At 72.1% G+C, this 112,286-nt stretch carries 106 protein-coding genes, 1 tRNA gene, 1 pseudogene and 1 riboswitch (1 of these 109 cut by a window edge); of the genes and pseudogenes, 52 read left to right on the top strand and 56 right to left on the bottom strand.

The annotated features are described in order from the left end of the window. Positions 1-1,275: the 3' portion of a HelD family protein gene (locus tag AC067N_RS13625; RefSeq protein WP_478679049.1), read on the top strand. It extends 891 nt beyond the left edge of the window; only the last 1,275 of its 2,166 coding nucleotides appear in the window; its start codon lies off the left edge, out of view; the stop codon is at positions 1,273-1,275. Between the two features lie 222 nt (positions 1,276-1,497). Here AC067N_RS13625 and AC067N_RS13620 read toward each other — a convergent pair whose 3' ends face one another. The 6 genes and pseudogenes from AC067N_RS13620 to AC067N_RS13595 all read right to left on the bottom strand — a co-directional run bounded on the left by AC067N_RS13620 (position 1,498) and on the right by AC067N_RS13595 (position 7,007). Then, positions 1,498-2,355 carry a nitroreductase/quinone reductase family protein gene (locus tag AC067N_RS13620; RefSeq protein ID WP_478679048.1) on the bottom strand — a complete coding sequence of 286 codons (858 nt, stop codon included), beginning with the start codon at positions 2,353-2,355 and terminating at the stop codon, positions 1,498-1,500. Positions 2,356-2,945: 590 nt separating this feature from the next. Beyond that, the gene (locus tag AC067N_RS13615; protein ID WP_478679047.1) at positions 2,946-4,280 is read right to left on the bottom strand and encodes an MFS transporter; all 1,335 of its coding nucleotides are present in this window, start codon (positions 4,278-4,280) and stop codon (positions 2,946-2,948) included. An 80-nt stretch (positions 4,281-4,360) separates the two neighbouring features. After that, on the bottom strand, positions 4,361-5,137 hold the full coding sequence (locus AC067N_RS13610) for a Clp protease N-terminal domain-containing protein (RefSeq protein WP_478679046.1): 777 nt from the start codon (positions 5,135-5,137) through the stop codon (positions 4,361-4,363). A gap of 149 nt (positions 5,138-5,286) precedes the next feature. Then, positions 5,287-5,364, bottom strand: a pseudogene (locus AC067N_RS13605) (ATP-binding protein); the annotation flags it as partial. A 43-nt stretch (positions 5,365-5,407) separates the two neighbouring features. Further along, positions 5,408-6,262: an alpha/beta hydrolase gene (locus AC067N_RS13600; protein ID WP_478679045.1), complete on the bottom strand. Its 855-nt coding sequence runs from the start codon at positions 6,260-6,262 to the stop codon at positions 5,408-5,410. Positions 6,263-6,362: 100 nt separating this feature from the next. Next, positions 6,363-7,007: a class I SAM-dependent DNA methyltransferase gene (locus AC067N_RS13595; RefSeq protein ID WP_478679044.1), complete on the bottom strand. Its 645-nt coding sequence runs from the start codon at positions 7,005-7,007 to the stop codon at positions 6,363-6,365. Between the two features lie 590 nt (positions 7,008-7,597). Here AC067N_RS13595 and AC067N_RS13590 point away from each other — a divergent pair. The 3 genes from AC067N_RS13590 to AC067N_RS13580 all read left to right on the top strand — a co-directional run bounded on the left by AC067N_RS13590 (position 7,598) and on the right by AC067N_RS13580 (position 9,501). After that, positions 7,598-8,089, top strand: a complete 492-nt coding sequence (locus AC067N_RS13590; protein WP_478679043.1) for a helix-turn-helix domain-containing protein — start codon at positions 7,598-7,600, stop codon at positions 8,087-8,089. A gap of 289 nt (positions 8,090-8,378) precedes the next feature. Next, positions 8,379-8,993 carry a hypothetical protein gene (locus AC067N_RS13585; protein WP_478679042.1) on the top strand — a complete coding sequence of 205 codons (615 nt, stop codon included), beginning with the start codon at positions 8,379-8,381 and terminating at the stop codon, positions 8,991-8,993. A 163-nt stretch (positions 8,994-9,156) separates the two neighbouring features. Beyond that, positions 9,157-9,501 carry a DUF2516 family protein gene (locus AC067N_RS13580; RefSeq protein ID WP_478679041.1) on the top strand — a complete coding sequence of 115 codons (345 nt, stop codon included), beginning with the start codon at positions 9,157-9,159 and terminating at the stop codon, positions 9,499-9,501. Between the two features lie 171 nt (positions 9,502-9,672). On the opposite strand, the gene AC067N_RS13575 is transcribed toward AC067N_RS13580, so the two are convergent. The 3 genes from AC067N_RS13575 to AC067N_RS13565 form a co-directional block, all read right to left on the bottom strand. Then, positions 9,673-11,091 (bottom strand): PP2C family protein-serine/threonine phosphatase, encoded by a 1,419-nt coding sequence (locus AC067N_RS13575; RefSeq protein WP_478679040.1) that lies wholly within the window; start codon positions 11,089-11,091, stop codon positions 9,673-9,675. A gap of 424 nt (positions 11,092-11,515) precedes the next feature. Beyond that, a complete protein-coding gene (locus AC067N_RS13570; protein ID WP_478679039.1) occupies positions 11,516-12,619 on the bottom strand; it encodes a C40 family peptidase in 1,104 nt (367 codons plus the stop codon). A 274-nt stretch (positions 12,620-12,893) separates the two neighbouring features. Further along, on the bottom strand, positions 12,894-13,712 hold the full coding sequence (locus AC067N_RS13565) for a class I SAM-dependent methyltransferase (RefSeq protein ID WP_478679038.1): 819 nt from the start codon (positions 13,710-13,712) through the stop codon (positions 12,894-12,896). 246 nt (positions 13,713-13,958) lie between these two features. Here AC067N_RS13565 and mshA point away from each other — a divergent pair, with 246 nt between their 5' ends. After that, positions 13,959-15,296, top strand: coding sequence for a D-inositol-3-phosphate glycosyltransferase (gene mshA / locus AC067N_RS13560; protein WP_478679037.1), 1,338 nt, complete (start codon positions 13,959-13,961; stop codon positions 15,294-15,296). A gap of 265 nt (positions 15,297-15,561) precedes the next feature. Continuing rightward, a complete protein-coding gene (locus AC067N_RS13555; RefSeq protein WP_478679036.1) occupies positions 15,562-16,074 on the top strand; it encodes a type III secretion system chaperone family protein in 513 nt (170 codons plus the stop codon). 28 nt (positions 16,075-16,102) lie between these two features. Here the strand turns inward: AC067N_RS13555 and AC067N_RS13550 are convergent, their stop codons facing one another. Beyond that, positions 16,103-17,395 (bottom strand): MDR family MFS transporter, encoded by a 1,293-nt coding sequence (locus tag AC067N_RS13550; RefSeq protein ID WP_478679035.1) that lies wholly within the window; start codon positions 17,393-17,395, stop codon positions 16,103-16,105. Positions 17,396-17,655: 260 nt separating this feature from the next. On the opposite strand from AC067N_RS13550, the gene AC067N_RS13545 reads away from it, so the two are divergent. Beyond that, positions 17,656-18,417, top strand: a complete 762-nt coding sequence (locus tag AC067N_RS13545) for a phosphoglyceromutase (protein ID WP_478679034.1) — start codon at positions 17,656-17,658, stop codon at positions 18,415-18,417. 100 nt (positions 18,418-18,517) lie between these two features. Here the strand turns inward: AC067N_RS13545 and AC067N_RS13540 are convergent, their stop codons facing one another. Further along, positions 18,518-19,012: a DUF5959 family protein gene (locus AC067N_RS13540; RefSeq protein ID WP_478679033.1), complete on the bottom strand. Its 495-nt coding sequence runs from the start codon at positions 19,010-19,012 to the stop codon at positions 18,518-18,520. Positions 19,013-19,067: 55 nt separating this feature from the next. After that, positions 19,068-19,283, bottom strand: a complete 216-nt coding sequence (locus AC067N_RS13535; RefSeq protein WP_478679032.1) for a hypothetical protein — start codon at positions 19,281-19,283, stop codon at positions 19,068-19,070. A gap of 297 nt (positions 19,284-19,580) precedes the next feature. Between AC067N_RS13535 and AC067N_RS13530 the strand changes: the two genes are divergently transcribed. After that, positions 19,581-20,345: a hypothetical protein gene (locus tag AC067N_RS13530; protein ID WP_478679031.1), complete on the top strand. Its 765-nt coding sequence runs from the start codon at positions 19,581-19,583 to the stop codon at positions 20,343-20,345. Positions 20,346-20,667: 322 nt separating this feature from the next. On the opposite strand, the gene AC067N_RS13525 is transcribed toward AC067N_RS13530, so the two are convergent. The 4 genes from AC067N_RS13525 to phoU all read right to left on the bottom strand — a co-directional run bounded on the left by AC067N_RS13525 (position 20,668) and on the right by phoU (position 23,626). Next, complete coding sequence (locus AC067N_RS13525; protein WP_478679030.1) at positions 20,668-21,579, bottom strand: GNAT family N-acetyltransferase; 912 nt, start codon at positions 21,577-21,579, stop codon at positions 20,668-20,670. Positions 21,580-21,998: 419 nt separating this feature from the next. Beyond that, positions 21,999-22,247, bottom strand: coding sequence for an SCO4226 family nickel-binding protein (locus tag AC067N_RS13520; RefSeq protein ID WP_468103080.1), 249 nt, complete (start codon positions 22,245-22,247; stop codon positions 21,999-22,001). 280 nt (positions 22,248-22,527) lie between these two features. After that, a complete protein-coding gene (locus AC067N_RS13515; RefSeq protein ID WP_468078562.1) occupies positions 22,528-22,689 on the bottom strand; it encodes a hypothetical protein in 162 nt (53 codons plus the stop codon). A 247-nt stretch (positions 22,690-22,936) separates the two neighbouring features. Then, a complete protein-coding gene (gene phoU, locus AC067N_RS13510) occupies positions 22,937-23,626 on the bottom strand; it encodes a phosphate signaling complex protein PhoU (protein ID WP_478679029.1) in 690 nt (229 codons plus the stop codon). Between the two features lie 433 nt (positions 23,627-24,059). On the opposite strand from phoU, the gene phoR reads away from it, so the two are divergent. Both phoR and phoP read left to right on the top strand, forming a co-directional pair. Then, positions 24,060-25,316: a two-component system sensor histidine kinase PhoR gene (phoR, locus tag AC067N_RS13505; protein WP_478679028.1), complete on the top strand. Its 1,257-nt coding sequence runs from the start codon at positions 24,060-24,062 to the stop codon at positions 25,314-25,316. Continuing rightward, positions 25,313-25,993 carry a two-component system response regulator PhoP gene (gene phoP / locus AC067N_RS13500; protein WP_033322296.1) on the top strand — a complete coding sequence of 227 codons (681 nt, stop codon included), beginning with the start codon at positions 25,313-25,315 and terminating at the stop codon, positions 25,991-25,993. The genes phoR and phoP overlap by 4 nt, the downstream gene beginning before the upstream one ends. 187 nt (positions 25,994-26,180) lie before the next feature. Here phoP and AC067N_RS13495 read toward each other — a convergent pair whose 3' ends face one another. After that, a complete protein-coding gene (locus AC067N_RS13495) occupies positions 26,181-26,867 on the bottom strand; it encodes a copper chaperone PCu(A)C domain-containing protein (protein WP_478679027.1) in 687 nt (228 codons plus the stop codon). A 640-nt stretch (positions 26,868-27,507) separates the two neighbouring features. On the opposite strand from AC067N_RS13495, the gene AC067N_RS13490 reads away from it, so the two are divergent. From AC067N_RS13490 to AC067N_RS13465, 6 genes are all read left to right on the top strand, one after another. Beyond that, complete coding sequence (locus AC067N_RS13490; protein WP_003953493.1) at positions 27,508-27,990, top strand: CarD family transcriptional regulator; 483 nt, start codon at positions 27,508-27,510, stop codon at positions 27,988-27,990. 280 nt (positions 27,991-28,270) lie between these two features. Then, the gene (ispD, locus tag AC067N_RS13485; protein WP_478679026.1) at positions 28,271-29,035 is read left to right on the top strand and encodes a 2-C-methyl-D-erythritol 4-phosphate cytidylyltransferase; all 765 of its coding nucleotides are present in this window, start codon (positions 28,271-28,273) and stop codon (positions 29,033-29,035) included. After that, complete coding sequence (ispF, locus tag AC067N_RS13480) at positions 29,025-29,522, top strand: 2-C-methyl-D-erythritol 2,4-cyclodiphosphate synthase (RefSeq protein WP_478679025.1); 498 nt, start codon at positions 29,025-29,027, stop codon at positions 29,520-29,522. Before ispD ends, ispF begins: the two co-directional genes overlap by 11 nt. Positions 29,523-29,733: 211 nt before the next feature. Beyond that, positions 29,734-31,152 (top strand): cysteine--tRNA ligase, encoded by a 1,419-nt coding sequence (cysS, locus tag AC067N_RS13475; RefSeq protein WP_478679024.1) that lies wholly within the window; start codon positions 29,734-29,736, stop codon positions 31,150-31,152. Positions 31,153-31,269: 117 nt separating this feature from the next. Then, entirely contained in the window at positions 31,270-32,211 is a 942-nt protein-coding gene (gene rlmB / locus AC067N_RS13470) for a 23S rRNA (guanosine(2251)-2'-O)-methyltransferase RlmB (protein WP_478679023.1), read from the top strand. 105 nt (positions 32,212-32,316) lie between these two features. Then, positions 32,317-34,023, top strand: coding sequence for a DoxX family protein (locus AC067N_RS13465; protein ID WP_478679022.1), 1,707 nt, complete (start codon positions 32,317-32,319; stop codon positions 34,021-34,023). Positions 34,024-34,133: 110 nt separating this feature from the next. Here the strand turns inward: AC067N_RS13465 and AC067N_RS13460 are convergent, their stop codons facing one another. The 3 genes from AC067N_RS13460 to AC067N_RS13450 form a co-directional block, all read right to left on the bottom strand. Continuing rightward, the gene (locus tag AC067N_RS13460) at positions 34,134-34,865 is read right to left on the bottom strand and encodes a nucleotidyltransferase family protein (RefSeq protein ID WP_478679021.1); all 732 of its coding nucleotides are present in this window, start codon (positions 34,863-34,865) and stop codon (positions 34,134-34,136) included. 109 nt (positions 34,866-34,974) lie between these two features. Beyond that, on the bottom strand, positions 34,975-35,439 hold the full coding sequence (locus AC067N_RS13455) for a hypothetical protein (protein ID WP_478679020.1): 465 nt from the start codon (positions 35,437-35,439) through the stop codon (positions 34,975-34,977). A gap of 229 nt (positions 35,440-35,668) precedes the next feature. Then, a complete protein-coding gene (locus AC067N_RS13450; protein WP_478679019.1) occupies positions 35,669-36,805 on the bottom strand; it encodes an ABC transporter ATP-binding protein in 1,137 nt (378 codons plus the stop codon). A gap of 233 nt (positions 36,806-37,038) precedes the next feature. On the opposite strand from AC067N_RS13450, the gene AC067N_RS13445 reads away from it, so the two are divergent. Continuing rightward, positions 37,039-37,112: transfer RNA gene (locus AC067N_RS13445), tRNA-Thr, on the top strand. A gap of 299 nt (positions 37,113-37,411) precedes the next feature. Here AC067N_RS13445 and AC067N_RS13440 read toward each other — a convergent pair. Next, a complete protein-coding gene (locus tag AC067N_RS13440) occupies positions 37,412-38,482 on the bottom strand; it encodes a glycoside hydrolase family 5 protein (protein ID WP_478679018.1) in 1,071 nt (356 codons plus the stop codon). A 192-nt stretch (positions 38,483-38,674) separates the two neighbouring features. Continuing rightward, positions 38,675-39,586 (bottom strand): aminoglycoside phosphotransferase family protein, encoded by a 912-nt coding sequence (locus AC067N_RS13435; protein WP_478679136.1) that lies wholly within the window; start codon positions 39,584-39,586, stop codon positions 38,675-38,677. Between the two features lie 85 nt (positions 39,587-39,671). On the opposite strand from AC067N_RS13435, the gene AC067N_RS13430 reads away from it, so the two are divergent. Together AC067N_RS13430 and AC067N_RS13425 are read left to right on the top strand one after the other, a co-directional pair. After that, positions 39,672-41,084 (top strand): NAD(P)/FAD-dependent oxidoreductase, encoded by a 1,413-nt coding sequence (locus AC067N_RS13430; protein WP_478679017.1) that lies wholly within the window; start codon positions 39,672-39,674, stop codon positions 41,082-41,084. A 119-nt stretch (positions 41,085-41,203) separates the two neighbouring features. Beyond that, complete coding sequence (locus AC067N_RS13425; protein WP_478679016.1) at positions 41,204-44,413, top strand: Tat pathway signal protein; 3,210 nt, start codon at positions 41,204-41,206, stop codon at positions 44,411-44,413. Between the two features lie 68 nt (positions 44,414-44,481). Here AC067N_RS13425 and AC067N_RS13420 read toward each other — a convergent pair whose 3' ends face one another. Genes AC067N_RS13420 through AC067N_RS13410 form a run of 3 tightly spaced genes read right to left on the bottom strand, consistent with a single transcriptional unit; the run spans position 44,482 to position 48,359 of the window. Further along, positions 44,482-46,062, bottom strand: a complete 1,581-nt coding sequence (locus tag AC067N_RS13420) for an MFS transporter (protein WP_478679015.1) — start codon at positions 46,060-46,062, stop codon at positions 44,482-44,484. Beyond that, positions 46,059-47,030 carry a zinc-binding dehydrogenase gene (locus AC067N_RS13415; protein ID WP_478679014.1) on the bottom strand — a complete coding sequence of 324 codons (972 nt, stop codon included), beginning with the start codon at positions 47,028-47,030 and terminating at the stop codon, positions 46,059-46,061. Before AC067N_RS13415 ends, AC067N_RS13420 begins: the two co-directional genes overlap by 4 nt. A 51-nt stretch (positions 47,031-47,081) precedes the next feature. Then, positions 47,082-48,359: an FAD-dependent oxidoreductase gene (locus AC067N_RS13410; protein WP_478679013.1), complete on the bottom strand. Its 1,278-nt coding sequence runs from the start codon at positions 48,357-48,359 to the stop codon at positions 47,082-47,084. Positions 48,360-48,532: 173 nt separating this feature from the next. On the opposite strand from AC067N_RS13410, the gene AC067N_RS13405 reads away from it, so the two are divergent. Beyond that, entirely contained in the window at positions 48,533-49,201 is a 669-nt protein-coding gene (locus AC067N_RS13405; RefSeq protein ID WP_478679012.1) for a pentapeptide repeat-containing protein, read from the top strand. A gap of 96 nt (positions 49,202-49,297) precedes the next feature. Here AC067N_RS13405 and AC067N_RS13400 read toward each other — a convergent pair whose 3' ends face one another. Further along, positions 49,298-49,798 carry a hypothetical protein gene (locus tag AC067N_RS13400; protein WP_478679135.1) on the bottom strand — a complete coding sequence of 167 codons (501 nt, stop codon included), beginning with the start codon at positions 49,796-49,798 and terminating at the stop codon, positions 49,298-49,300. 37 nt (positions 49,799-49,835) lie between these two features. Between AC067N_RS13400 and AC067N_RS13395 the strand changes: the two genes are divergently transcribed. Continuing rightward, positions 49,836-51,302: a M1 family metallopeptidase gene (locus AC067N_RS13395; protein ID WP_478679011.1), complete on the top strand. Its 1,467-nt coding sequence runs from the start codon at positions 49,836-49,838 to the stop codon at positions 51,300-51,302. A 125-nt stretch (positions 51,303-51,427) separates the two neighbouring features. On the opposite strand, the gene AC067N_RS13390 is transcribed toward AC067N_RS13395, so the two are convergent. Next, the gene (locus tag AC067N_RS13390; RefSeq protein ID WP_468102054.1) at positions 51,428-52,003 is read right to left on the bottom strand and encodes a TerD family protein; all 576 of its coding nucleotides are present in this window, start codon (positions 52,001-52,003) and stop codon (positions 51,428-51,430) included. Between the two features lie 196 nt (positions 52,004-52,199). Between AC067N_RS13390 and arfB the strand changes: the two genes are divergently transcribed. After that, on the top strand, positions 52,200-52,661 hold the full coding sequence (arfB, locus tag AC067N_RS13385) for an alternative ribosome rescue aminoacyl-tRNA hydrolase ArfB (RefSeq protein ID WP_478679010.1): 462 nt from the start codon (positions 52,200-52,202) through the stop codon (positions 52,659-52,661). A 439-nt stretch (positions 52,662-53,100) separates the two neighbouring features. Here arfB and AC067N_RS13380 read toward each other — a convergent pair whose 3' ends face one another. Next, on the bottom strand, positions 53,101-53,610 hold the full coding sequence (locus AC067N_RS13380) for a flavin reductase family protein (RefSeq protein WP_478679009.1): 510 nt from the start codon (positions 53,608-53,610) through the stop codon (positions 53,101-53,103). A 46-nt stretch (positions 53,611-53,656) separates the two neighbouring features. Here AC067N_RS13380 and AC067N_RS13375 point away from each other — a divergent pair, with 46 nt between their 5' ends. From AC067N_RS13375 to AC067N_RS13365, 3 genes are all read left to right on the top strand, one after another. Continuing rightward, the gene (locus tag AC067N_RS13375; RefSeq protein ID WP_478679008.1) at positions 53,657-53,806 is read left to right on the top strand and encodes a hypothetical protein; all 150 of its coding nucleotides are present in this window, start codon (positions 53,657-53,659) and stop codon (positions 53,804-53,806) included. Between the two features lie 525 nt (positions 53,807-54,331). Continuing rightward, on the top strand, positions 54,332-56,071 hold the full coding sequence (gene cdgB / locus AC067N_RS13370; protein WP_478679007.1) for a diguanylate cyclase CdgB: 1,740 nt from the start codon (positions 54,332-54,334) through the stop codon (positions 56,069-56,071). 206 nt (positions 56,072-56,277) lie between these two features. Then, on the top strand, positions 56,278-57,240 hold the full coding sequence (locus tag AC067N_RS13365; RefSeq protein ID WP_478679006.1) for a CBM35 domain-containing protein: 963 nt from the start codon (positions 56,278-56,280) through the stop codon (positions 57,238-57,240). Positions 57,241-57,252: 12 nt separating this feature from the next. On the opposite strand, the gene AC067N_RS13360 is transcribed toward AC067N_RS13365, so the two are convergent. The 3 genes from AC067N_RS13360 to AC067N_RS13350 all read right to left on the bottom strand — a co-directional run bounded on the left by AC067N_RS13360 (position 57,253) and on the right by AC067N_RS13350 (position 60,631). Continuing rightward, entirely contained in the window at positions 57,253-58,179 is a 927-nt protein-coding gene (locus AC067N_RS13360) for a 1-phosphofructokinase (protein WP_478679005.1), read from the bottom strand. Positions 58,180-58,424: 245 nt separating this feature from the next. Further along, positions 58,425-59,669, bottom strand: coding sequence for an N-acetylglucosamine-6-phosphate deacetylase (gene nagA / locus AC067N_RS13355; RefSeq protein ID WP_478679004.1), 1,245 nt, complete (start codon positions 59,667-59,669; stop codon positions 58,425-58,427). Continuing rightward, entirely contained in the window at positions 59,669-60,631 is a 963-nt protein-coding gene (locus tag AC067N_RS13350; protein WP_478679003.1) for an ROK family protein, read from the bottom strand. The genes nagA and AC067N_RS13350 overlap by 1 nt, the downstream gene beginning before the upstream one ends. A gap of 241 nt (positions 60,632-60,872) precedes the next feature. On the opposite strand from AC067N_RS13350, the gene AC067N_RS13345 reads away from it, so the two are divergent. The 3 genes from AC067N_RS13345 to otsB all read left to right on the top strand — a co-directional run bounded on the left by AC067N_RS13345 (position 60,873) and on the right by otsB (position 63,418). Further along, positions 60,873-62,090, top strand: a complete 1,218-nt coding sequence (locus AC067N_RS13345; protein WP_478679002.1) for an extracellular solute-binding protein — start codon at positions 60,873-60,875, stop codon at positions 62,088-62,090. A gap of 205 nt (positions 62,091-62,295) precedes the next feature. Continuing rightward, complete coding sequence (locus AC067N_RS13340; protein ID WP_478679001.1) at positions 62,296-62,523, top strand: DUF3263 domain-containing protein; 228 nt, start codon at positions 62,296-62,298, stop codon at positions 62,521-62,523. A gap of 16 nt (positions 62,524-62,539) precedes the next feature. Then, a complete protein-coding gene (otsB, locus tag AC067N_RS13335) occupies positions 62,540-63,418 on the top strand; it encodes a trehalose-phosphatase (RefSeq protein WP_478679000.1) in 879 nt (292 codons plus the stop codon). 238 nt (positions 63,419-63,656) lie between these two features. On the opposite strand, the gene AC067N_RS13330 is transcribed toward otsB, so the two are convergent. Continuing rightward, entirely contained in the window at positions 63,657-65,069 is a 1,413-nt protein-coding gene (locus tag AC067N_RS13330; RefSeq protein ID WP_478678999.1) for an alpha,alpha-trehalose-phosphate synthase (UDP-forming), read from the bottom strand. Positions 65,070-65,345: 276 nt separating this feature from the next. Next, entirely contained in the window at positions 65,346-66,290 is a 945-nt protein-coding gene (locus tag AC067N_RS13325) for a glucosyl-3-phosphoglycerate synthase (protein WP_478678998.1), read from the bottom strand. Positions 66,291-66,421: 131 nt separating this feature from the next. Further along, a riboswitch (SAM riboswitch) is annotated at positions 66,422-66,565 on the top strand. A gap of 18 nt (positions 66,566-66,583) precedes the next feature. Here AC067N_RS13325 and thrC point away from each other — a divergent pair. The 6 genes from thrC to AC067N_RS13295 all read left to right on the top strand — a co-directional run bounded on the left by thrC (position 66,584) and on the right by AC067N_RS13295 (position 73,181). Further along, the gene (thrC, locus tag AC067N_RS13320) at positions 66,584-67,885 is read left to right on the top strand and encodes a threonine synthase (RefSeq protein ID WP_478678997.1); all 1,302 of its coding nucleotides are present in this window, start codon (positions 66,584-66,586) and stop codon (positions 67,883-67,885) included. A 122-nt stretch (positions 67,886-68,007) separates the two neighbouring features. Continuing rightward, positions 68,008-68,283, top strand: a complete 276-nt coding sequence (locus AC067N_RS13315) for a MoaD/ThiS family protein (RefSeq protein ID WP_055518759.1) — start codon at positions 68,008-68,010, stop codon at positions 68,281-68,283. Positions 68,284-68,746: 463 nt separating this feature from the next. After that, a complete protein-coding gene (locus AC067N_RS13310; protein ID WP_009339379.1) occupies positions 68,747-68,950 on the top strand; it encodes a cold-shock protein in 204 nt (67 codons plus the stop codon). 382 nt (positions 68,951-69,332) lie between these two features. Continuing rightward, positions 69,333-70,955, top strand: a complete 1,623-nt coding sequence (gene groL, locus AC067N_RS13305) for a chaperonin GroEL (protein WP_468102026.1) — start codon at positions 69,333-69,335, stop codon at positions 70,953-70,955. Between the two features lie 215 nt (positions 70,956-71,170). Further along, the gene (locus AC067N_RS13300) at positions 71,171-72,292 is read left to right on the top strand and encodes an NADH:flavin oxidoreductase (RefSeq protein ID WP_478678996.1); all 1,122 of its coding nucleotides are present in this window, start codon (positions 71,171-71,173) and stop codon (positions 72,290-72,292) included. 217 nt (positions 72,293-72,509) lie between these two features. Continuing rightward, a complete protein-coding gene (locus AC067N_RS13295) occupies positions 72,510-73,181 on the top strand; it encodes a superoxide dismutase family protein (RefSeq protein ID WP_478678995.1) in 672 nt (223 codons plus the stop codon). A 21-nt stretch (positions 73,182-73,202) separates the two neighbouring features. On the opposite strand, the gene AC067N_RS13290 is transcribed toward AC067N_RS13295, so the two are convergent. Further along, on the bottom strand, positions 73,203-73,883 hold the full coding sequence (locus tag AC067N_RS13290; protein ID WP_478678994.1) for a Uma2 family endonuclease: 681 nt from the start codon (positions 73,881-73,883) through the stop codon (positions 73,203-73,205). Between the two features lie 59 nt (positions 73,884-73,942). Beyond that, a complete protein-coding gene (locus AC067N_RS13285) occupies positions 73,943-74,770 on the bottom strand; it encodes a hypothetical protein (protein ID WP_478679134.1) in 828 nt (275 codons plus the stop codon). Positions 74,771-75,293: 523 nt separating this feature from the next. Here AC067N_RS13285 and AC067N_RS13280 point away from each other — a divergent pair. Beyond that, positions 75,294-76,148 carry an LLM class flavin-dependent oxidoreductase gene (locus AC067N_RS13280; RefSeq protein ID WP_478679133.1) on the top strand — a complete coding sequence of 285 codons (855 nt, stop codon included), beginning with the start codon at positions 75,294-75,296 and terminating at the stop codon, positions 76,146-76,148. On the opposite strand, the gene AC067N_RS13275 is transcribed toward AC067N_RS13280, so the two are convergent. Next, positions 76,145-76,351: a DUF397 domain-containing protein gene (locus tag AC067N_RS13275; RefSeq protein WP_478678993.1), complete on the bottom strand. Its 207-nt coding sequence runs from the start codon at positions 76,349-76,351 to the stop codon at positions 76,145-76,147. The two genes, AC067N_RS13280 and AC067N_RS13275, sit on opposite strands and share 4 nt — an antisense overlap. Next, positions 76,335-77,174, bottom strand: a complete 840-nt coding sequence (locus tag AC067N_RS13270) for a helix-turn-helix domain-containing protein (RefSeq protein ID WP_478678992.1) — start codon at positions 77,172-77,174, stop codon at positions 76,335-76,337. Before AC067N_RS13270 ends, AC067N_RS13275 begins: the two co-directional genes overlap by 17 nt. Before the next feature lie 115 nt (positions 77,175-77,289). On the opposite strand from AC067N_RS13270, the gene AC067N_RS13265 reads away from it, so the two are divergent. The 3 genes from AC067N_RS13265 to AC067N_RS13255 all read left to right on the top strand — a co-directional run bounded on the left by AC067N_RS13265 (position 77,290) and on the right by AC067N_RS13255 (position 78,674). Further along, positions 77,290-77,538: a hypothetical protein gene (locus tag AC067N_RS13265; RefSeq protein ID WP_478678991.1), complete on the top strand. Its 249-nt coding sequence runs from the start codon at positions 77,290-77,292 to the stop codon at positions 77,536-77,538. Beyond that, positions 77,535-77,744, top strand: a complete 210-nt coding sequence (locus AC067N_RS13260) for a hypothetical protein (protein WP_055522103.1) — start codon at positions 77,535-77,537, stop codon at positions 77,742-77,744. The genes AC067N_RS13265 and AC067N_RS13260 overlap by 4 nt, the downstream gene beginning before the upstream one ends. 252 nt (positions 77,745-77,996) lie before the next feature. Beyond that, positions 77,997-78,674 (top strand): preprotein translocase subunit SecD, encoded by a 678-nt coding sequence (locus AC067N_RS13255; protein ID WP_478678990.1) that lies wholly within the window; start codon positions 77,997-77,999, stop codon positions 78,672-78,674. Positions 78,675-78,834: 160 nt separating this feature from the next. Here the strand turns inward: AC067N_RS13255 and AC067N_RS13250 are convergent, their stop codons facing one another. Next, positions 78,835-79,542, bottom strand: a complete 708-nt coding sequence (locus AC067N_RS13250; protein WP_478678989.1) for a TetR/AcrR family transcriptional regulator — start codon at positions 79,540-79,542, stop codon at positions 78,835-78,837. On the opposite strand from AC067N_RS13250, the gene AC067N_RS13245 reads away from it, so the two are divergent. Continuing rightward, positions 79,467-80,528: an NADPH-dependent F420 reductase gene (locus AC067N_RS13245; protein ID WP_478678988.1), complete on the top strand. Its 1,062-nt coding sequence runs from the start codon at positions 79,467-79,469 to the stop codon at positions 80,526-80,528. The two genes, AC067N_RS13250 and AC067N_RS13245, sit on opposite strands and share 76 nt — an antisense overlap. Positions 80,529-80,595: 67 nt before the next feature. Here the strand turns inward: AC067N_RS13245 and AC067N_RS13240 are convergent, their stop codons facing one another. After that, positions 80,596-81,174, bottom strand: a complete 579-nt coding sequence (locus AC067N_RS13240; protein ID WP_478678987.1) for a hypothetical protein — start codon at positions 81,172-81,174, stop codon at positions 80,596-80,598. Between the two features lie 225 nt (positions 81,175-81,399). Between AC067N_RS13240 and AC067N_RS13235 the strand changes: the two genes are divergently transcribed. Next, complete coding sequence (locus AC067N_RS13235) at positions 81,400-82,380, top strand: GlxA family transcriptional regulator (RefSeq protein ID WP_478678986.1); 981 nt, start codon at positions 81,400-81,402, stop codon at positions 82,378-82,380. Positions 82,381-82,588: 208 nt separating this feature from the next. Then, positions 82,589-83,986: a DJ-1/PfpI family protein gene (locus AC067N_RS13230; protein ID WP_478678985.1), complete on the top strand. Its 1,398-nt coding sequence runs from the start codon at positions 82,589-82,591 to the stop codon at positions 83,984-83,986. Positions 83,987-84,088: 102 nt separating this feature from the next. On the opposite strand, the gene murQ is transcribed toward AC067N_RS13230, so the two are convergent. Both murQ and AC067N_RS13220 read right to left on the bottom strand, forming a co-directional pair. Continuing rightward, entirely contained in the window at positions 84,089-85,060 is a 972-nt protein-coding gene (gene murQ, locus AC067N_RS13225) for an N-acetylmuramic acid 6-phosphate etherase (protein ID WP_478678984.1), read from the bottom strand. A 72-nt stretch (positions 85,061-85,132) separates the two neighbouring features. Beyond that, a complete protein-coding gene (locus tag AC067N_RS13220; RefSeq protein WP_478678983.1) occupies positions 85,133-86,167 on the bottom strand; it encodes a MurR/RpiR family transcriptional regulator in 1,035 nt (344 codons plus the stop codon). 56 nt (positions 86,168-86,223) lie between these two features. On the opposite strand from AC067N_RS13220, the gene AC067N_RS13215 reads away from it, so the two are divergent. Both AC067N_RS13215 and AC067N_RS13210 read left to right on the top strand, forming a co-directional pair. Continuing rightward, complete coding sequence (locus AC067N_RS13215) at positions 86,224-86,619, top strand: hypothetical protein (protein WP_478678982.1); 396 nt, start codon at positions 86,224-86,226, stop codon at positions 86,617-86,619. Beyond that, positions 86,616-86,888 (top strand): DUF4031 domain-containing protein, encoded by a 273-nt coding sequence (locus AC067N_RS13210; protein WP_478678981.1) that lies wholly within the window; start codon positions 86,616-86,618, stop codon positions 86,886-86,888. The genes AC067N_RS13215 and AC067N_RS13210 overlap by 4 nt, the downstream gene beginning before the upstream one ends. A 74-nt stretch (positions 86,889-86,962) precedes the next feature. Here AC067N_RS13210 and AC067N_RS13205 read toward each other — a convergent pair whose 3' ends face one another. From AC067N_RS13205 to AC067N_RS13185, 5 genes are all read right to left on the bottom strand, one after another. Beyond that, positions 86,963-87,790: a hypothetical protein gene (locus tag AC067N_RS13205; RefSeq protein WP_478678980.1), complete on the bottom strand. Its 828-nt coding sequence runs from the start codon at positions 87,788-87,790 to the stop codon at positions 86,963-86,965. 195 nt (positions 87,791-87,985) lie between these two features. Further along, positions 87,986-89,083, bottom strand: coding sequence for a GNAT family N-acetyltransferase (locus AC067N_RS13200; protein ID WP_478679132.1), 1,098 nt, complete (start codon positions 89,081-89,083; stop codon positions 87,986-87,988). Between the two features lie 182 nt (positions 89,084-89,265). Next, positions 89,266-89,661, bottom strand: coding sequence for a winged helix-turn-helix transcriptional regulator (locus tag AC067N_RS13195; RefSeq protein WP_478678979.1), 396 nt, complete (start codon positions 89,659-89,661; stop codon positions 89,266-89,268). Between the two features lie 9 nt (positions 89,662-89,670). After that, positions 89,671-90,933, bottom strand: a complete 1,263-nt coding sequence (locus AC067N_RS13190) for a Cmx/CmrA family chloramphenicol efflux MFS transporter (RefSeq protein WP_478679131.1) — start codon at positions 90,931-90,933, stop codon at positions 89,671-89,673. An 82-nt stretch (positions 90,934-91,015) separates the two neighbouring features. Continuing rightward, positions 91,016-91,666 carry an HD domain-containing protein gene (locus tag AC067N_RS13185; RefSeq protein ID WP_478678978.1) on the bottom strand — a complete coding sequence of 217 codons (651 nt, stop codon included), beginning with the start codon at positions 91,664-91,666 and terminating at the stop codon, positions 91,016-91,018. 168 nt (positions 91,667-91,834) lie between these two features. On the opposite strand from AC067N_RS13185, the gene AC067N_RS13180 reads away from it, so the two are divergent. The 3 genes from AC067N_RS13180 (at position 91,835) to AC067N_RS13170 (ending at position 93,398) form a co-directional block, all read left to right on the top strand. Next, a complete protein-coding gene (locus AC067N_RS13180; RefSeq protein ID WP_478678977.1) occupies positions 91,835-92,548 on the top strand; it encodes a copper homeostasis protein CutC in 714 nt (237 codons plus the stop codon). Positions 92,549-92,889: 341 nt separating this feature from the next. Further along, on the top strand, positions 92,890-93,147 hold the full coding sequence (locus tag AC067N_RS13175) for a RipA family octameric membrane protein (protein WP_478678976.1): 258 nt from the start codon (positions 92,890-92,892) through the stop codon (positions 93,145-93,147). Then, positions 93,114-93,398: a RipA family octameric membrane protein gene (locus tag AC067N_RS13170; RefSeq protein ID WP_478678975.1), complete on the top strand. Its 285-nt coding sequence runs from the start codon at positions 93,114-93,116 to the stop codon at positions 93,396-93,398. Before AC067N_RS13175 ends, AC067N_RS13170 begins: the two co-directional genes overlap by 34 nt. A 162-nt stretch (positions 93,399-93,560) precedes the next feature. Here the strand turns inward: AC067N_RS13170 and AC067N_RS13165 are convergent, their stop codons facing one another. After that, positions 93,561-94,343, bottom strand: a complete 783-nt coding sequence (locus AC067N_RS13165) for an NPP1 family protein (protein ID WP_478678974.1) — start codon at positions 94,341-94,343, stop codon at positions 93,561-93,563. A 370-nt stretch (positions 94,344-94,713) separates the two neighbouring features. Between AC067N_RS13165 and AC067N_RS13160 the strand changes: the two genes are divergently transcribed. Next, on the top strand, positions 94,714-95,970 hold the full coding sequence (locus AC067N_RS13160; protein ID WP_478678973.1) for a trypsin-like serine peptidase: 1,257 nt from the start codon (positions 94,714-94,716) through the stop codon (positions 95,968-95,970). Positions 95,971-96,076: 106 nt separating this feature from the next. Here the strand turns inward: AC067N_RS13160 and AC067N_RS13155 are convergent, their stop codons facing one another. Then, positions 96,077-98,125 carry a HelD family protein gene (locus tag AC067N_RS13155; RefSeq protein WP_478678972.1) on the bottom strand — a complete coding sequence of 683 codons (2,049 nt, stop codon included), beginning with the start codon at positions 98,123-98,125 and terminating at the stop codon, positions 96,077-96,079. Between the two features lie 360 nt (positions 98,126-98,485). On the opposite strand from AC067N_RS13155, the gene AC067N_RS13150 reads away from it, so the two are divergent. After that, on the top strand, positions 98,486-98,686 hold the full coding sequence (locus AC067N_RS13150) for a hypothetical protein (RefSeq protein ID WP_478678971.1): 201 nt from the start codon (positions 98,486-98,488) through the stop codon (positions 98,684-98,686). A 327-nt stretch (positions 98,687-99,013) separates the two neighbouring features. On the opposite strand, the gene AC067N_RS13145 is transcribed toward AC067N_RS13150, so the two are convergent. After that, the gene (locus AC067N_RS13145; RefSeq protein ID WP_478678970.1) at positions 99,014-100,657 is read right to left on the bottom strand and encodes a DNA repair helicase XPB; all 1,644 of its coding nucleotides are present in this window, start codon (positions 100,655-100,657) and stop codon (positions 99,014-99,016) included. 173 nt (positions 100,658-100,830) lie between these two features. Between AC067N_RS13145 and istB the strand changes: the two genes are divergently transcribed. After that, positions 100,831-102,351, top strand: coding sequence for an IS21-like element helper ATPase IstB (gene istB, locus AC067N_RS13140; RefSeq protein ID WP_478678969.1), 1,521 nt, complete (start codon positions 100,831-100,833; stop codon positions 102,349-102,351). Between the two features lies 1 nt (position 102,352). Here istB and AC067N_RS13135 read toward each other — a convergent pair whose 3' ends face one another. Both AC067N_RS13135 and AC067N_RS13130 read right to left on the bottom strand, forming a co-directional pair. Further along, positions 102,353-102,523 carry a hypothetical protein gene (locus AC067N_RS13135; protein ID WP_478678968.1) on the bottom strand — a complete coding sequence of 57 codons (171 nt, stop codon included), beginning with the start codon at positions 102,521-102,523 and terminating at the stop codon, positions 102,353-102,355. 213 nt (positions 102,524-102,736) lie between these two features. Continuing rightward, positions 102,737-105,430 carry a helicase-associated domain-containing protein gene (locus AC067N_RS13130; protein ID WP_478678967.1) on the bottom strand — a complete coding sequence of 898 codons (2,694 nt, stop codon included), beginning with the start codon at positions 105,428-105,430 and terminating at the stop codon, positions 102,737-102,739. Positions 105,431-105,693: 263 nt separating this feature from the next. Between AC067N_RS13130 and AC067N_RS13125 the strand changes: the two genes are divergently transcribed. Next, positions 105,694-106,752, top strand: a complete 1,059-nt coding sequence (locus AC067N_RS13125) for a hypothetical protein (RefSeq protein ID WP_478678966.1) — start codon at positions 105,694-105,696, stop codon at positions 106,750-106,752. A gap of 120 nt (positions 106,753-106,872) precedes the next feature. Continuing rightward, entirely contained in the window at positions 106,873-107,493 is a 621-nt protein-coding gene (locus tag AC067N_RS13120; protein WP_478678965.1) for an HAD family hydrolase, read from the top strand. 31 nt (positions 107,494-107,524) lie between these two features. Here AC067N_RS13120 and AC067N_RS13115 read toward each other — a convergent pair whose 3' ends face one another. After that, on the bottom strand, positions 107,525-107,776 hold the full coding sequence (locus tag AC067N_RS13115) for a hypothetical protein (protein WP_478678964.1): 252 nt from the start codon (positions 107,774-107,776) through the stop codon (positions 107,525-107,527). A 183-nt stretch (positions 107,777-107,959) separates the two neighbouring features. Here AC067N_RS13115 and AC067N_RS13110 point away from each other — a divergent pair, with 183 nt between their 5' ends. Then, positions 107,960-108,343: a cold-shock protein gene (locus tag AC067N_RS13110; RefSeq protein WP_478678963.1), complete on the top strand. Its 384-nt coding sequence runs from the start codon at positions 107,960-107,962 to the stop codon at positions 108,341-108,343. Positions 108,344-108,367: 24 nt separating this feature from the next. On the opposite strand, the gene AC067N_RS13105 is transcribed toward AC067N_RS13110, so the two are convergent. The 4 genes from AC067N_RS13105 to AC067N_RS13090 all read right to left on the bottom strand — a co-directional run bounded on the left by AC067N_RS13105 (position 108,368) and on the right by AC067N_RS13090 (position 111,972). Then, a complete protein-coding gene (locus AC067N_RS13105) occupies positions 108,368-109,279 on the bottom strand; it encodes a 1,4-dihydroxy-6-naphthoate synthase (RefSeq protein WP_478678962.1) in 912 nt (303 codons plus the stop codon). Continuing rightward, positions 109,251-110,003, bottom strand: coding sequence for a futalosine hydrolase (locus AC067N_RS13100; protein ID WP_478678961.1), 753 nt, complete (start codon positions 110,001-110,003; stop codon positions 109,251-109,253). The genes AC067N_RS13105 and AC067N_RS13100 overlap by 29 nt, the downstream gene beginning before the upstream one ends. A 16-nt stretch (positions 110,004-110,019) precedes the next feature. Continuing rightward, a complete protein-coding gene (locus AC067N_RS13095; protein ID WP_478678960.1) occupies positions 110,020-110,487 on the bottom strand; it encodes a hypothetical protein in 468 nt (155 codons plus the stop codon). Positions 110,488-110,580: 93 nt separating this feature from the next. Next, positions 110,581-111,972: an MFS transporter gene (locus AC067N_RS13090; protein WP_478678959.1), complete on the bottom strand. Its 1,392-nt coding sequence runs from the start codon at positions 111,970-111,972 to the stop codon at positions 110,581-110,583. Positions 111,973-112,286: the final 314 nt, after the last annotated feature.

Raw genomic sequence — 112,286 nt, 5'->3', positions numbered from 1 at the left:
CAGCCGGTCACCGCCGAGGACGACGAGCGCGCCGCCGTCCTCAAGCACGACGTCCGGATGGCGGAGGTGCTCCGCCGGGCCCTGTACGCCCGGATCGCGACCGGGGAGCCCGAAGCGCTGGTGGTGCCGGACGGTACGTACCGCTGGCGGGTGCCCGGCGACCGGCTCGGGCGGATCGTGGCGGACGTACGGGAGGAGGAGCCGGAGCCGCCGTACGACACCGGACGGGAGCGGGTCCGGGCGCGGGTCGTGGGGCTGCTGCGGGAGCAGGCGGAGCGGCGGGCCGGGCCCCGGTCGAACGCCTGGGTGTGGCGGATCTCCCGGTCGCGGCCGGTGGGCGCGTTCCTCGACTCGGTGTGGCCGCGGGTCCGGCCGGAGGAGGTCGTGGCGCGGCTGCTGGGTGACCGGGACGCGCTCGCCGCCGCGGCGGAAGGGGTGCTCGACGCGGAGGAGCAGAAGGCCGTGCTGTGGTCGAAGCCGCCGCGTTCGTGGCGGTCGGCGCGCTGGTCGGCCGCCGACCTGATCCTTCTCGACGAGGTCGCGGGGCTCCTTGAGCATCCCGAGGGGTACGGGCATGTCGTCATCGACGAGGCGCAGGACCTCTCGCCGATGGAGTGCCGGGCGATCGCGCGCCGGGCCGTGTTCGGCTCGGTGACGGTCCTGGGCGACCTGGCCCAGGGAACCACCCCCTGGGCGGCCCGCGACTGGCCCCGCCTCCTCGCCCACCTCGGCAGACCCGAGGCGGCCGTCGTCCCCCTGACCACCGGCTTCCGGGTGCCGCGGGCCGTGGTGGACGTGGCCAACCGGTTGGTGGGAAGGCTGGGCGTGGACGTGCCGGCGGCTCGCTCCCTGCGGGGGGACGGGGAAGTCCGGGTACGGAGGGTGGGGGAAGGGGAGCGGGACCATGTCGTGGACGCCCCTGCCGTGGACGCCGGCCCGGCGGCCGGGGTCGTCACGGAGACCGTCGCCGCCGTGCGTGACGCGCTCGCCCGTGAGGGGTCGATCGGGGTGATCGCGGCCGACGCCCATGTCGTACGGCTGCGGGAGGCACTCGACGGGGCGGGGGTCGCGACCGGGGGAGCGGACGACCTGCGGGCGCGGGTCGCGGTGCTGGGGGCGCGGACGGCGAAGGGGCTGGAGTACGACCATGTCGTGGTCGTCGAGCCGGCCGCGATCGTGGCGGCCGAACCGCGGGGCCTGCACCGGCTGTACGTCGTGCTCACCCGGGCGGTGTCCCGCCTGGACGTGGTGCACGCGTGGGCGCTGCCGTGGTGACCGGCGGCCCGGCGCGTCAAAGGCCCGCCGACATCAGGGGTGTTACGCGATGGCGGCGCAGTCATGACAGGACGCGGACCTCGATGCCGGGCCGTGTGACTACGGGCGGGGTGTGCCGGTGAGCGCCGGAACGCGAGCCCGTTCTCCCTCCCCCCAGGGGGCTCGTCCGCCGCTCACCGGCTTGTCCGTGTCCGGGTGGCGGCCCGCTTGCCGCCCGGCGGGTCAGCCCGTGGCCGAGGCGGCGTCCAGGGCGGGGATCAACTGCTCCTCCTCGTAGTCGAGATGGGCCTCCAGCTCGGCTATGAGCCGTTCCACCTCGGCGAGTACGGCCCCCGTGTCCGCGTTCTCCGTGGCCGTCACGGCCCGGCGCAGCTCCTCGACCAGGGCGGCGATCCGCTCGTGCTCCTCATGGAGGCGGGCGAGCGCCGGGGCGAGTTCCGGGTGCCGGCCGGCGACGAACGGGAACAGCATGGTGTCCTCGCCGGTGTGGTGGTTGTGCAGCCCCTGACAGAAGGTGAGGCAGTTGACGCGCAACTGCGCACCGAGAGTGGCCTTGCCGTTGCTAATCAACTCCTGCTTGATCAGCGCGAGTTCGCGGCGGAAGGCGTCGTGCACGACCTTGATGGCCTCGCCCATGGAACCGGCGCTGATGTTCGGGGGTCCGGCCACGGGGACCTCACGGAGGGCGACGACCGGGATCGTACGGTCCGTCTTCGCCTGGTACTCGGCCCATCCCGGGTCGGACTCGACCGCCCGCGCGAAAGCCCGGTCCCGTTCCTCGCCGTCCAGGACGACGGCCTCCGCCTCGTAGGTGAACGCCCCGCTCTCGATGGTCACCCGGGGGTTGGCGAGGACGTTCCGGTACCAGTCGGGGTGCTTGGGCGAACCCCCGGCCGAGGCGATGACCAGGATCGTGCCGTCGCCGTCGGGGAGGTAGCCGAGGGGAGTGGTGTGCGGGTTGCCCGTACGGGCGCCGATGGTGGTCAGGAGGATCAGGCGGGCGCCCTCGAACATGCCGCCGACCTTGCCGTGGTTGGCGCGGAACTCCTCGATGACCGTCTGGTTGAAGGGGTTGGGCATTCTCTGCTTTCTGTCGATGACGATGCCGGCGGCTCACGACGAGGCCGCGGCACCGCTGTTCTGCGCGGCGTCGCTGGTGTCGTGGTGTCGCGGGCATCGCTGGTGTCGTGGTGTGCGGGCAGGGGTGATCGCCCGCGCTGTGCGCGTCACGGTGGGACGGGGCAACAGCGCGGTGCGGTGCGGTGCGTGCGATGTCGCGTGGTGGCGTGCGGGGCGACACCCGTGCCGGCACGCGACGCGACGCGATGCGATGCGACGCGACGCGATGCGATGCGATGGGTGTGTCGGCAGGTGGCGCCATGCACGGGGCGCGAGGCAGGTGGTGCCAGGCATGTGGTGCCAGGCGGTGCCGTGCAGGTGGTGCGAGGCGTGGGTGCCCCGCGGTGCCGTGCATGCGATGCCCCGCGGTGCGATGCACGCGGTGTCATGTGGTGTGCTGCGGCGCGGCACTCCCACGCGCCCCGGCAGGCGGGCCCCTGGCCCGCCCCGACCTCACTCGGAGGCCGGGTAACCCATCCGCTCACGGCCCAAGGCCGACCCGGCAGTCATGAGGGCAACGGTAGTGGGGCGGAGGGCCGTTGGGCAACGAGTTATTCGAGGTGGACCGTGTGTCCGACTTCCCCACGCTCATCTCCCTCCGCCCCCTCCGCCGTGCTCCCGGTCGGCGTCCCGCTCCCGACCGTCCCGCGCCGGCTGCCCCACGCCCACATCGCCGTGGCCACGACGGCCAGGGCGATGGTCGCGAGGCCGGAGGCGGCCAGCACCGGGCGGGGGCCCAGCGCGGCGGTGAGGGGGCCGCCGAGGGCGGTGCCCACGGGGGCGGCGGTGAGCAGGGCGGCGCCCCGGGCCGCCAGGACCGTGGTCAGCCACGCCGGAGGCGTACGGTCCTGGAAGAGCGTGTAGGACAGTGCGGTGAAGGGGCCGTAGATCACACCGCCCAGGGCGAAGCAGGCGAGGGTGACGGCGGCGGGTGCGCCCAGCCCGAACGGCACCAGCACCCCGCCCCACCCGGCGACGATCGCCAGGGTGACGGGCCACAGCGGGAGCCTGCTCAGGGCGCCGACGGTGAGGCCGCCCACGACGGCACCCACCCCGAAGACGGTCCAGTACAGCCCGAGCAGACTGGACTCGGCGTGCAGATCGGCGGTCACGTGCAGCGGGAGCGCGACCTCCACCGGTCCGTAGAGGAAGTTGAAGAACCAGGTCAGGGCAAGGACCCCGAGCAGTTCGGGCTGCCTGCGCAACAGGTGCAGCCCGGCCGCCGACTGGCCCGTGTCGACCGGCGCGGCCGTCTCCGCGGTCGTCGCGGCGCCGCCCAGCCGTCCGACCTGGAAGGCGAGTACGGCGAAGGACACGGCGTCGATCCCGATGATCCAGGCCGGACTCAGCACGGTCGCCAGGAACCCGGCGATCGCGGGGCCGACGATGATCGATGCCGAGGAACTGGAGCTGACCAGGGCGTTCGCGGCCAGCCGCTGCTCCGGCGGCAGGATCCGGGCGAGCAGGGAGTACTTGCCCGCGCTGCCCCAGGCGTGCAGTACCGACGAACCGGCGAGCAGGACGACGTACAGGACCGGGTGCAGCACCCCCAGAAGCCAGGCGAGCGGGACGCAGCCGAGGAGCGTCGCGCGGAGCCGGCTGTCCGCCGCCAGCAGCCGCTGAGCGGGCAGCCGGCGCAGCCACCGCCCGAAGACCAGCGCCCCCACCGCCCCGGGCAGCGCGTACGCGGCGATCGCGGCGCCGACCAGCAGGCCGGACCGGCCGGGTGGCGCGATCTCCACGGCGAGCCAGGCCACGGCCACCACGCTCATCCCGTCCCCGAGATCCGAGGCCGCCAGGGCCGGCAGCAGCCGCCGGAACTCGGTGTGGCCGAACAGGGGCCGGTAGGTGGGCGGCAGCAGGCGGGTCGTCCAAGGCGAAGTCACCCGCAAAGACTCGCGGATCAAGCACGGTCGAGGTCAAGACCTTACGAGTCAACTCCCTTACGGGGATGGGCGGACGGTGATCAACCGGACCCCGGGACGGCGCCGTCGGCGGATGCGGCACCGGCGGTCGCGCCGGTGGGCGCGGTGGTGGGTGCGGTGGCGGAGGAGGCGCCGGCGGGCGCGTTGGCGTCCGGATCGAAGCCGGCCTCGGTCAGGATGTCGGCGGCGACCCCGCGTCCGACCCCGGCGAGCCCGGCCAGCAGGTCGTCGCAGTCGATGAGGTCGGCGCCCCGCTCCCCGGACCGTGCCTCGGCGATGGCGATCGCCTTGCGGGAGTACGGGGTCCAGGCGATCCGCTCGGCCGCCTGCGAGGCTCCCATGCTCAGCCTGTCGCCGACCGACCGGTGAACCGTCTCGGGCGCGATCCCGGCGGCCCGCAGCAGCCGGGTCGCGGCGTTGTCCTCCGCGGTCAGCCCCCACAGCAGGTGCTCGGTGCCGATGTAGTTGTTGCGGTGGTGCACCGCCGCCCGCTTCACGTGGACCATGGCCTGACGCAGCCCGTCGGTCATCGTCTCGGGCCCGTAGCGCTTGTGCGGGGCGTGGAAGCGCTGCTGCACCGCCTGCCGGGTCACTCCGAGGGCCCCGCCGACGTCCGTCCACGACGAGCCGTGCATACGACAGTGCTCGACATAGTCCTCGACCAGGTCGTCCGCCAACGCCTGCAACTCACCCGCGAGTTGCGCGGCCACGGCAAGGAGCGCGAGCCAGTCGGGCTGTTCCTGTCCGCCGGTGCGGTGCGCGGTGTCGCATCTCCGGTCCACTTCCGCGATGAGATCGTCCAGATCAGGGAGAGCCATGAGGCAAGTACGCCTTGACAGTTGGAGATTGTCAAGGCGAACTTGCCTTTTCGGGCCGGGCGTTCAGCATGTGACGGTCCCCGCGGTCCGCGCGGCCGCCTCCTGCGGCGTGAGGCGCGTGGTGTCGATCGCCTTGGCTTCTTCGTGGAGCCGGGTGCGGTGTCCATCAGCGTCTCGCCGGCCTTCTCGGCGTCGAGCACCCGTGAATCTGGAAGGAGTTGTTGCACAAGAGGACTGGTCGTCGACTTGCCCGCGCCATATGCGGCCGGCTCAGTGCGCGGCGAGGCTCGCCAGCAGCTGGGCGGCGGGCTCCGGGTGGACGAGCCAGCGCAGATGGCTCCCTTCGAGTGTCCGGACGTCGAACGGGTTGTCCGGGGTGAGCGCGTTCCCTTCGCGGATCATGCGGTCCTGCGCGGCGGGCGGAATGCCGGCGTCGCCGGCCAGACGGACATAGGTCTTGGGTATCCGCCCCCAGGTCGCGGCCTGTGCCCGGTCGGCGGACGTGCCGACGTCGAGGTTCTCGTCGGGCTGGAAGGTGTTCAGGAAGGTCCGGAACTCGTCATCGGTGAGGTCCGCCGCGAACGCCCCCTTGAACGCCGCGAGCGCCGCCGGGTCGGCGGTGCGGAAGTTCGTGCGGAGCAGCCCGAGTTCCGCCGGGTTCCCGACGAGGGCGCCGGCGAAGCCCCCCAGGTCGACGTCCGCCATCTCCGGCTGGGCGTAGTAGTCGTTCACGTCGAGATCGACGGGGCACCAGGCGGAGACGTACACGATCCGGTCGATCAGCTCGGGCCGGGCGTTGGCGGCGGCGGTGGCCGTGATGCCGCCCCGGCTGTGGGAGACGAGGACGGTGGGCCCGTTCCGCTTGGCCCGTTCGAGGACCTCGATGACACGGGCGGCGTTGTCGGCGAGGGTGACGCCCTTGATGCCCCCCGGCTCCGCGGCGAGGGCGTCGAGATCCTGGGGAGCCTGGTAGGCCGCCGGGAACGTCGCCTCGAATCCGTGCCCGGGGAGGTCGACCGCGACCGAGCGGTGCCCGAGCAGGGCGAGCTCGGCCTGTAACGGCGCGAACGAGAAGGAGTTCGCGAACGCCCCGTGGACAAGAACGAATGTCGGCGGAATCAGCATGCCTCACCCTCCACCAGAACGACCGCAGGAACAAGATCGCGAATGCCAGGCGTTGACGTGCTCAGGGGATACGGGTTGCCGGCCGGCTACGGGACACCTCTCAGGGCTGACGGCGTGCGAAGAGGACCGCCCCTGGAACGCTCTCGTCGAGGTCGAGGAGCAGGTGGGCCTCGACCGTGAAGCCGGCGTCGCGAAGCCGGGTTGCCACTTGGTCAGGCTGGCGGCGGTGGACGTGGACGTTCATCGGGAGACCGCCGTAGCCCCGCGTCTTGAGCCTCGACTCGTCGCCGACGTGAAAACCGAGCAGTAGTGGTCCGCCAGGGCGTAGCACGCGGTGGAAGTGGCTGAAGACCGTGGGGACGGCATCGTCGGGGACGTGTATCAGCGACCAGAAGGCGAGCAGGCCGGCGAGCGAAGCGTCGGCGAGGTGGAGGTCGGTCATCGAGCCGACTTCGAACCGCAGGCCGGGGTGGTCGTGCCGAGCGACGTCGATCATCAAGGGTGAGAGATCGATGCCGAACGCGTCCACGCCCAGCTGCTGCAGGTGAGCGGTGACGTGTCCCGGTCCGCAGCCCACGTCCGCCACCGGCCCGCCGCCGGTCGCGTGCACCGACTCGGCGAACAACGCCAGAGCCGCGCGAAGGTAGGGCTCCCCGGCCAGCACCTCGCGCAGCTGGTCGGCATAGCTGGCCGCGACCGTGTCGTAGGAGGTGCGGGTGTCTGCCAACCACTGGCCCGTGTCCATACCCCGACACAGTAGCCCCAGCGATCAGGACGGCGTGCAGGGCCGGAGGACGCGTGATCACCACCGACGAACCTGATTGAAGCTGTCCTGCCTCGGCTGGGACCTGTCGTTTGGATCACGCCTGGGCCGCGGGGCGTGGTGCGCACACCTGCGGCGTTGCCGTCGGTTGCCAACTCCCCCACGCTTGAACAACCTCGCGCGGGGGGTCATCCCGCCCCACGAGCACGAGACCGACCACCACGCTCAACACCAGCCCCAGCCTGCGGCTGGAGTCAACGCACAGAGCCTCCAGCAATCCCGGAGCGGTTCATACCGAGAAAAGTCCCAGGCGTGTACAGGCGAACGTGCTCAGTCGTGGGACCGGGAGGACAACCCTGCGGCCGTGGGGGTGTCCGCGAGCGTCGGTGAAGACCGAGACCCCCCACCAAATGCCCGGGGAATGACCGAGACGTCAGCCCAGATGCCCGGAGATCTCCGAGACTGCCCGCACATCACAGAGACAGGACAGAAGCTCGTCGGCCGACGTGGCGTGGCACACTTTTGCAAGCAGGTGCTTGCAATAGTTAGCAAGGGTGGGGCATGGTGGAGGCATGGCATCGCTCAACGTCGGCAATCTCGGTGAGTACCTGCGTGAACAGCGGCGAAACGCGCAGCTGTCGCTCAGGCAGCTCGCCGACGCCGCCGGGGTGTCCAATCCGTATCTGAGTCAGATCGAGCGCGGGCTGCGCAAGCCGAGCGCGGAGGTGCTCCAGCAGGTCGCCAAGGCACTGCGGATCTCCGCCGAGACGCTGTACGTGCGGGCCGGCATCCTCGACGCCGAGCGGGACCGGGACGAGGTGGAGACGCGCGCCGTCATACTCGCCGATCCCACGCTGAACGAGCGGCAGAAGCAGGTGCTGCTGCAGATCTACGAGTCCTTCCGCAAGGAGAACGGGTTCGAGGTCCTCATAGGCGACGGCGAGGACTCGGACACGGTCCGGGACGCGGCCCGCGCCGAGGCGGAGGCGGAGGCCGGCGAAGGCGCCGGACGGACCCCCGGCCCGGGCCCCGGCGACGCCGGTCCGCGGCTGACGGCGAGATGACCGAGCCATGGACCCGCAGACCGCAGACCGCAGACCGCAGACGCCGACCGCAGACCACGGACCCGCACGAGCACGGACCCGCACGAGCACGGAACCGCACGAGCACGGAACCGCACGAGCACGGACCCGCAGCACCGCGCGACCGCGCATCACACAACCGCAGACCGGAGATCCGGCCTCGTCGAAGAGGTGGAAGCCGTTGAAGACGCCGAACCCGTCACAGACGTCGACCGTGGGCCGGACCCGCACAGAACCCTCAGCTGAACGCCAGACCCGGAGGACCATCACCATGGCCATCACCGACGACATCCGCAAGGCCGTTACCGACCCGACGCCGCTCTACTTCGCCGCCGGCACCGCCGACCTCGCCCTCCAGCAGGCCAAGAAGGTGCCCGGCATCGTCGAGCAGCTGCGCGCCGAGGCGCCGGCCAAGATCGACGCCGTGCGCAACACCGACCCCAAGGCCGTCCAGGAGAAGGCGACCGCCCGGGTCAAGGAGACGCAGGAGACCCTCCAGACCAAGGTCACCGAGCTGCTCGGCACCCTGGACACCGACCTCAAGAAGCTCGGCGAGAGCGCCCAGGACCTCGCGCTGCGCAGTGTCGGCGTGGCCGCCGAATACGCCGTGAAGGCCCGCGAGACCTACGAGCGGGTCGCCGAGCACGGTGAGCAGGCCGTGCGCACCTGGCGCGGCGAGGCCGCGGAGGAGATCGAGGAGCTCGCGATCGCCGTCGAGCCGAACACCGCGCCCAAGGCCGAGCCGGTCGCGGTCAAGGACGAGCCGGCGAAGCCCGCCGAGGCCAAGGCCGCGCCCGCGCCGGCCCCCGCCGCCAAGCCGGCCGCGAAGAAGGCTCCGGTCCGCAAGCCGACGACCGCGAAGAAGACCACGCCGCCCGCCAAGTAGGCGGTAGGCGCCGGCCCGGCGACGGTGCGGCGCCGCAGGACACGGTACGGGGACGGGCCGGGCACCTTTGAGGTGTTCGGCCCGTTCTTACGGGTACGGTGGGCCCGTAGGACTGTTCGGACGACCGTGACCGCGAGAGCGAAGAGAACGGGTGGTGGGCGGCATGCTGATGGACGGCTTCGCCGGGTTCATGGGGCTGCTGCAGCTCGCTGTGATCGCCCTGGCCGCGTTCGCGCTGATCGACGCCACGTTCCGGCGCGAGGACGCGTTCCGGGCGACGGACAAGCAGACCAAGGTGTTCTGGCTGATCATCCTCGGGATCGCGCTCGTCGTGAGCCTGCTGTTCCCGCTCCTGTCGTTCCTGCCGATCATCGGCCTGATCGCCAGCATCGTCTACATCGTCGACGTGCGCCCCGCGGTGCGGCAGATCTCCGGCGGCGGTGGCCGGGGCGGCAGCCGCGGCTCGAGCAGCGACGGACCGTACGGGCCGTACAACGGCGGCCGGTGATCCCGCGGGCGTGAAGCTGCGGCCGGGTGATCCCGCGGGCGTGGTCCCGCGGCCGGTGATCCCGCGGGCGTATTCCGCGGTCTCCACATCGCACCGGGCGACCTGACTCCCGATCCCCGATCCCCGACCCCCGATCCCCGACCCCCGACCCCCGGCAGGGACCGGCTCGGGTCAGCCCTCGCGGTCCAGGAGGAGGACGGCCACGTCGTCGGTGAGTTCGCCGCCGTTGAGGTCGCGGACCTCGTTCACCGCGGCGCGCAGCAGCTCCTCGCCGCGCAGGCCGGCGGCGAGCTGGCGGCGGATCATCGCGACCATGCCGTCCTGGCCGAGGCGCTCCTTGCCCTCGCCGATACGGCCCTCTATCAGCCCGTCCGTGTAGAGCATCAGGCTCCAGGCGGCGCCCAGCTCGATCTGCGTGCGCGGCCAGCGCGCGTTCGGCAGCAGGCCGAGAGCGGGGCCGCCGTTGTCGTACGGCAGCAGTTCGGCCGGCGGGGCGGCGCCGTCCCGGCCGTGGCGGGCGATCAGCGGTGACGGGTGCCCGGCCAGGCACAGACCCGCGCGGCGGCCGTCGGGCGCGATGTCGACCGTGCAGAGCGTCGCGAAGATCTCGTCGTTCTCCCGCTCGTGCTCCAGGACGCGCTGGAGCGTGGAGAGCAGTTCGTCACCGCACAGCCCCGCGAACGTCAGCGCCCGCCAGGCGATGCGCAGCTCCACGCCGAGCGCCGCCTCGTCCGGGCCGTGCCCGCAGACGTCGCCGATCATGACGTGGACCGTGCCGTCGGGGGTGCGGACGGTGTCGTAGAAGTCGCCGCCGAGCAGCGCCCGGGAACGGCCCGGCCGGTAGCGCGCGGCGAACCGCAGGGACGAACCCTCCAGCAGGGGCGTGGGCAGCAGGCCGCGCTCCAGGCGGGCGTTCTCCTGGGCGCGCAGCCGGGACTCCGTGAGCCGGCGCTCGGCCGTGTCCGACCGCTTGCGCTCCACCGCGTAACGGATCGCGCGGCTCAGCAGGCGGTCGTCCAGCTCGTCGCGGAACAGATAGTCCTGCGCGCCGACCCGCACGGCCTCCGCGCCGCGCTCGGCGTCACCGGAGTCGGTGAGGGCGAGGACGGCGTGGCGGGGGGCCAGCTCCAGGACGTGCTTGAGGACGGAGAGTTCGTCGATGCCGGTGACGGTCTCCGTGGCGGTGCCGCCGCCGGAGGCGGCCGGGGCGTCGGGGACGCGGCCCGGGGCCGGCAGCGCCAGGTCCAGGAGGATGCAGTTGACGTCGTCGGTCAGCAGCCGCTGGGCCTCGGTGAGGTTGCGGGCGGTGCGGACGCGGATCGGCTTGCCCGCGGAGTCGAGCAACTCGGGCACGTTGAGCGAACCGGACGGGTCGTCCTCGATCAGCAGCACCGTGAGGTTGGTGGGGCCGGTCGGGGAGACGGCACCGCCGGACGGACCGGCCGGGTGTGTGGACTTGTCGGCAGGGGCCTGGGCCGAGGCGTTCAGGGCCGCCCCCTCTCCGGATGGGCCGCTGGGTGCGGACACGGCGTGCGCCTGACCACTCTCCACGGCCGGGATCGCTCTCTGCCGCGGTACGGGTACGGGCATCGTCTTGGGTTCCTTCCCTCCCCCCGAGGGCACGGGCGGGGCGAGGGACCTCGACCCACCGACGGGGACCTTAGCGCCAGGCCCCGCCGCAACGGAATGCTCGGCGAGGCGCCGAAGGGCAATCGGCCACCGTCATATGCCGCATCCCGTACCGCATTTGGACATGACAGGGCTTTCGTCCGGGATGACGAATGTCACGCGACGGGGGTCGAGGCGGCGGCCGAAGGTGGTGGGAGTCACGTGCGGTCGGTCACTTGGGTGCCGCGCGGCTCGGGCGTTCGGGTGGTTTCGGTGGATTACGGGTGGAATGAGGAGGGGGTGGAGGTGGAAAACCGGCCGCTCACCGGCGAGTTGTGGCCGCTCGCGTGACGGTCGGGCGCCCCGGGGGCGGGGCCCGGCGCGCTGCTCGCCCCGCGTCCGCCGGTCACGCGTCCGGGCGTACGACCCCCAGGATCGGCATCGAACCCGCACCCGCGATCGTCACCGTCCGCCCCGGGCGCGGGGCGTGGACGATCGTGCCGTCGCCGATGTACATGGCGACATGGCTGGCGTCGGCGTTGTAGATGATCAGGTCGCCGGGTCGCATGTTCTCGACGGGGATGTGCTTGAGCTGCCGCCACTGCTCCTGCGAGGTCCGGGGGATGCTCCGGCCGGCCGCGATCCACGCCTGGCTGGTGAGGCCGGAGCAGTCGTACGTCCGGGGGCCCTCGGCGCCCCATTCGTACGGTTTGCCGATCTGGTCCGTCGCGAACTTCACGGCCTTCCGGCCCTGTTCCGACGCCTTGCCGTCGATCTCGTCGAGGATGCCGGAGTCCAGCCAGGCGGCCTGTGACTGCCGTGCGACGTCCTCCTCCAGCTCGGCCAGCCGCTCCCGCTCGTCGTCCTCCAGCTCGGCTTCCAGCTTCTCGGCGGCGGCGATCTGCTTCTTGATCTTCTTCTTGGCCTTCTCCTTGGCCTTGCGGTTCGCCTCGAGCTTCTCCCAGCGCGCGGAGGCGTCCTTGGAGTACTGCTCCAGGTCGTCCTGCGTGCGGTTCATCTCGGCGAGCAGGCCCTTGGTCGCCAACTGCCCCTGCCGCAGCCGGTCCGCGCCCTCCAGGAACTCCTGGGGGTTCTCGCTCAGCCACAGCCGGACCTCCGGCGGCAGACTGCCGCCCCGGTACTGGGCGCGGGCCGCGGCGCCGATCAGGTCCTGCAACTCGTCCAGCTTCTCCTGGCCCTTGACGATCTCGTTCGCCAGGTCGACGAGCTCGGCGGACTGCTTGTCGGCCTTCTCCTCCGCCGCGTTGTACGCGTCGGTGGCGACCGCCGCGTCGTGGTAGAGGTCCTCCAGCTTCGCGCGTACGGCCTCCAACTCCTCGTTGGTGACCGGCCCGGAGTCCGCGTCGGGGGTGCCCGTGCCCGACGGGGCCGGTGTGGGGGTCGGGTCGGTCGGTCGCGTCTGGCTCGCGTACGCGGTGACCGGTGTGCCCAGCACGGTCATCGCGCAGACCACGGCCACGGCCGCCATGGTCAGGCTCCGCTTGCCCATACCCCTTGCCCCCAACCCGTTCCAGCACCGACGGCTCCCGCCGGAGCGAACTGATTAACCGTCAGTAACTTCCGGCGCCTGGGTGATCGTGCCACGGAGCCGCGCAATGCGACAGAGGCGGGCGGAAACTCCCTTCCCCCTGCTCCCGCCCGCATCACCGGGCTCCCGTCTGTGTGACGAACGACTCACCGGGAGCGTTCCCTCGTGCCGCGGGAACGTTGCGGCGTGTCACCGGAATTGCGCCCGGGGGGAGTTAAGGATGTTCCGGTGCCGCTCAGGCCCTGGGCGCCAGCGCCTCCCAGGCGACCGTCACCTCGCCCTGGCGCCAGCGTGCGACCCCGTCCCGCACCGGCCAGTCCGCGCGCAGATCGCGGATCGTGCGGATCCAGCGCTGGCGGGCCCCGTACGAGGCGTACGGGGCCGCGGCGGCCCAGGCGCGGTCGAAGTCGCGGAGGAAGGCGTGGACGGGCTCCCCCGGGACGTTGCGGTGGATCAGTGCCTTGGGGAGGCGCTCGGCGAGGTCGGAGGGGCGTTCCAGCGAGCCGAGCCGGGTGGCGAAGGTGACCGTGCGGGGCCCCTCCGGGCCGAGGGCGACCCACACGTGGCGGCGGCCGATCTCGTCGCAGGTGCCCTCGACGAGCAGTCCGCCCGTCGAGACCGGCAGGCCGCCGGGTGACGGCGGGGCGGCCGGTGCGAGGCGGGCGCACAGCCGCTCCCACACGGCGGCGACCTCCTCCTCGTCGTACTGCCGCAGGACGTTCGCCGCCCGGATGAGGGCCGGGCGCCCCGGCACCGGCACCTCGAAGCCGCCGTGCCGGAAGGTCAGGCCCTCGCACGCGTACGGCCGCGCCGCCGCCACCCTGGCCGGGTCGATCTCGATGCCGACGACCTCGGTGCGGGGCGCCGCCGCGCGCAGGCGCCGCAGCAGCTCCAGCGCGGTCCAGGGGGCGGCGCCGTAGCCGAGGTCCACCGCGAGGGGGGTGGCGGCACGGCGGAGTTCGGCGCCGTGGGTCGCGGCGATCCAGCGGTCCATGCGGCGCAGACGGTTGGGGTTGGTGGTGCCGCGGGTCACCGTGCCGACGGGTCTTGCCATGGGCCGAGCGTATGCGGGGCGGCCGTTCCCCGGGGCTCCGCCCCGGGCCCTCGGGGGGGGCGCCGGCCCGTCGTGCCACCCGTATCGGTCCCCGGGGTCCCGTATCCGGGCAGTCGTCGAACGGTTGAGCGATGGTCGGTAATTGTTTTGCAAAGAGGAAATGGAACCGCCTCGTCCGGCGTTCCCCCTGCCGAGAGGGTCCGCATGCCCTCCGAACGGCATGCCCGCAGCAAGGAGGAACGCCACGTGAGCCACTACGTCAGCAGGCTCGGGCGACGCTCTCCGACCGCCGCGTCCCGGTTGAGACTGCACAGGAAGCCCCGCCGCGTGGCGATGCTGTCCGTGCACACCTCGCCGCTCCACCAGCCGGGCACGGGCGACGCGGGCGGCATGAACGTCTACATCGTGGAGCTCGCGCAGCGGCTCGCGGAGCTCAACATCGAGGTGGAGATCTTCACGCGGGCCACGACGGCGGCCCTCCCGCCGAAGGTCGAGCTGGCGCCCGGTGTCCTCGTCCGGCATGTCGACGCGGGCCCGTACGAGGGGCTGGCGAAGGAGGACCTGCCCGCCCAGCTGTGTGCCTTCACCCACGGGGTGATGCAGGCATGGGCGGGGCACCGCCCCGGCCACTACGACCTCGTCCACTCGCACTACTGGCTCTCCGGCCACGTCGGCTGGCTCGCCGCCGAACGCTGGGGCGTCCCGCTGGTGCACGCGATGCACACGATGGCGAAGGTCAAGAACGCCGCACTCGCCCTGGGCGACACCCCCGAACCCGCGGCCCGCGTCATCGGCGAGACCCAGGTCGTACGGGCCGCCGACCGCCTCATAGCCAACACCGCGGAGGAGGCCGACGAACTCGTACGGCACTACGACGCCGACCCCGCCAAGGTCGCCGTCGTCCATCCCGGCGTGAACCTCGAACGCTTCCGCCCGGCCGACGGCCGAGCCGCGGCCCGGGCCCGCCTCGGCCTCCCCCAGGACGCGCTGATCCCTCTCTTCGCCGGCCGCATCCAGCCCCTCAAGGCCCCCGACGTGCTGCTGCGCGCCGTGGCCGTCCTGCTCGGCGAGCGGCCCGAACTGCGGTCCAGGATCGTCGTGCCGGTCGTCGGCGGACCGAGCGGCAGCGGGCTCGCCAAGCCGGAGGGGCTGCAGAAACTGGCCGCCCGCCTCGGTATCGCCGATGTCGTGCGCTTCCGCCCGCCGGTCGGCCAGGAGCAGCTCGCGGACTGGTTCCGGGCGGCGTCCGTGCTGGTCATGCCGTCCTACAGCGAGTCCTTCGGCCTCGTCGCCATCGAGGCGCAGGCGGCCGGTACGCCGGTGCTGGCCGCCGCGGTCGGCGGCCTCCCGGTCGCGGTGCGCGACGGGCACACCGGCTTCCTGGTCCAGGGGCACGATCCTGCGGCGTACGCGCGCGTGCTGCGTGATTTCGCCGACACCCCCGAACTCACCGCCCGCATGGGCGAGGCCGCCGCCCGCCACGCCGAGTCCTTCGGCTGGGACACCGCCGCGCGGGCCACCGCCGACGTGTACACGGCGGCGACCCACGATCACCGACGGCACGGGCTGCGGGTCCACGGCTGAGGGCCGAGGGCCGAGGGCCGAGGGCTTGCGGGACGAGGGCTTGCGGGACGAGGGCCCACGGCTGACGGCCCACGGCTGACGGCTGACGGCTGACGGCCGCTGGCTGTTGGCTTGCGGCTGAGAGCCCAGAGCCCAGAGCCCAGAGCCCAGAGCCCAGAGCCCAGAGCCCACGGCCGAGGGCTCGCGCCAACGCCGGTACGCGGAGCGGCGGCCGTACGCCCGCCGTGGCCGTACCCAACCCCCTACCGGCGGGTAGGCTCGCCCCATGGCTGACGCAGCGGCGATCATCGAGCAGGTCCTCACCGAGGCCGAGCTGGAGTGGGAGAGTCCCGGTCCCGGCGCCTACGTGGTGAAGCTGCCCGGCACGCGCAAACTCTCCACGACCGTCTCCCTGCTCGTCGGCAGGCACTCCCTCTCCCTCAACGCCTTCGTGATCCGCCACCCCGACGAGAACGAGGCCGGCGTCCACCGCTGGCTCCTGGAGCGCAACCTCAAGCTGTACGGCGTGAGTTACGCCGTCGACCAGCTCGGCGACGTGTACGTCACCGCCAGGCTGCCGCTCGCCGCCGTCACGCCGGAGAGTATCGACGGCCTCCTCGGCCAGGTCCTGGAGGCGGCGGACGGCGCCTTCAACACCCTCCTGGAGCTGGGCTTCGCCACCGCGATCCGCAAGGAGTACGCCTGGCGTGTGTCGCGCGGCGAACCGACACACAACCTGGACGCGTTCAGCCACCTGACACGGGACGAGGGGGGCCGCGGGACCGCCGGCCAGAGCTGATCTCCGGCGGATTACTCCGGCGGACGACTCAGGCGGAACCCAGCCCGGCACCGGCCTCCGGGGTCGCGGCGGCGGCCTGCTCGGCGGGCAGGTCGTCCACCGGTTCGACTCCCTCCGGCCCTTCCGGCGTCCCCCGCATCAGCAGCCAGTAACCGGCGCCCGCCACGGTCCCCACCACCGCGCACAGCCCCCACAGCCACTCCGCGCCCCACCGGTCGATGACCACACCGGACATCACGGGTGCGACGAGGGCGGCGACGGACCAGGACATGGTGTACATGCCCTGGTAGCGGCCCCGGCCGTGGACGGGGGAGAGGCGGACGACGAGGCTCGTCTGGGTGGGGGCGTTGACGATCTCGGCGAGGGTCCACACACAGACGGTGAGGGCGAAGACGCCGATCGAGCCGGCGAAGGCGGTGAGGCCGAAGCCGTACCCCGCGAGCACGGAGGAGATGACGAGCAGCCGCCCGGTGTCGCGGTGCTCGATGAAACGCGTGACCGGGATCTGGAGCGCGACGATCAGCACGCCGTTGACGGCGATCGCGAGGCCGTAGTCGGCGGGGGAGAAGCCCGCCTCGCCCATGGCGACCGGCAGTCCGACCGAGCCCTGCTGGAAGATCACCGCGACGAGGAAGGACAACCCGACGACGCTCATGAACCGCCGGTCGCGCAGCACGGTCCCGAGGCCGACCTCGTCGGCGGCGGCCTTCTCCGCCGTCGTCCGTTCGGGCCGCGACTCCGGCAGCTTCAGGAAGACGACGATCGCGCACACGAGGGTCATGCCCCCCTCGATCAGGAAGCCGGCGAGATAGCTCACCTCGGCGATGAAACCGGCGGCCATGGAGGAGACGGCGAAGCCGAGGTTGATCGCCCAGTAGTTCAGGGAGAACGCGCGCACGCGGTCCTCGGGCCGCACGATGTCCGCCATCATCGCCTGCACCGCCGGCCGGGAGGCGTTGCTGGTGGCGCCGACGAGGAAGGCGACGGCGGCGATGGCGACGGGGTCCTTCACGAAGCCGAGCAGGGCGACGGAGAAGGCCGTGGAGGCCTGGGCGATCAGCAGGGTGGGCCGCCGCCCGAGCCGGTCGGCCATGACGCCGGCGCCGAGCGAGGAGATGACACCGCCGAGGCCGTGGAGAGAGGCGACCAGACCGGCGTACGAGGCGGAGTAGCCGCGGTCGAGCGTCAGATAGAGCGCCATGAACGTGGCGACGAACGCGCCGAGCCGGTTGACCAGCGTGCTCGTCCACAGCCACCAGAACTCACGGGGCAGCCCCGAGACGGACTCCCGGACAGCGCGTCTGGCAGCGGCGAGTGGCATGACGGTCCCCCACGACGTAAGCGGCTGAAGCGGTGAACACAACTTACGAACGGGGGCGCGCGCCGGACCACCCAATTAACAGACACCGTCAACTGACGAGGCGAGCCGAGAGCGCCCGCCGCGAGGCCCCGGCGACCGCCCGCCACGACCGTCCGCCTGCAGGCCGAAACCGCCGGCCGACGGGACCGTCCGCCCGCCGGAACTGTCCGCCTGTCGGCCATATGGGCGACGTCTCCCGCCCGTCTATTACGCTCGGGGCCATGGCCGACGCACCGTACAAGCTGATCCTCCTCCGCCACGGCGAGAGCGAGTGGAACGAGAAGAACCTGTTCACCGGCTGGGTGGACGTCAACCTCACGTCGAAGGGCGAGAAGGAGGCGATGCGCGGCGGTGAGCTGCTGAAGGACGCCGGCCTGCTGCCCGACGTGCTCCACACCTCCCTCCAGAAGCGCGCGATCCGCACCGCCCAGCTGGCCCTCGAGGCCGCGGACCGCCACTGGATCCCCGTCCACCGTTCCTGGCGCCTCAACGAGCGCCACTACGGTGCCCTCCAGGGCAAGGACAAGGCGCAGACGCTCGCCGAGTACGGCGAGGAGCAGTTCATGCTGTGGCGCCGCTCGTACGACACCCCGCCGCCCCCGCTGGAGGACGGCACCGAGTACTCCCAGTCGGGCGACGCCCGCTACGCGTCGATCCCGCCGGAGCTGCGCCCCCGCACGGAGTGCCTGAAGGACGTCGTCGTCCGCATGCTCCCGTACTGGTACGACGGCATCGTCCCGGACCTCCTCGCGGGCCGCACGGTCCTCGTCGCCGCCCACGGCAACAGCCTCCGCGCCCTCGTCAAGCACCTCGACGGCATCTCCGACGCCGACATCGCGGGCCTGAACATCCCCACGGGCATCCCCCTCTACTACGAACTCGACGCCGCCTTCACCCCGGTCACCCCCGGCGGCAGGTACCTCGACCCCGAGGCGGCCGCCGCGGCGATCGAGGCGGTCAAGAACCAGGGCAAGAAGAAGTAACTAGAGCTGATTAAGCCCCCTACCTGCGGATTGTCCGCTGGTAGGGGGCTTCTTGGTGGGGCTGGGCCCTCTCTGGGCCGTCAGTTGCCTGGCCGGGCCGTCAGGCGTTTCCGGCACACCGCCACTCGTAGGCACCAGGTGATGTCTCGACGACCTCGCTAGGGAAGACCTCGCGCACTCGGGCGAGTAGGGCACGCTGCTCGCTGGCCCATGTTCCCGATGGTGCGAACAGCGGCACGGTGACAGTGACCCCTGACGACGGCCCGTCGTGAACAGACACCCAGAGACCGCGGCTCTCGTCAGGCTTGAACTTCATTGAGGGAGTCCGCCCGGAGTTGAGCCACATGGCGAACTGACCGGACTCCAGGATTGCCAAGGCGTCCTCCCAGTCCTCCAGGTCCTCAGGGAGGAGAGTCACCGAGAAGGTGGCGTTGACGGATTCCGCCACGATGGCGATCTCGCAGTCGAGGAAGTCGTGGCCGGTCAGGATTCCGGGTTGATATCGGCCCAGGACGCGCACGGAGACACTGTGACCGCTGGTGCCGGGCTTGTCGGCCAGGTGGATCAGATCGACGACGCCATCCGTGGAGTCCATGGATTCCCTCCCGAAGTAACCAGGTCCGAGCATCCTGCCGCACCGCCCGCAGACCTCACGCTCCGGGGATCAGGCCCCTCGGGCCGTGGAGCACCTGCGAGAGCAGTCGGCGTTGGTCTGAAGGCAGTTGCAGGAGCACCCAGCCCAGGCTCTCCATCATCTTTACCGCGGAGTCGGGAGCCACTTCCTCGTCCCCGCAGCTCTCCAGCCACCACACGATGTCGGCGAGCAGGCCGGTGAGTGCCGGCACAAGCGGATCACTGTCAGTCATGCAGGCAACTTGGCCAAGCCCGACGACACGCCCCGTGCACGTGTACCGAGGAGGATTCCTCCGGAAGCCGCCCTCGGCCCGTGCATGGCCGACTGGGGAGGGGTTCCTCCACCGCGAGCCTCATGGCGATCGCCGGGATCCCGGGCACCGTACCGGCCTCTCGCCTCGCGCAAGGCGGGGACCGTCTGATGCCCCATTGTGATTCGCGGGTGTACAACCCCGTGCGGATGCCGGCCGTCTGTAAGGCGCTGGAGGGATGAGCCTTCGGTGCCTTTCCGTAAGGAGATTGGGGATCAGGTGGGGAAGCAGCTCTGGAGAGTCGTCGTAGCCGGTGGTGCGGCGGCGGTGTTCACGGCCGTGGCTGCGGCGCCGGCCGGGGCGGCCGAGGGCGGGGTCTCGTTCACCCGTGTCCAGGTGAACGGCGGCAAGCCGATTGTGATCGGGGTGTCGAAGGAGGTCGCGGTGCCCGCGTCCTTCCGGATGGCGACCACTCACAAGTGGAAGTGGCCGGCGGTGTTCCTGTACCGGGGTGGTGCGGGTGACCGGCTGTGGCACGCCGTCGAGACGAGCGACTGCATCAAGGTGAGCCCGGGCGTCTGCGACTTCAAGGAGACGATGTACTTCGACCCGAGCGTGTGGGACATGCGTAACAGCGAGGCCGGGGTCTGGAAGGTCGGGGCCGAGGCGTACTTCGAGGGTGGCGGTGGTGACACCGACGGCATGGATCTGACGGTCCGCGTCAAGCGCAACTCCCGCCTGTCCGTGAACGCCTCGCCCGAACCGGTGTCCAAGGACGGGACCATCACCGTGACCGGGAAGGTCACTCGGGCCAACTGGGAGACCAGGAAGTACGCCTCCTACGGAGGCCGCCTGGTGAGCCTGCAGTTCAAGCCTGCCGGCACCGCCTCCTACACCACGGTGAAGAAGGTGTACGCGAACGGCTCGGGTGATCTGAGGACGACCGTGAAGGCCTCCAGGACGGGTACGTGGCGCTGGGTGTACTACGGGAACACCACCACCGGGCCGTCGACGTCGTCCGGGGACAGCATCGTGGTGAAGTGATGTCCGCGGTGCTGGCGGACCGGTGGGGACGGAGCCGGCGGTAACGGATGTCCGGGGAACCAAAGGCCCCGGAGGAGACTCCGGGGCCATGTGTGGGGCGGTGGTCATGCGCGGCCCGCCTACCGGTCGCTCACACCCCCAGGGCTCTGGCAAGAGGTCGGACGTTCGGAAGCGGGTCCCGTGCACTGGCCGCTCTGCCCTGCTCCGTTGCCCCCGTTGGTGGGAGGCTTCGGATCGGCGAAGGCATGGGCCGAGGCGCCGAAGATGCCGGCCGCGGCGAGCAGCGCGGCCGCCACTACCCGTCCCATGTGCTTCATCATTGCTATGCCCCTTTCTCGCCTTTGGGGGTGCAAGAGGCCTGTCCGGGGGCGAAGCCTGCGGCCAGGTCGTGTACCACCACATCGGTGAGGCGGACGTAGCCGAGGCGCTGGTAGAGGGCGTTGCTGGTGGGGTTGGCCGCGTTGGTGTAGAGGACGACGTCCGTGGCGCCCGCGGTCAGGGCGGCCCGGCTCACCTCGGTCGTCACCGCGGCCGCGTAGCCCCGGCCGCGGAGGTGGGCCGGGGTGTAGACGGGGTCCACCCGGGCCATGCCGGCGACCATCGGGTTCACGCCCGCCATGGAGACGGGGGTGCCGTCCGGGGTCTCCCAGTACGTGTAGCGCTTCTCGGCGAAGCGGGTGTGCGCCCACGACGCGGCGTCGATCGTGACGTCCTCCTCGACGTCCGCTGCGAACTCACGGCACCACTGCATGAGGTGCTCCTGGTCCCCCTCGCCCACGAGTCGGCCCCGGCCCTCCGGGTGCGGGTCCGGCGGGGTGAGCGTGCCGAGGCGGTACAGACGCAGCCGGACACGGGGCGTCGCCGTCGCGCCCGTGTGCCGGTGCCAGGCCTCCGTGAAGGCCGTCGCCGTGTCCTCGTCGGCGGTGACGGACGGCAGGGCCCACCCCAGGGCCACCAGGCGGGCCGCGAGGGTGTCGGCCTGCTCCGGGGTGAGCGGGGTGACGTTCATCCCGCGGGACGGGAAGCGGAAGAACGTGGCCTCGACCTCGCCCCCTCGCTCCAGCCTGCCGAGCACGGGGAACCGGCCCTCGTACGCGTCCGCCCCTAGCGTGCGGAGCTTCTCCGTGACCGAGAGCGGCGTGGTGTGCAGGGCGGGGCGCGAGCGCAGGAACCGCCCGGCTCGGGCGAGGAACTCGTCGACGTCGTCAGTGAGGTGCCAGTCATCCGGACGCATGCCTCATGATCCCGGACGGCCTCCGCCGGGAGGAGGCGGATGCATGGAATCCGGCCGCGGGGAGACACCCACGTCCGCGGGGCCACGGCACAGCGGCGGGCGGGGGACCCCTGGCCGTTCCGGGGGCGGCGCCCACACCGTGCCCGAGCCGTGTCCGGGGCCGCGCGCCCACGCCGAGCCGTGTCCGGGGGCGCGCCCACGCCGAGCCGTGTCCGGGGGCGCGCCTACGCCGAGCCGTGTCCGGGGGCGCGCCCACGCCGTGCCCGGCCCGTGCCCGGGGCCGTCCAGGCCGTGAACAGTGGCCGGGAATCGCCGCAAGGCGACCTCGGCGCAGCCGCCGGGCGCCGCGCCGACGGGGTGTCCGGCGGGGTGGGCCGGCCCGGCGGGAGGCACTCCCGCGTTCCCGGCGGCGGGTGGGGTCAGACCGTCAGCGGGACGGGGTGGACTTCGTCCGCCTTGTGGCCGGTGCGTTCGTGGATGCGCTGGACCGCTTCGGCGGACGGGGCCTCGGAGAGGCAGTAGACCGTGCCGGACTCGGGATCGGCCCAGGCGCGCTCGAAGTGGACCCGCTCGTCCTTCTCTATGGCGAGATCGGCATTGTGCGCCTCTCGCAGCTGCTCGGCGGTGATGCCCTTCATCCCGTGGTGGACGTCCATGAACTTCGCCATGGCCTCGCACCTCCTTCTTTCCTGGCCGTACCACCATGCTGCGCCCATTCGCGTACTGCCGCGCGGGCTGACCGCGCCGGTGGGCGTGGCGGGCCCTGCCACGCGGGCGCGCGACCCGAACGCCGGGCGTGGCGGGCCCCGCGGTGCAGGCGCGACCCGAACCCCGGGCATCGCAACACGGCGAAGGGAGAAGGGGCCCGTCCTGGGACAGGCCCCTTCTCCAGCGTCCGCGGGAGGGATCGGTGCGTCCCTCACCCGGACAGGCGCGACCGCGTGCCGCTCAGCCGCACTGGCACGGATTGCCGGACTGGCACCCGCACGCGCAGCCGGAACCGCAGCCGCAGGCGCCGAACAGGGGCAGGGACTTGATGTCGGCTGGCTGCTGGGTGTCCCGGGTCTGCGTCGGGTCGGGCGTGCTGGGGCTGGCGGGGGATTCGGCCATGGTCCCTCCTCGAAGGCTGGTGCCTGTGCCCATTGGATGCCCCATTGCATGCCGGTTCAGCCGGGCGCATCAACGGCGCACGGAGGCGTCCGTACACCCGGCGTAGGCTCCACGCGCCCGCCCTTCCACCAGGACCGCACGCCCTCCGGAGCACCCACGGGAGGCGCCACCCAGCCGCCGGCACCCCACCCCCGGAGCCCTCCGTCACGCTGCCGCGGAAACCGCCTCGCCCGCTCCCCCGGGAGCCCTACGCCCCCTCGACCCCGGTCACCGGCTGGATTTCGGCCTGGAGCTCGTCCGCGTGCTCGCCGGTCACCAGGTACACCACGCGCTTGGCGACGGAGACCGCGTGGTCGGCGAAGCGCTCGTAGTAGCGGCCGAGGAGGGTGACGTCGACCGCCGTCTCGATGCCGTGCTTCCAGCGGTCGTCCATCAGGTGCTGGAAGAGCGTGCGGTGGAGGAGGTCCATCGCGTCGTCGTCCTGCTCCAGCTGGAGCGCCAGGTCGACGTCCTTGGTGATGATGACCTCGGCCGCCTTGGCCATGAGCCGCTGCGCGAGCTGGCCCATCTCCAGGATCGTGGCGTGCAGGTCGCGCGGGACCGCCCGCTCGGGGAAGCGCAGCCGGGTGAGCTTGGCGACGTGCTGGGCGAGGTCGCCGGAGCGCTCCAGATCGGCGGACATACGCAGGGAGGTCACGACGATACGAAGGTCCGTCGCCACCGGCTGCTGGCGGGCCAGCAGGGCTATCGCGCGGGCCTCCAGGTCGTGCTGAAGGTCGTCGACCTTCTGGTCGGCCTCGATCACGCTCTCCGCCAGCTTCAGGTCGGCGTCGAGGATCGCCGTCGTGGCGCGTCCGATCGCCGACCCCACCAGTCGGGCCATCTCGACCAGGCCCTCACCGATCGAGTCAAGTTCCTCGTGGTACGCGTCCCGCATCAGGGTGTCCCTCTCTTACGTGCGTCTGCTCGTGGGTTTCCGAAAAGGCCGTGCCCGAAAGCCGTGCCGCCACACCGACGGCCGTGCCCCCATTCTCCGGAAGCCCTGCCGCCACCCGGCGGTAGCCGTCCTCCGTTGCGGGAGCCGTACCGCCCTGTCGACGACGGTCGTGTTCCGTTTTCGGAAGCCGTACCGTCACATCGACGGCAGCCGTGCCCGTGCGAAGGCGCGACCGCCGTTCCGCCGGACCTAGCGGATGCCGGCCCGGGGGGCCCGGATGAACCCCACGCTCCCACGTTCCGGCCTGTACGCGTCCGTTTCCGCCACCCCAAATGAACCATCACTGGCTCCAAGGTGAACTCTGGGCGACGAGTGTTCGAGGTCGCCCCTCGGGAGCTGTGGGGATGTCCGACCTCGTGCCTAACCTGGATGCATGGACGTGAACGCGGCGGTCGCCGCAGCGGCTGCGATCGCCGGTGTGCTCACCGGCGTCATCGCCATGCTGGCGTTCCGCTTCAGCGAGCGCGAGCAGACGCGTCCGACCAGGACCTCCCTGCACACGGACGCGGTGCTGCCGCCCGGCGTGGACACCGTGCTCTCCGTGCTCCGCTCCTCCGCCGTGGTGCTCGACGAGGGCGACTCCGTCGTCAAGGCCAGCTCCGCCGCGTACGCCCTCGGGCTGGTGCGTGGCGGGAAGCTCGCCGTCGAGCCGATGCTCCAGATGGCGCGCGACACCCGCCGCGACGGCGAGATACGCCAGGTCGAGCTGGACCTGCCCCGGCGCGGCACCGGGCGCGGCGAGGCCCTGGCGGTCTCGGCGCGCGTCGCTCCGCTGGGCTCCCGGCTCGTGCTGCTGCTCGTGGAGGACCTCACCGAGGCCCGTCGCATCGAAGCGGTACGGCGCGACTTCGTGGCGAACGTGAGCCACGAGCTCAAGACCCCGGTCGGTGCCCTGTCCCTCCTCTCGGAGGCCGTCATGGGCGCCAGCGACGACCCGGAAGCGGTGGAGCGCTTCGCGGGGCGGATGCAGATCGAGGCCACCCGGCTCACCAACCTGGTGCAGGAGCTGATCGACCTCTCCCGGGTGCAGAACGACGACCCGCTGGAGGACGCCGAGCCCGTCCGGGTGGACGAGCTGGTCGCCGAGGCCGTCGACCGGTGCCGCCACCAGGCCGGCGCCAAACAGATCACCATCGCCGCCGGCGGCACCGCCGAGCTGAAGGTGTGGGGCAACCGCGGCCAGCTCGCCGCCGCCCTCGGCAATCTCGTCGAGAACGCCGTCAACTACTCCCCGGCCCGCACTCGTGTCGGCGTAGCCGCCCGCACGGTGACCGCACCCGGTGGGGACTTCATCGAGATCGCCGTGACCGACCAGGGCATCGGCATCTCCGAGAAGGACAAGGAGCGCATCTTCGAGCGCTTCTACCGCGTCGACCCGGCCCGTTCCCGCCAGACCGGCGGCACGGGTCTCGGACTCGCGATCGTCAAACACGTGGCGGCCTCGCACGGCGGGGAGGTCACGGTGTGGAGCTCGGAGGGCCAGGGCTCCACGTTCACCCTCAGGCTGCCGGAGGCGGGCGCCTCCCGCGACCGCGCAACGCACCACCCGGACCTCGTCGACGAGGACGGGCAACCGCACACCGAGTCATCCCCGTACGAACCGCATCCCGCCCCGGAGGTCCTTCCGTGACCCGAGTGCTCGTCGTCGAGGACGAGGAGTCCTTCTCCGACGCCCTGTCCTACATGCTCCGCAAGGAGGGCTTCGAGGTCGCCATCGCGACCACCGGCCCCGACGGACTCGACGAGTTCGAGCGCAACGGCGCCGACCTCGTGCTCCTCGACCTGATGCTGCCCGGCCTGCCCGGCACCGAGGTCTGCCGTCAGCTGCGCAGCCGCTCCAATGTCCCGGTGATCATGGTCACGGCCAAGGACAGCGAGATCGACAAGGTCGTGGGCCTGGAAATAGGAGCCGACGACTATGTCACCAAGCCCTTCTCCTCGCGCGAGCTCGTCGCCCGTATCCGGGCCGTACTGCGCCGCCGCGGCGAGCCCGAGGAGGTCACCCCGGCCGCGCTGGAGGCCGGTCCCGTCCGTATGGACGTCGACCGTCACGTGGTCACCGTCTCCGGCTCCAAGGTCGACCTCCCCCTCAAGGAGTTCGACCTGCTCGAAATGCTGCTGCGCAACGCGGGCCGCGTGCTGACGCGCATGCAGCTCATCGACCGTGTCTGGGGAGCCGACTACGTGGGCGACACCAAGACCCTCGATGTTCACGTCAAGCGCCTGCGCGCCAAGATCGAGCCGGACCCCGGCGCGCCGAGATACCTGGTCACGGTGCGGGGCCTCGGCTACAAGTTCGAGCCGTAGGCCGGCGACTTCCGTCGGCGACCCCAGGCCGTCGGCATCCGGCCGTCTGCGTCCGTCCGTGTGCATCCGTCCGCCGGCGTCCGTCCGTCGGCCGGAGGGGGCCATGGCCTGCCGGCTCCGCCGTACGACGAAGGGCGGCACCCCGCGTGGGGGTGCCGCCCTTCGTGATGCGTCGGGTGTACGGCGCTCAGTTGCCGGAGGCAGCCTCGGACTCGGAGGCGGACGGGGAGCCGGACGAGCCGGCGGCGGTGCCCTCCTCCTCGGCGGCGCCCTCCTCGTCCGGCGAGCCGGAGGCGGACGGCGAGCCGGAGGCCTCGTCGGACGGGGTGGCGCTCGTGGCCGGGGCCTCGGGGATCTCGGTCGGCCCCCACTTCTCGAAGTAGTGCTCGGCGGGGACGACGAAGGCGCGCAGGCTCACGTCACCGGTCTCGCTGAAGGTGAAGGTGACCTTCTGGGCGTTGCCGTTCTGGACGGAGGAGCCGATGGCCGACAGGACGGCGGAGGCGTTGCCCTCGCCGCCCAGGATGACGGAGCCGCCGGCCGGGACGACGACCTTGCCGCCCTTGCCCTCGCCCTTGACCGGGGTGATCTCGGCGGTGCCGGCGCCTTCCACGGTGACGGAGTCCAGCGTCTGGTCGCTCGTGGAGCCGTTGAACAGGGTCGCGGAGACGACCGCCGGGCCCTTGGCCGCGGCGTCCGGCTGGGTCACCACGATCGCGTTCTGGATCTTGATGTCCCCCACGGTCGTCGCCGCGTTGTCCGGCTTGATCTGGAGCGTCTGGGCGTTGCTGCCGGCGCTGCACGCGGCGAGCGAGGCGATCGAGAACGCGAGGGCGGCGGCGGCGAGTGCGCCGCGTCGAAGGCTGCTGCTCACGGCGGCGGCAACTCCTTGAACGTGGGCGATACGTGATCGGTAGCGGGCTTAGGTTACCGAGCCGCCCCATCACGGCCGCACCCGACCCTCCCCAAGTGCCCGGCGAGTCACCGGAAGCAATTGGCGGACGGGTCACCCGCGGCCTCGTCCGGCATTCACATAACCCCCACCGATCCCTTCCCGCCGCCGCTCGATTTCCGGCAAGGAATGCCGGCCGGCACGGAAAATCGATCAGCCGCCAGAACCTCCGCAGAACCCCGCCGGAACGGCCCCGGAACCCCTCCCGAACACGATCCGGTAACGGCGGAACATCTCCCGGAGATCTAACTCCTTGATCAATTCCGGATTCGTCTCGTACCCGACTCCGCCCACCGAACGGAGTAACGGAAGTCGCACACTTGGAGTCGGACAAAGTAGGACGTTCGGACAGTCGAGGAGTCCTCCGGATGCGTGTAGCGTACGCGTTTCACTCCGCCCGGAGAGCCGCTCCGACCTGCGGATACCCACTTCCGTTCGCCCCTCGCAGCACGTTCCTGTCGCTGTTGTCAAGCCCCGAGATATGCCCTGACCTGCGAAAACGCCATTCAGAACGCGTCGTATCCGTGTTACCCTGGATAGCCACGGAAGGGGTACCTGTCACATGACGTTCAAGGTTGGCGACACCGTGGTCTATCCCCATCACGGGGCCGCGCTGATCGAGGCCATCGAAACTCGCCAGATCAAAGGCGTGGACAAGACCTACTTGGTGCTCAAGGTCGCCCAGGGTGACCTGACGGTGCGCGTACCGGCGGACAATGCGGAGTTCGTGGGTGTGCGTGACGTGGTCGGTCAGGACGGCCTGGACCGGGTCTTCGAGGTGCTGCGCGCACCGTACGCCGAAGAGCCCACTAACTGGTCGCGCCGCTACAAGGCAAACCTGGAGAAGCTCGCCTCCGGCGACGTCATCAAGGTCGCGGAAGTAGTCCGTGACCTGTGGCGTCGTGAGCGCGAGCGCGGACTGTCCGCCGGTGAGAAGCGCATGCTCGCCAAGGCCCGCCAGATCCTGGTGAGCGAGCTCGCCCTCGCGGAGAACACCAACGAGGACAAGGCCGAGGCCCTGCTGGACGAGGTCCTCGCGTCCTGAACTGACTGAGGCAGGCAGCCAGCCCGCTCAGCCGCTCAGCGCAGCAAACGAAATGCCGCGGTGCCCGATGACAGACGATGTGTCGCCGGGCGCTGCGGCATGTTCGTACCCGGTCGCCGAACCGGATGCCGTACGACGGGGTGGGGTCCCCGATACTGGGCGTGCCGGGCCCGGGCAGCTGGCTCGACCAGATGTCACGGAAGGGTCCGGTCAAGATGTCGCGCCCGGCACGCTGTGGCCATACCCACGTAGGCCGAGCACACAAACCTGACAGGAACCGATGTCTGACGATTCGCGTCCTTCGCCCTCCGGGACCGGCGCGGGAGCCCGTACGGCGGCCGTGATCCCGGCCGCCGGCCGGGGCGTACGCCTCGGTCCGGGCGCCCCCAAGGCACTACGGGCACTGAACGGCACCCCCATGCTCATCCACGCGGTACGGGCCATGGCCGCGTCCCGCGCCGTCTCCCTCGTCGTCGTCGTGGCGCCGCCCGACGGTGCCGCCGAGGTCAAGTCCCTGCTCGACGCGCACGCGTTGCCCGAGCGGACCGACTTCCTCGTCGTACCCGGCGGTGAGTCACGGCAGGAGTCCGTGCGCCTCGGCCTCGACGCGCTGCCGCCCGGCTACGACATCGTGCTGGTGCACGACGCGGCGCGCCCGCTCGTCCCGGTCGACACGGTCGACTCCGTCATCGAGGCCGTACGGGACGGGGCGCCGGCCGTGGTGCCCGCGCTGCCGCTCGCCGACACGGTCAAGGAGGTCGCGCCGGCGGCCGCGCCCGGCGCGCCGGAGCCGGTCGTCGCCACGCCGGAACGGGCGCGGCTGCGGGCGGTGCAGACGCCGCAGGGGTTCGACCGGCAGACCCTGGTCCGGGCGCACCAGACGGTCACCGGAGAGGTCACCGACGACGCGAGCATGGTGGAGCGGCTCGGGGCGCGGGTCGTGGTCGTGCCCGGGCACGAGGAGGCGTTCAAGGTGACCCGCCCGCTCGACCTGGTCCTCGCCGAGGCGGTCCTGGCCCGCAGGAGGCTGAACGATGGCTTCTGAGACGCCCGCTGTGGTGCTCCCGCAGGTCGGCATCGGCACCGACATCCACGCCTTCGAGGAAGGGCGGGAGTTGTGGTGCGCAGGGCTGAAGTGGGAGGGGGAGGGGCCGGGACTCGCCGGGCACTCCGACGCGGACGTCGTGGCGCACGCCGCGTGCAACGCGCTGTTCTCCGCGGCGGGCCTCGGTGACCTGGGACAGCACTTCGGCACGGGCCGGCCCGAGTGGTCCGGGGCGTCCGGGGTGACCCTCCTCGCGGAGGCCGCGCGCATCGTGCGGGACGCGGGGTTCGTGATCGGCAACGTGGCGGTGCAGGTGGTGGGGCCGCGGCCGAAGATCGGCAAGCGGAGGGACGAGGCCCAGAAGGTGCTGTCGGAGGTGGTCGGGGCGCCGGTCTCCGTCTCCGGCGCCACGACGGACGGGCTCGGGTTCCCCGGGCGCGGCGAGGGGTTGATGGCGGTCGCCACGGCGCTGGTCGCGCGGGTCTGAGTCGCCGGGCGCCCGGCGGGGTGGGGGTGCCGCTCTCGCCGGCGGGTGCGCGTGAGTGGAGGCCCCACGACCCACCCGCACCCGCCGACGAACCCGTGCCCCTCACCCCCATCGGGCGCCCCGGCCCGGCGGCGCGGCCACGTGTCACGAATTCGTGGCCCTTCGTCCCGAGCGGCGCAGCGCACTGCCGGTTGCCCACTACCCTGGAGGCGTGACTATTCGCCTGTACGACACCAGCGCCCGGCAGATCCGTGACTTCGACCCCATCACGCCGGGTTGTGTCTCGATCTACCTGTGCGGTGCCACCGTGCAGGCGGCCCCGCACATCGGGCACATCCGGTCGGGGCTCAACTTCGACATCATGCGCCGGTGGTTCGAGTACCGCGGGTACGCCGTGACGTTCATCCGGAACGTCACGGACATCGACGACAAGATCATCGCGAAGGCGGCCGACCAGGGCCGCCCGTGGTGGTCGATCGGCTACGAGAACGAGCGCGCCTTCAACGACGGCTACCACGTGCTCGGTTGCCTGCCGCCGACCTACGAGCCGCGTGCCACCGGGCATGTGACCGAGATGGTCGAGATGATGCGCGGGCTGATCGAGCGCGGCCACGCCTACGAGGCCGACGGCAACGTGTACTTCGACGTGCGGTCGTTCCCCGAGTACCTGCGGTTGTCCAACCAGGAGCTGGACAACCTGCTGCAGCCGTCCGGCGAGGGCGAGACCGGCAAGCGCGATCCGCGTGACTTCGCCATGTGGAAGTCGGCGAAGCCGGGCGAACCCACCTGGGAGACGCCCTGGGGGCGGGGCCGGCCGGGCTGGCACCTGGAGTGCTCCGCCATGGCGCACAAGTACCTGGGCAGCGAGTTCGACATCCACGGCGGCGGGCTGGACCTGATCTTCCCGCACCACGAGAACGAGATCGCCCAGGCCAAGGCCTTCGGTGACACCTTCGCCCGGTACTGGGTGCACAACGCCTGGGTCACCATGAGCGGCGAGAAGATGTCCAAGTCGCTGGGCAACTCGGTGCTCGTGAGCGAGATGGTCAAGCACTGGCGGCCCATCGTGCTCCGCTACTACCTGGGCACCCCGCACTACCGGTCGATGATCGAGTACAGCGAGGAGGCCCTGCGCGAGGCCGAGTCGGCGTTCGCCCGTATCGAGGGCTTCGTGCAGCGCGTCGTCGAGAAGGCGGGCGGGATCGTCGAGCCCGCGGCCGACGTGCCGCCGGCGTTCGCCGACGCGATGGACGACGACCTGGGCGTGCCGCAGGCGCTGGCCGTCGTGCACACCACGGTCCGCCAGGGCAACAGCGCGCTGGCCGCCGACGACAAGGAGGCCGCCGTGGCGCGCCTCGCCGAGGTGCGGGCCATGCTCGGCGTCCTGGGCCTGGACCCCCTCGAACCCCACTGGGCCGGAGAGGGCGGCGACCGGGGCGAGACCGTGCTCAGCAAGAGCGTGCACGGCGTCGTCGACAGCCTTGTCGGTCTGGTCCTCCAGCAGCGCGAGGCCGCCCGGGCCCGCAAGGACTGGGCCACCGCGGACGCCATCCGCGACCAGCTCAACCAGTCCGGCCTGGTCATCGAGGACAGCCCCGACGGTCCGCGCTGGACGCTCGGTCCGCGCTGACCCGCGATCACCTTGATCGATTGTGCCGCCCGGCCTTCCGGGCGGCACACTGCATAGACGAGACTTCAATGCCGTACACGTGCACGTGTACGCAAGCTTCCAGGAGACGGGTAGGTCATGGCCGCTAACAACCGCCGCATGTCCGGCAAGAAGGGCGCGCAGGTCGGCAGTGGCGGCCAGCGACGCAAGGGTCTTGAGGGCAGGGGCCCGACGCCCCCCGCCGAGATGCGCAAGGGGCACAAGAAGAACCGCATCGCCAACGCCAAGGCCAAGCAGACGGCCCGCCGCCCGGTGGCGCGCGGCCGCGGCGGCCGGGGCACCTCGGAGATGGTCGTCGGCCGCAACCCGGTCGTCGAGGCGCTGCGTGAGGGCGTGCCCGCCACCATGCTCTACGTCCAGCAGTTCATCGACAACGACGAGCGGGTGCGCGAGGCGCTCCAGCTCGCCGGTGAGCGCGGCGGCATCCACCTCATGGAGGCGCCCCGCCCGGAGCTGGACCGCATGACCAACGGGCTCAACCACCAGGGCCTCGTCCTCCAGGTCCCGCCGTACGAGTACGCGCACCCCGAGGACCTGGTGGCGGCGGCGTTCGACGAGGGCGAGGACCCGCTGATCGTCGCTCTCGACGGGGTGACCGACCCGCGCAACCTCGGTGCCGTCGTCCGGTCCGTCTCCGCGTTCGGCGGCCACGGTGTCGTCGTACCCGAGCGGCGCGCGGCCGGGATGACCGCCGGTGCGTGGAAGACGTCCGCGGGCACGGCCGCCCGTACGCCCGTCGCCCGCGCCACCAACCTCACGCGCGCGCTGGAGGCCTACAAGAAGGCCGGCGTCGTCGTGGTCGGACTGGCCGCGGACGGCGAGGTCGAGGTGGGCGAGCTGGAGGCCCTCGAGGGGCCCGTCGTGATCGTCGTCGGAAGCGAGGGCAAGGGCCTGTCCCGGCTCGTCGGTGAGACGTGCGACTTCCGGGTACGGATTCCGATGCCCGGTGGGGCGGAGTCACTGAACGCGGGTGTCGCGGCCGGGGTCGTGCTCTACGAGGCGGCGCGGCGCAGGGGCTGAAAAGCGCCCCACCCTGGGGTTCGGGGCGTTCTGGATCACCTTGACGCGGTCCGGACAGATCCATGGCGGTCAAGACAGTGTCCTAACGTCACGTCACTCGGTTAGATGAGCGTGGACACCAGAACACCCCGCACACCCACGGGGGACCGCTCGTCGGGATTCGACGACGCTCCCGCGCTGAGCATGGTGAAGGTGCCGAGCGATCCGGCGCAGGTCATCGTCAACAACGTGAGTTTTCGCGTGCAGTTGGCCACCTCCACGCGGCCCTCCCCGCGCATCGCACGGCACCTGAGCGCCACCGAGAACACCGCGCGCTTCCCCGTCGTGGGGACGGCGGGGCGGGTCGGTGGGGCCGGCGCCGGGCGCCGTCGCGCCCCCGTCGTCTGGAGCGGGAAGTCCGCGCCGGACGACACCGGAGCGCACCGCCTCCTCCAGGCGGTGCGTCAGGCGGGCGCCACCCGGGTCATCCCGCGCGTCGGCGTCACGCGGACCGGCGCCAGCGCCGGCGGGCAGGACACCCGAAGCGGGACCTACGGCGGCGACCTGACCGTCGACACCGTGGAGACACCCACCGTCGGCGGCCAGCGGACGCACGGCGATCACGCCGCCGCGGAGGGCACCCGGCTGCTCCCCGCCATGCGCCCGGCCGGCAGCGTGTACGACGAACCGGGATACGCGCGCGACGACGCCTACGCCGACGGCGAGTTCGAGGACCCGTACGCCGACGAGGACGAGGACGGGACCGACGAGCGGTCCGATCGGCGGAGCGGCAACGAGCCCGTCCGGCACGGCTATTACCCCGGGCGCCGGATGAACCTCGGAGTGGTGCTGCTGCCGCTGCGCGTCATCCTCGGGTTCATCTCCGCTTACGCCGGTATGGGCAAGCTCTGCGACCCGCACTACTTCGACGGCGGCCGGCGCGGCTCCATGGTGAAGTGGCTGAACACGCTGCACCCGTGGGAAGTCGCCGAGCCGCTGCGGCAGTTCGCGCTGGAGCACCCCGTCGGTTCAGGTCTCGTCATCGCCTTCGCCCAGGTCATCGTGGGCGTGGTGACGATTCTCGGCCTCTGGCAGCGGCTCGCCGCCGCGTTCGGGGTGCTGCTGTCGGCGGCGCTGCTCGTGACCGTCAGCTGGAAGACCGCCCCCGTCTACGAGACGCCCGACATCATCTACCTCGCCGCCTGGTCCCCGCTCGTCATCGCGGGCGCGCCGGTGTACTCCATCGACGGCAGGCTCGCGGGCGGCGCCTGGCGCCGGCTCGGACCGCGGGCCGACATCTGGCAGCTGCGCCGGTACGTGCTGCGCCGGGGCGTGCTCGTGGCCACCGTCGTCGTCGGGCTCACGCTGCTCGCCGGGTCGCTGCTCGGCGGTGCGGTGCGCGACGCCGACCGCATCGTCGTGCCCGGCCCCGGGGAGGCGCCTCGCAACGAGCTGCCGGGTTCGCCGTTGCCGGGAGAGCCCAGCAGGAGCCGTGAGGCCGGGGGCAGCCCCTCCGCGTCAGGCTCGCCCACCGCGGGCGCCACGTCCGCGAGCCCCACACAGGGGGCGACCACGACCCCGAGCGCGACCGAGGACGCCGCGACGGTCACCGGGGGGCAGCCGAGCGAGAGCCAGGGGACGGCCGGGCAGGTGCCGCCGCAGCAGTCCGTCCCGGTCGAGCAGGCACCGAGTACGACCGCCGGGCCCAGCTCCAGCGGAGGCGCCGGAGGCTCCGGCGGTACGACCGCGGGTCCCAGCGGCTCCTCCGGGGGCTCCGGTGGCAGCACCTCGGGCGGAGGACGGCCGGGGCTGGTGGGCGGACTGCTCGGGTAGGCCCCTCCCGCTGCGCCGAGGGGCCCCGCACGGAATCCGCGGATTCCGTGCGGGGCCCCTCAGCTGTGTGCCCGCTCTCGCGCGCCGGGACAGACCCGTGTGGCGGCCCCCTAGCGCCCCATGGCCGCCAGTTCCTTCGCCGCCTCCGTCAGGTCCTTCGCCGTGTCGATGGCGCGCCAGTAGGCGCCCTGGGGGATCGGGAAACCCGCCAGTCGGCGTTCGCGGGCCAGCCGGGGGAAGGTGGTGCGCTCGTGGTCGCCGCGCTCCGGGAGCAGACCGGCGAACTCGGGGGAGAAGACATACACGCCGGCGTTGACCTCGTACGTCGTGGGCGGCGCCTCGATGAAGTCGGTCACCCGGCCGAAGCCGTCGGTCTTGACGGCGCCCCAGGGGATACGGGGGCGGGCCAGGGCGAGCGTGGCGGTGGCGTCCCGCTCGGTGTGGAAGTCCGCCATGTCCCGCAGCGAGAAGCGGGTCCAGATGTCGCCGTTGGTGGCGTACCAGGGGCGGTCCGGGTGGGGCAGATGGGCGGCGGCGTACTTGAGGCCTCCGCCGCGGCCCAGGGGTTCCGTCTCGACGACCGTGGTGACGCGGACGGAGAGGTCGGCCGTGTCCAGCCACTTCTGGAGGACATCGGCGAGGTGGCCGCAGGAGACGACGACGTCGGTGACGCCCTCCTCGGCGAGCCATGCGAGCTGATGACCGATGATCGGGGTGCCCGTGCCGGGGATCTCGACCATGGGCTTCGGCCGGTCATCGGTGTACGGGCGCAGCCGGGAGCCCTGGCCGCCGGCCAGGATCACGGCTTGAACGGGGCGCAACGCGGCGTTCGGATCGGTCATGCCCGAACTGTACGTGGCGCCCCGTTCGCGGGAGCACGCCCTGGGTGGTCGGCGGCGGGAGCGGGGGTGCGAGCGCCCTGGGCAGGCCCTGTGAGCCTGCGGTGGGTCCTCAGCCGTGCTGGGCGGCGACTCCGCTGGCGAAGGACGTGTCGCAGACGGGGCGGGCGTACGACTGGGCCTGGGTGGGGCCGTAGGCGCGGACGGCGGCACGGCCGAGGGTGCGGGCGATGGAGGCGCAGTGCTTCGCCAGCGACGGACGGCCGTTCACGGCCTGCTGCAGATGGGTGAGGGCCACGCCGGGGTCGCGCTCCTGAAGCTCCATCAGCAGCCTGTCGCGCAGCACCTCGTGCGGGGCGCGGGGCTTGGCGCGGGGGGCGGTCTCCGGACGGGAGACGTCCGAGGCGGCGAGAACCGACTGGGAGGCGCCGGACCCCGACCAGTTGACGCTGGTGACCGCGAGCGTGCCGGAGAGGACCAGGACGACGGGCAGGACGAGGGCGAGGGAGCGGCCGATCCGGCGGGCGGGGCCGCGGCCGTGCCGCGTCCGTTGGGTGTAGGTGTGGGAGTGCTTCACGCGAGTGAGGGTAGCGCGGGGTAATGATCCAGCGACATTGGGTCACCGGTTCGGGGGATGCGGCCGCCCCGTTCTCGGGGCGCCAGATTGACGAACGCAGGTCGAAATAGGTGATTTCGCCGGGGCGTTCGGCGGTAGCGAAGAGGGCCCCGCGGTCGACCGCGGGGCCCTCTTCGTCAACCTGGGTGATTTATCCCGGGTCGGTGGTTTCGCGTACGGCGCGTCCGGGTCAGTCGGAGAGACGCTCGCCCGTGGAGGTCGAGAACACGTGGGTCTCGCCCGGACGCGGCACGACGTGCAGCTGGGCGCCCTTCTCCGGGACCTGGCGGCCGTTGACGCGGACCACGAGGTCCTTGGTCTCGCCGCCGACCTCGGCGGTGCCGTAGACGTAACCGTCGGCGCCGAGCTCCTCCACGACGTTGACGGAGACGGCGAGGCCGGCCGGGGCGTCCTCGGAGTCCTTCGACAGGGCGGAGGCGGCGGCGCCGTTGTGCTCGACGACGTCGAAGTGCTCGGGGCGGACACCGACGGTGACCGTGCGGTCGCCCTTGTCGGAGGCGGCCTTCAGGGCGTCACGGTTGACCGGGACGACGCTGTTGCCGAACTTCACACCGCCGTCGGTGATCGGGACCTCGACCAGGTTCATGGCAGGGGAGCCGATGAAGCCGGCGACGAAGAGGTTGGCCGGGCGGTCGTACATGTTGCGCGGGGTGTCGACCTGCTGGAGCAGACCGTCCTTGAGGACCGCCACGCGGTCGCCCATCGTCATGGCCTCGACCTGGTCGTGGGTGACGTAGACGGTGGTGATGCCGAGGCGGCGCTGGAGCGACGCGATCTGCGTACGGGTCGAGACGCGGAGCTTGGCGTCGAGGTTCGACAGCGGCTCGTCCATGAGGAAGACCTGGGGCTCACGCACGATGGCGCGGCCCATCGCGACACGCTGGCGCTGACCGCCGGAGAGAGCCTTCGGCTTGCGGTCCAGGTACTCGGTGAGGTCGAGGATCTTCGCAGCCTCCTCGACCTTCTGCCGGATCTCCGCCTTGTTGACGCCGGCGATCTTGAGCGCGAAGCCCATGTTGTCGGCGACGGTCATGTGCGGGTAGAGCGCGTAGTTCTGGAACACCATGGCGATGTCCCGGTCCTTCGGCGGCAGGTGCGTGACGTCGCGGTCACCGATGCGGATGGCGCCGCCGTTGACGTCCTCCAGGCCCGCGAGCATGCGGAGGGAGGTGGACTTGCCGCAACCGGACGGTCCGACCAGGACGAGGAACTCGCCGTCCTCGATCGCGATGTCGAGCTGGTCGACGGCGGGCTTGGTGGAACCCGGGTAGATCCGGGTCGCCTTGTCGAACGTGACAGTGGCCATGGGTCGTAGACCCCCTTCACCGGCAGGAACGTGCCGGACGATCCGAGTAAAGGTGGTGATCCACCGGGGACGGTTCCACGGTGGTGTAGTCCATGCGAGGGACTGGCTCAGTGACGGTACCTGGCGTTCACCTCGTCTGTCAGTACCTCGACCTCTGTGAACTTCGCGGAAATTTTCGACGGAAGCGCGCCCTGACGTGGGTACACTGCACGGGCGCCCCCGCGCGGGGCCACGCCTCCTTAGCTCAGCTGGCCAGAGCAACGCACTTGTAATGCGTAGGTCGTCGGTTCGAATCCGACAGGGGGCTCTGGTGGGAACCCCAGGTCGGGCAGTGGCTGACCTGGGGTTTTCCGTTCAGGGGGTCCGGCGGTGGCGGGGGCCGCGCGGGTGTTCGACCGGTTGGTGTGCGGTCGGAATGCGAAGCCGGGGGCTAGGTGGTTCGACCGGTCGGGGGAGTTCGCGGTCGCCCTGGTCCAGGGGAACTGGCTCTGACGCGCTGAAGGCCCGTCAGTCTCCGATGTGCGGCTCACGCTGCGCAACTGACGGCCGGGCGCCCCGGGCCGGAGTCGGCTCCGGCCCGGGGGCCGTTCGACGGTGCGGGGGTGGTCAGAAGTCGTCCGGGGTCCTGATGCGGTCGCGGATCCAGGTGCCCGCCGGCTTGAGGGAGGCCGTGCCGGTCCAGGGGCCGTCGGCGTCGCAGGTGCCCGGCTTGAAGGCGGCGCCGGTGCGGTGGTCGTCGGAGAAGTTCCAGTTGACCCAGCTGATCTTCTTGGCGGCGAGGAGGTCGAGGTAGCGCTGCGACATGGCGAAGTCGTTCGCGCCCTCGCCCGCATAGTTCTGGGTGCCGAACTCGGTGACGAAGACGGGGATGCGGTCGGCGGCGCGGGAGAGGGTCTGGAGGTACTCGTCCCGGTGCGAGTACGCGTAGAAGTGGAACGTGTACATGATGTTGGACGCGTTCACCGGGTTGTTGACCACCTCGGACTCGTTCGCGCCGTCCGAGACGCCGAGTGAGGACCAGGCGCGGGTGCCGACGAGGATCGGGGTGTCCGGGTCCTTGGCCCGGATGACGGGGATGAGCTGTTCGGCGTAGCTCTTGATGCGGGACCAGCTCACTCCGCTGGGCTCGTTGGCTATCTCGTACAGCAGGTTGTTCTTGTCGCGGTGGCGCTGGGCCATCTCGGAGAAGAAGGTCTTGGCGCGGGCGAGGTTCTGGTGCGGGTCGCCGGGGTCGAGCATGTGCCAGTCGACGATGGCGTACATGCCGCGGGCCGTGGCCTGCTCTATGGCGGAGTGGACCAGGTCGGTGAAGCGGCGGGGGTCGGTCTCGTAGCCGCCCTCCTGGATGTACATCGAGATGCGCAGGACGTCGGCCTTCCAGTCCGTGGCGAGCGCGTTCAGGGAACCGCTCGTGACGCACTGGCTGTACCACTGCAGACCGTGGGTGCTCATGCCGCGCAGCTGGATCGTTTTTCCTCGTGCGTTGCAGAGCTTGGTGCCGCAGACCTTCAGCTGCCCGTTCGCGGCCACGGGGGTGACGGCGGCCGGGGTGGCCTGGACGGCGTCGGGTCGGGGGGAGTCGGCCGGGGGGTGCGTGGCCTGCGCCGACGCGGGGGTGAGGACGAGGCCGAGCAGGAGGAGCGCGGCGGTGAGCAGGACGGATCGTGCCGGTCTCATGGGGGGCTCCTGGCGGTCGAGGGGTCGAGGGGTCGACGGAGGCGGGGCACTTCGTGCCGGTGGTGCCGGTCGTGCCAGTGGTGCCGGTGTTGCCGGTCGGGCCGGTCAACTAGAAGGAAACCTTCCTAACAGATATGGGTAGCGGTTGGTCCGGACCTTTGCAAGAGGTGCGGCAGGACCAACCGGGGGCGTTCAGCGCAGTCGGCGGGCGATCTCCAGGTCGTCCGGCTGGAGGGAGCGGCCCTCGTCGAGGTCCCAGAGGGCGTTCTGGAGGACGCGGGCGAGGGTCCAGGCGGCGGCCCGCCGCCGGTCCAGGCCCAGGACGTCGGTCATCGCGTCGAAGCGCCAGCCGACCTCGTCGGGGTCGAAGCGGTTGTCCAGGGCGGGCCAGAGGTCGAAGCCGGGGTCGCCGGCGAGGGGCTTGGGGTCGATGGCGAGCCAGGGGGCGCGGTCGGCGGCCAGCACGTTGTCGAAGTGCAGGTCCCAGTGGAGGAGCCGGTCGCCGGGCTCGTCGAGCACCTCGCGCAGGGCGGAGGCGCAGTCGGCGATCAGCCGGCGGTCCCCCGGGTCCGCGATCCGGTCCAGCGCGGCCGGGGTCCGCTTCAGCATGCCGGCCCCGATGTCGGACAGCCGCCGCAGGCCCTCGGGTGCGGGTGTCGCGGTCAGGTGGGCCAGCAGCCGGGCGATGACCAGGACGCCCTTGCGGGAGTCCGGCTCGTGGGACAGCATCCGGGCGGGGTCGAGGCGTTCGAGGAGCATGGCGCCCGTCTCGCCGTCGTACCGCAGGAGCCGTACGGCCCCGTCGCCGTCCCAGACGCGCAGGGCGACCGGTTCGCCCTCGCTCTCCTCGTCCAGGATCTGCAGCTTGAGGACGGCCGGAGTGCCGTCGGCCGTGTCGACCACGGGGACGACCAGGGCGCACATGCCGTGCATGGGCCGGCCGTCGAGGCGCAGCCCCCAGCGGTCCAGGAACTCGGCGGTCAGCCGGGGGAGCCCGGCGACGAACCTCCGGCCCGCCGCTCCGTTGATCTCCGACTGCGTCTCGGCCAGTGCCTCCGGAACATCGATCACGTGGGCGACCCTACGCGCGCGGCGGGGCGGAATCCCTTGAATTTCCGGGCCTCCGAGGGGTCGGGAACGACGGAATCCGAAGGAGACAAGGCCCGTCGGCAGGGGTTAGCGTCCGGCCATGAGCAGCACGGACGCGACCGCCTCCACCGTCAACGGCGGGATCTCCTTCTGGTACGCGCAGGCCGGAATTCCCGGCCCCAGGGAGCCGCTCACCGGGGACGCGACCGCCGACGTCGTGATCGTCGGCGGCGGGTACACGGGACTGTGGACGGCGTACTACCTGAAGAAGGCCGCGCCGTCGCTGCGGATCGTCGTCCTGGAGCAGAGGTTCTGCGGATACGGGGCGTCGGGGCGCAACGGCGGCTGGCTCTACAACGGGATCGCCGGGCGGGACCGGTACGCCCGGCTGCACGGGCGGGAGGCCGCCGTCCGGTTGCAGCGGGCCATGAACGACACGGTCGCAGAAGTGGTCCGGGTGACGGCTCAGGAGGGCGTCGACGCGGGTGTCCACCAGGGCGGTGTCCTCGAAGTCGCCCACACCCCCGCCCAGTTGGCGCGGCTCAAGGCCTATCACGAGCACGAGGTCGCGTACGGGGAGGACGACCGGGAGCTGTACGGGGCCCGGGAGACCGCCGAGCGGATCCGGGTCGCCGGTGCCGTCGGGTCGACGTGGACGCCGCACGGGGCGCGGCTGAACCCGGTGCGGCTGGTGACCGGGCTCGCGGACCTCGTCGAGGGGCTGGGGGTGACCGTGCACGAGCTGACGCCGGTCACGGAGATCCGGCCGCGCCACGCGGTGACCCCGTACGGCACGGTCCGGGCGCCCTATGTGCTGCGCTGCACCGAGGGCTTCACGGCCAACCTCAAGGGCCAGCGGCGGACCTGGCTGCCCATGAACTCGTCGATGATCGCCACCGAGCCGCTGACCGCCGAACAGTGGGCGACGATCGGCTGGGAGGGGCGGGAGACACTCGGCGACATGGCCCACGCCTACATGTACGCCCAGCGCACCGACGACGACCGGATCGCGCTCGGCGGGCGCGGGGTGCCGTACCGCTTCGGTTCCCGGACGGACAACGACGGGCGTACGCAGCCGGCGACGATCGAGGCGCTGCACGAGATCCTCGTCCGGTTCTTCCCCTCGCTGGCCGGGGTGAAGGTCGCCCACGCCTGGTCCGGTGTCCTCGGAGTGCCGCGCGACTGGTGTGCCACGGTCACCCTGGACCGGTCGACGGGTCTCGGCTGGGCCGGCGGTTATGTCGGCTCCGGTGTGGCCACCGCCAACCTCGCCGCCCGCACCCTGCGCGACCTCGTCCGGCGGGACTCGGGGCAGGGCGGTGAGACGGAGCTGACGTCGCTGCCGTGGGTGAACCACCGGGTGCGCAAGTGGGAGCCGGAACCGTTGCGTTGGGCGGGCGTGCAGGGGATGTACGCGACGTACCGCACCGCCGACCGGCGGGAGACGGCCTCGCAGCGCGCGCAGTCGTCGCGGCTGGCGCGCTGGGCGGACCGGGTCGCGGGGCGGCACTGAGGGACGCCGCCGGAATTCGTGGGTGCTGTGTCACACGTCTGTGCGACCATCGGCTCACTGACCACTTGAGCCCCGGACCTGACCGCTCCGCCGGCTCTCGTCTTTCCGGGGGGAAACCCATGTACGGCTCATGCCTGCCCGCGAGACGCAGACGCGGGCGGTTCGTCGTGCCGCTGCTCGCGCTGACCGTTCTCATCTCCCTGCTCACCGGATCCCTGACCCTGGCCGGGGCGGGGCCGGCCCGCGCGGACGACCCGGTGGAGTGCGCCCCGCTCACGCTCGCGCCCTTCGGGGACCCCGGCGATGCCGTCGCACGCGGCACGCTCGCGGCCGGTGCCAGGACCTGCCGCACGGTGACCGCCGAGGCGGGCCGCCACCAGGTGTCGCTCGCCGACCCCCGGCACGAGGCATGGCTGGACGTCCGCCGCGCCGACGGCACGCAGGTGGAGTGCACCGAGCCCAGCCGCCATGTCCGCTGGTGCGACTTCCCGGCCTCCGGTGCCTACACCGTGGTGGTGGACAACGCGCGCGGCTTCGACCCCACCGACTTCCAGCTCAGCGTCGTACCGCTGGCCGGGTCCGAGGGCTGTGCGCCGGCCGTGGGCACGTCGTGGGACCTGCCGCCGGCGACGGTGCGGGCCGTCAGCCCGGTGCAGGTCGACTGCCTGCCGTTCCACGGGGAGCCGGGTGAGCGCGTCACCGTGTACGGGGACGAGGTCCGGCAGTGGATCACCGATGAGACCGGCACGGACATCTGCGCGCGCGAGGAGGGTGACCAGCACGGCTGCGTGCTGCCCGGTGACGGGCCGTACCGGGTGCTGGCGTACCGCTTCCAGGGCGGCGGGCTGCCCGCCGACGAGCGGGTCCAGATCCGCCGGCTGTCCGCCGCCGAGGGCTGCCCGGCCCTGACGCCCGGCGCGTACGGCACTGTGCCCGCGCCCGGCACCCTGCGCTGCCGCTCGCTGACCGTGCCCGGGGCGGGCCGGTTCCTGGTGGACCCGCTGAACCCCGAGCAGAACGAGACCCTGTGGTCGTACGTCTACGACGGCGAGGGCAAGCGGGTCTGCCAGGCGGGCGGTTGGTGCGCCTTCCCCGCCGCCGGGCGCTACGTCCTGGTGGTGGGCGATCCCGACCGTGTCACGGACCCGGAGTACGCCACGGTCTTCCTCGACCGCACGGGCACCGAGGGCTGTCGCTCCGTCGGATGGGGGCGGTACGAGGGTGAGTTCGGCGGCGCGGGCGAGTACGACTGCCTGCTGCTGCCGGGCGGTGAGGGCGTGCGGTTCGCCGCGCTCACCAAGCTCGGCGGCCCGGGGCCACGGCCGGCGGTCGAGGTCGTCGACGCCGAGGGCGACACCCAGTGCACCGACGACGCGCTGGACGCGGGCACCTGCGAACCGAAGGGCACGGCACCCCACCGGCTGCTCGTGCACGCGGACTCCGGCACCACCGGAGCCTACGCACTCGACCTGATCCGCACCGACGCCCCCGAGGGCTGCGCCGAACTGCCGAGCGGGAGCTTCACCGACGACGGCGCCGTGGCGACGATCCGTACCGGCGGCGGGGTCTTCTCGCGTTGCCTGACCGTTCCTGCGGGCACGCACACCCGGAGCGAGGTCTTCCAGCTGATCGCCACGTCCGGCGGTGTCTCCGCCCGGTTCTCCGTGGTCGACGCCGACGGCAGGAAGGTCTGCGACCGCAGCGCCACCACCGATGGCTGGGTGCTGTGCGCGCTGACGCCGGGCAAGGCGCACACCGTGCTCGTCAACGGCCGCGACCAGGTGGCGGCGTACACACTCGCACGACGTGACGTCACCTCGTCCGCCGCCTCGGCGGGCTGTGTCACGAGCGCCGCGACCAAGGTGGGAGGGGCCTCCCACCAGGGGGTCTACGGCGTTCCGGGCAGCCTGCGCTGCCACCGCGTCACCACCGGCGCCGCCACCGATGTCGTCCACATCGACGTACGGGACAAGCTGGGCACCGGCAACATCGCGGTGTTCGGCGACGACGGCGACATGGAGTGCTCGTTCCGCAACCGGCCCTGCGCGGTGAGCGGTTCCACCAGCCACCAGGTCCTTGTACAGGTCCCGGCCCGCCTCAAGACCGCGCCCGACTACCGTCTGGACACCCTGCGCATCGCCACCGCCGAGGGACCGGCCGCCGAGTGCGAGAAGGTGCCCACGGTGGCGTACGGATACGGGCCGGTCACCGGCCGGCTCGACGAGTCGCGGACAGCGGTGTGCGCGGTGCTGCCGACCGCGGGCTTCGACACGCTGGACACCGAGATCAGCGACACCACCGGCGCCACGACGACGGCGGTGCCCGCGCTCTACACCATGTCCTCGTGGTCCAACGGCTGCGTGAACTCCTCGGACGGCTACCGCTGCAACGTGGACGGCTCACCCGGACAGAGCGCCCCGAGCCTGTTCCTGCTCGGCCTGCCGGAGAAGGCGTCCACCACCTCATACCGGGCGAGGCTCGTCTGCTCGCCGTCGATGTGCGGGACCGACGAGGTCGGCGTCACGTCCGTCGGCCCGGACACGGGCGCCGCCGGCGGCAAGGTCACGCTCACGGTGACCGGCACCGCGCTGCCCTCGGACACCGAGGTCCGGCTGTACGAGGGCGGCAGGACCATCACGGCGAAGACGGAGTCGGTGTCCGCGGACCACCGGACGCTCACGGCCACCCTCGACCTGACCGGGGTGTCCCCGGGCACCTGGAGCGTCAGCGTCATCGCACGCGGCTGGGAGTTCCCGCGCGGCACCTTCACCGTCACGCGGGCGCAGCTGAGGAGCACCGCCGCGCCCAAGGTGACCGGCACCGTCGCCGTCGGAGCCAGGGTAAGGGCGGCGCCCGGCAGTTGGTCCGCGGCACCGTCGTCGTACACCTACCAGTGGAACGCGGACGGTGCGGCGATCAAGGGGGCCACGGCCTCGGCCTACACGGTCCCGGCGGCGCTGTCGGGCAGGAAACTGACCGTGACGGTCACCGCCGCCAGGTCCGGCTGGGACGGCGGCACCGCTACCTCGGCCGCCGTGACCGTCGCCAAGGGGGCCGCGCCCAAGGCGAAGGAGCTCCCGGTGATCAGCGGGAAGGCCAAGGTCGGAAAGACGCTGACGGCGGGTGAGGGTGCCTGGAGTCCGGCCGCCGCCTCGTACGCCTACCAGTGGTACGCGAGCGGGAAGGCGATCAAGGGGGCGACCGCGTCGTCCCTGAAGCTGAAGACCGCGCAGAAGGGCAAGAAGATCACGGTGAAGGTGACCGCGCGGCGGCCCGGGCACCAGGATGGGGCGGCGGTGAGCAAGGCGACCGGAGCGGTCGTCAGATGAGCTGACAGCCGTACCGCGACGGCCCCCGCCCTGCCCGGGCGGGGGCCGTCCGTCTGCCGGGGCCCGTGTCAGGCGGTGGCCGGTCGGGGCGCCTTCGCCGTGACCAGCGTCGCCGCGAGGGCGCCGGCGAGGAGGAGGATGGCGGTGGCCCACCACAGGGCGGTCGTGTAGCCGTGGACCATGCCTTCGCGGGCGGTGGCGGCGGTGTGGCCGTGGGCGGTGACGTACGCCGTGGCGCTGCTGGTGGCGATGGTGTTGAGCAGCGCCGTGCCCAGTGAACCGCCCACTTGCTGGGCGGTGTTGACGGCCGCGGAGGTGACGCCCGAATCGTGCGGGGCGACCCCGGCGGTGGCGGTGGAGAAGACCGGCATGAAGGTCATCCCCATGCCGAGCCCCATCAGGACGAGCGCCGGGAGCACACCGGTGGCGTACGCCGAGTCGACCGTGAGCCGGGTCAGGGTGGCCATGCCGGTCGCGGCCAGCAGCATGCCGGGGACCATGAGGCGGCGGGGCGGCACCCGGTGCATCAGGCGGGCCGAGACCTGCGTCGAGCCGGTGATGATCGCGGCGGTGAGCGGCAGGAAGGCAAGCCCCGTCTCGACCGGCGAGTAGCCCAGAACGACCTGGAGGTAGTACGTCATGAAGAGGAACATCCCGAACATGCCGACCGTCGCCAGGGAGATCGTCAGGAAGCAGCCCGCCCGGTCGCGGTCCGCGAGGATGCGGAGCGGGAGCAGGGGGTGGGGGGTCCTGCGCTGCCGGAGGACGAAGGCCGTGAGCAGCGCGACCCCGGTCGTGAGGAGGGTGAGGACCGCGGGGTCCGACCAGCCGCGTGATTCCGCCTCGCCGACGGCGTGGACGATCGCGACCAGGCCGCCGGAGCCGAGGAGCGCGCCGGGTACGTCGAGCCGGGTGCCCTCGCCGCCGGGCCGGTCGCGGAGCAGGACGAGCGCGCCGGTGAGGGCGGCGACGGCGATGGGGACGTTGACGTACAGGCACCAGCGCCAGTCCAGGTACTCGGTGAGCAGACCGCCCGAGATCAGGCCGAGCGCCGAACCGCCGCCCGCGATGGCCCCGTAGATGCCGAACGCCCTTCCGCGTTCCCTCGGGTCGCTGAAGGTGGTGGTCAGAATGCTGAGCGCGGCCGGGGCCAGTACGGCGGCGAAGACGCCCTGGAGGGCGCGGGCGCCGAACAGCGTCCCGGGCGCGGTGGCCGCGCCGCCGAGCGCCGAGGCCGCCGCGAAGCCGACCAGACCGGTGACGAAGGCCCGCCTGCGGCCGGCCAGGTCCGCGATCCGGCCGCCGAGCAGCAGCAGGCCGCCGAAGGCCAGGGTGTAGGAGGTGATCACCCACTGCCGGTCGCCGTCGGGGATGCCCAGGTCCCGCTGGGCGGACGGGAGCGCGATGTTCACGATCGTCGCGTCCAGGATGACCATCAGCTGGGCCAGCGCGACGACGACCAGGGACCACCAGCGGCGGGGGTCGGGTGAGTCCCCCTCGGGGGGCGCCGGTCCGGGCAGCGCCCGGCGTGGGGGCCCTTCGGGCGCGGGATCGGCGGTCGTGGCGGTGTGCCCGTGCCCGGCGCTCCTCCCGGGCTCGGGGGGTGCCGACGGAGGGAGCCGGCGGCTGTGGCTGCCGCTCGCCGTCATGGCTCCAGCACCACCTTGCCGGTCGTGCCCCGGTTCTCCAGGGCCCGGTGGGCCGCGGCCGCCTCGGAGAGGGGGAAGCGGTGGACGGCAGGGGTGAGACGGCCGGCGGCGGCTTCCGCCAGGGCTCGCACCTCAAGGGTGCGGATGGGGTCGGGACCGCCCGCCCGGCGCCGCATCTCCTCGCCGAGGACCGACTCGGTGACGCCTTCGACGACATACGGCCCGCCGTCCTTGATGCCGTCCGCGGACCAGCCGAAGACGAGGTGCCTGCCGCCGGGCGCGAGGAGCGCGACCGACTCGCGGGCCACCTCGCCGCCCACGCCGTCGAAGACGATCGTGGCCTTCCCCCGGTACGCGGCGGCCCGCTCCGGCCAGGCGGGGTCGGTGTAGTCGAGGGCCAGGTCGGCGCCGTTCGCCGCGACCCGGGCCACCTTCTCGGGGCCGCCGGCGAGGCCGATGACCGTGGCGCCCGCGTTCCTGGCGTACTGCACGAGGAGGGTGCCGATACCGCCGGCGGCGGCCGGGACCAGGACCACGTCGTCGGGGCCGGGGTCGGCGAAGAGGAGGATTCCCATCGTCGTCCGGCCGGTGCCGATCATCGCGACGGCCTCGGCGAAGTCGAGGTTCCCCGGTATTTCGTGCAGGCGTTCGACTTCCGTGACGGCCAGCTCGGCGTAGCCGCCGGGTGCCCAGCCGAGGTGGGCGGTGACCCGCTTGCCGAGCCAGGACTCCGGGGCGCCCTCGCCGAGGGACTCGACGACCCCGGCGACCTCGCGGCCGGGGATCGTGGGCAGTTCCGGTGCCGGTCCCGGCCCCGGGTGGCCCTCGCGCAGGGCCGCGTCCAGCAGGTGTACGCCGGACGCGGCGACGGCGATACGGACCTGGCCGGGCCCGGGTTCGGGGTCCTCGGTCTTCTCGTAGGCGAGGTTCTCGGCCGGGCCGAAGGTGTGCAGGCGGATCGCGTGCATGAAGGGCTCCCCCTCGGGTCTTCGTTTCGCGTGCGACCCCAGCCTTCAACCTCAAGCATGCTTGAGGTCAAGGGAGTTCGCCGACCGCCGGCCGAGGGCGAGCGAGACGGCCGCGAGGGCGCTGTTGAAGGACACCTCCGACAGCACACCCGGTGCCGCGACCTGGTCGCCCGCCAGGTACACGTCGTCGCCCCGGTCCACGGCCGGCCGGTCGCGCCAGCTGGTGCCGGGCAGGTCGACCGCGCCCGTACGGCCGTGGGAGGTCGCCTCGCGCCGCCAGGTGACCCGGTCGCGCCAGCCCGGGAACCCCAGGTCGAGCAGGTGCTCGGCGCGGGCCACCCCGTCCGCCCGCGACTCGTGCGGCGCGATCGGGAACTGGCCCTGGAGCAGCTGCTCACCGGCCGGGGCGAGGGTGTGGTCCTGCGCGGTGAACCGCTCGATCCAGCCGGGCGCGTCCAGGTCGGAGACCGCGAACGCGTCGCCCCGGCGCGTCCGCACGGCGAGGTCGAGCAACGCGGTCCGGCCGCTGGGCCAGGTCAGCGAGTCGTCGCGCAGGAGGCGGCGGGCGGCGTCGAGGGAGGTGGCGACGATCACCGGGCCGGGGCGGGGGCCACCGGAACCGCGGCCACCGGAGCCGTGGGCGTGCCGCCCGTCGCCGTGCCCGGGTGCCGGGCCCCGTCCCGTGCCGCGTACGTCGTCCAGGCTGTCGACCCGGCTGAGGGTCTCCATGCGCACGCCGAGGTTCCAGGCGCGGGCCGCCATGCGGTCGATGACGCTCGCCCAGCCGCCGCGCGGGTAGTGCGCCTCCGGGGGCAGCTTCGTGGCCCGGCGCAGCCGTTCCTGCACGAACGCGGCCGAGAGGGAGCCCGGGTCGTGGTGGAACAGCGCGACCGCCGCGTAGTGGGCGGCGGCCCGCGCGGCCTCCTCACCCGCCTGTGCGGTCGCCCAGGTGAGGAAGTCGACGTCGACCGGGGCGCGCCCGCCGGTACGGCGCGGGCGCAGCAGCCTCAGCATCCCGAACGGCGGGGTGCGGCGGAGGGCGCCCTTGTGGTGCAGCCGCAGCCGGGACGCCTCCAGCGGCGGGAGGGGAGCGAGCGGGCCGATGAGGTCGCGCCGGCCGAGCCAGGTCCAGTGCGGGCCGCCACTGTAGAGGGCGTGCGGTCCCTCGTTCGTCCGGTACGGCCCTTCGGCGGTCCGGGCCCGGCCGCCGAGCGTGTGGTGCGCCTCGTACACGGTGACGCGGGCGCCCGACTCGGCGGCGCTGATCGCCGCGGTGAGGCCGGCGAAACCGCCGCCGATGACGGTGAGGTGGGTGGGCGTGCGCTGCATGGTTCGGGGCTCCCTCGCGTCGGTGCGGGCCTGCTGCGCGTGTGTCTGCGCGGCTGTCTGCGCGTACGACCGGCCGAGGGGGCCGGAATGTGACATCGGGACGGGACGACTCGTTCCCGGAGAGGTTTTCGCAGGTCGGCGCCGTTGTCAGTGGTGGGGTGCAGGATGAGGGCATGGTGCGGGCGAAGTCGGTGGTGAAGGGGGCGCGGCGGCCGGAGGTGCGGTTGCCCGCGCTGGAGGCGTACGACGGCGGAGGGCTGGAGCCGGACGGGGACTACGACGGGCTGGACTTCCGCGAGCGGGACCTCGCCGGGCAGGACGGCGGGGGCGCCCGCTTCATGGACTGCGCGCTCACGGGCTGCGCGCTGGACGAGACCCGGCTGCACCGGGCCCGGCTGCTCGACTCCGTCCTCACCGGCGTACGGGGTGTCGGCACGGACCTCGCCGAGGCGGCCTTCCGTGACGTGGAGCTGGTGGACGCGCGGCTCGGGGGTGTCCAGGCGCACGGGGCCGTGCTGGAGCGGGTGCTGGTCCGGGGCGGCAAGATCGACTATCTGAATCTGCGTGACGCCCGGCTCAAGGACGTCGTCTTCGAGGACTGCGTCCTCGTCGAGCCCGACTTCGGGGGAGCGCGACTGGAACGGGTCGAGTTCCCCGGCTGCGTGCTGAAGGGCGCCGACCTGAGCGGGGCGACCCTGAAGGACGTCGACCTGCGCGCGGCCGCCTCGGTGGAGCTCGCCCGCGGGGTGGAGCGGTTGTCGGGGGCGGTGGTCACCGCGACGCAACTGATGGATCTGGCGCCGTTGCTGGCGGCGGAGATGGGCATCAGGGTGGAGGGCTGAGCGGCCTCGGCCGACCGTGGTGGTGGGGCGGTCGGGGGCGGTGGCCCCGGTGCCGTCGGGGGGATGCGAGAAGGCCGAGGCGGTGGACCCCGGGCGTCAGCGCAGTCGGGGGAAGCGGGCCTGGAGGGTCCAGATCGCCGGGTTGTCGGCGAGGTCCTCGTGCAGGTCGCACAGGTCGGCGACGAGGTCGTGCAGGAAGTCCCGCGCCTCCCTGCGGAGTTCGGCGTGGGAGAAGGTGAGCGGGGGTTCCTCGGCCGGCATCCAGTCGGCCTCGATGTCCACCCAGCCGAAGCGGCGCTCGAAGAGCATGCGGTCGGTCGACTCGGTGAAGTCCAGCTCCGCGTGCTGCGGCCGTGAGGCGCGGGAGCCCGCCGGGTCCCGGTCCAGCCGCTCGACGATGTCGCAGAGCGCCCACGCGAAGTCCAGCACCGGCACCCATCCCCAGGCTGTGGACAGCTCCCGGTCCTCCTTGGTGTCCGCGAGGTAGACATCACCGCAGAAGAGGTCGTGCCGCAGCGCGTGGACGTCGACGCGGCGGTAGTCCGTCTGCGGCGGGTCCGGGAAGCGGTTGGAGAGGGCGTAGCCGATGTCGAGCACGTAGGCGATGGTGTCATGTCCCCATAGGATCTTGGACATGTCCCGATCCTTACCGGTTGTCCCTGCCGCGCTGCTCGCCGCAGCGCTGACGTTCACCCTCAGCTCCTGCACGGACGAGGGGGCGGGACCAGGCACCGGCGGCACGCGCGGTACGGCCGGCCTGGGGGACCCGTACTTCCCGAAGCTCGGCAACGGCGGCTACGACGTCACGCACTACGCCCTGACCCTCGACGTGGACATTGAGCGGGGCAAGGACCGCGACGACCACGAGGACCATGTCGACGGGAAGGCCGTCGTCACGGCCCGGGCGAAGCAGGACCTCAGCGCCTTCGACCTGGACCTGAGGGGCATGGACGTCGAGTCCGTGACCGTCGACGGCGCCGAGGCCCGGTGGAAACGGAAGGGCCAGGAGCTGATCGTCCGGCCGGCGCACGCCCTGGAGAAGGGGAGGACGTTCCGTACGACGGTGCGTTACTCGGGCGAGCCGCGCACGATCACCGACCCCGACGGCTCCCACGAGGGCTGGCTTCCGACCGCCGACGGGGCGCTCGCGCTCGGCGAACCGACAGGCTCGATGGCCTGGTTCCCCGGCAACCACCACCCCTCGGACAAGGCGACGTACGACATCACCGTCACCGTCCCGCAGCGCCTCCAGGCCGTCTCCAACGGGGAGTTGCGGCGCGAGTCGACGAAGGACGGCCGTACGACGTTCGCGTGGCGCTCGGCCGAGCCGATGGCGAGCTACCTCGCCACGGTCGCGATCGGCGCGTACGAGATCCGGCGCCCCACGGTCGGCGAGAAGAAGCCGCCGGTCTACATAGCCGTGGACCCGGAGGAAGCTGAGGGCAGCCGCGAGGTCCTCGACGAGATCCCGGACATCATCGACTGGGCGGAGATCAACTTCGGCCGGTACCCCTTCTCCTCCACCGGCGCGATCGTCGAGCGGGAGGAGGACGTGGAGTACGCGCTGGAGACCCAGAACCGCCCGGTCGTCCCCGGCGCCCCCGACACCAGCCTGCTCGTCCACGAACTGGCCCACCAGTGGTACGGCAACTCCGTCACGCCGAAGAGCTGGCGGGACATGTGGCTCAACGAGGGCTTCGCCACGTACGCGGAGTGGCTGTGGCAGGAGGACCACGGGGGCGAGACCGCCCAGGACATGTTCGACGCGCTCTACAAGGGCGAGTACTTCGACGACGCCGAGGACGACGAGGCGGTGTGGGCGTTCCCGCCGGCGAAGCCGCCGAGTGCCGCGAACATCTCCGACAGCCCCGTCTACGAGCGCGCCGCCATGGTCCTCCACAAGATCCGCGAGGCCATCGGCGACGACTCCTTCTTCGACCTCCTCAAGGGCTGGGCAACGGCCCGGCGCCACGGCAACGCGAGCACGGCGGACTTCACCGCGTACGCCGGGAAGCACGCGGAGAGGACGGCCCCGGACGCCGATCTGGAGCCGATCTGGGAGGAGTGGCTGTACGGGGAGGGCAGGCCGGAGGAGGCGTGAGGGCCCGGGGCGTCCCCGGCGCGTCGCACAGCCGGTACGCGCGGGAGCGGCGGGTAGGACGCCGAAGGCCCGGCTCGACGCTGCGGTCGGGCCGGGCCTTCGGCGGTCGGGCTCTCGGGCGTGGATCAGACGTTGACGCCGAAGTCCTGGGCGATGCCGACCAGGCCGGAGGCGTAGCCCTGGCCGACGGCGCGGAACTTCCACTCGGCGCCGTTGCGGTAGAGCTCGCCGAAGACCATGGCGGTTTCGGTGGCGGCGTCCTCGGAGAGGTCGTAACGGGCGATCTCGCTGCCGCCGGCCTGGTTGATGATGCGGATGTAGGCGTTGCGGACCTGGCCGAAGTTCTGCGAGCGGTTCTCCGCGTCGTAGATCGAGACCGGGAAGACGATCTTGTCGACGTCGGCGGGGAGGCCCGCCAGGTTGACGTTGATCGCCTCGTCGTCGCCCGCGCCCTCACCCGTGCGGTTGTCACCGGTGTGGACGATGGTCTGGTCCGGGGTCTGCTTGTTGTTGAAGAAGACGAAGTGGGCGTCCGAGTACACCTTGCCCTGGGTGTTCACCGCGATGGCGGAGGCGTCCAGGTCGAAGTCGGTGCCCGTGGTGGTGCGGACGTCCCAGCCGAGGCCCACGGTGACGGCGGTCAGGCCCGGAGCCTCCTTGGTGAGCGAGACGTTGCCACCCTTGGACAGGCTTACAGCCATGGTTGGGAGTCCTTCCCTCGTTGCTTACGTGCCTTACGGGCTTCGTGCCGGGGACGAAGCTACCTGTACCCCTATGAACGCGGGGAGGGGCGCCAGAGGTTCCAGGGGTTTTACTTTCTTTACCCGGGTGGCCGAGTGCGGCCGGGAGCCGGAAAAGCGGGTGACTTCCGTCGGGGCGCCGGGTGACCATGGAGGTATGTCCGGTCCTTCCCGGGGGCCTGGGGGCCAGCCCTCCAGAGGCCTCACCATCCGCGGCTCCGTCTCCGTCCCCGAGGCCGAGCTGATGTGGCGTTTCTCCCGGTCCTCCGGCCCCGGCGGACAGCACGTCAACACCAGTGACTCGCAGGTCGAGCTGCGCTTCGACCTCGCCCGCACCGAGGCGCTTCCCGAGGTGTGGAAGCGGCGGGCCCTGGAGCGGCTCGCCGGGCGGCTGGTCGACGGGGTCGTCAGCGTCCGGTCGTCCGACCACCGTTCACAGTGGCGAAACCGGGAGACCGCCGCCGTACGCCTGGCCGCGCTCCTCGCGGAGGCCACCGCCCCGCCGCCCAAGGCGCGTCGGCCGACCCGTATCCCGAAGGGGATCAACGAGCGGCGGCTGCGGGAGAAGAAGCAGCGGTCCGAGACCAAGCGGGGCCGGACCGGGCGGGATTGGGGCTGAGGGGGCCTTTCCTGAGTCCGCTTTTCGGGCACGGCCGGTCCGCGCGGTGTTTGCGGGTGCCGTCCTGGCCGGTCGCCTTTTCACGTCCGGATTCGTGATTCGGCGTTGTCGGACGGCGTGACGTGATCGGCATGGCCGCGGTGGCGGAATGGCGGTGATCACGGTGACACCGGGAAGTCGCCGCTGAGCTTCCGCGAATTCCCTGTCCGGCGGGCCGAGTCACACCGGCGCATTCGCGGGGCATCACCAACCGAATGCTCGGTTGATTCGCGGGTGGGAGATGCCGTGGACGACGCCGTGGGAGGCGTGGCCGAAACCCAGCGGTGGGTGCGGGGGCGTGGAGGTCCGCCGGCCGCGGGGCCGATGTGGCCCGGCGCGTGGTTCCCCGCCCCCGCCCCCTGTGAGTCTCTTTGCCGTCTGCGGCGGGGAATGATCCACCTCACCCCAACTGCCGGTACCTTCCACGGAAGTACGTCAGCGGGCCGCCCTCCGCGCCCCGCACCCTCGTCTCCAGGACCCGGCCGATCACCAGCGTGTGGTCCCCGGCGGGCACGCGTTGCTCGGTGCGGCATTCGAGGGTGACCAGGGCGTCCGTGATCAGGGGCGCCGCGGTGAGGGGGCCGTGTGTGTGGGGGATGGACTCGAAGAGCAGGCGGTCGCTCACCCGACCCCTCATGGCGAAGCGGCCGGCGATGACGCGTTGGTGCTCGGAGAGGACGGAGACGGCCCAGAGGGGCTGTTCGGCGAGGAGGTCGTCCATCCGGGAGCCCTCGCGGAGGCTGACCAGGACGAGGGGCGGGTCGAGGGACACGGACATGAACGACGTGGCCGTCATGCCGACGTCCTCGCCGCGCGGTCCCTCGGGGTCCGGCTGCGCCTCGTGCGCGGTCACCAGGACCACACCCGCCGCCAGCCGGGACATCGCGGCACGGAACTCGTCTTCGCTCACCCCCTCAGCATGCCCGCCGGGGCGGGAAAGGTGATCTCCAGGGGGTGTGAGGGCGGACCGGTCCTCCGGGGACCCCGGAGGCGCGGGGGACGTGGTGGACGCCGGGGGCGTGGCGGGCACGGCCCGCGCGGGCGCCGGCGGCGCGGACGGGAGCGGGACGGAGGAGGCGGAGCGCTTCGGCACGTCGGCACGCTAGTCCGCGTCCACGGGCCGCCGCATCCGGCCGGAGATCCACCTTCATGCCGGTCCCGGGACCTAGGTCCCGGCCGCCGCGCGACGTCCGGCGGCTCGCCCTCCGGTGGGCTCGGGCGGGACGGGATCGGGCGCCGTGGGTCCCGACCGCGGCACGACCGAGGTCGGGGCGGCGCGTGCCGGTTCCGGGGCCGCCCCGCTGCCTCCGCTGGCTCAAAAGAGGCCGTCCGGCCCGTCTGCGTACTCGGTCATCGCCGCTCACAGGCTCTGCACAGAGCCCTGAATTCTGTTCAGGAAGCGCATGAGGGAAACGCATAAACTCCACTCAATTGCTCATGTTTTGTTGTGACTTGAGTCACAGGAGCCATATTTTGTTGACCCTGTGTACCGAGTGGGCTTCGCGCTGTGATTCAGTGGCGGGGACGCTGCAAGCTGTAAGCAGGAACTGTAAGCGGTAGTAAGCCCATGAGTTACGCCGGATAGCAACCCTGGAGCCTGGAGCTGCCACAAGATCTCGGGGGGAGGGCGAATGGAAACCGAGTCGGAGCCTTACGTCCGTCTGGGGACGCTGCGGCAGCTGCACCAGGTGATGGCGGACATGAACACCGCACGCAGCCTGGCCGACACGCTGCAGACCGTCGCCGACGGTGTGGTCAACGGCCTGGGGTACGAGCTGGCGTGCGTCAATCTCGTCCGCCCCGACGGAGACCTCGTCGTCGCCGCCCTCTCCGGGAACTCCGCAGCCGAGGCCCTGATCACCGGCCGCGTCGGCTCCCGCGCCTCCTGGGACCGCCGGCTGACCATGGGGGAGGCCTGGGGCGACCTGCGGTTCATACCCCACACCGAGGGCTGGGTCCTCGACGAGGACGACGTACCGCAGTGGTACACCGACGGGCCCGCGCCCCGCTTCGAGGACGAGTGGCACCCCTCCGACCGCCTCTTCGCGCCGATGTACACCCCCGGCGCCGGCGGTGCCTCCTGCGGTGAACTGCTCGGGGTCATCTCCGTCGACCGGCCGCGCAACGGCCGCCGGCCGGGCGCCTGGGGCCGCGAGGCGCTCCAGATGTACGCCTTCCAGGCCGCCATCGCGATCAGCAACGCGCGTCTACGCGCGAATATGCAGCGCGCACTGGTCAGGCTCGAAAGGGAGCAGCAGGCGCTGCGGGCCAGTGAGGAATCCTTCCGGCAGGCGTTCGAGTACGCCCCGAGCGGGATGGCCATCGCCGAGATGGGCGGCGACCAGCACGGCCGGATCCTGCGGACCAACGACGCGCTGTGCCGGCTCCTGGGCCGGCCCGCCTCCGCCATGCGCCGGTACTCGTTCTCCGACCTCGTGCACCCCGAGGACATCGGCACGCTGCTGCGCACCTCCGCCGAGGGCGGCCGCGCCGAGCTGCGGCTCGGGCGCCGCGACGGCACATACGTCTGGGTCAGCCTGCGCAACTCCGTGGTGGCCGACGCCGCCGACGGGCCACGCTTCCTGCTCACCCACGTCGAGGACATCGAGGAGCGCAAGCGCCGCGAGCTCCAGCTCGCCCACCGCGCCTCGCACGACGCGCTGACCGGCCTGCCGAACTCCGCGGAGCTGCGCTCCCGGCTCTCCGCCCGGCTCTGCCAGCGCCCCCAGGCGCTCCCGGCCGGCGCCGCGGCCGACTCGATGGACGCCACCTTCGGGGACGGCTTCGGGCAGTACGGCGACTTCGGGATCGCCCAGCACCCGGCCGCCCAGCCGCCGCACCCGTCGTTCGACGCGTACGAGGCCGCCGGGAACGGCGGGTACGCCTTCGACTTCCACACGGTCGGCGGGCGGTACGACGCCTTCGACCACCATGTGCACACCGTCGCGCCCGAGAGCGAACGGGACGACGGCACCAAGGGGCTCGCGGTGCTCTTCTGCGACCTCGACGGATTCAAGTCGATCAACGACCGGTTCGGGCACAACGCGGGCGACGCCGTCCTCATCGAGGTGGCCCGCCGTCTCACCCGGGGGGTGCGCGACGGCGACACCGTCGCCCGGCTCGGCGGTGACGAGTTCGTCGTCCTCGCCGACGGGCTCGGCCGCGCCGACGCCCAGGACCTCGCCGTCCGCCTGCGCAACGAGATCATCCAGCCGATCCGGGTCGACGGCCGCGCGATGCGCGTCGGCGCGAGTTTCGGCATCGGGTGGGCACACTGCGGGATGACGGCGGACGAGGTGTTGAAATCGGCTGACGAGCGGATGTACGTCGAGAAACGATCTCGTCCCAAACAGCATCGGCGGGCCGGATGAGCAGAGCCGGGCGGTAGCCCGTGACCCGGGAAAAGCGCTGGTGAGACTGCTTGGGAAGGTCCGCCCGGCGCGATCGTGACTCAGGCCACGAGGTCTGAGTCACCCGTTTGGCTCAGCCTGAGCGGGTAGGCTCGCTCTCCTACATCCTTCTTGCAGGAACCGCCACCCGTACGCCGCACGTACCGCACCGCTGAGGAGACCTAGGGATGACGCCCGGCAACAACGGCGCGAGCACGCCCGAGGACGACGACCCGTTCGGCTACCTCTACGCCGACGGCCAGGCCCGTGGCGCCCAGCCGCCCACGGGGAGCTACGGCTACCCCAACGCCGTCAACCGGGTGCGGCCGGTCGGCGAACGCCAGTACGGGCAGCAGACCCAGCAGCCGCCCCAGGCCCAGCAGGCGCCCACGGCGGCGTACGGCCAGGTCTCCCAGCAGGGCGCCTACGGCCAGCCGAACGCGCACTACCAGGCCCCGGAGTCCTTCTCCGGCGGCGCCCCGACGACTCGTCAGCAGCCGTACGGCAACGGCGGGGGCGGCGGGCGCGGACGCGGCCCCAACACCAAGGGCCTGCTGATCGGCGCGATCGCCGTCGTGGCCGCGGTGGTGATCGGCATCGGCGTCGCCATGATCGGCGGCGACGACAGCAAGGACGACAACGCCGGCGGCGGCCCCTCGACCGCGCCGACGGCCGACCAGAACACCGAGCCCAGCCCGTCGACGAGCAAGCAGGCCGAGAAGGAGCCCGGCGAACTCCCGAAGGCCGAGGCCAAGACGCTTCAGCTGGGCGGCAGCGCCACGGTCTCCTCCGACATCCCCGGCGCCAAGTCGGAGGGCGGCTTCTACGTCACGAACTTCAACTCGGTCGGGTCCTCGGTGACGTGGAAGATGGAGGACGTCCCGAAGAAGGGCTCGTACAAGCTGTACGTGGTCTACGGCGTTCCCGGAAAGGACGCCAACGCCACGCTCACGGTCAACGGCACGGTCCAGAGCCGCCCGCTCAACCTCAAGAACTTCGCGGAGGCGCCCGAAGGCGACTACAAGAAGGGCTGGACCTATACCTGGGCGGCCGTACAGCTCAACGAGGGCACGAATGAAGTCAAGGTCTCTTGCGAGCAGGGCAATGCCTGCGACGTGAACATCGACCAGCTCTACCTTCAGAAGCCGTGATCGGGAGCCCCCTCAGGCCGCGCTGACCTCCCCCGTCACCGCCACCCGCGCCCGCAGTTCGTCGTACGTCCGCTGGTCGAACTCGCCCGCCGCCGGGGCCAGTACGGTCGCCGCCGACAGGGCCGTCGCCCGGGTGAGGCGGTCGGGCCACGGCAGGTGTTCGACCAGGCCTGAGAGGAGGCCCGCGACCACCGCGTCGCCGGCGCCCGTCGGGTTGCCGCGGAGGCGGCGGGGCGGGACGGCCCGCCAGTGGCCCTCGGGGGTGTGGGCGAGGAGGCCGTCGGGGCCGAGGGAGGCGACGACCGCCTGGGCACCGCGGCGGCGGGCGTCGCGGGCGGCCCGGGACGGCTCGTGGGAGCCCGTCAGTTCGGCCAGTTCCTCCGCGTTCGGCTTCACCACGTCGGGGCGGGCCGCCACCCCGCGCCGCAGCGGCTCACCGCTGGTGTCCAGCAGGACGGGTACGGCCAGGGTGCGCGCCGTGCGGATCAGGCCCGCGTACGCGCCCACCGGCACCCCCGGCGGCAGGCTGCCGCACAGGGCCACCGCCGAGGCGGAGCGCAGCAGGACCTCGTACGTCTCCTGGAACGCGGACCACTCGGCCGGGGTGATGAGCGGGCCGGGCTCGTTGAGCTGAGTCGTGTCACCGGTGGCGTCGACCACGGCGATCGTCCGGCGCGTCGCGCCTTTCACCGGCACCAGCGCGTCCACGATGCCAGGCGTCCGGGTGAGCCCCTCCCGGACGGCGCGTCCGGTGCCGCCGCCGACGAAGCCGGTGACCGTCACCTCATGGCCGAGGGCCGCGAGCACCCGGGCCACGTTCAGGCCCTTGCCGCCGGGGCGTTCGCTCACCTCGGTCACCCGGTGCGTGGCGTGGGGCCTGAGGGCCCGCACCTGATGGGTGATGTCGAGAGCGGTGTTCAGCGTGACCGTGAGGATCACCTGGGGCTACCCCCTCGGGTTCGACGGCGCGACGCGTTCGGTCTTCGTTGACATCAGAATGCGCTCGGCGACAGCTGTTGCGGAGGCTCGATCATGCCAAAAGAGCGGCGGTCGGCCCAGTCCCCGGGGCCAACCGCCGCACTCCGCACCACAGGTCAACAAAGGGGCGCATCGGTTCGGTTGGGGATCGATCGGCCCCGCCGCCCGCCGCCCGCCGCCCGCCGCCGTCCGCCGCGTCCCGGGGCTCAGCTCGCGAACGGGTCGACCACCCATGCGCCCTTCCGCAGCACGCCCTTGAGCGTGAAGTCCGCGTCGAGGAGGACGACGTCGGCGTCCTTGCCCGGTTCCAGGGAGCCGATCCGGTCGTACAGGCCGAGGAGCCTGGCCGGGTTGGCGGAGAGGGCGGCCACGACGGACTCGACGGGGAGGCGGTCGAGGGTGACCGCCCGTTTGAAGGCGCGGTCCAGGGTGAGGGTCGAGCCGGCGATGGAGCCGCCCTCCACCAGGCGGGCCACACCGTCCGCCACCTCCACCTCCAGCGGGCCGAGCATGTAGCGGCCGTCGCCGAAGCCGGCCGCGTCCATCGCGTCGGTGATGAACGCCACCCGCTCGGCGCCCGCGTGACGGAACGCCAGCTGGAGGGCGGCCGGATGCAGATGCGTGCCGTCGTTGATCAACTCGACCGTGATCCGCTCGTCCTCCAGGAGCGCCGCGACCGGGCCGGGGTCACGGTGGCCCAGCGGGGGCATCGCGTTGAACAGGTGCGTGGCCACGGTCGCGCCCGCCTCGATGGCCTGAACGGTCTGCTCGTACGTCGCGTCCGTGTGCCCGATCGCCGCGAGGACGCCGTGCTCGGCGAGCAGCCGCACGGAGTCCAGGCCGCCGGGGAGTTCGGTGGCGAGGGTGACCATGCTCGCCCTGCCGCGCGCCGCGTCGATCAGCTTGCGGACCTCCGCCGGGTCCGGGTCGCGCAGCAGCTCCTCCGAGTGGGCGCCCTTGCGGCAGGGGGAGATGAACGGGCCCTCGAAGTGGATGCCCGCGATGTCGCCCTGCTCGGCGAGTTCGGAGAGGAGGCCGGCGCGGTGGGCGAGGCCGTCCATGTCGCCGGTGACGGTGGAGGCGACGAGGGTGGTGGTGCCGTGCAGGCGGTGGGTGTGGATGCCCCTCAGGACGTCCTCGACCGTGCCCGAGGTGAAGGAGGCCCCGCCGCCGCCGTGGTTGTGGAGGTCGACGAAACCGGGGACGGCCCAGAGGCCGTGGGCCGCGAGGGCGGGGGCGTCCTCCGGCGCTTCACCGGCGATGGTGCTGCCGTTGATGGTGAGGCGTCCGTTGGTGACGGTGCCGGTGGGGAGGACGAGGTTGACGCCCTCGAGGGTGTAGGGGCCGTGGAACGGCGGCCGCGGGTGGGCGGGGGCCGGTCGCGCGGTTCCCCGCGCCCCTTCGGGCCGGGTGCTCGGGCCGGAAGCGGAAAAGTCCTGCTGGGTCGGCATCAGGGGGTTGCCTCCGAAGCGTCCGTCGGGGTCGTGGGGGTGGTGTCCGTGAGGAGGTCCCAGGCCAGGAGGCCGGCGCCGAGGCAGCCCGCCGCGTCGCCGAGGGTGGCCGGGACGAGTGTGGGGACCTTCTGGAAGGTCACCCGATGTTCGATGGCGGCCCGCAGCGGGGTGAACAGGGTCTCCCCGGCCTCGGCGAGGCCGCCGCCGATGATCAGGGTGCGGGGGTCCAGCAGGGTGATGGCGGTGACGAGGCCGTCGGCGAGGGCGTCGACCGCCTCCTGCCAGACGCCGCGCGCCCGCGGGTCGCCGTACTCCACGGCCCGCGCGCAGTCCGCCGCGTCCGCGCCGGGATCGCCGGTGGTCTCGGCCCACGCCTGGCCGACCGCCGCCGCGGAGGCGTAGCGCTCAAGACAGCCGTGCTGACCGCAGGGGCAAGGGGTCCCCCCGGGGCGTACGACGATGTGGCCGATCTCGCCCGCGAAGCCGTGGGCGCCCGCCTCGACCCGGCCCTCGACGCCGATCGCGCCGGCGATGCCGGTGCCGAGCGCCACGAAGAGATAGCGGTCGGCGCCGAGGCCCGCGCCCACCCGGCCCTCGGCGAGGCCGCCGGTGCGCACGTCGTGGCCGAGGGCGACCGGTATGCCGCCGAGGCGCTCGGCGAGGAGCGCGCGCAGCGGTACGTCGTGCCAGCCGAGGTTGGCCGCGTAGACGGCGACGCCCCGCTCGGCGTCGACGATGCCGGGCACGGCGACCCCGGCGGCCGACGCGGGCTCGCCGAAGTGCCGCTCGCCGTGGGCGCGCAGCTCGGCGGCGAAGTCGAGGACGGACGCGACGACGGCGTCCGGCCCGCGGTCGCGGCCGGTGGCGAGGCGCGCCTGGTGCAGCAGCTCGCCGCCCGCCCCGACCAGCGCGGCCTTCATCCCGGTGCCGCCCACATCGAGGGCGATGACATGTCTCACGGGTGACAGTGTGGCCCGTGTACCCTCAAGAGGTCTAGTCCACTCACGTGGTGTAGACCTTATGGAGAAGTTCAAGAAGTTGAAGGATTAACGGGCTTGGGCGCAAGTCTGTGATCCAGGCTGTTTTGTTCGAAGCCCGTTCGACAGGCGCGACACGTTTGGGGCAGTACGAGTGCGACAGCGGCGGAGGAAGACCCATGTCAGGACCACCTGGATCGCGGCACTGTCCGCGCTTGGGCTGATGTCCACGCTTGCGGGCTGCGGTTCCGGGGACGCGGGGTCGGGGGTCACCCTGAAACTGGTCGCCGCGGACTACGGCGACTCCGAGGCCAACAGCTCGCAGGAGTACTGGGACGAGCTCGTCGAGGCGTACGAGAAGGACCACCCGGACGTCGAGGTCGACGTCACCGTCCTCTCCTGGAACGACATCGACCGCGAGGTCAAGGAGATGGTCGACGCGGGCGAGGCCCCCGACCTCGCGCAGACCGGCACGTACGCCGACTACGCGGCCGCCGGAAAGCTCTACGACGTGGACGACCTGCTCTCCATACCCGTCCAGGCGAACTTCCTCGGCCAGCTCGCCGACGCGGGCAAGGTGCGGCGCGTCCCGTACGGGATGCCCTTCGCCGCGTCCACCCGCGTGCTCTTCTACAACGAGAAGCTCTTCGCCAAGGCCGGGATCGACGACGCCCCGCGCACATGGAGCGAGCTGGCCGCCGACGCGGAGGCCCTCCGCGCGGCCGGGGTCAAGACCCCGTACGCGCTGCCGCTCGGGCCCGAGGAGGCCCAGGCCGAGACCCTGCAGTGGCTGCTCAGCGGCGGGGCCGGATACGTGGACAACGTCGGCGCGTACCAGCTCAACTCCGACGACAACGTCAGGACCTTCACCTGGCTGAAGAACGAACTGGTCGACAAGGGCCTCACCGGGCCGACCGCGCCCGCGAAGCTCAACCGCGCCGACGCGTTCGAGGCGTTCGCGCGCGGGGAGGTCGGGATGCTCAACGGGCACCCCAGCCTGATGAGGATGGCGGCGGACAAGGGCGTCGACTACGGCACCGCCGCGCTGCCCGGACGTGAGGGGCGGTCGCGTTCGGCCCTCGGGGTCACCGACTGGATGATGGCGTTCAAGCAGAACGGCCACCAGGAGGAGGTCGGCGACTTCCTGGACTACGTCTACGCCGACAAGAACGTCCTCGCGTTCTCCCGTCGGTATGACCTGCTGCCGGTGACGACCTCGGCGTCGCAGGCGATGGCGGGGGACAAGGACGCCGCCGGGCTCACACCGTTCCTGACGGAACTCCCCTCGGCGGAGCTGTATCCCGCCGGGAAGACGTCGTGGGCGCGGGTCAGTGCGGCGGTCAAGCGGGAGATCGGGGCGGCGGTGTCGTCGAACGCGAAGCCGCGGGCTGTGCTGGAGAGGTTGCAGGAGACGGCGGCGATGGCGGAGAGGGAGGAATAGGGGCGCGGGTGGCTGGGGCCGAGGGCGCCTCATGGCTCGGGGGTGCGGGTTCTTCGGCGGGTGCGGGTGGTGTGTGGTTTCTCGCGCAGTTCCCCGCGCCCCTGAAGGGTTGGGCCTGCGGCCCGCCCTTCAGCCTGGAAGCGCCCACCCACACCCGGCACTCCACCCCCACCCCACTGTCGGTCCCGTCCGTTACCGTCGTTGTATGGACAGGCTCGACGCGCGTGAGCAGGCCATCCTCGCGTTGGAGCGGCAGGGGTGGGGGAGCCCGGGGGCCAAGGAGCGGGCCATCCGGGAGCGGCTGGGGCTCGCCCCCGTGCGGTACTACCAACTGCTGAACGCGCTGCTGGACGACGAACGGGCCCTGGCCCACGACCCCGTCACCGTCAACCGGCTGCGGAGGGTGCGGGAGGCCCGCCGCGCCGAGCGGTGACGGATAGGGTCGGAGCATGGGCAGCCACAAGGATTCCGAGAACCCCAAGGCCACCTTGCCGACCCCCGTGACCCCGGCCGGCCGGGACGCGCTCGACGCGATCCTCGCCGACCCCGGCCGTACGGTGATCGCGCTCGACTTCGACGGCACACTCGCACCGATCGTCCCCGACCCCGAACAGGCCCGCGCCCACCCCGACGCGGTCCCCGCCCTCGCCGCACTCGCCCCGCAGGTCCAGTCCGTCGCCGTGGTGACCGGCCGCCCCGCCGCCGTCGCCGTCCGCCACGGAGGCTTCGCCGGCGTCCCCGGTCTGGAACACCTCACCGTGCTCGGCCACTACGGCGCCGAACGCTGGGACGCCGCCACCGACACGGTCACCGCCCCGCCCCCGCACCCCGGCGTCGCCGCCGTCCGCGCGGAACTCCCAGCGGTGCTGGAGCGGGCGGGCGCCGCAGAGGGCACGTGGATCGAGGAGAAGGGGCGGGCCGTCGCGGTCCACACCCGCCGCGCGGCCGATCCCCAGGCCACGTTCGAGGTCCTGCGCGCGCCCCTGACCGACCTCGCCACCCGCCACGGCCTCATCGTCGAACCGGGCCGGATGGTCCTCGAACTCCGGCCCCCCGGCATGGACAAGGGGGTCGCCCTCCGCCGGCACGTCGTCGACTCCGCCGCGACCGCCGTCCTCTACGCCGGCGACGACCTGGGCGACCTGCCCGCGTTCGCCGCGGTGGAGAAGTTGCGGGGTGAGGGCGTCCCCGGGCTGCTGGTGTGCAGCGGCAGCACGGAGGTGACGGAGCTGTCGGAGCGGGCGGATCTGGTGGTGGACGGGCCGGAGGGAGTCGTGCGGTTGCTTGCGCGGATCGCCGAGGGGGTGGGAGTGGGGGGCGCCCAGTAGCCCGGGGCGCGCTGTTTGTTCGGCGGGTGCGGGTGCGGGTGCGGGTGCGGGTGCGGGTGCGTGGGGGCTGTTCGCGCAGTTCCCCGCGCCCCTGAAAAGCGGCCGGGGCCGCGCCCCGTGCTTCTCAACGGTGCCGCCTGACGAGGCCGGGCCGTCAGGCCCGCGCCTCCAGGGGCGCGGGGAACTGCGCGAGAAACCACGAACCACCCGCAGCCGCCCACGCACCACCGGCCCCGAGCTATGTCGCCCTCAGCTCTCCCAACTGATCCAGGAACCACCGGGCCGGTGGCAGAGCCGTCGCCGCAGCCGCCAGCCGTTTCACCCGCTCCGCCCGCTCATCCGCCCCCATCGACAGCGCCTCGTGCAACGCCTCGGCCGTCCCCCCGATGTCGTACGGGTTGACCACCACCGCGTCCTCGCCCAGCTCCTCGAACGCCCCCGCCTCCCGCGACAGCACCAGCACGCACCCCGCGTCCGAGACGACCGGCACCTCCTTGGCGACCAGGTTCATCCCGTCGCGGATCGGGTTCACCAGGGCGACGTCGGCCAGGCGGTACGCCGCCAGGGAGCGGGCGAAGTCGTCCTTGACGTGGAGCACGACCGGGGTCCAGCCCGGCGTCCCGTACCGCTCGTTTATCTCGGCGGCCACCCGCTGGACCTCGGCGGTGTACTCCCGGTACACGGCGAGGTCCTGCCGGGACGGGTACGCGAAGGCCACGTGCACCACGCGTTCGCGCCACTCCGGCCGGTCGTCGAGGAGCTGTCGGTACGCCAGCAGGCCCCGCACGATGTTCTTGGACAGTTCCGTGCGGTCGACACGGACGATCGTGCGGCGCGGGGTGCCGTCGGGGGCCGTCCCGATCTGCTCCCGCAGCGCGGCCATCCGCTCGTCCACGTCCGCCTCGTGCGCGCGGGCCCGCAGGAAGTCCGCGTCCGCGCCGAGCCCGTGCACGCCGATCCGCGTGCCGGAGGTGGCTCCGGCGCCCAGTACGGCCTCGCAGCAGTCGGAGAACGCGTCCGCCCACCGCCGGGTGAGGAACGCGGCCCGGTCGGCGCCGAGGATGCCGCGCAGCACCTCCGCCGCGATGTCGTCGGGCAGCAGCCGGAAGTAGTCCACGGGCGCCCACGGTGTGTGCGAGAAATGGCCGATCCGCAGGTCGGGGCGCAGCTCGCGCAGCATCCTCGGCACGAGCGTCAGGTGGTAGTCCTGCACGAGCACGGCCGCGCCGTCCGCCGCCTCCTGCGCCAGTGCCTCGGCGAAGGAGCGGTTGTACGACTCGTACGCGGCCCACTGGGACCGGAACTCCGCGTCGAAGACGGGCTCCAGCGGGGTTTGGTAGAGCATGTGGTGGACGAACCACAGCGTGGAGTTGGCGACGCCGTTGTACGCGGCGTGGTGGACGTCGGCCGGGATGTCCAGCATGCGTACGCCGGGCTCGCCCACCCCGCGGCGGACGGCCTCGCGGTCGCCGTCGCCGAGCGCGGAGCAGACCCACAGGGCACCGGCGTCGGGGCCGATCGCCGACAGGCCGGACACGAGTCCGCCACCGCCGCGCTTCGCGGTGAGACCTCCGGAGTCGTCCTGGGTGTACGAGACGGGGCCGCGGTTGGAGGCGACCAGCACCTGGGCTGCAGCGTGCGTTGATGCCATACGGCTCAACCTAGCCCGCGGTCGAACCGCTCAAACGTGCGGTTCGGCCGTATACAGGAGCGCCCAGGGGGTGGGGGGTGACCTGTGTGTCGGCGGGTGCGGGTGCGTGGGGGCCGTTCGCGCAGTTCCCCGCGCCCCTGGAAAAGCAGGGGCCTGCGGCCCCGTGCCTTTCCGATGAAGGGCGGGCCGAAGGCCCGTTCCCTTCAGGGGCGCGGGGAACTGCGCGACCAGCCACGCACCCGCCCGCACCCGGCAGCGAACCCGCACCCCCGCCCTCTACGCCGCCTTCCGTTCCACATACTCCGCGATCTCCGCCATCGGCGGCCTCTCCTCCAGGTCCACCGAGTACGTGCGTGGCTCGAAGCCCTCCGCGCCGCGTTCGAACTGGGTCAGGACGGGACGGATCAGATGGCCGCGGGCCAGGCGGAGCTGGGCCGTGCGGTAGATCGCCGCGGACATGCGGCCCAGGGCCTGCCCGTCCTGGTGGCGGTGTTTGCGGACCCCGACGTCGACCTGGGCCAGGGCGTCGAGCCCGACGAGGTGGAGCGCGTCGACGAGCATGCCCAGCTCGATGCCGTAGCCGACGGGGAACGGAAGCCGTTCCAGAAGGGAGCGGCGGGCCGCGTACTCGCCGCCCAGCGGCTGCACGAAGCCCGCCAGCTGCGGCCAGTGCATGTTGAGCAGGGGGCGGGCCATGAGTTCCGTCACACGGCCGCCCTGGCCGGCCGCCGCGCCGAGCGGGCGGTCGTACATCGCTTTGACCAGGTCGACACCGGGGTCGGTGAGCAGCGGCCCGACGATCCCGGAGACGAAGTCGGACGAGAACTCCTTGAGGTCCGCGTCGACGAAGCAGACGATGTCGCCGGTCGTGACCAGCAGCGACCGCCACAGCACCTCGCCCTTGCCGGGCACGGCCGGCAGGCGCGGGAGTATGTCGTCACGGTGGACCACCCGCGCCCCGGCCGCCGCCGCGACCTCGGAGGTGCGGTCGGTCGATCCGGAGTCGACGACGACGACCTCGTCGACGAGCGGGACCTGTTCCACGAGGTCATGGCGGATGACGGCGACGATGTCGCCGACCGTCTCCTCCTCGTTCAGCGCGGGCAGGACCACACTGACGGTCTGGCCCGAGGCCCGTTTCGCGGCAAGGATCCCGTGGAGCGGGCGATCGGTCACGGACCAGGAGCGGGTGCTCAGCCAGCGCTCGACTTCCTTCAGCACAGTGCGCGGCTCCTCTGCGTTCATCTCGCGGTTCGGACGGCTCTCTCAACTGTCCTGGCCTTCGGTTACAGTCTTGAACAACGCTGATGACCATCGCATGTCGGTGCTCGTGTGCGTATACAACCAAATACCGCTCATCCAGAGGGGCAGAGGGATACGGCCCGATGAAGCCCCGGCAACCCTCCAGCTGTCTTGTCACGTCGCCGTGGCGAGGTCCGGCTAGGGAAGGTGCCAAATCCGTCTCACGGCGAGATGCGTCGTGAGGAAGATGAGGAGAAAGGGCCTCGCCTCACATGGCTGCGCAGACAGTTGCAACCGAATCCACGACCACCGACGGTGCCGCCAAGAGCGTCGACCTCGGCCCCGCCGCCGCCCTGAGCTGTCGCGAGTGCGGTCACCGCGTCCCCCTCGGACCGGTCTTCGCCTGCGAGGAGTGTTTCGGCCCCCTGGAGATCGCGTACGACTACTCCGCGTACGACACGGAGGAGCTGCGCAAGCGGATCGAGGCCGGTCCCGCGAACATCTGGCGGTACGCGCCCCTGCTGCCCGTCCCCGCCGACGTGGCCGGCAAGCCGAACCTGAACCCCGGCTGGACCCACCTCGTCAAGGCCGACAACCTCGCCCGTGAGCTGGGCGTCACTGGCGGGCTCTACATCAAGGACGACTCCGGCAACCCGACGCACTCCTTCAAGGACCGCGTCGTCGCCCAGGCCCTGGAGGCCGCGCGCGCCTTCGGTTTCACCACCCTGTCCTGCTCCTCCACCGGCAACCTCGCCGGCGCCGTGGGGGCCGCCGCCGCCCGTGCCGGCTTCCGCTCCTGCGTGTTCATCCCGCACGACCTGGAACAGGGCAAGGTCGTCATGGCCGCCGTCTACGGCGGTGAGCTGGTCGGCATCGAGGGCAACTACGACGACGTGAACCGCTTCTGCTCCGAGCTGATCGGCGACCCGGCCGGCGAGGGCTGGGGCTTCGTGAACGTCAACCTCCGGCCGTACTACGCCGAGGGCTCCAAGACCCTCGCGTACGAGATCTGCGAGCAGCTCGGCTGGAAGCTGCCGGACCAGCTGGTCGTGCCGATCGCCTCCGGCTCGCAGCTCACGAAGATCGACAAGGGCCTCCAGGAGCTGATCAAGCTCGGTCTCGTCGAGGACAGGCCGTACAAGATCTTCGGTGCGCAGGCCGAGGGCTGCTCGCCGGTGTCCGTCGCGTACAAGACCGGCCATGACGTCGTCCGGCCGCAGAAGCCGGACACGATCGCCAAGTCGCTGGCGATCGGCAACCCCGCGGACGGTCCGTACGTCCTGGACATCGCCCGGCGGACCGGCGGTGCCGTGGAGGACGTGACCGACGAGCAGATCGTCGACGCGATCAAGCTGCTCGCGCGGACCGAGGGGATCTTCGCGGAGACCGCGGGCGGCGTGACCGTCGGCGTCACGAGGAAGCTGATCGAGAACGGGCTGCTGGACCCCGCGCTCACGACGGTCGTCCTCAACACGGGCGACGGTCTGAAGACGCTGGACGCGGTGGCCGGGACGGGGCTCACGGCCACCATTCGGCCCAACCTCGACTCGTTCCGTGAAGCCGGGCTCGTGTAAGGCCTGTCAGTCGTTCGTCCGCGGGCCTGCGGGGGCCGGTCGCGCCCACGCCGGCGGCGGCCGCAGATCCCCCACAGCCCCGCGCCCCCAGCTCTCCCGCACATACCCGGAGGTCACAAGTCATGAGCGTCAGCGTCCGCATCCCCACCATCCTTCGCACCTACACCGGCGGCCAGGCCGAGGTGCAGGCCGAAGGCGCCACCCTCGCCGAGGTCATCGCGGACCTGGAGAAGAACCACACCGGGATCGCCGCGCGCGTCCTCGACGACCAGGGGAAGCTGCGGCGGTTCGTGAACGTGTACGTGAACGACGACGACGTGCGGTTCGAGCAGGGCCTGGAGACGGCCACGCCGGACGGAGCGGGCGTGTCGATCATCCCCGCCGTCGCCGGCGGCTGATCCCCGTTCCGTACCCGCCGGTAGTAACCGTCGGTAACGTTGATTACGGATTGTTCATCGAATTGCCTCCTCCGCGAGAGAAGCGGAGGGGGCAATTCTCTATGGTTGAGCACGGTACAGTTGGGGAACCCGGTCCGATCGCCGTTCTGATTTCATGCCGGACGCATATCCAATCGCGCCGCACGCCCTATATGAAGTAGCCAAAGTCTGTAGGGCTTTTGCGCGTTTTGTGGCCTTTATGGGGCCCGACTTGCCCTGAAGTCAGCGGAATTGTTCGTACATTCCCGACCGGGCGTGTCCAGATTTTCTCGTCCGATTGACCTGTTGCAGACGGCAGTTGGGCAGATACATTCAGCCGCGGTCGACGCGTTCCGGCGCACACCCCCAACCGTTGGGGGGTGAGGTCTGACCCGGATCCGCGAAGTGTGGATCTGTGCAAGGGCCAGTAATAGGGGAGTTAGGCATGGCTCAGGGCACCGTCAAGTGGTTCAACGCGGAGAAGGGGTACGGCTTCATCGCGGTCGACGGTGGTGCGGATGTATTCGTCCACTACAGCGCGATCCAGATGGACGGTTACCGCACCCTGGAAGAGGGCCAGCGGGTCGAGTTCGAGATCTCGCAGGGTCAGAAGGGCCCGCAGGCGGACATGGTCCGTCTCGCAGGCTGAAGCAACGCGCCGGTTAGCAGCGACGTTCTTCGTTCTTCTCGGAGGGTCCGCGCCCCGTACTCGGGGTGCGGACCCTTCCGCGTGTCCGGATCGCCCGTCGAGCCGCCGGCCGGGTCGCCCGCCGGCGGTCGCACGGGCGGGGCGCCGACCCGGCGCGTAGGGGCGCGTTCACCTGCGGATCATCCGGAGGCGCTTGCACTCGACCATGCCGAGTGCTAATCATTGGCGTTAGCACTCTGAAGGTGAGAGTGACAACGAAGGACCGGGTCGGTGAGGCCCGCAGGCCAGGTGGGGCAAGGAACCACGGGGCAGGCGAGCCGTCCGTCGCGGGCGCGGGCGCGGTCCGAAGGAATCACCCCCAGTCCTGGAGGGACCACTTCACATGGCCAAGATCATCGCGTTCGACGAGGAGGCGCGGCGCGGCCTCGAGCGCGGCATGAACCAGCTCGCGGACGCCGTCAAGGTGACGCTCGGCCCCAAGGGTCGCAACGTCGTCCTCGAGAAGAAGTGGGGCGCCCCCACGATCACCAACGATGGTGTGTCCATCGCCAAGGAGATCGAGCTCGAGGACCCGTACGAGAAGATCGGCGCCGAGCTGGTCAAGGAAGTCGCCAAGAAGACGGACGACGTCGCCGGTGACGGTACGACCACCGCGACCGTCCTCGCCCAGGCGCTCGTACGCGAGGGCCTGCGCAACGTCGCCGCCGGTGCCAACCCGATGGCCCTGAAGCGCGGTATCGAGAAGGCCGTCGAGGCCGTCTCCGGTGCGCTGCTCGACCAGGCCAAGGAGGTCGAGACCAAGGAGCAGATCGCCTCCACGGCCTCCATCTCCGCCGCCGACACCCAGATCGGCGAGCTGATCGCCGAGGCCATGGACAAGGTCGGCAAGGAAGGCGTCATCACCGTCGAGGAGTCGCAGACCTTCGGTCTGGAGCTCGAGCTCACCGAGGGCATGCGCTTCGACAAGGGCTACATCTCGGCGTACTTCGCCACCGACATGGAGCGCATGGAGGCGGTGCTCGAGGACCCCTACATCCTCATCGCCAACTCCAAGGTCTCCAACGTCAAGGACCTGCTCCCGCTCCTGGAGAAGGTCATGCAGTCGGGCAAGCCGCTGCTGATCATCGCCGAGGACGTCGAGGGCGAGGCCCTGTCGACCCTGGTCGTCAACAAGATCCGCGGCACCTTCAAGTCCGTCGCCGTCAAGGCCCCGGGCTTCGGTGACCGCCGCAAGGCCATGCTCGGCGACATCGCCATCCTCACGGGCGGCGAGGTCATCTCCGAGGAGGTCGGCCTCAAGCTGGAGAACGCGACCCTGGACCTCCTGGGCCGCGCCCGCAAGGTCGTCATCACCAAGGACGAGACCACGATCGTCGACGGCGCCGGCTCCGCCGACCAGGTCGCCGGCCGCGTGAACCAGATCCGCGCCGAGATCGAGAACAGCGACTCCGACTACGACCGCGAGAAGCTCCAGGAGCGCCTGGCGAAGCTCGCGGGCGGCGTGGCCGTCATCAAGGCCGGTGCCGCGACCGAGGTCGAGCTCAAGGAGCGCAAGCACCGCATCGAGGACGCCGTCCGCAACGCGAAGGCGGCCGTCGAGGAGGGCATCGTCGCCGGTGGTGGCGTGGCCCTGCTCCAGGCCTCCCAGGTCTTCGAGAAGCTGGAGCTGGAGGGTGACGAGGCGACCGGCGCCAACGCCGTGAAGCTCGCCCTGGAGGCCCCGCTCAAGCAGATCGCCGTCAACGGTGGTCTCGAGGGCGGCGTCGTCGTGGAGAAGGTCCGCAACCTCCAGGTCGGCCACGGCCTGAACGCCGCGACCGGTGAGTACGTCGACATGATCGCCTCCGGCATCATCGACCCGGCGAAGGTGACGCGTTCCGCCCTGCAGAACGCCGCGTCCATCGCCGCGCTGTTCCTCACCACCGAGGCCGTCATCGCCGACAAGCCGGAGAAGGCCGCCGCGCCCGCCGGTGGCGGCATGCCGGGCGGTGACATGGACTTCTGAGCCTCCTCGTAGTTCGTAGCGAGAAGGTTCGGACCCGGTCCGTCAGTACCGAGGGCGGCACTCCCTGTTCCGACAGGGGGTGCCGCCCTCGGGCGTGTCCGGGGTCACACAAGCCGCCGGTCCTCAGTGGAATGCCGTGGCGAGCGGGGAGGTTGACGAGTACAGCGATCCATGCACATGCATATAGCGCCCCGATCTCTCCGAGGAGTCCCCACGTGACCACCGCGTCCACCTCCCGCGCCGCCGACGTTCTGTCCCGGCCCGTCAAGATCAACGGTCTGACCGTTCCGAACCGGATCGCCATGGCGCCCATGACGCGGGTCTTCTCGCCCGGCGGTGTGCCGGGTGCGGACGTGGCCTCGTACTACGGCCGGCGGGCCGCCGCGGGTGTCGGCCTGATCGTGACCGAGGGCACCTACGTCGGGCACGAGACCGCCGGTGACCTGGACGGCGTGCCGCGCTTCGCCGGTGAGGAGCAGCTCGCCGGGTGGGCGAAGGTCGCCGAGGCCGTGCACGCCGGCGGCGGCACGATCGTGCCGCAGCTGTGGCACATCGGCACCGTCCGCCAGCAGGGCAAGCTCTTCCCCGACGCCCCGATTCTCGGCCCCTCCGGTCTGCGGGTCGACGGCACGCCCGCCGAGGGTGGCCGCGCCATGACGCAGGCCGACATCGACGAGGTCGTGGCGGCGTTCGCCAAGTCCGCCGCCGACGCCGAGCGCGTCGGCATGGACGGCGTCGAGATCCACGGCGCCCACGGTTACCTCGTCGACCAGTTCCTCTGGGAGCGCACCAACCGCCGCACCGACGCCTACGGCGGTGACCTCGTCGCCCGCACCAAGTTCGCGGCCGAGATCGTGGCGGCCGTACGGGCCTCCGTGTCCCCCGACTTCCCCGTCATCTTCCGCTACTCCCAGTGGAAGCAGGAGGCGTACGACGCGCGCCTCGCCGAGACGCCGCAGGAGCTGGAGGCGCTGCTGAGCCCGCTCGTCGCGGCCGGTGTCGACGCGTTCCACGCCTCCACGCGCCGCTACTGGCAGGCGGAGTTCGAGGGCTCCGAGCTGAACCTCGCGGGCTGGACGAAGAAGCTCACCGGCAAGCCCACCATCACCGTCGGCTCGGTCGGTCTCGACGGCGAGTTCATCGCCTCGTTCGCCGGTGAGGGGTCCTCGACCAAGGCGATCGACGACCTGCTCGACGGTCTGGAGGCCGAGGAGTTCGACCTCGTCGCCGTGGGCCGCGCGCTGCTCCAGGACCCGGAGTGGGCGGCGAAGGTGCTGAGTGGCCGCTTCGACGAGCTGAAGGCGTTCGAGGCGTCCGCCCTGGGTTCGCTGAGCTGAGCATGCCATGGGGTGGCCCATGGAGGGCCCGGACTTTTCGCCAAGTCTCCCCAGTACCCGGCGGTAGTGATCCAATTCCGTCGAATCCGCCGCTGTAGTGTCGTGTGCGCAGCGTCGCCCGGGCACCTCAACTGCCAGCTGATGAGCGGCAGTTGGGGTGCCTTTTTGTGGTGCGACCGCTCCCCTTCACCCCCCACGAACGGGACTGGACAAGCTCATGGCACGACACAAGCTCACCCTGAAGCACAAGCGGCTCATCGCGGCCGTCGCCGCCGTCGGCGCGGTCGCCGGCGGTCTCGGCATCGCGGCCGGCGCGAACGCCAGCGAGACCACGTCCGCGAACAGCCCCGCGCCTTCGCCCGCCGCGGCGGCCGACACGCCGTCGAAGAAACAGCCCGTGGTCAAGGTCGTCGTGAAGTCGGTCCTCGCTCCGGCGGCCACCGCGGACGTGGCACCGGCGGTCACCTACGACACCGCGCTCGCGCCGCTCGGCGCCCGCGTCCAGGTCAAGGAGGAACTGCGGCGCGACGGCGGTACGCGCATCGAGCTGCGGCTGCGGGACCTGGTCGCGAACCGCGCGTACGGCGCCCACGTCCACACCAAGCCGTGCGGCAGGCTGCCCGCTGACGCCGGGCCGCACTACCAGGACCAGGCCGACCCGGTGCAGCCGTCCGTCGACCCGAAGTTCGCCAACCCCGACAACGAGGTGTGGCTGGACGTGAACACCAACAAGGACGGCTCGGCGCGCGCGATCGCCACGGTGGACTGGAGGTTCCGGGAGGGCGGGGCGCGCTCGGTGGTGCTGCACGAGAAGAGCACGGCCACACACGCGGGGCACGCGGGGACGGCCGGGCTGCGGCTGGCCTGCGTGAACGTGCCGTTCAAGTAGGCGGCTGAGGGGCCTGGCCGGTCAGTCCGCGTAGTCCTTGAGCTTCTCGGTGTCCAGTGTGATGCCGACGGGAGCGGGGATCTCCACGGTCGCGCCCCACGGGTAGGGGGCGGTCTGCTGGTAGCGACCGTCCTTCGGCTCGCTGAACACGATGACCGTGTGGTGGTCCCGGTCGATGAGGAGGTAGACGGGGATCTCGGCCGCCGCGTAGCCGACGGGCTTGTCGACGCGGTCGCGGCGGTCGGTGTCCCGGTCGTGGGAGGTGATCTCCACGGCCATGAGGGCGCCGTCGGGGTCGGACCAGTTTCCGTCGCCCCTGAAGTGGCCCTCCGGCGCCAGGAAGCCGTCCGTGAGGGCGCGGCCCTTGCGGTATGCCTCGGCCTTGACGCCCCGCTCAGGCATGAGGTTCAGCTCGGGGCGCTGCTGCATGCACTGGCGCAGCAGCCACATGAAGATCTCGCCGCGGTTGCCGTCCGGCATGGCCTTGACTACTACCTTTCCGCTGATGTACTCGAGCCGTACGGTTTCCGGGGCCGCGGCGGCCAGCTCCTCGAACTCGTCGACGTCGAGCGGGCCGTGCCGGACGCACAGCCTCCCGCCGAGGAACTCCAGCCGGTTCCGCAGCTCCCTGGGGGCCCTGCGGACGAGTTCCTCGAAGTCCTCGACGGACATCTGCGGGTGCTCAGCGGTCTCAGGGGTCATGGTGTCGCCTCCTTCCTCCCATCGTGCCCCGGCAGGGTGGCGGCGGACCGTAGGAGCGGTCATACGGGTGCCCTCTCTCGTGGCTTCAGGGACATCGCCGCACGGATCTCCGCCGCGCGGGCGTGGACCGAGGCAGCCGGGAGGGGCGCCTTGTGGCGGGTGGGGGCGCGTTCGCCCCGGCAGGCGCCGCAGGTGCCGCCCGGCAGGGCGTCCGGGCGGCCCGGGGTGCGGCAGGTGGCGCACTCCAGCATGCGCAGGGACGGCCGTACGGGTTCCGGTTCCGGCGGGAGCTTGCTGGTGAGGCGGGTGCGGAGGAGGGCCGCCGCGCTGTGCACCGGGGTGGGGAGCCCCGTGGTGAGCGCCTGGCGGATCATCTCGTCCGTGGCGCCGCGCTCGAACCAGGGCACCAGGAGCGGGGCCAGCGCCGCGCAGTCCGCCTGGGAGAGGGACAGGGACGGGGTCGTACGGCCGAGGGCCGCGAGGAGGATGTGGGCCCGGGACCGGGTCGGGCGGGCCCGCTCGGGGTCCTCCCTCTGTGACTCCGGTACGTCGCCGCGTGTGAAGCTCGCCCACCAGTCGTCGTCCCGCGCGGTTCGGGAGAACCACGATCGGGTGATCCACCGGGCACTGCCCGACTCGGCGGTCAGATGTTCGCGCCCCCGGCGCAAGTGACCGGCCTGCTGAAGCCTGTTGAGGGCCGTACGCAGCGCGCACTGGCCGTACGGGAGCGTCTTGGCCAGCGTCTTCACGGAGATGTCGGCGCCGTCGGGGAGCCGGTCGATGTACGCGGCGATCGCTGCTTCGCGGGGTGGGAGGTGCGCGAAGTCGTGCGCGGAGCGGGGGTGTTGGTCGGGGGTGGTGCGTTTGCCGTAGCCCGGGTTGGCCATCGGGTGGGGGAGGGAGGAGTGCGGGGACACGTGCGCGGGGAGGGGAGCGCTACTAAGCTTGGCCTCAGCCATGGGATCGAACTTTCTCTTCGATCTTGTAGGTCAGGCCCCCGCAGGTGTTGGTAGCGCCTGACGGGGGCTGTTTCGTCTGCGCGCACGCTATCAGCACGATCACCGTGCGTGGCAACTTGAACGCGGGACGTCAACATGCCGGGTGGGAGGGTGGGTTGAGGCCCACCTCCCATTCCTTGAAAAGAGGGCTCGGAGCTGGGGGCTTGAGCCTCGGGGCGGCCTGGTGGGCTGTCAATTCGCTCGCCGGCTGGGGTGGCTCCCGCGTACGGTGGGCGCACTCTGACGAACACGCTCCCCAGAAGTACGCCGCAGAACGGGAGCAACCGCGCGAGACGGCGCGGGTCATGGAGGGGCGGCAGTGACTTTGCTCTGCCCTTCTATCGTTCAGGAGTGCTCTGCCATGAGCCCCGTTTCCGTCCCCGCGTCCGTGCCCACGCCCGCTTCCGCGTCCGTGCCCGTCGGGCTCGGGCTGCCCGTCGACGACCCCGCCGGGCTGCTGACCTGGGCCCGGCTCGCCGACGACTCGCCCTTCTCCACAGTCGGACTGCTGGACCGTCTCGTCTACGACAACCCCGACCCGCTGGTCGCCCTGTCCGCCCTCGCCGGGGCGACGAGCCGCATCCGCGTCCAGACCGAGGTGCTCCTCGCCCCGCACTACAACACCGCGATCCTCGCCAAGCAGACCGCCACGCTCGACCGGATGTCCGGCGGGCGCTTCACGCTCGGCATCGGGATCGGCGGGCGCGAGGACGACTGCCGGGTCGCGGGCATCGACATCCGGCGGCGCGGACGCCGACTCGACGAGCAGATGGAGCAGTTGAGGTGGGCGTGGGCCGGCCGACCGTACGCCGAGGGCGTCGGCGCGGTCGGGCCGCTGCCCGCCACCCCCGGCGGCCCCGAGGTCCTCTTCGGCGGCTTCGCCCCCGCCGCGCTCGAACGCGTCGCCCGCTGGGGCGACGGCTTCCTCGGGGCGGCGCTGCCCCCGGCGTACATGGACCGGATGTTCCGCGACGTCGAGACGGCGTGGGAGAAGTACGGCAGGGAAGGGCGCCCGAAGCTCGTGGCCCAGGCGAGCGTCGCGCTGGGGGCGCCGTCCGTGGTGGCCGACGCCCGCGCGAACCTGCTGCGCTACTACGCGTTCACGGGGCGCGCCGCGTACATGGCGGAGGGGCTCCTCACCACACCGGACGCGATCCGGGCGGCGGTCGCCGGGTACGCCGGGATCGGGGCGGACGAGGTGATCCTCTACTGCTGGGCGGCCGACCCCGGCCAGGTGGCACGGCTGGCGGAGGTCGTTTTCGCCTAGCGCCGCTTCAGGTCTTCGACGAACAGGGACCATGCCTCGGCCCGGAACACGAGCGCCGGGCCGAGGGGGGTCTTGCTGTCGCGGACGGGCACGACAGGGATGGGCAGGGTGGCTGTCTCAAGGCAGTTGCCGCCGCTGCCGTCGCTGTAGCTGGACCTGTGCCAAGTGGCCGAGCTGAAGTCGTACTCAGGGCTGATCTTCATGGGCGTAATCCTCCGCCACCGATTCGATCAATGCCAGAGATTCGTGGGGCGAGAGCGCGGTGGCCCCCAGCAAATCGTAGGCCAGTTCGTAACGGGTGACGGTTGCCGGGTCGTCTTCCAGCTTGCCGGTTCCGGGGCCCTCGAAGTACACCAGGGGTGGCGCGTCGTCGAAGGCCATCAGCTTGAGCGCCCCGCCCATCAGCGTGTGGGCTCCCGCATTGAACGGCAGCACTTGTGCGATGACTCGGCGCCGGTGGACCAGCCCGGCGACATGGCGGAGGGCCTCGACCATGACGGCCGGACTGCCCGTCACGCGACGCAGGGCCGCCTCGTCAAGTACGACCCTCAACAACGGCCTTGTTGGATCGTCGAGGAGCCTGGCCCGTTCCAGCCGTGCCGAGACCAGCTTGTCGATCTCTTTGTCCGGAGCCGTGGGCTGATGCGCGATGCACACCGCTTGCGCGTAGGCGCGGGTCTGGAGCAGGCCAGGGATCAGCATGGGCGCGTACTCCCGGATCCTCGTGGCAACTGCCTCCGCCTCGGCGGCCTCCGCGAAGTGCTCCGGATACTTCGACTTGGCCGCCGCCTTGCAGTTGCGGGAGAAGAAGTCGTCCGTGTCGAGGGCGATGTCGATGAGGCGGGCCAAGTCGGGCTGCATACGCCGCATGCCGGCTTCCAACTGGCTGACGAACGACCCGCTCACGAAAAGCTGTTGGCCGAGGTCCTCCTGACTCAGACCGGCTTTCTCCCGTGCGTGACGCAACTCTGCCCCCAGCAGGGCGCGGGGTGATGACGACGGGTCGAGGTCCCTTGGTCCTGGCATGGCCACAACTCCCAGTTGGACAGTCGGCGCTGTAAAGGCGTCGTATCTGGCCAGGCTAGACACCCCTCGACCACGCTGTGTGGTGAATCTGCAACCCAGCGTGGAGGAACTGGCCATGAAGAACAGAACAGCGGCGGCGAACGCGCGGCGGCGCCCCGAGCGGCTGCTCGCCCTGACGACCGAGGAGGCCGTCGAACAGCTCGACCAGGCGTTGCGCGCCGTCGGGATCATCCTGCCGTCGCTGGGCATCGACCCGGTGACCGGCGCGAGCGACCAGCCGTTCCCCCTCGTGCGGCTGGGGTGCTGCAACATGACCGTCGCCGCCCGGCTCGCCGCCGTCCTGCGCAAGGCGGCGGAGGCGTGACCGCGCGGCGGTCGTACGCCGTGGACGTACGGGACGGGCGGCTCGGCGAGGTGATGGGGGAGGAAGGCGGCTACGTTCAGCTGAGACCCGTCGGGGGCGGCCGGGAGTGGGACTGCCCTCCCGGCTCGCTGCGGGAGGCGGCGCCGGGAGACGTGCTGCGTGCTCGGGTGCGGCAGGTCAACGCGCAGGGGCGGCTGCCGTGTTGAGTGCTTGGTGGCACTTGGTGCAAGGCTGCCCCGTTGCGGTTCTTCGTGCCACGATGGGCGGTCGTGGAGCGTCGGGACATGGGGGACGGGATGGCGTTGCGCAGGGTGCTCGGGGTGGCGTGTCTGGTCGCGCTGGTGTGCGGGTGCAGTGGGTCGGGTGACTCGGGTGACTCGGACGGGCGTCGGTCGGGGAAGCCGGGGAAGCCGGCGTCCACGTCGGCCTCCGGGAAGGCCGGAGGTGGGCGGGCCGACGTGACGTTCAAGGCGCAGGAGCCCGTGAGCGTACGGACGTTGGAGCGGACCGCCGAGCTGATCCGGGACCGGGCGGCGAAGGCCGGGCTGGGTGGCGTGCAGGTGACCGTCGAGGACGAGAACCAGATCACGGTGTCCGGTCCGGCCGCCCGGCAGGACACGTTGGAGGCGCTCGGGCAGCCGGCGGAGCTGGCGTTCCGGCCGGTGCTGAGCACGGCCGCCGAGCCTGGTGTGGAGAAGTGCCCGGACGCGGTGGAGGGGTCCCCGTCGGAGCCGCTCACCGCGTGCGGGGAGACCCAGGGCACCGTCTCCACGTACCAGCTCGGACCGGTCGCCGTGGCCGGCTCGGACGTGTCCGAGGCGGAGGCGGCGCACGACGCGGAGCGCGGCATCGGCTGGTACGTGAAGCTGGACTTCACCAGCGCGGGCGGGGTGAAGTTCGGCGACATCACGGGGCGGTTGGCGATGCGGCAGGCGCCCCAGAACCAGTTCGCCATCGTCCTCGACGGTGTCGTGGTGTCCGCACCTGAGGTGAACGGCCCGATCACCGGCGGCAAGGCCGAGATCTCCGGCAGCTTCACCAAGCAGGAGGCCCGGCAACTGGCCGCACAGCTGAACACGGGCGTCCTGCCCGTCCACCTGTCGGTGTCGAGCGTGACGAAGCTGCGCGTGGACTAAGGGTTGTCCCGTAATTTCCGGTGGATCAGCGCGCGGCGTCGGATGCGGTGCATCGCAAGGCGGAGGAGCGTCCGCATACTGGATGTATGCGGACGTTCCGACAACGCGGCGAGGTGCCGTAGCCGGCGTCGCACGCCCGCCGGGAATTACGGGACAACCCTTAGGCGGTTGGTTCCGGCTCGGGCAGGGGCTCCGTGTTGCGGCTGCTGAGGCCGTCCAGGGAGATGCGCAGGAGGCGGCGCCACTGGCCGGGGTGGGTGTCGCCCGTGGTCAGGACGGCCTGGCTGAGGGAGCCGCTGAGCAGGACGAGGTCCGTGGTGGTGATGCCGGGGCGCAGGAGGCCGGCGTCCATGCAGCGGGCGCGCAGGTCGTCGATGAAGGAGTAGCAGCGCTGGGCGCATGAGCTGGTGGGGCCGCCGGTGGCGGAGTAGCTCTCGACGACCGCGCGGTTGTGGGACTGCGTGGTGAGCATCTGCTCGAAGAACCCGGTGAGGGCCTGCCAGGGGTCGTCGGTGGCGGACGCCCGCTCATGGGCGTCGGTCAGCCATGCGTCGAACTGCTGTCCGAGGACGGTGGCGAGCAGGTCGTCCTTGGTCGGGAAGTGGCGGTAGAGCGTGCCCATGCCGACGCCGCTGCGCCGGGCGATCTCGCGGACGTCGACGGCGCCGCCCTGCTCGGCGAAGACCGCGCCCGCCGCCTCCAGGATCGCGGCGCGGTTGCGCTCGGCGTCGGCCCGGCGACCGCGCTTGGCGGGCTGCGCCGGAGCGGGCGCGGACGCGGGCGCGGGCGCGGGTGTGGACGCGGACGCGGGTGCTGGGGCCGGGGCCGGGTGCTTCGGCGCGGGGGTCGGCTGGTCGGCGAGGGTCACGGGACTCAGGGTACCTGGCACTCCCTCTTTACGGAGCGCCCGCTCCGGTTGTGCTACGTTCAAGGGGAGCGCTTGCTCCGTTTTCGTGTCGGGCGGGGCCCCGGCTTTCGTCCGCCCAGGTCCGAACGACCTCGCCGACCCCGTCCCACCACCGCTGGTCCCTGTACCACCACCGCTGGACCCCACGGTCCGCGAGAGATGAGGAGACCCCTTCCATGGCAACACTCGGCATCATCGGCAGCGGCAAGATCGGCACGGCCGTGGCCCGGCGCGCGATCGCGGCCGGTATCGACGTCGTCCTGTCCAACTCCCGCGGCCCCGAGAGCCTCACGGAGCTGGTCGTGGAGCTCGGTGGCCGGGCCCGTGCCGCGACCCCGGAGGAGGCGGCCCGCGCGGGCGACTGGGTGGTGGTGAGCGTCCCGCTGTCCGCCTACCGGGACCTGCCCGCCGACGCGCTGGCGGGCAAGGTCGTGCTCGACACGAGCAACTACTACCCGATGCGCGACGGCACCATCGAGGTCCTCGACTCGGGCAGGACCACGACCAGCGAACTCGTCCAGGAGCACCTGGCCGGCGCGAAGCTCATCAAGGCGTTCAACAACATCAGCGACGTCCACATCTCCTCCCTCGCCCGCCCCGTGGGCGCCGCCGACCGCACCGCCCTGCCCATAGCGGGTGACGCCCCGGAGGCCAGGGCGAGCGCGACCGAGCTGATCAGCCGGCTCGGGTTCGACACCGTCGACGTGGGGACGCTGGCCGACAGTTGGCGGTTCGAGCCGGAGACCGACGCCTACGCGGCGCCCTACTTCACCGACCCCGACGCCACGAGGGCCGCCTGGGCGCGGCTGGCCGAGGCCATCCGCGCCGGTGCCCCGCTCGAGGTGCCGCCCGTCGACGACCCCGGCACGCCGCTGACCGCGGCACGGCTGCGCGCGCTCCTCGCGGACACGCCGCGCAAGCTCACCGCCGACCGCGTGCTCGCCTGACGAGGGCGCAGACCGCAGGAAACCCCCCGCCGGGGTGTCGGTACCAGGACCTCACGGCGTCAGGGCCTCAGAGGTTTCCCATCGGCTCGATGTCCCTGCGGACCGGCTCGCCCCAGATGCGCAGGACGTCGTAGTCGGTGAACTCGTGCACCAGGCGGTACGCGATGGCGGGGCGCGGACCCCGGCGCTGGGCGGTGAGATACAGCTCGGCCTCGCGGCGGTCGCGGCGCGGTGTGCCGCACAGCTGCCACACCTGGCCGTTCCACGCCTCCGGGAGCCAGCGCTGCTGGGGCTGGGGGCGGTCGTCCCGGACGCCGTAGCGGGACGGGGACGGGTTCGCGGGGGCCGTGGGGCGGGGCCCGCCGTAGCTGTCGTTCAGCTCCGTGCGGCGGGCGGTGCGGCGGCGGGTCTCGCAGAGGAGACAGCGGTCGGGGGCCTCCTCGTCCACCGGGCCGTTCGGGTGCTCGGGGCAGCGTGTGGTGGGGGCGGCCGTCGTGACCGTGTCGTCCAGCAGCTCCAGGGCGCGCTTGAGGTCCGCCCGCACCTCGTGCAGGCGGGCGTCGGGGGTGTCGGCGGTCAGGGTGTCGCCGTGTTCCCCGAGGACGCGTAGGGCTCGGCCGAGGGCGGTGAGCTGGGCGTGGTTCACGAGGCTCGGGCCTTTCCTGTGGGGGCGGCTGTGGGCAGACCTCACCACGGTGCCACACCGCACTGACAACGGGGCGCGGCGCCCGGCGGCGGACCGAGCGCCACCCTGGCACGCGCCGCGCCGTGCCCCGCCGCCCACCCTGGCGGGACGTCAGTGCCGGATCTGTCCGCCCTCCGCCCTCGTGAGACCTCGTCCGGGCAGTGCGCGGCGGCCTACGGTGGCCCGGTGAACGAGCAGAGGAACGGCTGCACCGGGCGGGTTCTGGTCCTGGTGCTGCCCGAGGTGAACCTGCTGGACCTCGGCGGTCCTGTGCAGGTCTTCGACGCCGCGGCGCATCTCGGCGCCGGCTACCGGCTGGAGTACGTGGCCGAGACGGACGGTCTGCGCTCCGCCCAGGGGCTGCGCCTGGCGGGGCTGGCGCCGCTGGCGACGAGCCGGGCGGCAGCCGGTGATCTGGTGCTCGTACCGGGCCCCCGGCTGACCGCATCCGACCGGCTGGTGGCACCCGCCGTGGTGCGCTGGGTGCGCCAGGCCCACGACGCGGGTGCCCGGGTGGCGTCCGTGTGCACCGGTGCGGTCGTTCTGGGCGAGGCGGGGCTGCTGGACGGCAGGGCCTGCACGACCCACTGGTCGCTCACCTCCGCGATGCGCGACCGGTACCCGCGGGCCCGGGTGCGCGAGGCCGCGCTCTACGTGCACGACGGGCGGATCAGCACCAGTGCGGGCATCTCGGCGGGGATCGATCTCGCGCTGTCCCTGGTCGAGCGGGAACACGGACCGGAACTGGCCGCGGGAGTGGCGCGGGAACTGGTGCTGTACCTGCGGCGGGACGGGGACGCTGCCCAGATCAGTCCCTTCCTGCGGCACCGTGACCATGTCCAGCCCGCGGTGCACCGGGTGCAGGATCATCTGGCGCAGCATCTGGACGCCGCCTTCACCCTGCGTGAACTCGCCCGCGTCGCCGGACTGTCCCCGCGCGGTCTCACCCGCGCCTTCACCACGGCCACCGGCATCACCCCGTTCGCCTACCAGCGGCAACTGCGCCTGGAGCGGGCCCGCACCCTGCTGTCCGCCACCGACCTGACGGTGGAGGCGATCGCGCTCCGCTGCGGGTTCCGTGACGCCCGCCAGTTGCGCCGCGTGGTCGCCGACGCCTTCGGAGTCCCGCCCTCGCTGCTGCGCGCACCGCTGCGGCCGACTGCCTGACGGAGCCGCCCCCCGTGAGGGCCTCCCAGCCGAAGGGCCCCCACGGAGAGGGCCTGCCCGGCGACGGGCCTCTTCACGACGGCTTCCAGGCGATGGGCCTCTTCACCGACGGCTCCCCGCGCTTCTTCCGTTTTTCCCGTGTCCGCGAGGGCCGACGGCACCGCGCTGCCGACCCGCGCCCGTATTGTTGAGGTATGTCATGTCCGAGATGAGTTCAAGGGTCCGCAAAGGGCGCCGGATGCTGCGCCGTGCCGGCTGGGTGCTGTTGGGCATCGTGCCGGCGGCCGCGTCCTTCGCGGGGATCGCCTTCGCGGGGGTGAGCGCGTCGATGGCCGGCAGTTTCGCGGCCGCCCCCCGTGGATCCGACGGCCGGGTGTGGCCGGCCGCCCGGCAGGTGCCGGACGACCGGATCACGGTGGCGGTCGCGGTCAGCAACGAGGGCTCCGTGGCCACCGACGTCCTCGCGCCCTACCAGGTGTTCGCCGAGTCGCGGCACATGTTCGTCTACACGGTGGCCGCCGAACGCCGTGTCTCCCCGCTGTCCGGCGGGGCCCACGTACTGCCCGACCACACGCTGGACGAGGTGGCGGACGGTTCGCTGCCGGAACCCGACGTGGTGGTCGTGCCCGCCGTGATCGACCCCACCGGCGCGGGCGAGGAGCGCCTGCGCCGGTGGATCGTCGAACGACACCGCGAGGGCGCCCGGATCCTCGGGGTGTGCGCGGGCTCCGAGCTGCTGGCCGCCTCGGGTCTGCTCGACGGCCGCGACGCCACGTCCTTCTGGTCCGACATCGACTCCCTGGAACGCGGCTACCCGCGGGTCGACTGGGAGCGCGGGCGGCGCTACGTCGAGGACGGGCGGGTGACCACCACCGCGGGCGTCACCTCCGGCACCGTCGGTGCGCTGCGGTTGGTCGAGGAACTGGCGGGCAAGGCGGAGGCGACCCGTGTCGGCACCGGTCTGTCCTACCCCGGCTGGGCTCCGGACGGACCGACCACGATTCCGGCCAACCATCTCGCCCCGGCAGACCTCCCGTACGCTCTCAACGCCGCGTTCCCGTGGCTGCGCCCCACGACGGCCATCGGCCTGGTCGACGGCGTCCAGGAGATCGACGCCGCCGCCGCGTTCGAGGGATACGGCGGAGTCTCCTTCGCCGCCCGGACGCTGGTGATCGGCGCCGGGGACACCGTCACCACGCGCCACGGTCTGGTCCTCGTCACCCGGCCGGCGAAGGGAGGCGCCCACGGCGCGGACCGTTTCGTGGTGCCCGGCGTCAGGAGCACCGCCGCTGTGGGCAGTGCGCTGCGCGGCTGGGCCCGCCGCAACGGGCTCGCCGCCGAACTGCCAGGCGGGGGAAGGCGGTCGGGGGAGTTCGGCTTCGATCCGGTGCTGCGGGACCTCGCCGAACACAGCGACCGCCGTACGGCACTGGCCACCGCGAAGTTCTCCGAGTACCCGTCGGCCCATCTGGAGCTGGCCGGTGCGCCCTGGCCCTGGCGCTCGACCCTGCTGGCCGCGGCGGCGCTCCTGGTGAGCGTGGGGGTGGGGTTGGCACCGACGATGATCCGGCGGATGGTCCGTCGGCGGCGGCGCCCGACGCCGTAGCCGCCCCGGGGCCATGGGCGCGCCGGCACGGGCCCGGGAGCCGCCGCCCACGGGCCCCGGCCGGACAGCGGCGGTGGTCGTCCCGTCCCCGTTCCCCTCCTCTCAGGTCGTCGTCGACGGTGTCGCCGCTGCCAGGGCTGCTCGGAGGTGGCCCTGGTTTTGTTGGAGGAGGCGGGTTGCCGTGGGGGCGTCGGTGTTGCTGAGGAGGGTGAGGATGGCGGTCTTGACCTCGCCGTTCGCGGCTGTCAGGGCCGTGTCGATCTCTTCGTCGGTCGCGCCGGTGGCGAGGGCGACGATGCGGTGGGAGCGGGCCCGGAGTTTGTCGTTGGTGGCGCGGACGTCGACCATGAGGTTTCCGTAGGTCTTGCCCAGGCGGATCATGGTGATCGTCGAGAGCATGTTGAGGACCAGCTTCTGGGCGGTGCCGGCCTTGAGGCGGGTGGAGCCCGTGACCAGTTCGGGGCCCACGACGACTTCGATGCCGTGGTCGGCGGCCGAGGCGAGCGCGCTGGACGCGTTGCAGGAGAGGCCCACCGTCAGGGCGCCGCGGGCGCGGGCGTACTCGACGGCGCCGATCGCGTACGGCGTGCGTCCGGACGCGGAGACGCCCACCACCGTGTCGTCGGGGGTGAGCGCCAGCGCGCCGAGATCCGCGTGGGCCAGGTCCGCGGAGTCCTCCGCGCCCTCGATCGACGTGATCACCGCCTCCCGGCCGCCGGCGATCAGACCCAGCACCTGGGAGGGCGCCGTGTTGAAGGTCGGCGGGCACTCGGACGCGTCCAGGACACCGAGCCGCCCGGCCGTGCCCGCGCCCGCGTAGATCATGCGGCCGCCCCGTGACATCCGCTCCGCGATCGCGTCGATCGCCGCCGCGATCAGCGGCAGCTGCGCGGACACCGCGCTCGGCACGGTCGCGTCCTCGCCGTTCATCAGCTTCGCGATGTCGAGCGTCGGCAGCTGGTCGATGTCCGCCAGATCGGGCCGGAACGCCTCGGTCGTCAGCGACTCCAGCTCCGCTCGTACGGCGAGGTCGTTCGGGGTGGAGCCGAAGGGGAGGGAAGGCAGGGAAGACATGGGGCGACTCATTTCCGTACGGTGCGATCAGCGTCCCAGGGGAGGGGGAGGACTGCGGTACTGGCACCGGGCCTACCGCGAGGGCCCTCCGCTCCTGTGCCGATGCGCCAACGCCTCGTACGACGCCGACAGCGCGGGCGCCGCGGACTCGTACGTCCGCTGGGCCACCCCGATGAACAGGCAGTCCACCACCAGCAGCTGACTCGTCCGGGACGACATCGCCGCCGGCCGCAGCTCGCTCTCCCGCGCCGTCGACGTCGTCAGGACGTGGTCGGCGTACTGGGAGACCGGCCCGTCGGGCCGCCCGGTGATCGCGATCGTCGTCGCGCCGTGGTCGAAGGCGACCCGCAGCGGCTCGATCACGTCGCCCGTCGAACCGGAGTGGGTGATCGCGATCGCCACGTCCTTCGCGCGGAGCTGCACCGCGTTGGTGACGGCGAGGTGCGGGTCGCTGTGCGCCTGGGCTATCAGCCCGATGCGCAGCAGCTTCTGCGCGAGGTCCTGCGCGACGAGCCCCGACGCCCCGACCCCGTAGACGTCTATGCGGCGGGCCCCGGCCAGCGCTCCGACCGCCGCGCCCAGCTGGACCATGTCGAGTCCGGCCGCCGTGTCCGCGAGGGTCTGCTGCTCGTCGTACGCGAGCTTGGCGACGACGTCGGGGAGCGGGTCGTCCACCGCGATGTCGGCCGTGACCGAGGGCGCGCGCCCCGACTGCTGGTGGGCGGCGAGCCCGGCCAGGGCGAGGCGCAGGTCGCGGTAGCCGGGGTAGCCGAGGAGACGGGCCGTGCGGACGACGGTGGCCTCGCTGGTGCCGGTGAGCGCGGCGAGGCCGGTGACCGTGAGCGCGGCGCACCCGGCCGGGTCGTTCGCGACCGCCTCCGCGACCCGCTGCATGGACCGGGTCATGGACGGCGCGAGCGTACGCACCTTCGCGGCGAGGGCGGCGGGAGCCGGCGGAGCGGCACCACCGCCACCGCTGGTGCCGCCGCTGCTGCCACGGCCTTCGGCGTGGGCAGCAGAGGTCCGGCCTTCGGCAGCCGGCGTCCGGCCCTCCGGCGGTTTGCGTCCTTTCCTTCGTGCGAAAATTTCCTTCACCTCATCACTCACCCTATGAAAGATATTTTCCGTTCGGGTGTGCGGTCAAGGGTGCGCACAATGGAGGCATGAGTCCCGGCAGTGATCCCGTGAGCCCCCTTGAGCAGGCGTTGCACGCGGCCCGTGCGCTCGTGCTCGCCGACCTGGTCGCCGGGGAGGTCGCCGAGGCCGATGTCGTCTCGATGGTCGAGGACTCCGTCGTGCAGCGCCGCTGGTGGGTCGAGCAGTGGCCGGACGGCGCGGAGTACGTCGCCGGGCTGATCGCGCAGGACGTCCAGGACGCCCTGCTGGATCGGTACGGGCGCTGGCCGCTCTGCCCGGTCTGCGGCACCGGCGATCCGCACGCCCTCGACGTGGAGCCGGAGCTCGGCCCCGATCCGCAGTGGGTGTGCCACAAGGCGGGGGTCCGGGTCGCGGCGGTCGGGGCGCTGGGGACCGCCGCCGGGGGGTCGTCGCCTTCGTGACCCTCTACATCGATCCGCCCACCTGGCCGGGGCACGGCCGGATGTGGTCCCACCTGGTCAGCGACGTCTCCTTCGACGAGTTGCACGACTTCGCCCGCCGGGTGGGCGTTCCCGAGCGTGCCTTCGAACGCGACCACTACGACATCCCGTCCCACCGTTACGAGCAGGTCGTGGCCGCGGGCGCGGTGGAGGTGGGCTCGAAGGAGCTGCTCCGCCGGCTCACGGGGGCGGGACTGCGGCGGCCCAAGCGGCGTGGCGCCGGCCGGTAGGAGTGGGCCGGTGAGGAGTGGGGCGCTGAGCGGAAGGGCGCTGAGGGGCCGGCCGGTGGGGGGCGGGTCGGGCGTCAGTCCGTGAAGACCGGTTCCAGGCCGTGCCACCACAGGGTGAGCGCCGCGGAGTCGGGGCCCGTGACCGCGAACAGGGCGGGCCGGTCGTAGTACGTGCAGGCGATCACGTACTGGTACGTGGTGTCCAGGTAGCAGGCCGCGTCCCCGGCCGGGGTGTCGGAGCCGTTCTCCGCCCAGACGCTGCGGACGTTCTGCTGCTGGTCGCAGTTGCCCTCGGGCAGGCCGGACGTGTAGGTCCTGAAGACCTTCTGGGCCTCGCTCTTGGAGCCGTACAGCGCGATGCTCGCCTTGGCGGTGAGCGCGCCGTACGTGGGGTCCTGTGTCGTCACCGTGCAGCGCAGCGACGCCTCGGCGCCGGGCGCCGTGTCCGGTTCGCAGCTCTCGCGGCGCCACTGCACCGGGTTCAGCGAGTCGCGCAACTCCCGCTCGGCGGTGGTGAGTCCGTCGTCGTCGGCGTCGTCGGCGTCATCGGCGTCGTCGGCGTCGTCGGGCGGGGACGCGGGGGGATCCGGGGCCGGGGTGGGGGTCGGGGACGGGTTCGGCGTCGTCTTCCCGGATTCGGGTGTGGGGTCGTCCTGCGCCGGGGCGGAGGGGGCGTCCTGGAACGGGCGTGCACTCGACGGGTCGCCGCCGTCGGCACCGGACGAGTCGTCCCTGTCGGCCACCACCACGCTCACCACGATGCCGATGATGGTGAGCACGCTGGTGACGATCAGGCTGATGACGGCGATGCGGGCGTTCCGGTGGTCGGGGCCCGGGTCCGGCCGGGGGGCGCCCGGCGGCTGCGGTGAGGGCTGCGGCGTGGGCGGACCGTACTGACTCATCGCGTGCTCCCCCGTTTTCCCGTACGTACGTGTACGCCCCAGTACGCACATGTGCGCCCTTGTCAGTACGTGTACGCACCTGTCCGTACGCGTGTACACCCGTACGTTCCCGCACGTCACCGAATTATCGGGACCGTGTGGGGGCCGGGGCAGGGGAAGACGGGAGGAAACCGGAAGGGTTGGGCCCGGCGTACGTCAGGCGCGCAGACGGAGTTCGTACGCGAACTGCTCGCCGTCCTCCCCGTCTCCCCAGTCGTCGCTCACCTGCTCGAACCCGGCACGGGTGACCACGCCCTGGGACGGGGTGTTGACCTTGTCGACGACGGCGAAGAGGGACTGGACGTCGCCCTGTTCGCGGGCCCGCTCGCGCGCCCAGTCGGCCAGCGCGCGCAGCGCCTCGGTGGCGTAGCCGCGCCCGCGCGCCCCCTCCACGAGGTCGTAGCCGATCTCGACGCGGCCCTCCTCGTCCGGGGCGCCGTGGTAGCCGAGCGCGCCGAGGGCGAGCCCGTCCTCCTTGCGGACGAGGATGTACATGCCCCACTCGGGGCGGTGCACCCCGGCCTCGTACGCCTGGAACACCAGGCCGGCGCCGACCCGGGTGCCCTCGACGGGTCCGCCCACGATCCAGTCGAAGCCGCCGGTGCCGCCCTCGGCGAGGTCGGCTGCCGCCGCCGGGTGGACGCCCTTGAGGACGATACGGTCGGCGTCGATGTGCAGCGGGTTGCTCCACTTCCATCCGGTGACCGGGGCCCGGCCCGGCAGCTCGGCGCGGCCGGTGGCCCACAGCAGCGTCGCCCAGGGGTCGTCACCGGGCCTGACGTGCGGGAAAAGCCGTGCGAGCACGGACTCGCACAGCTCCCGAGGGGCCTCGTACGGGGTGAGCCCGAGGCCCTCGACGATGTCGTGCGTGTGGAGGAGCACCTCGGTGATGCCCATCGCCGCGAAGCCCTCGCGGTCGGCGAAGCGGAACGGGTACGGATGGAAGGCGCGCACGTCGCCGGGGGTGGTGTTCACGGTGGCGGCGAGGAGCGCGCCCGTCGTCTCGATGACGTGCAGCAGATCGGCGTTGTCCGCGCACTCCTCGGTGTTGATGCGGAACGGCACGTACGCGCGCTGAGCCCGGCCCGCCAGCTGACCCGCGTACGCGATCAGGTCCGAGGAGATGTGGTCCGCGGTCTTACGGCAGCTCCACTCCAGCCGCCCCGCCCTGGTCCCCGCCCAGTCGCGGTCCACGGCCCCCCGCAACACGGCCACGCTGTGCCCGACGGCTTCCAGTACCTGTTCCCCACCCATTGGTCGCATGGCGGTGAGGATAGAGCGGGGGCGGGCGCGGGACGAACGGATTTACGGCCGAGATGGTGCGTCGTGGCCGGTGAGGGCGGGGGTGGTTCAGGCCGGTGGCGTGACGTCGGTCGGCGTCGGCGGTGCAGTCGGCGGTGGTGGTCGGCGGCGCGGGCGTGGGGCGCGGGCGCCGCTCAGCTCCGCGCCGCGTCGTACTCCTCGCGTGCCTTCTCGATCGCGGCCATGCGCCGGTCCGTCCAGGCGGCGAGGGCGCGGACCTGTTCGGCGGCCTCGCGGCCGAGAGGGGTGAGGGAGTAGTCGACGTGGGGCGGGATGACGGGTTTGGCGTCGCGGTGGACGATGCCGTCGCGTTCCAGGGTCTGCAAGGTCTGGGTGAGCATCTTCTCGCTGACCTTGCCGATCTCCCGGCGCAGTTCCCCGAAGCGGTAGGAACGGTCGAGCAGGGCGATCAGGACGAGGGTGCCCCAGCGGCTGGTGATGTGCTCCAGGGCCGCGCGCTGCGGGCACATCGTGGCGGCGCCGGCCGTCGCGCGGACCCGGTCGACGAGGCTGACCTCACTCACTGCCATGCTCGTACCCTACCTCGCGGTCGGTACTTTCGCCGAGTTAGTGCCCATTTCCACGATGCGCGACGGCCCCGTACGCCGGTGCATCCGCAGCGACACCGCCGTGATCCCGATGGCGGCGGCCGTGAGCGCCCCGCCCGCCCAGGCCGTGGACGTGAACCCGAACCCCGCGTCGATGACCGCACCGCCCAGCCAGGGCCCGCCGGTGTTGCCGAGGTTGAACGCGGCGGTGGTCGTGGCACCGGCGAGCGTGGGGGCCGCACCGGCGACGTTGAACATCCGGGCGTTGAGCGCGGGCGCCGTGTAGAAGCAGGAGACGCCGAGGAGGAAGGAGAGGAGGACGGCGGCGACGGCGTACGAGGCGAGGAGCGCGAGCGCGACGAGGAGCACGGTGGAGGCCGCGATGCCGGTGAGCAGCACTCCGAAGAGGTGCGCGTCGGCGATCCGCCCGCCGGCCGCCGTGCCGATCAGCGCCCCGACCCCGAACAGCGCGAGGACCGTGGGCACCCATCCGCCGTCGAGCCCGGCGACATCCGTGAGCAGCGGCGCGAGATAGCTGAAGGCGCAGAACACACCGCCGGCGGCGAGCGCCACGACGGCGACGGAGAGCCAGACCTGCGGTTCGCGGTAGATCCGGGCCTCGGCGCCGAGCCGGGGCCGCTCGGCGGGGAGCGGAATGGCCGGGACGAGCGCGGCGACCCCGGCCAGGGCTATCGCGGACGCCGCGGCGACCGCCCAGAACGCCGACCGCCATCCGAAGTGCTCCCCGAGGAACGCCCCCGCCGGGACGCCCAGCACGTTGGCGATCGACAAACCGCCGATCATGATCGCGAGGGCGCGGGCCCGCGCGGTGACGGGCACCATGGCGACGGCCACGGCCGCCCCCACCGCCCAGAACCCGGCGCACGCGAGCGCGCTCACGATGCGCGAGGCGAAGAGCACGGCGTAGTCGGGTGCGAGGGCGCCCGCGACCTGCCCGACGCCGAACACCGTGATCAGTGTGATGAGCGTCGTCCGGCGCGGCAACCGCAGCGTCGCCACGGCCAGCAGCGGCGCCCCGACGACCATGCCGATCGCGAACGCCGAGATGAGCAGCCCGGCCCGGGGGATCGACACGTCCATGTCCTCGGCGATCGGCGGCAGCAGCCCCGACAGCATGAACTCACTCGTACCGAGCGCGAAGACGGCGAGCCCGAGGACGTAGACGGAGAGCGGGACGCGACTACGGGGGTGGGGCTGGGGACGGGAGCGGTCTGCGGCGGCGTCGGAAGGCATATCCATGGGCAACCGGCGGCCGGGTGACGTCATTCCCAGGGGTGGATCGCCAGGTGGGCGCATTGTCGCAGGCGGCTGCGCCTCACTCGCCCCGTTCGGTCAGCCCGGCCAGTTCCTCCTGCACGTTCCGGCGGGCCCGTTCCTCCCACTCCCGCTGCCCGTACGGTGTCCTGAACAGGCGGGGCAGGGTGAGGAGGTGGCGGAGTACGGCCGCTCGGCCCTCGCGGAAGGCGTCGTCGGGGACGAAGCCGTACTCCTCGCGGACGGCGGCGGCGTACGCGGCGTACGTGTCCGGGGGCGAGGCGAGGATCGCCAGGTCGGCGTCGCAGAGGACCTGGCCGTTGGGGTCGTCGTCCGCCGGGTCGTGGGTGACGGTGAGCCGCACCAGCCGGGCCACCTCGGCGACCTTCTCCGCCGGCACCCCGGCCTCCGGCAGCGCCCGCTCGGCGAGCCGCGCCGACCGCTCCTCGTTCGTCGACCGCTCCGGCAGATAGACCGCGTCGTGGAACCACGCGGCCAGCCGCACGAGGTCCGGGTCCGCCGCGTACTCCTCCAGCACGTCGACACGGTCCAGCACCGCCGTGAGGTGATCCAGGGTGTGGTACTTCCGCTGGGGCTCGGACCACCGCTTGATCAGATTCGCCGCGTACGGCAGCGGATTCGGGTGACACGCACCGTCACGGGCGGAGAGCAGGGCCTGGAGCCAGCGGTCTTCCAGCGGGTCGAGGGGCATGGGGGCATTCTGCCGTGGCGCCGACCAGTCCTTGTGGCTCGCTGACGAACGTGCTCGGGCGAGGGGCTGACCCGGCGGACGGGTTTGTTGGTAAATTGGACTAGACCTGTTGTCGGATCTGTTGCCGCCCGCTGTCGTCCTCGACGCGCCCGAACCGAAAGGGGCCCCATGGCCACGCCCGTCCTCCTCGAGGTCATCGCCCTGGACGCCCGGGACGCGATCGCCGCCCGGGCCGGTGGAGCCGACCGGCTGGAGCTGGTCGCCGACATGCGCGCCGACGGGCTGTCGCCGGCGGTCCGGACGTTTCTGGACGTGCGGGCGGCGGTGGACATCCCGGCGCGCGTGATGCTGCGGCTCGCCGACGGGTTCGCGGCGGGGGACGCGGACGCGCTCGTACGGGTCGCGTGCGACCTGCGGGCGGCCGGGGCCGAGGAGTTCGTGCTCGGGTTCCTCGACCCGCTCGGCGAGCCCGACCTGCCCGTCCTCGAACGGCTGGTCGCCGAACTCGACGGCTGCCGCTGGACCTTCCACCGCGCCATCGACCGCGCCGCCGACCGCGACGCCCTGCGCAAGCGGCTCGCGGACCTGCCGGGGCTGGACACGTATCTCACGGCGGGCTCGGCGGACGGTGTCGACGACGGTATGCCGACCCTGCTCGCGGAGGCAGCCCGGCGCGGCGAGCCCGGCTACGCCCCGCGGCTCATGGTCGGCGGTGGTCTCCGCCTCGACCACCTGCCCCGCCTGCGCGCCGCCGGCCTCGACGCCTTCCACATCGGCGGCGCCGCCCGCCCCGGCGGCTGGGACGCGCCGGTCGACGCCGACGCCGTACGGGAGTGGCGGACCGTGCTGGACGCCGGTGTCGGCAGCCCCGTCGCGCACTGAGAACGGTGCCCGGGGCCGGGCGCCCGTCCGTCAGCGGGTGTCCGCCGGCGGCGCGGCCGTCCGGGCCCGGCCGCCCGGGCTCCCGCCGATGCCCTCGTGCAACCGCGCCGGCAGCGGCGCCGGTTGCGTGCGGGTCAGCCTGCGGACGCGGCCCTCGGGGAGGCGGCGCCGGAGGGGCGCGGGAGGCGGGTGGGCGGGCATGAGAACAGCCGAACGGAGGTCTTCGCCAACCCGCAGTCCAACAGCGCGGGTTGCGGGCGAAGCGGCACCGGATTCGCTCTTTCGAGGCACGGGCGGGCCGCACCGGTCCGCCCGTGGCGGCGCGGCGGCATGCTGAGCCCATGGCAGACCTCCACCACTCACTGTGGAACTCCGACGTCGCCCCCGACAGCTACACCCCCGCCAACACCCCGTACCTGGGCATGCTCTTCGAGCAGTACAAGCTCTGCGTCGAGACCGCCGACCGCGTCAGCGCGCGGCGGGGCGCTGCCAACACCTTCTTCCTGTCGCTGAACAGCGCGATCGCCACGGCCATGGTCGCCGGGCTGGGGCCGCGTCCGGGCGGGTGTCCGTCTGGCTGCTGCTGGCCGGACTGCTGATCCTCGTCGGGCAGTGCGCCGCGTGGTACCTGATGGTCCGCTCCTACCGTCAGCTGAACGCGGCGAAGTGGGCGGTGATCGGCGCGTTCGAGAACCGGCTCCCCGCGTACGCGTACTCCCGCGCCGAGTGGACCGAACTGGGGGAGGGCGAGGACTGGCGCCGGTACATGCCGCTCACCCGCCTGGAACAGTGCGTTCCGCCTCTCTTCGTCGCCGCCTACGGGGTGGGGTTCCTCGCGCTGGCGCTGTAGCCGCCGGGCCCTTCCGGTCGACCGGACCGCGGCACGCGATCCACGGATTCCCGCGGGCCGAGCGGGTGGCGCCCGTGCCCGTCCCGGGGGCGTGAAGTCGCCCTCACGCCCCCGAGCGGGGGGCCGGGCCGCCTCCTGGGACGCGGCCGGGCGCCCGTCCGGTTACGCGTAGGGGTCGAAGGCGATCCCCGCCGGCTTGGCCTTCGCCAGGTTGGACTCGAAACTGCCGTCCTTCAGGCCGAAGTTGGCGCTGCCGAAGTCGTGGGCGACCAGCTTGTCGCGGATGCCTGGCGGGTAGCCGTTCCAGCCGACGAGCGGTGGGTACTGCCAGGTGCCCTTGTGGTTCTCCGGGGGTTCGTCGCCGGAGCCCGCGAGCCGGAAGCAGTGCGTGCGGATGCCGTCCTTGTGGTAGACGATCTTGGCGTGGGTGCCGTCCCAGCGGACCGACGACGCCGGGTGGACGCTGAAGCCGCCGTGCGCGGACGTCGACACGTACTGCGCGGTGCCGTTCTGGACCCAGACCGCCACGTGCTCCCAGTCGTGGCGGTGGCCGCCGATGCTGCTGCCGGGGAGCGCCTGGTCCTTCTCGAAGTAGAGGTCGTACAGGATCGCGCACCAGCCGTTGTTGCACTTGGAGCGCGCGTAGCCGTTGGTGTTGTCCAGGTCGGACGCGTCGCGGCAGTTCCCGTTGAGTGCGCCGGTGGGCTTGAGACCGCCGTTGACCGTGCCGGTGGGGCCGATCGCCGGGGTCGAGTAGCAGCCGTCGGTGTCGTAGTCGTAGGCCGGCTGCCACGTCGACTCCAGGGCCTCCGCGTTGGCGGGCAGGGCCCCGGGCGGCGCCGCGTACGCGCTGCCGGCCACACCGATGACCAGGGCGAGGGCACCGCCCACGGTGAGCACGGATCTGCGCAGACGGGAGCTGCCTGAGCGTGGACTTGTCTTCACTGCGACCTCCTGATGGACCGCGGCGCGGGGACGCCCGGGGGCCGGGGTGGGGCACGCCGAGAGCGGGGATGGCATGCGCAGGTCAGACTCGCCCTACCGGCCGGTAGTGCACAAGAGGTGGGAGGCGTCGAAGTGATGAAAATTCAAACGGTGTGCAGAGCACGTCACTTGGCGCCCGGAGGGGGCTGGAGGTGTCCCGGACGCCGAGGTGATGACACATCACGGATAGATATCCGCCACGTAGTTGTTGTGTGCGAAGTCGTCACGGGAGCCGTCCCGGCGATCATTCGGCCCGGTCCCGCGTGCATAGTTGTGTCCGCCCCAGCCAAGCCGGGGCATGACAAGTTTCAGTCACAGGGGGAACGGCTCCATGCCATTCATACGTCGCCGCGGGCTCACGGCCGCCGCCGCCGTGATCGCCGCGGTCATGGTCACCACCACCGCATGCAGCAAGTCCGACGAGGGCGGTGCGAAGGCCGCCGGTGAGACGACCGCCCGGGCGGGCGCCGGCTCGGACGTCGACACCGGCGAGAACGAGGGCGGGGGCGACACGACCATCGGCGGCTTCAAGCTGCCCGAGGGCGTGCCCACCGAACTCTCCGGTGACGCGCTGCGGAAGTGGAAGAACGGCGGCTGGCAGGACTACAGCGACTGGGCCTCCAAGGCGGAGGACTTCGCCAACCCCTACATCGCGGACTTCTGGACCCCCGAGCGCATCGCCGACGCCAAGGCGCGGATGCCCACACGGCTGCCGGAGATCGCCGACGCGGGCAACGTCTCCAAGGGGTCGGGCAAGACCACCAAGGTCTGGCTGCCCGACGGCTCCGTGAAGCGGCAGAACGCCACCAAGGTCAAGGCGACGTACCACAGGAACGCCGCCCCGGTCGGCAAGCTCTTCTTCACCACCCCCCAGGGCTCCAGCGTCTGCTCGGCCGCCGTGGTGAAGGACCCGGCCCACCCCGGCAAGTCCAACCTGGTGTGGACCGCCGGCCACTGTGTGCACGCGGGCAAGGGCGGCGGCTGGTACCGCAACATCGCCTTCGTCCCGTCGTTCAACAACACCGCCAAGCTGACCATGAGCCAGGCGGCCGGCAACTACCGCGCGAGCAACGTCTCCCCGTACGGCCTCTTCTGGGCCGACTGGGCCACCACCTCGGGCAGCTGGATCAAGGGCGGCGACGCCGGCCAGGGCACCGTGGCCGCCGCGTACGACTACGCCGTCCTCCACGTGAAGCCCGAGAAGGGCGCCAAGTCGCTGGAGGAGCGCGTCGGTTCGGCGCTCCCGGTGTGGTTCGGCGCCCCCGCCGCCAACAAGGTCAAGAACATGAAGGTGCGCGGCTACCCGGCCGAGGCGCCGTACGACGGCTCGAAGATGTACCACTGCCAGGGCGCCACCAAGCGCTTCGTCCTCGGCTACAGCTACCCGAGCGACTACCCGGCCCAGTACATGGTCGGCTGCACCATGAACGGCGGCGCCTCCGGCGGCCCCTGGTTCATGAGCCACAAGGGCCGTACGTACCTGGTCTCCAACAACTCGCTGAGCGACCGCTCCTCGTTCATCACCGGCCCGCGGCTCGGGAAGAACGCCAAGCAGGTCTACCTGGCCACCAGCAACAAGTTCAAGTAGGCAGCCCCAGGCGTGAAACGGCCCCAGGTGACCTCGGTCGTCCGGGGGCCGCTCCCTGTTTCAGGAGCTCAGGAGCTCAGGAGGTCAGGGGGTCAGGGGTCAGGGATCAGGTCAGCTGCGGCGGCAGCGGGGCCGCGTGCGTCACGATCAGGCCCGACACCGCACGGGTGAGCGCCACGTACAGGCGGCGCAGGCCCGTCCGCTCGTCCGGCTCCCCGTCGACGACCGCCCGCGGCTCGTCCAGCACCACGTAGTCGTACTCCAGACCCTTCGCGAGCGACGCCGGCACGAGGGTGAGGCGGGTCTCGTACGTCGTCTCCTCACCCGGCGCGAGGTAGCCGATCCCCGCCGCCGTGAGAGCCCCGGCCAGCGCCGGGACGCGCGCGTCGGCGGCGATCAGACCGGTCGACCCCTCGTTGCGCAGCAGTTCCTCGCAGGCCGCGATCACCTGGTCGTCGCCCTCGGTGGCCCGCACCTCGAAGAACCCCGGGTTCTCACGGACGGAGGCCACGGGCGTCAGGCCGGGCGCGATGTGGGGCAGCAGGCGCGAGGCGTACGTGATGACGTCGGTCGGCACCCGGAAACCGGCGGTCAGCTCCTCGATGTGCGCCTCCGCCTTGCCCAGGTGGGACAGGGCCTCCTGCCAGCTCCTGGTCGCCCAGGGGGTGGTGCCCTGCGCCAGGTCGCCGAGGACGGTCGCCGAACCGGTGGTGCAGCGGCGGCCGACCGCCCGGTACTGCATGGGGGAGAGGTCCTGCGCCTCGTCGAGGACGACATGGCCCAGGGAGTGCGTGCGCTGCACCAGGTCGGTCGCCTCGTCGATCAGCACGGCGTCCGCGGCGGACCACTTGGCGGACTTCACACTCCGCGCCGGCTTGGACCAGAGGATCGTCTTCTGCTCGTCGTCGGTCAGGACGCCCTCCGCGTGCTCGGCGAGGAAGTCTGCGTCGGTGAGCAGCCGCAGGACGAGCTTGGCGGGGTCGACGGGCGGCCAGATCGCCTTCACGGCCGCCTTCACGGCGGTGTTGCGGGCCACCGCGTCCTGCACCCGGTCGTCGGGCGCCTCGCCGGAGCGTTCCATCTGGACCAGCACCGCGTGCGCGATCCGCTGCGGCAGGGCGTCGCGGGCCGCGCCGTAGCGGATGTCCCGGTCGAGCAACTCCTTGACGATGACCTCCAGTTCGTACGCCGGAACGCGCCAGCGACGCGATCCCCTTACGACCACGACGGGCTCGGTGGGCAGGGTGACGTGCGAGCGGACGGCCCGGCGGAGCACCTCGGCCATCCGGGCGTCGCCCTTGACGACGGCGGCGGCCGCCTCGTCCGTCCCCCGCACCTCCACATGGGCCACCAGGTCGTCGACGGTGGCCTGCTTGACCTCCAGCTCGCCCAGCGCCGGGAGCACCTGCTCGATGTAGTGCAGGAAGGACCGGTTCGGGCCGATGACGAGGGTGCCGGTGCGGGAGAGGCGCTCGCGGTGGGCGTACAGCAGGTAGGCGACCCGGTGGAGGCCGACGGCGGTCTTCCCGGTGCCGGGGCCGCCCTGGACGCAGAGGCTGCCGGACAGGTCCGAGCGGACGATCTCGTCCTGCTCGGGCTGGATCGTGGCGACGATGTCCCGCATCGGGCCGACGCGGGGACGCTCGATCTCCTGCTGGAGCAGCTTGCTCGTGGCCGCCGCCTCGGCCGGATCGGAGAGGTGCTCGTCCTCGTACGCGGTGAGGTCGCCGCCGGTGTAGCCGAAGCGGCGGCGCAGCCCGACGTCCATCGGGTCCTTCTTGGACGCCCGGTAGAAGGGCTGCGAGACGGGGGCGCGCCAGTCGATCACCATCGGGTCGCCGTCCGCGTCGTGCACATGCCGGCGCCCGATGTAGAACTTCTCACCCTCCGCGCCCTCGGCCACGTCGGCGCCGGGGGCGTGCAGATAGTCGAGGCGGCCGAAGAAGAGCGGGGTGTCGCTCAGATCGGCCAGCGCCTTGATCCGCTCGTCGATCTGGCGGGCGAGCACCTCCGCGTTCACCCAGTTCGCGGTCACGTCCCGGATGTCCAGCGCCTCCACGTCCTCCCGCATGGCGCGCAGCGCGGCACGTGAGGCGGCCAGGTGGTCGCGTTCGCGGGTGAGGGGGTTCAGCTCTTCGTCGGCGGGCGCGGACAAGGAAGTGCCTCCGGTGGCCTACGGGATCCAGGGGACCCGGTGGGGGTGGGGTGAACCGGCCGGTTTCCGTCCGGGCGGCGGCGCTCCACGACGGGAGGCTGGCAAGGGCGGAGAGTTTAGGGGAGACGAGGGGGTGAGGGCCAATGGATTTGCCGTGGCCCGCCGTACTGCGGTCAGCCGGTACCGCAGCCCTCCGGTACCGCGGTCCGCCGGTACCGCGGTCCGGCCCGCGCGGTACCCCTAGGGGGTGGGTACGCCGGGGGTACTACGGGGCGGCACGACCTGAGGGTGAGCGGGGGGCTCAGCTAGTTCCATCCATAGACCGACGCCATTCACAGCCGGGCGTTCCACCATGGAGACATGAGTGCAGCGACCTTCATCCCAGCCTCGGCCGCCGGTCGGCCCGGTCCGCCGTCCGGTGCGACCGGCCTCGACGACCGCCACCACCGCCACCGCCTCGCGGACGCCCTCCGGGCCGTCAAGGTCTTCGCGGGCGCAGCCTTCGGAGTGATCGTGCTCGGGGAGTTCGCGGAGGAAGCGGGCGTTCGCCGCCCCACCTGACGCGCCCCGGCCCACGGAACAGGCCCCGACGCGCCCGTCGCGTCGGAGCACGGCCCCTCCCGGCCCTCCGCAGGCACCGCGACGAATCCACGCCCGGCATCCAGTCCGCACGCCACTTCATCTCCCGGCCCGACGACCCGGCTCCCGCTGTTCCGCACTCAAGGCGGCGGCCATCCGTCGTCGGCCCGTCGGCCCCTGGCGCTCCCCCCGCCTCTCGACCATCCCTCCACCCCCCTCGCATGGCCGGAGCCCGCCCCCCCGGCTCCGGCCATGCGCACCTCGTCCACGGGCCGGCGGGGCGGCTGGGCGGTCCTCGTCAGCGCCCTGTCAGCTCTCCGCCAGGAGTTCGTCCGCGTCCATGATCCGGTAGGCGTAGCCCTGTTCGGCGAGGAAGCGCTGGCGATGGGCGGCGAAGTCCTGGTCGATGGTGTCGCGGGCGACGACCGAGTAGAAGTGCGCCTGGTGGCCGTCGGCCTTGGGGCGCAGGACCCGGCCCAGCCGCTGGGCCTCCTCCTGCCGGGAGCCGAAGGTGCCGGAGACCTGGATGGCGACGGTCGCCTCCGGCAGGTCGATGGAGAAGTTGGCGACCTTGGAGACGACCAGGACGCTGATCTCGCCCTCGCGGAAGGCGTCGAACAGCTTCTCGCGCTGGGCGTTCGACGTCTCGCCCTTGATCACCGGCGCGTCCAGGTGGGCGCCCAGCTCGTCGAGCTGGTCGATGTACTGGCCGATGACGAGGATCTGCTGCCCCGCGAAGCGGCGGACGATCGCCTCGGTCACCTTGCGCTTGGTCGCGGTCGTCGAGCAGTAGCGGTACTTCTCCTCCTGCTCCGCGGTGGCATAGGCGAGCCGCTCGGAGTCCGTGAGGTTCACCCGGACCTCGACGCAGTCGGCGGGCGCGATATAGCCCTGCGCCTCGATCTCCTTCCACGGCGCGTCGAACCGCTTGGGTCCGATCAGGGAGAACACGTCCGACTCCCGGCCGTCCTCGCGGACGAGTGTCGCCGTCAGACCGAGCCGCCGCCGCGCCTGGAGGTCCGCGGTGAACTTGAAGACCGGCGCGGGCAGCAGATGCACCTCGTCGTAGACGATGAGCCCCCAGTCACGGGAGTCGAACAGCTCCAGGTGCGGATAGACACCCTTCCGCCGCGTCGTCAGCACCTGGTACGTGGCGATGGTGACCGGACGGATCTCTTTGCGCGTGCCGCTGTACTCGCCGATCTCGTCCTCGGTCAGCGAGGTCCGCTTCACCAGCTCGTGCTTCCACTGCCGCGCGGAGACGGTGTTGGTGACGAGGATCAGGGTGGTCGACTTCGCCTGGGCCATGGAACCGGCACCGACCAGCGTCTTCCCGGCGCCGCAGGGGAGGACGACGACACCGCTGCCGCCGTGCCAGAAGTTCTCCACCGCCTGCTTCTGGTAGGGCCGCAGCGCCCAGCCGTCCTCGTCCAGCTCGATCGGGTGCGCCTCGCCGTCGACGTACCCGGCGAGATCCTCGGCCGGCCAGCCCAGCTTCAGCAGCGTCTGCTTGATCTGCCCCCGCTCCGACGGGTGCACGACCACGGTGTCCGGGTCGATCCGGGCGCCGACGAGCGGGGCGATCCGCTTCGACCGCAGGATCTCCTCCAGGACCGGGCGGTCGGTGGTGGTGAGGACGAGGCCGTGCGCGGGGTGCTTGCTCAGGGTGAGACGGCCGTAGCGGTCCATCGTCTCGGCGATGTCGACGAGCAGCGCGTGCGGCACCGGATATCTGCTGTACTCGACCAGCGCGTCCACGACCTGCTCCGCGTCGTGCCCGGCGGCCCGTGCGTTCCACAGCCCGAGCGGCGTCACCCGGTAGGTGTGGATGTGCTCCGGAGCCCGCTCCAGCTCGGCGAACGGCGCGATGGCCCGACGACAGTCGTCCGCCCGCTCGTGGTCGACCTCCAGGAGCAGGGTCTTGTCGGACTGGACGATGAGTGGACCATTCACGCGCGACACCCTTTCGTTTCGGCCAAACGTCCAGTGTGCCTGATCGTTCCGCCTTTTCGGGGGGTCCGTTCTCCCCGGCCCCTCCCTCATATCAGTCTTATTGGATGTCTATTCATTCCGATGAGTGGAGGGAATTCAGATATGAGGCAATGGCTCCCCAAGAATGTTGAACCGTGCAGCCATCCTCCCCGCCCGACCCGGTCACCCCGTCCGTCTCCCCGCAGGGCACCACGCTCGGCTACGCCCTGTTCGCCACCCGCTGGCTCCAGGCACCGCTGTACTTCGGTCTGGTCGCCGCCCAGGGGGTGTACGTCTACAAGTTCTTCAACGAGCTGTGGACGTTAATCGTCAGCTGCGTCAGCGGCAGCGCCACCGAGACCTACGTCATGCTCGCGGTGCTCAAGCTGGTCGACGTCGTCATGATCGCCAATCTGCTGATCATGACCATCGTGGGCGGCTACGAGACCTTCGTCTCGCGCATCGGCCTCCAGGGCCACCGCGACCAGCCCGAATGGCTCTCCCACGTCAACTCCAACGTCCTGAAGGTCAAGCTCGCCACCGCCATCGTGGGCATCTCCTCCGTCCATCTGCTCCAGATGTTCGTGGACGTCCACCACACCTCCCACCACGCGCTGCTCTGGGGCACGGTGATCCACATGGCGTTCATCGCCTCGGCGGTGCTCCTGGCGTACATGTCGGGGCCCATGCTGCGGGAGACGAAGGGCCACGGCCCGCACCACGGCCCGCACCACGACCGGCACGACGTCCTCCACGGCGACCCGCGGAGCCCGGCGGCCCCGGCGGCCCCGGCGGCCCCGGCGGCCCCGGCGGCCCCGGCGGCCCCGGCGGCCCCGGCGGCCCCGGCGGCCCCGGCGGCCCCGGCCGACCCGCCGCAGGAGCCGGAGCCCCTGACCGCCGGGCCGTCCCTCCCCCCGGCACCGGTCCTGCGCCCCGCCCAGCTGCCGATCCCGGCACAGACCACGTCCGCCCCGTCAGCCCCGTCGGCCACCTCCGCCCCGTCGGCCCCGGTGTACGGGAACCACGGAGTGCGCGAGTGCGAGGCCCGCGGGCACGGGACGGGGCTCGCACGGGGCGGGGCCCGCGTCGTGCCGTACGAGACGGAGGGCGAGGGCCGGATGCGGGCCGCCGGGTTCCCCGCCCGGAAGCTGCTGGAGGAGTTCGACCCGGACCATCCGCGCGCCTTCGACCGACACCTGCTGGCCCGCCTCGGAACGCTGGACTTCATGGCCGCCCGGCGCAACGTGGTCTTCGTCGGCGCCCCCGGAACCGGCAAGACCCACCTCGCGACCGGCCTCGGCGTACGGGCCTGCCAGGCGGGGCACCAGGTGCTGTTCGCCACCGCCGAGGAGTGGGCCGCGCGACTGGCCGGGGCGCGGGCCGGGGGCAGGCTCGCCGAGGAACTGTCCGCGCTCGACGCCTGCCCCCTGCTGATCGTCGACGAGGTCGGCTATCTGCCCTTCGACGCCGACACCGCCCGGCTCCTCTTCCAACTGGTAGCCCACCGCTACGAGCGGGGCTCCCTGATCGTCACCAGCGACCGCCCCCTCGGCCGCTGGGACGAGATCTTCGGCGGGGCCGCCCCGGCCGTCGTGGACCGCCTCGCGCACCACGCGGACGTCGTCCGCCTCGAAGGGGACAGCTACCGGCTGCGCCGGGTCCCTTCGGCGGGCTGAGTCACTTCAGCAGCCCGATGTTCTGGACGAGCGGTCCTTCCACGGTGAGGCCCTCGCCCACGAGGGTGCCGAGTTCGGGGAGGGGCAGGGGGTTCGCCGCGGCGGGTGAGGCCAGCACACCGACCAGCGCGACGGCGGCCAGGGCGGAGAACAGCGTGGTGATGGGGCGCATGCGGTCCTGTGCACCTTTCGAGCGTGGGAGTCGATCTCGACCGGACACAGGGTGGCTGCCCGGCGGCCCCCAGCCGGATGCGGGCGCCCCTTCACGACCCCTCGTCGGAGGTAAAAGCGGGGGCGGCCTGCATGAACGTCCCCGTACGCCCGAACGGGTGATGCCGGAGAAGCGGCTTGATCGCGGGACCGGACCCGAGGGTGCGGCTCGGGGTCAGGCGTCGTCGTCCGCCAGTTCCGCGACACCCGTGATGCGGTGCAGGGGGAACGTCCTGACCTCGTCCGCCGTGTGGTCGTACGCCGTCACGAAGCCGCCCTCGACCCGCACCGGGGCGATGACCCGCTGGCTGGCGGAGCCCTCGGCGTTGACGTAGCCGATCCACAGGGCCTCGCCGGTCAGGACGGCCGCCTGCATGGTGGCGAGGGTCTCGGCGGAGCCGGTACGCGGCAGCGCGCCGGACGGGACCGGGGCACCGCCCGTCCGCCGGGGCGCCGTCGAGGCCAGATCACCGGCGCGGATGGCGCGGATCGCGGCGGCCAGCAGCGTGTCGTCGGGGGCCGGCGGGCCGTCCGGGACGGGCTCCGGAGCCGTACGGGGCGGGGTGCGGTGGGCGAGGGCCCGGGTGATCAGGACGTCGCCCTCCGCCGACTCGGCGGCCGGCGCGTAGCCCATCGCCCGCAGCCCCTCCAGCAGCGCCGCCGGGTCCGCCTGCGCGGCGAGCACCGTCGGCGCGAGACGGCGCAGCCCGAGCCCCTGCGACCGCTTGTCGGCGAGGATCTCGCTGAGCATCGCGTCGTCGTCGCACCGCACATACGCCGACGCCGCGCCGATCCGCAGATGCCCGTGGCGCCGGGCCACGTCGTCGATCAGATACGCCAACGGCTGCGGGACCGGTGTACGCGAGTGGGCCGTCAGGAAGTCATGCAGGTCGGAGGCGGTCTGACCGGCGTCCAGCGCCCGGCGCACCGACCCGGGCGTGAACCGGTAGACCGTCGCGCCACCCTTCGACTCCACGTCCGCGACCACGCCCAGCATGTCGGCGAGCGGACGCCGCAACGGGCCCGGTGCCACCGCCGTCAGATCCGCCTGGAGCAGTACGTGGTCGAGCGGCTCGGGCAGCAGCGGCGCGAGGAGCTCGGCCGCACGGGCGGCCGTCGCGGCCTGTTCGAGGACCGGCTCGGGGGCGGGGAACGGGGCCGCCGGGAGGGGGACGTGGTGGGCGGGGAGCTTGTCGCCGGGGGTCTCCGGCAGGTCGGCGGTGGCGTGGGCCTCCGGGGACAGGCCGAGCAGGGCCCGCCCGTGGGAGGACAGCGCCCCCCGCCCGGTGACACCGAGTGACTCGGCCTCGGAGAGCGTCCAGCGCGCGAGCCGGGCCCGCAGATCGTCGGGCTGCGCGGCCTGCCGGGCCCGCTGCGCCGACGCGGCCTGCTCGCCCCTGCCCTGCGGCGGCTGAGCTGCCTGCTGGGGCTGGCCGGCTCTGGTGGGGCGTTCCCAGTGGAGGCGGGCCAGAACGGAGTCGGAGGTGGCCGAGGTGCCCTCGGGGAGCCCGGCGAGCAGGGTGAGCACCCGGTGCCGCACCTCGGGCGCGGCCGAGCGGTCCAGGCCGGGGCCCAGCACCGACAACGTGCGCTCCTTGGCGTCCCGCTCGCCGACCACACCCGGCGTACGGGTCGCCGTCAGCCAGGCCGACGCGAGCCGCGCCCAGCGCTCCGCCGGGGGCAGCTCCAGCCACTCGTCGTACGCGGGGGTGGCGGCGTACCGTTCGTCGGCCTCGCCGTCCGAGGCCAGCAGCCCCGCGGCGTAGGCCAGTTCCACCCAGAAGGCGGCGACCGGCTCGGGAACGTCGAGGGCGACCGCCGTCCGCTTCAGGTCCCGGACGCTGAGGCCGCCGGCCCGCAGCACCGCCGGGCCGCCCTCGTCCCAGTCCTTCAGCAGCTCCTCGACGGTCGCGAGCGCGGTGTACGCCTGCCCGGCCGCCGTCGCGTCCACAACCTGTGGACGGTGGGCGCTCGCCGCCTCGACGGCCGGCGGAACCGGCTCGACCCGCCGGTGCGCCCGCCCCGCCCGCAGATGCAGGGCGACCTCACGGGGGATGACGACCGTGCCGGGGGCGGTGGGCAGCAGCAGACCGCGGTCGAGGAGCCAGCGCAGGTGGGGCGCCGGGTTGGCGGTGACCTGGCCGTACGGCGGCCCCCACATCAGCCGCGTCAGGACGTCGAGGGCCTCGGCGGGCGCGGTGCCGAGGAGGGCGGCCATCCGGCGCCGGTCGGTGAACAGGCCGGTGAGGGAGGCGACGGCGGACACCGAGTCGTGGGTGCCGGGCAGCCCCACCGCCGTGACGATCTCCTGGACCCGGCCCGGCGACATACCCGCCGTCGCCTCGGCGACGGTCGGCCCGAGACCGGTGGGGGAGGGGTGCTGCGGCGACGGCGCGAGCAGCTCACGGGCCGTGCGGACGAGGCGCAGCCGGGTGTCGGGGCCCCACACCAGGGCCTGCTCGCGCAGGGTGCGGACCGCGCGGGGGAGGGCGGCGGTGACGGCCGGGTCGGCCTCGTCGCCCGCCATGAGCCCGAGCAGTTCGTCGTACGGGGCCGGGTCCGCGGCCACCGCCAGGGCCTGGGCGGTCTGGAGGGCGAACCGGTCCAGGCGTTCCAGGGCGCGGACCACCGAGGCACGGGTACCGGCGCGGGTCGCCAGCTGCGTCAGGTCCGTCGGCACGGGGGTGATCAGGTCCGGGCGGGCCCGGAGCAGCGCGGCGAGCGACCGGTCGTCCCGGCCGCGGAGCGCTTCCGCGAGCGAGCGGGGGGCTCCGCCGGGTTCGGCTCGGCGGGCTTCGGCTTGGCCGGGGGCCGGGTCAGCTCCGCCGGGGGAGGCCGGCTGTGCGGGGCTGTGCTCCTCGGTGCTCATCCGGTCAACGGTAGCGGAGGGGGGTGTCGGATCGGGGTGTGGTGGGGCGGGGGGCCGCACGGTTGGGGGCGGTTGCCGACTGGGGCGGGGGTGCGCGGGCGGGTGCGGGTGGTTCGTGGTTTCTCGCGCGGTTCCCCGTGCCGATGGGAAACACGGCCGCGCCCCTGCCTTTCCCCGGGGCGGCGGCTCGGCCTCGGGTGCGGGACCGACTCGTTCGGAAGCGATACCGTCGGGCGAGCACGCGTCAACCCCGGAGGGGCATCGTGGGGATTGAGAGCGACAAGGTCGTCTACGAGTACCTGAGCCGGGTCGGTGATCTGGCCCAGCAGCGGCAGTTGCCGTCCGCGACCCGTATGCGCCTGGTGGCGGAGCTGCGGGACGAGATCGACCGGCGCCGGGCGAAGGCGCCGGTGGACAGCCCGGCCGCCGTCCGCCGCATCATCGCCCGCCTCGGCACCCCCGACGAGATCGTCACCGCGGCGGGTGGCCCCGGCGACGTGCCGGACGAGCGGGCCGCCGTACCCGTGCAGCGGGCGACCGGCGATGACCGCGCCGTGGCGGAGCGCGGCGAGCGGGCCAAGGGGCTCGCCGGCGGCTTCCGCAAGATCGTGCCCCGGCCCCGTCCCGCCGAACCGGCGCCCAGGGCGTCCCTGGAGGGCGCCGCCCCACCACATCTCGCCCCGCTGAACGAACTGGGCGGCGGCGACGGGCAGCCCGACTGGTGGCGGGTCGGCGGCGGTGGCCCCGGCGGCGCCGACATCGGTTTCGGGATCGGGGACGCGGTGCCGGGGTTCGTCGGCGGCGTGGAGATCCCCGAACTGCTGAAGCCGCCGCCCCCGAAGGACGACGGGAAGGCGGCGGCCACCCCGGCGGTGGACAAGGGGGCGGAGGCCGGTGGTGCGGGCGCGGAGACGGCCACCGGGGACGCCCCGGCGGGCCGCCGCCGGCCCCGGCTGCCCCGGCTGCGACCGGCCGGGGGCGGATGGAGCAATCCGCTACTGCTGCTGGCCGCCGCGCTGCTGGTCGCGGGAGCGGTCATGGGGAGCCTCGTGCCCCTGGGTCTCGGCTGGCTGATCGCCTACCTGTCGCGGAGGTTGACGCCCGCGGAGTCCAAGTGGGCGGTCCTGGGCCTGCCGGGAGTGGCGGCAGCCGGGGGCATCGTGTGGCTGTGGGGGCGCAGCGACGGGCGGTGGGGGGACCCGATCGCCCGCGGCGAGATGAACATCGCCCTCGCGGAGACGTGGCCGTGGGTACTGCGCGTCGCGGCCGTCTCCTCCGCCCTGTATCTGCTCTGGCGCTCCCAACGGCCCCGCGGCGCCTAGAGTCTGTTGCGGCACTAGGGGCCACGGTGGTCCGGCGGCGTGACGCATGCGGCTCCGCCGTGTGGGCGCGAGAACCCACGAACCACCCGCCCCCGCCACCGAACCCGGCCCACCCCCACAATGGGCGACATGGCTTCCCTGACCGTCGGCTTCGACCTGGACATGACGCTGATCGACTCGCGGCCCGGTATCCACGCCTGCTACGAGGCGCTCGCGGCGCGGACCGGGACGTACATCGACGCGGATCTGGCGATCACCCGCCTGGGCCCCCCGCTCGTGGAGGAACTGGCGCACTGGTTCCCCGCGGAGGACGTCCCGGCGGTGGCGACGCTCTACCGGGAGATGTACGCGGCGACAGGCATCGCCGCGGCGCCCGCGATGCCGGGCGCCCGCGAGGCGATCGCGGCGGTCCGGGCGGCCGGCGGGCGGGCCGTCGTGGTCACCGCGAAGTACGAGCCGAACGCCAGGCTGCACATCGAGCACCTCGGCATGGAACCGGACGCGGTCATCGGCGACCTGTGGGCGGAGGCCAAGGCGGGGGCGCTGCGCGAGCACGGCGCGAGCGTGTACGTCGGCGACCACGTCGGAGACGTTCGCGGCGCGCGCACCGCCCAGGCGTACTCCGTCGCCGTGGCCACCGGCCCGTGCGACGAGCGGGAACTGCGCGAGGCGGGCGCGGACGTCGTCCTCCCGGACCTCACGGCCTTCCCCGAGTGGCTGGCGACCCACACGCTCCGGTGACCGCCGCCTTCGACCGGGCCCGCTCGGCGTCCTACTGACGCGCTGCCCGCGCCCTCCGGCGGCCCGCCGCGACCGACTGGAGCACTCCCGCGCCGGCGATGAGGAAGCCGACGCCCATGAGCATGCTCAAACCGAACATGTAGGTGGGAAACGGGTCCGTGCCGAGGAACAGCGGGGCGACGGTGACCAGTGTGGCCACGGCGCCGACGAAGAACACGATGACGCCGGCACGGATCAGCCGGTCACCGGGTTCTGCGGAATTCGGTTGGGTTTTGTCACGCACCGGACCAGGGTAGTTCCCAGCGCGAGGGAACAGTCGGGCGACGTCTTGTCACCCGCCCCCGGACCACTAGCCTTGGTACCGGCGGGTCCCGACGGCCCGCTGCAGTGCTATCCAGAGCAGTTTCCGCACACCGACAACACCTTTCAGACGCAGTTTCCGACGAGTACGAGGACGAGGACAGACGTGCCTACCGGCAAAGTCAAATGGTTCAACAGTGAGAAGGGCTTCGGCTTTCTCTCCCGTGACGACGGCGGTGACGTCTTCGTCCACTCCTCCGTACTGCCGACCGGTGTGGACAGCCTGAAGCCGGGCCAGCGCGTCGAGTTCGGAGTCGTCGCCGGTCAGCGCGGCGACCAGGCGCTCTCCGTGACGATCCTGGAGCCGGCCCCCTCGGTCGCCGCCGCCCAGCGCAAGAAGCCGGACGAACTGGCCTCGATCGTGCAGGACCTGACGACCCTCCTGGAGAACATCACGCCGATGCTGGAGCGGGGCCGCTACCCCGACCGCGCGGCCGGCAACAAGATCGCCGGCCTGCTGCGGGCGGTGGCCGACCAGTTGGACGTGTAGAGCCTGTCGCCGCCCGCGGGGCGGCTACGGGAAGTCGAGTGCGTGCGGGCCGAGGGGCGGTACCAGTCCCTCGGCCGCCGCGCGTGTGAGCAGCCCGCGGATCGCCGCGTAGCCGTCCTCGCCCAGTTCCGCGGTGAACTCGTTGACGTACAGGCCGATGTGCTGGTCGGCGACGGCGGGGTCCATCTCCTGGGCGTGTTCGAGGACATACGGGCGGGACGCCTCGGGGTCGTCCCAGGCGGCGCGGACGGACGCCCGGATCGTGTCCGCGAGCCCGCGCAGCGTCTCCTCGCCCAACGAGCGCTTCGCGATGATCGCGCCGAGGGGGATGGGCAGGCCCGTCGTCGACTCCCAGTGCTCGCCCATGTCGGCGAGCTTGTGCAGACCGTAGCCGCGGTAGGTGAAGCGGGCCTCGTGGATCACGAGTCCGGCGTCGACCTTCCCGTCCCGCACCGCCGGCATGATCTCGTGGAACGGCATGACGACGATCTCGCCGACCCCGCCGGGCAGCGTGTCCGCCGCCCAGAGGCGGAACAGGAGATACGCCGTCGACCGCTCGCTCGGCACGGCCACCGTACGGCCGGTCAGTCCCCCACCGCCGAAAGCGTGGGAGGTGCCCCCAGTGCCCGGCTCCCGCGTCAGCACCAGTGGACCGCAGCCCCGGCCCAGCGCGCCGCCGCACGGCAGGAGGGCGTAGTCGTCGAGGACGTACGGCAGGACCGCGTACGACACCTTCAGTACGTCCGGGCCGTCGCCTCGCTCGGCCATGCCGTTGGTGATGTCGATGTCCGCGAACGTCACGTCCACCGGTGGGGCGCCGGCGATCCGGCCGTGGGCCCAGGCGTCGAAGACGAAGGTGTCGTTGGGGCAGGGGGAGTAGGCGATCCGCACGGGGTCGGCCGCCCGCTCAGTGCCCGTGTCGCTCGTACCGTTCATGTGGCTCATCCGGCTCATGTGGGTTCCAACTCTCCAGTACGGGCGTCAGCTTCCCGAAGGCCTCGGCGAGGGCGGTCAGCGCGTCGCCGATGCGCCAGGCCGCGCGGTCGCGGGGGCCGACGGGGTTGGAGACGGCGCGCAGTTCCAGAACGGGGGCCGCGTGCACGGCGGCCGCCTCGGCGACCCCGAAGCCCTCCATCGCCTCCGCCAGCGCGTCCGGGTGCCGGGTGCGCAGGTCGGCGGCGCGCTCCGCGCTGCCGGTGACCGTGGAGACGGTGAGCACGGTGCCGGTACGCGCCCCGGTCGCCGCGGCGACCGCGTGCACCAGCGCCCTCGGGGGGAGATGGGTGACCGTCCCGAACCCGAGGTCGGTGACCGGGACGAAGCCGGTGGGGGTCTCGGCGCCCAGGTCGGCCGCGGTGATCGCCTCGGCCAGCACCAGGGAGCCGGGCGGGGCCTCCGGCTGGAACCCGCCCGCGATCCCGGCCGACACCACCAGGTCGTACGGTGCCCCGCCGAGGACCCCGGCGGTCAGCGCCGTAGCGGTGGAAGCCGCGGCGAGCGCGGGCCCCACGCCGACGGCGAGGAGGTCGAGGACGGCACCCGCGCCGGCGTGGCGGTGCAGGACCCCCGCCGGGAGAGGGACCGCGGTGAACGGGCCGGGGAACGCGCGCGCCACCGCGTCCCGCTCTGCGGGGACCGCGGTGGCTACGAGGATGCGCATGGGCGGCGTACGCGGATCAGGCGTCCGGGTTCTCGAACTTGAAGTTCCAGACGCCCTTGTACTCCGTGGCGCCCTTCTTCTGCTCCACGACGCTGATCGTCAGCGACTTCTGGGCGGTCTGGCCGGGCTGGGTGGCGAAGAGAGAGGCGTCCTGGAAGGCCCAGTACGTCTCCTTGAAGGTGTCGGTGGCGGGCTCGCCGTTGATCCACAGGGCCCAGCCGGTCTCCGCGACCTCCGGGTCGACACCGATGCGCAGGGTCTCGCCCAGGGGCACCTCGATCGACTTCGAGGGCTTCTCCTTGGCGCACTTCGTGGCCTGCTCGGCAGTGAGGGTCTCGTAGCACTCGGCCTCGGTGCTCACCGAGTCGGTGCCGAACGTGACGGTCGCCATCGGCGTCGGCTTCTCGCAGGCCGACAGCACGAGGAGTCCGGCGGAAACAGCGCCGAGAGTGGCTGCGGCGCGACGGGAACGCTGGGAGGTCATGGGCGAAGGCTATCTGGCATGTCCAGGGGTGCCCCTACGTGGGGTACGGCGTGCCGGGCCGGGCGGCGTCTCCGGGCTCCCGTTCCGCCCCGGTCAGGCCACCTCGGCCCGGGGGGCGCCGCCGCGCCGGGCGGAGGAGAGGAGGCCGCGGACGGTGGTGAGCCAGCCGAGCGCGACGATCCCGGCGGCCACGGCCATGCCGAGCGTGCCGACGAGGGGCAGCGCGATACCGACCCCGCCGCCCACCACCCACGCCATCTGCAGCACCGTCTCGGAGCGGGCGAAGGCGGAGGCCCGGACGGCCTCGGGGACGTCCCGCTGGATCAGGGCGTCCAGGGCCAGCTTCGACAGGGCCTGCGACAGACCGGCGAACGCGGCGAGGCAGGCGATGAAGAACGCGCTGAAGAACACGACCGCCAGCACGGCGACGGCCAGTTCCACGGCCACCACGGTCACGATGATCAGCTCGGGCGCCCGCGACTTCAGCCAGGCCCCCACGGCGGTGCCGAGCGCGTTCCCCGCACCCGCCGCGACGGCCACCATGCCGAGGGAGACGGCCGCGCTCTGTCCGGGGAGCGGGTGCACCCGCAGCAGGAACGCCAGGAAGAAGATCAGGAAGCCGGAGAGGCAGCGCAGCGACGCGTTGGCCGCGAGGGCGTGGGTGACGGCGGGGCCGACCGTCCGCAGGTTCGGCCGCTTCAGCGTCTTCGCGCGGTGCGGGCCGTGCAGATGGTCCGGGTCGGCGGCGAGCAGTGCGATGCCCTCGCCCTTCGCGGAGTCGACCTTGTGCGGCAGCGTGAAGGACAGGAACGTCCCCGCGAGGAAGATCACGCACGCGCCGTACAGCGGGAAGCGCGGGCCGAGGGCCTGGAGGCCGGCCCCGATCGGCGCGGCGACACCGGTGGCGAGCAGACCGCTGAGCGTGACCCGCGAGTTCGCCTTGACCAGGGAGAACGTGGGAGGGAGGAGACGGGGGACGACCGCGCTTCTGACCACCCCGTACGCCTTCGACGCGACGAGGACGCCGAGCGCGGCGGGGTAGAGCTCGATGCCGCCGGTCTCCACGGCGCCGACCAGGACGAGCGCGAGGAACGCCCGCGCCAGCATCGCGCCGGCCATCGCGGCGCGGCGGCCGTGCGGGAGGCGGTCGAGGAGGGGGCCGACCACGGGGGCGAGGAGGGCGAAGGGGGCGAGGGTGATGGCGAGGTAGAGGGCGACCCGGCCGCGGGCCTCGTCGGTGGGGACGGAGAAGAAGACGGTGGAGGCGAGCGAGACGGTGATCATCACGTCGCCGGCGCCGTTCACCCCGTGCAGTTCGATGAGTTTGCCGAGGCCGGACTCGCCGGCGCCCTGGGCGTGGGTGGCCTTGCGGATGCCGCGCGCCGGGGCGGTCACCGGGCGGTGCAGGGCGCGGGTCAGTGAGCGGACGGCTCCGGTCAGTCGACCCGAACCGCCGCGGGCTCCGCTCCGCTCGGCGCCGGTCACCTCGTCATAGTGCCCCGAGAAGGGGGGCGGTAGTGCGGTTACCGCTCGTATGGCGGTGAACGGGGTGGGGGCGGGGGTGAGTGCGCCCAGTGCCTCGGGGGGTGCGGGGGGTGTTGGCGGGTGCGGGTTCGTCGGGGTTTCTCGCGCAGTTCCCCGCGCCCCTGAAGGCGTCCGGGTCCGCGCCGCGTGCTTTTCGACGGCGACACCCGGTGGAGGGCGGGCCGCAGGCCCGTTCCCTTCAGGGGCGCGACCAGCCCCCACCAGCCCGCACGTGCCCGGTTCACGCCAGCCCCGATCCCTCTGATCCAACCCCC

It is taken from the genome of Streptomyces sp. NPDC042364, from assembly GCF_056437585.1.
Note: the sequence above shows the minus strand (reverse complement) of the source record. Positions and strands in the feature narration are given on the sequence as shown.

Bases quoted from the DNA above. Each gene is read 5' to 3' on its own strand.
- AC067N_RS13420 (WP_478679015.1), bottom strand. From the start codon at position 46,062: ATGACGGCGAGCGGCAGCCACAGCCGCCGGCTCCCTCCGTCGGCACCC.
- AC067N_RS13310 (WP_009339379.1), top strand. From the start codon at position 68,747: ATGGCTCAGGGCACCGTCAAGTGGTTCAACGCGGAGAAGGGGTACGGC.
- AC067N_RS13295 (WP_478678995.1), top strand. From the start codon at position 72,510: ATGGCACGACACAAGCTCACCCTGAAGCACAAGCGGCTCATCGCGGCC.
- AC067N_RS13135 (WP_478678968.1), bottom strand. From the start codon at position 102,523: ATGCGCCCCATCACCACGCTGTTCTCCGCCCTGGCCGCCGTCGCGCTG.
- AC067N_RS13595 (WP_478679044.1), bottom strand. From the start codon at position 7,007: ATGGACACGGGCCAGTGGTTGGCAGACACCCGCACCTCCTACGACACG.
- AC067N_RS13190 (WP_478679131.1), bottom strand. From the start codon at position 90,933: ATGCCTTCCGACGCCGCCGCAGACCGCTCCCGTCCCCAGCCCCACCCC.
- AC067N_RS13270 (WP_478678992.1), bottom strand. From the start codon at position 77,174: ATGCCAGGACCAAGGGACCTCGACCCGTCGTCATCACCCCGCGCCCTG.
- AC067N_RS13180 (WP_478678977.1), top strand. From the start codon at position 91,835: ATGGCCACGCCCGTCCTCCTCGAGGTCATCGCCCTGGACGCCCGGGAC.
- AC067N_RS13130 (WP_478678967.1), bottom strand. From the start codon at position 105,430: ATGAGCACCGAGGAGCACAGCCCCGCACAGCCGGCCTCCCCCGGCGGA.
- AC067N_RS13160 (WP_478678973.1), top strand. From the start codon at position 94,714: ATGCCATTCATACGTCGCCGCGGGCTCACGGCCGCCGCCGCCGTGATC.
- AC067N_RS13425 (WP_478679016.1), top strand. From the start codon at position 41,204: ATGTACGGCTCATGCCTGCCCGCGAGACGCAGACGCGGGCGGTTCGTC.
- AC067N_RS13580 (WP_478679041.1), top strand. From the start codon at position 9,157: ATGCTGATGGACGGCTTCGCCGGGTTCATGGGGCTGCTGCAGCTCGCT.
- nagA (WP_478679004.1), bottom strand. From the start codon at position 59,669: ATGCCGACCCAGCAGGACTTTTCCGCTTCCGGCCCGAGCACCCGGCCC.
- rlmB (WP_478679023.1), top strand. From the start codon at position 31,270: ATGGCCGCTAACAACCGCCGCATGTCCGGCAAGAAGGGCGCGCAGGTC.
- AC067N_RS13620 (WP_478679048.1), bottom strand. From the start codon at position 2,355: ATGCCCAACCCCTTCAACCAGACGGTCATCGAGGAGTTCCGCGCCAAC.
- otsB (WP_478679000.1), top strand. From the start codon at position 62,540: ATGGGCAGCCACAAGGATTCCGAGAACCCCAAGGCCACCTTGCCGACC.
- ispD (WP_478679026.1), top strand. From the start codon at position 28,271: ATGTCTGACGATTCGCGTCCTTCGCCCTCCGGGACCGGCGCGGGAGCC.
- AC067N_RS13095 (WP_478678960.1), bottom strand. From the start codon at position 110,487: ATGACCTCCCAGCGTTCCCGTCGCGCCGCAGCCACTCTCGGCGCTGTT.
- AC067N_RS13205 (WP_478678980.1), bottom strand. From the start codon at position 87,790: ATGAGTCAGTACGGTCCGCCCACGCCGCAGCCCTCACCGCAGCCGCCG.
- arfB (WP_478679010.1), top strand. From the start codon at position 52,200: ATGTCCGGTCCTTCCCGGGGGCCTGGGGGCCAGCCCTCCAGAGGCCTC.
- thrC (WP_478678997.1), top strand. From the start codon at position 66,584: ATGGCTGCGCAGACAGTTGCAACCGAATCCACGACCACCGACGGTGCC.
- ispF (WP_478679025.1), top strand. From the start codon at position 29,025: ATGGCTTCTGAGACGCCCGCTGTGGTGCTCCCGCAGGTCGGCATCGGC.
- AC067N_RS13195 (WP_478678979.1), bottom strand. From the start codon at position 89,661: ATGGCAGTGAGTGAGGTCAGCCTCGTCGACCGGGTCCGCGCGACGGCC.
- AC067N_RS13525 (WP_478679030.1), bottom strand. From the start codon at position 21,579: ATGCGTCCGGATGACTGGCACCTCACTGACGACGTCGACGAGTTCCTC.
- AC067N_RS13290 (WP_478678994.1), bottom strand. From the start codon at position 73,883: ATGACCCCTGAGACCGCTGAGCACCCGCAGATGTCCGTCGAGGACTTC.
- AC067N_RS13515 (WP_468078562.1), bottom strand. From the start codon at position 22,689: ATGGCCGAATCCCCCGCCAGCCCCAGCACGCCCGACCCGACGCAGACC.
- phoR (WP_478679028.1), top strand. From the start codon at position 24,060: ATGGACGTGAACGCGGCGGTCGCCGCAGCGGCTGCGATCGCCGGTGTG.
- AC067N_RS13415 (WP_478679014.1), bottom strand. From the start codon at position 47,030: ATGCACGCGATCCGCCTGCACACCTTCGGCCCGGCCGAGAACCTCGCC.
- AC067N_RS13150 (WP_478678971.1), top strand. From the start codon at position 98,486: ATGAGTGCAGCGACCTTCATCCCAGCCTCGGCCGCCGGTCGGCCCGGT.
- AC067N_RS13535 (WP_478679032.1), bottom strand. From the start codon at position 19,283: ATGACTGACAGTGATCCGCTTGTGCCGGCACTCACCGGCCTGCTCGCC.
- AC067N_RS13340 (WP_478679001.1), top strand. From the start codon at position 62,296: ATGGACAGGCTCGACGCGCGTGAGCAGGCCATCCTCGCGTTGGAGCGG.
- AC067N_RS13265 (WP_478678991.1), top strand. From the start codon at position 77,290: ATGAAGAACAGAACAGCGGCGGCGAACGCGCGGCGGCGCCCCGAGCGG.
- AC067N_RS13315 (WP_055518759.1), top strand. From the start codon at position 68,008: ATGAGCGTCAGCGTCCGCATCCCCACCATCCTTCGCACCTACACCGGC.
- AC067N_RS13200 (WP_478679132.1), bottom strand. From the start codon at position 89,083: ATGGGTGGGGAACAGGTACTGGAAGCCGTCGGGCACAGCGTGGCCGTG.
- AC067N_RS13120 (WP_478678965.1), top strand. From the start codon at position 106,873: ATGGGCGACATGGCTTCCCTGACCGTCGGCTTCGACCTGGACATGACG.
- AC067N_RS13545 (WP_478679034.1), top strand. From the start codon at position 17,656: ATGGCCGACGCACCGTACAAGCTGATCCTCCTCCGCCACGGCGAGAGC.
- AC067N_RS13550 (WP_478679035.1), bottom strand. From the start codon at position 17,395: ATGCCACTCGCCGCTGCCAGACGCGCTGTCCGGGAGTCCGTCTCGGGG.
- cdgB (WP_478679007.1), top strand. From the start codon at position 54,332: ATGGAAACCGAGTCGGAGCCTTACGTCCGTCTGGGGACGCTGCGGCAG.
- AC067N_RS13175 (WP_478678976.1), top strand. From the start codon at position 92,890: ATGGCAGACCTCCACCACTCACTGTGGAACTCCGACGTCGCCCCCGAC.
- AC067N_RS13105 (WP_478678962.1), bottom strand. From the start codon at position 109,279: ATGAACGGTACGAGCGACACGGGCACTGAGCGGGCGGCCGACCCCGTG.
- AC067N_RS13275 (WP_478678993.1), bottom strand. From the start codon at position 76,351: ATGAAGATCAGCCCTGAGTACGACTTCAGCTCGGCCACTTGGCACAGG.
- AC067N_RS13570 (WP_478679039.1), bottom strand. From the start codon at position 12,619: ATGGGCAAGCGGAGCCTGACCATGGCGGCCGTGGCCGTGGTCTGCGCG.
- AC067N_RS13590 (WP_478679043.1), top strand. From the start codon at position 7,598: ATGGCATCGCTCAACGTCGGCAATCTCGGTGAGTACCTGCGTGAACAG.
- AC067N_RS13600 (WP_478679045.1), bottom strand. From the start codon at position 6,262: ATGCTGATTCCGCCGACATTCGTTCTTGTCCACGGGGCGTTCGCGAAC.
- AC067N_RS13345 (WP_478679002.1), top strand. From the start codon at position 60,873: ATGTCCACGCTTGCGGGCTGCGGTTCCGGGGACGCGGGGTCGGGGGTC.
- AC067N_RS13465 (WP_478679022.1), top strand. From the start codon at position 32,317: ATGAGCGTGGACACCAGAACACCCCGCACACCCACGGGGGACCGCTCG.
- AC067N_RS13390 (WP_468102054.1), bottom strand. From the start codon at position 52,003: ATGGCTGTAAGCCTGTCCAAGGGTGGCAACGTCTCGCTCACCAAGGAG.
- AC067N_RS13285 (WP_478679134.1), bottom strand. From the start codon at position 74,770: ATGGCCAACCCGGGCTACGGCAAACGCACCACCCCCGACCAACACCCC.
- phoU (WP_478679029.1), bottom strand. From the start codon at position 23,626: ATGCGGGACGCGTACCACGAGGAACTTGACTCGATCGGTGAGGGCCTG.
- AC067N_RS13410 (WP_478679013.1), bottom strand. From the start codon at position 48,359: ATGCAGCGCACGCCCACCCACCTCACCGTCATCGGCGGCGGTTTCGCC.
- AC067N_RS13490 (WP_003953493.1), top strand. From the start codon at position 27,508: ATGACGTTCAAGGTTGGCGACACCGTGGTCTATCCCCATCACGGGGCC.
- AC067N_RS13460 (WP_478679021.1), bottom strand. From the start codon at position 34,865: ATGACCGATCCGAACGCCGCGTTGCGCCCCGTTCAAGCCGTGATCCTG.
- AC067N_RS13565 (WP_478679038.1), bottom strand. From the start codon at position 13,712: ATGGCAAGACCCGTCGGCACGGTGACCCGCGGCACCACCAACCCCAAC.
- AC067N_RS13100 (WP_478678961.1), bottom strand. From the start codon at position 110,003: ATGCGCATCCTCGTAGCCACCGCGGTCCCCGCAGAGCGGGACGCGGTG.
- murQ (WP_478678984.1), bottom strand. From the start codon at position 85,060: ATGTCTTCCCTGCCTTCCCTCCCCTTCGGCTCCACCCCGAACGACCTC.
- AC067N_RS13405 (WP_478679012.1), top strand. From the start codon at position 48,533: ATGGTGCGGGCGAAGTCGGTGGTGAAGGGGGCGCGGCGGCCGGAGGTG.
- AC067N_RS13520 (WP_468103080.1), bottom strand. From the start codon at position 22,247: ATGGCGAAGTTCATGGACGTCCACCACGGGATGAAGGGCATCACCGCC.
- AC067N_RS13585 (WP_478679042.1), top strand. From the start codon at position 8,379: ATGGCCATCACCGACGACATCCGCAAGGCCGTTACCGACCCGACGCCG.
- AC067N_RS13610 (WP_478679046.1), bottom strand. From the start codon at position 5,137: ATGGCTCTCCCTGATCTGGACGATCTCATCGCGGAAGTGGACCGGAGA.
- AC067N_RS13440 (WP_478679018.1), bottom strand. From the start codon at position 38,482: ATGAGACCGGCACGATCCGTCCTGCTCACCGCCGCGCTCCTCCTGCTC.
- AC067N_RS13450 (WP_478679019.1), bottom strand. From the start codon at position 36,805: ATGGCCACTGTCACGTTCGACAAGGCGACCCGGATCTACCCGGGTTCC.
- AC067N_RS13330 (WP_478678999.1), bottom strand. From the start codon at position 65,069: ATGGCATCAACGCACGCTGCAGCCCAGGTGCTGGTCGCCTCCAACCGC.
- AC067N_RS13575 (WP_478679040.1), bottom strand. From the start codon at position 11,091: ATGCCCGTACCCGTACCGCGGCAGAGAGCGATCCCGGCCGTGGAGAGT.
- AC067N_RS13555 (WP_478679036.1), top strand. From the start codon at position 15,562: ATGGCTGACGCAGCGGCGATCATCGAGCAGGTCCTCACCGAGGCCGAG.
- AC067N_RS13395 (WP_478679011.1), top strand. From the start codon at position 49,836: ATGTCCCGATCCTTACCGGTTGTCCCTGCCGCGCTGCTCGCCGCAGCG.
- AC067N_RS13430 (WP_478679017.1), top strand. From the start codon at position 39,672: ATGAGCAGCACGGACGCGACCGCCTCCACCGTCAACGGCGGGATCTCC.
- AC067N_RS13540 (WP_478679033.1), bottom strand. From the start codon at position 19,012: ATGGACTCCACGGATGGCGTCGTCGATCTGATCCACCTGGCCGACAAG.
- AC067N_RS13185 (WP_478678978.1), bottom strand. From the start codon at position 91,666: ATGCCCCTCGACCCGCTGGAAGACCGCTGGCTCCAGGCCCTGCTCTCC.
- AC067N_RS13365 (WP_478679006.1), top strand. From the start codon at position 56,278: ATGACGCCCGGCAACAACGGCGCGAGCACGCCCGAGGACGACGACCCG.
- groL (WP_468102026.1), top strand. From the start codon at position 69,333: ATGGCCAAGATCATCGCGTTCGACGAGGAGGCGCGGCGCGGCCTCGAG.
- AC067N_RS13230 (WP_478678985.1), top strand. From the start codon at position 82,589: ATGAGTTCAAGGGTCCGCAAAGGGCGCCGGATGCTGCGCCGTGCCGGC.
- AC067N_RS13215 (WP_478678982.1), top strand. From the start codon at position 86,224: ATGAGTCCCGGCAGTGATCCCGTGAGCCCCCTTGAGCAGGCGTTGCAC.